The 115,343-nt window shown below is 40.8% G+C and carries 93 protein-coding genes, 7 tRNA genes, 4 pseudogenes and 1 riboswitch (2 of these 105 cut by a window edge); of the genes and pseudogenes, 63 read left to right on the top strand and 41 right to left on the bottom strand.

What is annotated here, in order from left to right; all coding sequences use genetic code 11:
• The 5 genes from scpA to CTY47_RS03845 form a co-directional block, all read left to right on the top strand.
• On the top strand, window positions 1–795 hold the final stretch of the coding sequence (gene scpA, locus CTY47_RS03865; protein ID WP_099463507.1) for a methylmalonyl-CoA mutase. Its footprint begins 1,353 nt before the window's first position; the window shows 795 of its 2,148 coding nt (coding positions 1,354–2,148); its start codon lies beyond the left edge, outside the window; the stop codon is at window positions 793–795.
• A gap of 137 nt (window positions 796–932) precedes the next feature.
• Window positions 933–1,775, top strand: a complete 843-nt coding sequence (gene coaW / locus CTY47_RS03860; RefSeq protein ID WP_099463506.1) for a type II pantothenate kinase — start codon at window positions 933–935, stop codon at window positions 1,773–1,775.
• Window positions 1,776–1,789: 14 nt separating this feature from the next.
• A riboswitch (cobalamin riboswitch) is annotated at window positions 1,790–1,989 on the top strand.
• A gap of 285 nt (window positions 1,990–2,274) precedes the next feature.
• Window positions 2,275–2,871, top strand: coding sequence for a porin family protein (locus tag CTY47_RS03855; protein WP_099463505.1), 597 nt, complete (start codon window positions 2,275–2,277; stop codon window positions 2,869–2,871).
• Window positions 2,872–3,072: 201 nt separating this feature from the next.
• Window positions 3,073–5,535, top strand: a complete 2,463-nt coding sequence (gene priA / locus CTY47_RS03850; RefSeq protein ID WP_099463504.1) for a replication restart helicase PriA — start codon at window positions 3,073–3,075, stop codon at window positions 5,533–5,535.
• A gap of 25 nt (window positions 5,536–5,560) precedes the next feature.
• Window positions 5,561–6,052 (top strand): low molecular weight protein-tyrosine-phosphatase, encoded by a 492-nt coding sequence (locus tag CTY47_RS03845; RefSeq protein WP_099463503.1) that lies wholly within the window; start codon window positions 5,561–5,563, stop codon window positions 6,050–6,052.
• On the opposite strand, the gene CTY47_RS03840 is transcribed toward CTY47_RS03845, so the two are convergent.
• Window positions 6,027–8,057, bottom strand: coding sequence for an HD family phosphohydrolase (locus CTY47_RS03840; RefSeq protein WP_099463502.1), 2,031 nt, complete (start codon window positions 8,055–8,057; stop codon window positions 6,027–6,029). The two genes, CTY47_RS03845 and CTY47_RS03840, sit on opposite strands and share 26 nt — an antisense overlap.
• A 95-nt stretch (window positions 8,058–8,152) precedes the next feature.
• On the opposite strand from CTY47_RS03840, the gene gltX reads away from it, so the two are divergent.
• The 4 genes from gltX to CTY47_RS17265 all read left to right on the top strand — a co-directional run bounded on the left by gltX (window position 8,153) and on the right by CTY47_RS17265 (window position 12,318).
• Window positions 8,153–9,670 (top strand): glutamate--tRNA ligase, encoded by a 1,518-nt coding sequence (gltX, locus tag CTY47_RS03835; RefSeq protein WP_099463501.1) that lies wholly within the window; start codon window positions 8,153–8,155, stop codon window positions 9,668–9,670.
• Window positions 9,671–9,695: 25 nt separating this feature from the next.
• Window positions 9,696–10,934: a 3-deoxy-D-manno-octulosonic acid transferase gene (locus CTY47_RS03830; RefSeq protein WP_099463500.1), complete on the top strand. Its 1,239-nt coding sequence runs from the start codon at window positions 9,696–9,698 to the stop codon at window positions 10,932–10,934.
• An 86-nt stretch (window positions 10,935–11,020) separates the two neighbouring features.
• Window positions 11,021–11,446, top strand: a complete 426-nt coding sequence (locus CTY47_RS17270; RefSeq protein WP_233202055.1) for a transposase — start codon at window positions 11,021–11,023, stop codon at window positions 11,444–11,446.
• On the top strand, window positions 11,377–12,318 hold the full coding sequence (locus CTY47_RS17265) for an IS3 family transposase (RefSeq protein ID WP_317044049.1): 942 nt from the start codon (window positions 11,377–11,379) through the stop codon (window positions 12,316–12,318). The genes CTY47_RS17270 and CTY47_RS17265 overlap by 70 nt, the downstream gene beginning before the upstream one ends.
• A gap of 48 nt (window positions 12,319–12,366) precedes the next feature.
• Here the strand turns inward: CTY47_RS17265 and CTY47_RS03820 are convergent, their stop codons facing one another.
• Window positions 12,367–13,770 carry a C1 family peptidase gene (locus tag CTY47_RS03820; protein WP_099463499.1) on the bottom strand — a complete coding sequence of 468 codons (1,404 nt, stop codon included), beginning with the start codon at window positions 13,768–13,770 and terminating at the stop codon, window positions 12,367–12,369.
• A gap of 218 nt (window positions 13,771–13,988) precedes the next feature.
• On the opposite strand from CTY47_RS03820, the gene CTY47_RS03815 reads away from it, so the two are divergent.
• Window positions 13,989–14,306, top strand: a complete 318-nt coding sequence (locus tag CTY47_RS03815) for a DUF3784 domain-containing protein (protein WP_158228502.1) — start codon at window positions 13,989–13,991, stop codon at window positions 14,304–14,306.
• Window positions 14,307–14,477: 171 nt separating this feature from the next.
• Here the strand turns inward: CTY47_RS03815 and CTY47_RS03810 are convergent, their stop codons facing one another.
• The 7 genes from CTY47_RS03810 to CTY47_RS03780 form a co-directional block, all read right to left on the bottom strand.
• Window positions 14,478–15,557: a carbohydrate-binding family 9-like protein gene (locus CTY47_RS03810; RefSeq protein WP_099463497.1), complete on the bottom strand. Its 1,080-nt coding sequence runs from the start codon at window positions 15,555–15,557 to the stop codon at window positions 14,478–14,480.
• A 32-nt stretch (window positions 15,558–15,589) separates the two neighbouring features.
• Window positions 15,590–16,696: a carbohydrate-binding family 9-like protein gene (locus CTY47_RS03805; protein ID WP_099463496.1), complete on the bottom strand. Its 1,107-nt coding sequence runs from the start codon at window positions 16,694–16,696 to the stop codon at window positions 15,590–15,592.
• Window positions 16,693–17,868, bottom strand: coding sequence for a serine hydrolase domain-containing protein (locus tag CTY47_RS03800; RefSeq protein ID WP_099463495.1), 1,176 nt, complete (start codon window positions 17,866–17,868; stop codon window positions 16,693–16,695). Before CTY47_RS03800 ends, CTY47_RS03805 begins: the two co-directional genes overlap by 4 nt.
• Window positions 17,869–18,396 (bottom strand): gamma carbonic anhydrase family protein, encoded by a 528-nt coding sequence (locus CTY47_RS03795; protein WP_099463494.1) that lies wholly within the window; start codon window positions 18,394–18,396, stop codon window positions 17,869–17,871.
• A complete protein-coding gene (locus CTY47_RS03790) occupies window positions 18,397–20,184 on the bottom strand; it encodes an aminopeptidase P family protein (protein ID WP_099463493.1) in 1,788 nt (595 codons plus the stop codon). It abuts the gene before it with no gap.
• A 70-nt stretch (window positions 20,185–20,254) separates the two neighbouring features.
• Window positions 20,255–20,995 (bottom strand): GDSL-type esterase/lipase family protein, encoded by a 741-nt coding sequence (locus tag CTY47_RS03785; RefSeq protein WP_099463492.1) that lies wholly within the window; start codon window positions 20,993–20,995, stop codon window positions 20,255–20,257.
• Window positions 20,996–21,121: 126 nt separating this feature from the next.
• Window positions 21,122–22,840: an FAD-dependent oxidoreductase gene (locus CTY47_RS03780; RefSeq protein ID WP_099463491.1), complete on the bottom strand. Its 1,719-nt coding sequence runs from the start codon at window positions 22,838–22,840 to the stop codon at window positions 21,122–21,124.
• 299 nt (window positions 22,841–23,139) lie between these two features.
• Between CTY47_RS03780 and CTY47_RS03775 the strand changes: the two genes are divergently transcribed.
• From CTY47_RS03775 to CTY47_RS03670, 22 genes are all read left to right on the top strand, one after another.
• Window positions 23,140–24,015 (top strand): hypothetical protein, encoded by an 876-nt coding sequence (locus tag CTY47_RS03775; protein ID WP_099463490.1) that lies wholly within the window; start codon window positions 23,140–23,142, stop codon window positions 24,013–24,015.
• Between the two features lie 11 nt (window positions 24,016–24,026).
• Window positions 24,027–25,049 carry an S-methyl-5-thioribose-1-phosphate isomerase gene (mtnA, locus tag CTY47_RS03770; protein ID WP_099463489.1) on the top strand — a complete coding sequence of 341 codons (1,023 nt, stop codon included), beginning with the start codon at window positions 24,027–24,029 and terminating at the stop codon, window positions 25,047–25,049.
• A 99-nt stretch (window positions 25,050–25,148) separates the two neighbouring features.
• Entirely contained in the window at window positions 25,149–25,340 is a 192-nt protein-coding gene (rpsU, locus tag CTY47_RS03765; RefSeq protein ID WP_099463488.1) for a 30S ribosomal protein S21, read from the top strand.
• A gap of 66 nt (window positions 25,341–25,406) precedes the next feature.
• Window positions 25,407–26,321 carry a tyrosine-type recombinase/integrase gene (locus CTY47_RS03760; RefSeq protein WP_099463487.1) on the top strand — a complete coding sequence of 305 codons (915 nt, stop codon included), beginning with the start codon at window positions 25,407–25,409 and terminating at the stop codon, window positions 26,319–26,321.
• Entirely contained in the window at window positions 26,311–26,610 is a 300-nt protein-coding gene (gene hpf, locus CTY47_RS03755) for a ribosome hibernation-promoting factor, HPF/YfiA family (protein WP_099464058.1), read from the top strand. Before CTY47_RS03760 ends, hpf begins: the two co-directional genes overlap by 11 nt.
• A 97-nt stretch (window positions 26,611–26,707) precedes the next feature.
• A tRNA-Thr gene (locus CTY47_RS03750) sits at window positions 26,708–26,781 on the top strand.
• 81 nt (window positions 26,782–26,862) lie between these two features.
• A tRNA-Tyr gene (locus CTY47_RS03745) sits at window positions 26,863–26,945 on the top strand.
• A gap of 56 nt (window positions 26,946–27,001) precedes the next feature.
• Window positions 27,002–27,074, top strand: a tRNA-Gly gene (locus tag CTY47_RS03740).
• Between the two features lie 6 nt (window positions 27,075–27,080).
• Window positions 27,081–27,152 (top strand) — tRNA-Thr (locus CTY47_RS03735).
• A 53-nt stretch (window positions 27,153–27,205) separates the two neighbouring features.
• Window positions 27,206–28,393: an elongation factor Tu gene (tuf, locus tag CTY47_RS03730; protein ID WP_099463486.1), complete on the top strand. Its 1,188-nt coding sequence runs from the start codon at window positions 27,206–27,208 to the stop codon at window positions 28,391–28,393.
• 50 nt (window positions 28,394–28,443) lie between these two features.
• A tRNA-Trp gene (locus CTY47_RS03725) sits at window positions 28,444–28,516 on the top strand.
• Between the two features lie 18 nt (window positions 28,517–28,534).
• Complete coding sequence (gene secE / locus CTY47_RS03720; protein WP_007654183.1) at window positions 28,535–28,729, top strand: preprotein translocase subunit SecE; 195 nt, start codon at window positions 28,535–28,537, stop codon at window positions 28,727–28,729.
• Between the two features lie 12 nt (window positions 28,730–28,741).
• The gene (nusG, locus tag CTY47_RS03715) at window positions 28,742–29,284 is read left to right on the top strand and encodes a transcription termination/antitermination protein NusG (protein WP_099463485.1); all 543 of its coding nucleotides are present in this window, start codon (window positions 28,742–28,744) and stop codon (window positions 29,282–29,284) included.
• A gap of 65 nt (window positions 29,285–29,349) precedes the next feature.
• Window positions 29,350–29,793, top strand: a complete 444-nt coding sequence (rplK, locus tag CTY47_RS03710; RefSeq protein WP_099463484.1) for a 50S ribosomal protein L11 — start codon at window positions 29,350–29,352, stop codon at window positions 29,791–29,793.
• Window positions 29,794–29,808: 15 nt separating this feature from the next.
• Window positions 29,809–30,507, top strand: coding sequence for a 50S ribosomal protein L1 (gene rplA / locus CTY47_RS03705; RefSeq protein ID WP_099463483.1), 699 nt, complete (start codon window positions 29,809–29,811; stop codon window positions 30,505–30,507).
• Window positions 30,508–30,523: 16 nt separating this feature from the next.
• Window positions 30,524–31,054 carry a 50S ribosomal protein L10 gene (gene rplJ / locus CTY47_RS03700; protein ID WP_099463482.1) on the top strand — a complete coding sequence of 177 codons (531 nt, stop codon included), beginning with the start codon at window positions 30,524–30,526 and terminating at the stop codon, window positions 31,052–31,054.
• Window positions 31,055–31,098: 44 nt separating this feature from the next.
• Window positions 31,099–31,476: a 50S ribosomal protein L7/L12 gene (rplL, locus tag CTY47_RS03695; protein WP_099463481.1), complete on the top strand. Its 378-nt coding sequence runs from the start codon at window positions 31,099–31,101 to the stop codon at window positions 31,474–31,476.
• Window positions 31,477–31,584: 108 nt separating this feature from the next.
• Complete coding sequence (gene rpoB / locus CTY47_RS03690) at window positions 31,585–35,397, top strand: DNA-directed RNA polymerase subunit beta (RefSeq protein ID WP_099463480.1); 3,813 nt, start codon at window positions 31,585–31,587, stop codon at window positions 35,395–35,397.
• A 74-nt stretch (window positions 35,398–35,471) separates the two neighbouring features.
• Complete coding sequence (rpoC, locus tag CTY47_RS03685) at window positions 35,472–39,764, top strand: DNA-directed RNA polymerase subunit beta' (protein WP_099463479.1); 4,293 nt, start codon at window positions 35,472–35,474, stop codon at window positions 39,762–39,764.
• A 146-nt stretch (window positions 39,765–39,910) separates the two neighbouring features.
• A complete protein-coding gene (locus tag CTY47_RS03680; protein ID WP_099464057.1) occupies window positions 39,911–40,774 on the top strand; it encodes an endonuclease/exonuclease/phosphatase family protein in 864 nt (287 codons plus the stop codon).
• 7 nt (window positions 40,775–40,781) lie between these two features.
• Complete coding sequence (locus CTY47_RS03675) at window positions 40,782–41,669, top strand: AraC family transcriptional regulator (protein WP_099463478.1); 888 nt, start codon at window positions 40,782–40,784, stop codon at window positions 41,667–41,669.
• Between the two features lie 404 nt (window positions 41,670–42,073).
• Window positions 42,074–42,385: a DUF3467 domain-containing protein gene (locus CTY47_RS03670; protein WP_099463477.1), complete on the top strand. Its 312-nt coding sequence runs from the start codon at window positions 42,074–42,076 to the stop codon at window positions 42,383–42,385.
• A gap of 259 nt (window positions 42,386–42,644) precedes the next feature.
• On the opposite strand, the gene CTY47_RS03665 is transcribed toward CTY47_RS03670, so the two are convergent.
• The 8 genes from CTY47_RS03665 to pruA all read right to left on the bottom strand — a co-directional run bounded on the left by CTY47_RS03665 (window position 42,645) and on the right by pruA (window position 54,629).
• Window positions 42,645–43,598 (bottom strand): N-acetylornithine carbamoyltransferase, encoded by a 954-nt coding sequence (locus CTY47_RS03665; protein ID WP_099463476.1) that lies wholly within the window; start codon window positions 43,596–43,598, stop codon window positions 42,645–42,647.
• A 67-nt stretch (window positions 43,599–43,665) separates the two neighbouring features.
• Window positions 43,666–45,501 carry a hypothetical protein gene (locus CTY47_RS03660; protein WP_099463475.1) on the bottom strand — a complete coding sequence of 612 codons (1,836 nt, stop codon included), beginning with the start codon at window positions 45,499–45,501 and terminating at the stop codon, window positions 43,666–43,668.
• A gap of 88 nt (window positions 45,502–45,589) precedes the next feature.
• Window positions 45,590–45,901 carry a DUF5686 family protein gene (locus CTY47_RS17260; protein ID WP_233202110.1) on the bottom strand — a complete coding sequence of 104 codons (312 nt, stop codon included), beginning with the start codon at window positions 45,899–45,901 and terminating at the stop codon, window positions 45,590–45,592.
• A 647-nt stretch (window positions 45,902–46,548) separates the two neighbouring features.
• Window positions 46,549–48,702 (bottom strand): DUF1566 domain-containing protein, encoded by a 2,154-nt coding sequence (locus tag CTY47_RS03650; RefSeq protein WP_099463474.1) that lies wholly within the window; start codon window positions 48,700–48,702, stop codon window positions 46,549–46,551.
• A gap of 695 nt (window positions 48,703–49,397) precedes the next feature.
• Window positions 49,398–50,645 carry a glutamate-5-semialdehyde dehydrogenase gene (locus CTY47_RS03640; RefSeq protein ID WP_099463472.1) on the bottom strand — a complete coding sequence of 416 codons (1,248 nt, stop codon included), beginning with the start codon at window positions 50,643–50,645 and terminating at the stop codon, window positions 49,398–49,400.
• A gap of 4 nt (window positions 50,646–50,649) precedes the next feature.
• Complete coding sequence (proB, locus tag CTY47_RS03635) at window positions 50,650–51,741, bottom strand: glutamate 5-kinase (RefSeq protein WP_099463471.1); 1,092 nt, start codon at window positions 51,739–51,741, stop codon at window positions 50,650–50,652.
• Window positions 51,742–51,773: 32 nt separating this feature from the next.
• A complete protein-coding gene (locus CTY47_RS03630; protein WP_099463470.1) occupies window positions 51,774–52,952 on the bottom strand; it encodes a proline dehydrogenase family protein in 1,179 nt (392 codons plus the stop codon).
• A 45-nt stretch (window positions 52,953–52,997) separates the two neighbouring features.
• Window positions 52,998–54,629 (bottom strand): L-glutamate gamma-semialdehyde dehydrogenase, encoded by a 1,632-nt coding sequence (gene pruA, locus CTY47_RS03625; protein ID WP_099463469.1) that lies wholly within the window; start codon window positions 54,627–54,629, stop codon window positions 52,998–53,000.
• A gap of 192 nt (window positions 54,630–54,821) precedes the next feature.
• On the opposite strand from pruA, the gene CTY47_RS03620 reads away from it, so the two are divergent.
• Window positions 54,822–55,010 (top strand): ferredoxin, encoded by a 189-nt coding sequence (locus tag CTY47_RS03620; RefSeq protein ID WP_099463468.1) that lies wholly within the window; start codon window positions 54,822–54,824, stop codon window positions 55,008–55,010.
• Window positions 55,011–55,106: 96 nt separating this feature from the next.
• Here the strand turns inward: CTY47_RS03620 and CTY47_RS03615 are convergent.
• Window positions 55,107–55,262 (bottom strand): annotated as a pseudogene (locus CTY47_RS03615) (helix-turn-helix transcriptional regulator); the annotation flags it as partial.
• Window positions 55,253–55,393: pseudogene (locus CTY47_RS03610) on the bottom strand (type II toxin-antitoxin system RelE/ParE family toxin); the annotation flags it as partial. The pseudogenes CTY47_RS03615 and CTY47_RS03610, both read right to left, overlap by 10 nt.
• A 169-nt stretch (window positions 55,394–55,562) precedes the next feature.
• On the opposite strand from CTY47_RS03610, the gene CTY47_RS03605 reads away from it, so the two are divergent.
• Both CTY47_RS03605 and CTY47_RS03600 read left to right on the top strand, forming a co-directional pair.
• Complete coding sequence (locus CTY47_RS03605; RefSeq protein ID WP_099463465.1) at window positions 55,563–56,117, top strand: helix-turn-helix domain-containing protein; 555 nt, start codon at window positions 55,563–55,565, stop codon at window positions 56,115–56,117.
• A 59-nt stretch (window positions 56,118–56,176) separates the two neighbouring features.
• A complete protein-coding gene (locus tag CTY47_RS03600) occupies window positions 56,177–57,829 on the top strand; it encodes an AMP-binding protein (protein ID WP_099463464.1) in 1,653 nt (550 codons plus the stop codon).
• 91 nt (window positions 57,830–57,920) lie between these two features.
• On the opposite strand, the gene CTY47_RS03595 is transcribed toward CTY47_RS03600, so the two are convergent.
• The 11 genes from CTY47_RS03595 to proC all read right to left on the bottom strand — a co-directional run bounded on the left by CTY47_RS03595 (window position 57,921) and on the right by proC (window position 79,177).
• On the bottom strand, window positions 57,921–59,345 hold the full coding sequence (locus CTY47_RS03595; RefSeq protein ID WP_099463463.1) for a sugar porter family MFS transporter: 1,425 nt from the start codon (window positions 59,343–59,345) through the stop codon (window positions 57,921–57,923).
• A 20-nt stretch (window positions 59,346–59,365) separates the two neighbouring features.
• Window positions 59,366–60,469 (bottom strand): DUF4434 domain-containing protein, encoded by a 1,104-nt coding sequence (locus CTY47_RS03590; protein ID WP_099463462.1) that lies wholly within the window; start codon window positions 60,467–60,469, stop codon window positions 59,366–59,368.
• Between the two features lie 13 nt (window positions 60,470–60,482).
• Window positions 60,483–62,378 (bottom strand): FAD-dependent oxidoreductase, encoded by a 1,896-nt coding sequence (locus CTY47_RS03585; protein ID WP_099463461.1) that lies wholly within the window; start codon window positions 62,376–62,378, stop codon window positions 60,483–60,485.
• Between the two features lie 9 nt (window positions 62,379–62,387).
• Entirely contained in the window at window positions 62,388–65,534 is a 3,147-nt protein-coding gene (locus CTY47_RS03580; RefSeq protein WP_099463460.1) for an FAD-dependent oxidoreductase, read from the bottom strand.
• 77 nt (window positions 65,535–65,611) lie between these two features.
• Complete coding sequence (locus CTY47_RS03575) at window positions 65,612–67,384, bottom strand: RagB/SusD family nutrient uptake outer membrane protein (protein WP_099463459.1); 1,773 nt, start codon at window positions 67,382–67,384, stop codon at window positions 65,612–65,614.
• 12 nt (window positions 67,385–67,396) lie between these two features.
• On the bottom strand, window positions 67,397–70,504 hold the full coding sequence (locus tag CTY47_RS03570) for a SusC/RagA family TonB-linked outer membrane protein (protein ID WP_099463458.1): 3,108 nt from the start codon (window positions 70,502–70,504) through the stop codon (window positions 67,397–67,399).
• 108 nt (window positions 70,505–70,612) lie between these two features.
• Window positions 70,613–71,785: an AGE family epimerase/isomerase gene (locus CTY47_RS03565; protein ID WP_099464056.1), complete on the bottom strand. Its 1,173-nt coding sequence runs from the start codon at window positions 71,783–71,785 to the stop codon at window positions 70,613–70,615.
• A gap of 128 nt (window positions 71,786–71,913) precedes the next feature.
• Window positions 71,914–73,119, bottom strand: coding sequence for an ROK family transcriptional regulator (locus CTY47_RS03560; protein WP_099463457.1), 1,206 nt, complete (start codon window positions 73,117–73,119; stop codon window positions 71,914–71,916).
• 162 nt (window positions 73,120–73,281) lie between these two features.
• Window positions 73,282–74,895 carry a SusD/RagB family nutrient-binding outer membrane lipoprotein gene (locus CTY47_RS03555; RefSeq protein WP_233202082.1) on the bottom strand — a complete coding sequence of 538 codons (1,614 nt, stop codon included), beginning with the start codon at window positions 74,893–74,895 and terminating at the stop codon, window positions 73,282–73,284.
• Between the two features lie 20 nt (window positions 74,896–74,915).
• A complete protein-coding gene (locus tag CTY47_RS03550) occupies window positions 74,916–78,041 on the bottom strand; it encodes a SusC/RagA family TonB-linked outer membrane protein (protein WP_099463455.1) in 3,126 nt (1,041 codons plus the stop codon).
• Window positions 78,042–78,373: 332 nt separating this feature from the next.
• Window positions 78,374–79,177 carry a pyrroline-5-carboxylate reductase gene (gene proC / locus CTY47_RS03545; protein ID WP_099463454.1) on the bottom strand — a complete coding sequence of 268 codons (804 nt, stop codon included), beginning with the start codon at window positions 79,175–79,177 and terminating at the stop codon, window positions 78,374–78,376.
• A 108-nt stretch (window positions 79,178–79,285) separates the two neighbouring features.
• Between proC and CTY47_RS03540 the strand changes: the two genes are divergently transcribed.
• A complete protein-coding gene (locus CTY47_RS03540) occupies window positions 79,286–80,473 on the top strand; it encodes a C1 family peptidase (RefSeq protein WP_099463453.1) in 1,188 nt (395 codons plus the stop codon).
• Window positions 80,474–80,563: 90 nt separating this feature from the next.
• Here the strand turns inward: CTY47_RS03540 and CTY47_RS03535 are convergent, their stop codons facing one another.
• The 7 genes and pseudogenes from CTY47_RS03535 to CTY47_RS03505 all read right to left on the bottom strand — a co-directional run bounded on the left by CTY47_RS03535 (window position 80,564) and on the right by CTY47_RS03505 (window position 85,969).
• Window positions 80,564–81,163, bottom strand: coding sequence for a copper resistance protein NlpE N-terminal domain-containing protein (locus tag CTY47_RS03535; RefSeq protein WP_099463452.1), 600 nt, complete (start codon window positions 81,161–81,163; stop codon window positions 80,564–80,566).
• 129 nt (window positions 81,164–81,292) lie between these two features.
• Window positions 81,293–81,496: pseudogene (locus CTY47_RS17255) on the bottom strand (mechanosensitive ion channel family protein); the annotation flags it as partial.
• Between the two features lie 67 nt (window positions 81,497–81,563).
• Window positions 81,564–82,691, bottom strand: a complete 1,128-nt coding sequence (locus CTY47_RS03525) for an aspartate aminotransferase family protein (RefSeq protein WP_099463451.1) — start codon at window positions 82,689–82,691, stop codon at window positions 81,564–81,566.
• Window positions 82,692–82,706: 15 nt separating this feature from the next.
• Window positions 82,707–83,675: an N-acetyl-gamma-glutamyl-phosphate reductase gene (argC, locus tag CTY47_RS03520; RefSeq protein ID WP_099463450.1), complete on the bottom strand. Its 969-nt coding sequence runs from the start codon at window positions 83,673–83,675 to the stop codon at window positions 82,707–82,709.
• A gap of 3 nt (window positions 83,676–83,678) precedes the next feature.
• Window positions 83,679–84,878, bottom strand: a complete 1,200-nt coding sequence (locus CTY47_RS03515) for an argininosuccinate synthase (protein ID WP_099463449.1) — start codon at window positions 84,876–84,878, stop codon at window positions 83,679–83,681.
• A gap of 14 nt (window positions 84,879–84,892) precedes the next feature.
• The gene (locus tag CTY47_RS03510; protein ID WP_099463448.1) at window positions 84,893–85,468 is read right to left on the bottom strand and encodes a GNAT family N-acetyltransferase; all 576 of its coding nucleotides are present in this window, start codon (window positions 85,466–85,468) and stop codon (window positions 84,893–84,895) included.
• Window positions 85,469–85,525: 57 nt separating this feature from the next.
• Window positions 85,526–85,969 carry an arginine repressor gene (locus tag CTY47_RS03505; protein ID WP_099463447.1) on the bottom strand — a complete coding sequence of 148 codons (444 nt, stop codon included), beginning with the start codon at window positions 85,967–85,969 and terminating at the stop codon, window positions 85,526–85,528.
• A 238-nt stretch (window positions 85,970–86,207) separates the two neighbouring features.
• On the opposite strand from CTY47_RS03505, the gene CTY47_RS03500 reads away from it, so the two are divergent.
• Window positions 86,208–87,002, top strand: coding sequence for a M48 family metallopeptidase (locus CTY47_RS03500; RefSeq protein WP_099463446.1), 795 nt, complete (start codon window positions 86,208–86,210; stop codon window positions 87,000–87,002).
• A 36-nt stretch (window positions 87,003–87,038) separates the two neighbouring features.
• Here the strand turns inward: CTY47_RS03500 and CTY47_RS03495 are convergent, their stop codons facing one another.
• Entirely contained in the window at window positions 87,039–88,832 is a 1,794-nt protein-coding gene (locus CTY47_RS03495; protein ID WP_099463445.1) for a MutS-related protein, read from the bottom strand.
• A gap of 55 nt (window positions 88,833–88,887) precedes the next feature.
• Here CTY47_RS03495 and CTY47_RS03490 point away from each other — a divergent pair, with 55 nt between their 5' ends.
• The 11 genes and pseudogenes from CTY47_RS03490 to CTY47_RS03440 all read left to right on the top strand — a co-directional run bounded on the left by CTY47_RS03490 (window position 88,888) and on the right by CTY47_RS03440 (window position 99,521).
• Window positions 88,888–89,067, top strand: a complete 180-nt coding sequence (locus tag CTY47_RS03490) for an ATP-binding protein (protein WP_099463444.1) — start codon at window positions 88,888–88,890, stop codon at window positions 89,065–89,067.
• Between the two features lie 129 nt (window positions 89,068–89,196).
• Window positions 89,197–90,030 (top strand): phospholipase A, encoded by an 834-nt coding sequence (locus tag CTY47_RS03485; RefSeq protein ID WP_099463443.1) that lies wholly within the window; start codon window positions 89,197–89,199, stop codon window positions 90,028–90,030.
• 115 nt (window positions 90,031–90,145) lie between these two features.
• Entirely contained in the window at window positions 90,146–91,690 is a 1,545-nt protein-coding gene (locus CTY47_RS03480) for an acyl-CoA carboxylase subunit beta (RefSeq protein ID WP_099463442.1), read from the top strand.
• A gap of 12 nt (window positions 91,691–91,702) precedes the next feature.
• Window positions 91,703–93,216: pseudogene (gene accC, locus CTY47_RS03475) on the top strand (acetyl-CoA carboxylase biotin carboxylase subunit).
• Between the two features lie 18 nt (window positions 93,217–93,234).
• Window positions 93,235–93,759 carry a biotin/lipoyl-containing protein gene (locus CTY47_RS03470; protein ID WP_099463441.1) on the top strand — a complete coding sequence of 175 codons (525 nt, stop codon included), beginning with the start codon at window positions 93,235–93,237 and terminating at the stop codon, window positions 93,757–93,759.
• A 554-nt stretch (window positions 93,760–94,313) separates the two neighbouring features.
• Entirely contained in the window at window positions 94,314–95,627 is a 1,314-nt protein-coding gene (locus CTY47_RS03465) for an AAA family ATPase (protein ID WP_099463440.1), read from the top strand.
• The gene (locus CTY47_RS03460) at window positions 95,612–96,205 is read left to right on the top strand and encodes an RloB family protein (protein WP_099463439.1); all 594 of its coding nucleotides are present in this window, start codon (window positions 95,612–95,614) and stop codon (window positions 96,203–96,205) included. The genes CTY47_RS03465 and CTY47_RS03460 overlap by 16 nt, the downstream gene beginning before the upstream one ends.
• A gap of 84 nt (window positions 96,206–96,289) precedes the next feature.
• Window positions 96,290–96,532 carry a DUF2188 domain-containing protein gene (locus tag CTY47_RS03455; protein ID WP_099463438.1) on the top strand — a complete coding sequence of 81 codons (243 nt, stop codon included), beginning with the start codon at window positions 96,290–96,292 and terminating at the stop codon, window positions 96,530–96,532.
• A 3-nt stretch (window positions 96,533–96,535) separates the two neighbouring features.
• On the top strand, window positions 96,536–97,012 hold the full coding sequence (locus tag CTY47_RS03450; protein WP_099463437.1) for a protein-tyrosine phosphatase family protein: 477 nt from the start codon (window positions 96,536–96,538) through the stop codon (window positions 97,010–97,012).
• A gap of 13 nt (window positions 97,013–97,025) precedes the next feature.
• Window positions 97,026–97,886 (top strand): HAD family hydrolase, encoded by an 861-nt coding sequence (locus tag CTY47_RS03445; RefSeq protein ID WP_099463436.1) that lies wholly within the window; start codon window positions 97,026–97,028, stop codon window positions 97,884–97,886.
• A gap of 177 nt (window positions 97,887–98,063) precedes the next feature.
• Window positions 98,064–99,521: an SIR2 family protein gene (locus tag CTY47_RS03440; RefSeq protein WP_158228501.1), complete on the top strand. Its 1,458-nt coding sequence runs from the start codon at window positions 98,064–98,066 to the stop codon at window positions 99,519–99,521.
• Window positions 99,522–99,925: 404 nt separating this feature from the next.
• On the opposite strand, the gene CTY47_RS03435 is transcribed toward CTY47_RS03440, so the two are convergent.
• A complete protein-coding gene (locus CTY47_RS03435) occupies window positions 99,926–100,723 on the bottom strand; it encodes a S24 family peptidase (RefSeq protein WP_099463434.1) in 798 nt (265 codons plus the stop codon).
• Between the two features lie 123 nt (window positions 100,724–100,846).
• Between CTY47_RS03435 and CTY47_RS03430 the strand changes: the two genes are divergently transcribed.
• The 13 genes from CTY47_RS03430 to CTY47_RS03375 all read left to right on the top strand — a co-directional run bounded on the left by CTY47_RS03430 (window position 100,847) and on the right by CTY47_RS03375 (window position 112,837).
• On the top strand, window positions 100,847–101,038 hold the full coding sequence (locus tag CTY47_RS03430; RefSeq protein WP_099463433.1) for a hypothetical protein: 192 nt from the start codon (window positions 100,847–100,849) through the stop codon (window positions 101,036–101,038).
• A gap of 2 nt (window positions 101,039–101,040) precedes the next feature.
• Entirely contained in the window at window positions 101,041–101,634 is a 594-nt protein-coding gene (locus CTY47_RS03425) for a P-loop NTPase family protein (RefSeq protein ID WP_099463432.1), read from the top strand.
• 25 nt (window positions 101,635–101,659) lie between these two features.
• Entirely contained in the window at window positions 101,660–101,860 is a 201-nt protein-coding gene (locus CTY47_RS03420; RefSeq protein ID WP_143813336.1) for a hypothetical protein, read from the top strand.
• Window positions 101,861–101,942: 82 nt separating this feature from the next.
• Window positions 101,943–104,153: a hypothetical protein gene (locus tag CTY47_RS03415; RefSeq protein ID WP_099463430.1), complete on the top strand. Its 2,211-nt coding sequence runs from the start codon at window positions 101,943–101,945 to the stop codon at window positions 104,151–104,153.
• 1 nt (window position 104,154) lies between these two features.
• On the top strand, window positions 104,155–105,132 hold the full coding sequence (locus tag CTY47_RS03410; protein WP_099463429.1) for an ATP-binding protein: 978 nt from the start codon (window positions 104,155–104,157) through the stop codon (window positions 105,130–105,132).
• A 26-nt stretch (window positions 105,133–105,158) separates the two neighbouring features.
• A complete protein-coding gene (locus CTY47_RS16750) occupies window positions 105,159–105,425 on the top strand; it encodes a hypothetical protein (RefSeq protein ID WP_143813335.1) in 267 nt (88 codons plus the stop codon).
• A gap of 70 nt (window positions 105,426–105,495) precedes the next feature.
• Window positions 105,496–105,951 carry a hypothetical protein gene (locus tag CTY47_RS03405; protein WP_143813334.1) on the top strand — a complete coding sequence of 152 codons (456 nt, stop codon included), beginning with the start codon at window positions 105,496–105,498 and terminating at the stop codon, window positions 105,949–105,951.
• Between the two features lie 7 nt (window positions 105,952–105,958).
• Window positions 105,959–106,153 (top strand): hypothetical protein, encoded by a 195-nt coding sequence (locus CTY47_RS03400; protein ID WP_099463427.1) that lies wholly within the window; start codon window positions 105,959–105,961, stop codon window positions 106,151–106,153.
• Window positions 106,154–106,174: 21 nt separating this feature from the next.
• Window positions 106,175–106,759, top strand: coding sequence for a DUF3164 family protein (locus tag CTY47_RS03395; protein WP_099463426.1), 585 nt, complete (start codon window positions 106,175–106,177; stop codon window positions 106,757–106,759).
• Window positions 106,760–106,874: 115 nt separating this feature from the next.
• Window positions 106,875–107,321, top strand: a complete 447-nt coding sequence (locus CTY47_RS03390; protein ID WP_099463425.1) for a hypothetical protein — start codon at window positions 106,875–106,877, stop codon at window positions 107,319–107,321.
• Between the two features lie 102 nt (window positions 107,322–107,423).
• Window positions 107,424–110,633, top strand: coding sequence for a hypothetical protein (locus CTY47_RS03385; protein WP_099463424.1), 3,210 nt, complete (start codon window positions 107,424–107,426; stop codon window positions 110,631–110,633).
• 10 nt (window positions 110,634–110,643) lie between these two features.
• Window positions 110,644–111,033 carry a hypothetical protein gene (locus tag CTY47_RS03380; protein WP_099463423.1) on the top strand — a complete coding sequence of 130 codons (390 nt, stop codon included), beginning with the start codon at window positions 110,644–110,646 and terminating at the stop codon, window positions 111,031–111,033.
• 154 nt (window positions 111,034–111,187) lie between these two features.
• Entirely contained in the window at window positions 111,188–112,837 is a 1,650-nt protein-coding gene (locus tag CTY47_RS03375) for an argonaute/piwi family protein (protein WP_143813333.1), read from the top strand.
• Between the two features lie 228 nt (window positions 112,838–113,065).
• Here the strand turns inward: CTY47_RS03375 and CTY47_RS03370 are convergent, their stop codons facing one another.
• Together CTY47_RS03370 and CTY47_RS03365 are read right to left on the bottom strand one after the other, a co-directional pair.
• Window positions 113,066–114,307: a site-specific integrase gene (locus CTY47_RS03370; protein WP_099463421.1), complete on the bottom strand. Its 1,242-nt coding sequence runs from the start codon at window positions 114,305–114,307 to the stop codon at window positions 113,066–113,068.
• A 250-nt stretch (window positions 114,308–114,557) separates the two neighbouring features.
• Window positions 114,558–114,630 (bottom strand) — tRNA-Phe (locus CTY47_RS03365).
• 180 nt (window positions 114,631–114,810) lie between these two features.
• Between CTY47_RS03365 and CTY47_RS03355 the strand changes: the two genes are divergently transcribed.
• Together CTY47_RS03355 and CTY47_RS03350 are read left to right on the top strand one after the other, a co-directional pair.
• Window positions 114,811–114,884, top strand: a tRNA-Pro gene (locus tag CTY47_RS03355).
• Between the two features lie 156 nt (window positions 114,885–115,040).
• Window positions 115,041–115,343: the 5' end (the start) of a tyrosine-type recombinase/integrase gene (locus CTY47_RS03350; protein WP_099463419.1), read on the top strand. 876 nt of this gene lie beyond the right edge of the window; the window shows 303 of its 1,179 coding nt (coding positions 1–303); it begins with the start codon at window positions 115,041–115,043; the stop codon falls past the right edge of the window.

Below are 115,343 nucleotides of genomic sequence, written 5' to 3'. Positions count from 1 at the left end.
ATAGACTCTGGTATCCAGACAATCGTAGGTGTTAATAAATATCGTTTACCGAAGGAAGATCCTATTGATATTCTTGAGATCGATAATACGGCCGTACGTAACGAACAGATAGCTGCTTTGAAGGTGCTGCGTGAAAACCGTGACGAAGCCGCTGTTCAGAAAGCATTGGCCGACATCACTGAATGTGTGAAAACTAAGAAAGGCAACTTGCTGGAACTGGCAGTTAAAGCTGCCGGTTTGCGTGCATCCCTGGGCGAAATCTCGGATGCCTGCGAAGTAGTAGTAGGTCGTTATAAAGCAATCATTAGAACTATATCAGGCGTGTATTCATCAGAATCAAAGAAAGATGCAGACTTCGAAAAGGCTTGTGAACTTACGGCTGAGTTTGCTAAGAAAGAAGGTCGCCAGCCCCGTATCATGATCGCTAAGATGGGTCAGGACGGACACGACCGTGGTGCAAAGGTTGTTGCTACAGGTTATGCAGACTGTGGATTCGACGTAGATATGGGACCCTTGTTCCAGACTCCGGCCGAAGCTGCGCGCCAGGCTGTAGAAAACGACGTCCATGTAATGGGTGTTTCTTCTTTGGCTGCAGGCCATAAGACTTTAGTTCCTCAGGTAATTGAAGAGTTGAAGAAGCTGGGTCGTGAAGACATCATCGTTATAGCCGGTGGTGTTATTCCAGCACAGGATTACGATTTCTTATATAAGGCAGGAGTTGCCGCTATTTTTGGTCCTGGTACTTCTGTAGCTAAGGCCGCTTGCCAGATACTGGAAATCTTGCTTGGCGAATAAGTAATCAGAGCATAAGGCTTTTCTATAAAAACTGCGCAATCTCCGAAAGGAAGTTGCGCAGTTCTTTTTTAGTGGCAACCGAGGGTATATAAATAATGTGTAAATTCGCGGCGGTAACATTAATAACTTAGACTACTATGGGTATTGTTATAGGTATCGATGTGGGGGGCAGCACGACGAAAATCGTTGGTGTTGCTGATGGGAAAATAAAGAATCCGATGTTTGTAAAAGCAACAGATCCGGTGACTTCGCTTTTCGGGGCTTTGGGTAAATATATTTATGATAATGATATTTCGTTGTCTACAATAGAGAAAGTCATTCTAACCGGTGTGGGTAGTGCATATATAGACCAGCCGCTTTATGGTTTGCCAACGGCGAAAGCTGACGAGTTTTTGGCTAATGGTTTAGGAGCTCAGTATATGACAGACCTGAAAGACCTGCTTGTTGTCAGTATGGGTACGGGAACTTCGATTGTCAAGGTGATGAATGATAAGGTTGAACATATCGGAGGTCTGGGGGTTGGCGGCGGAACTATCCTGGGACTGTCCAAATTGTTGTTGAAGACACAAGATTTTCACCATATTGTTTCACTGGCCGAACACGGTTCGCTTGACAATATCGATTTGCAGATAAAGGACATTACCCGCTATCCGTTGCCCGGCTTGCCGCTCGACGTTACGGCTTCGGTTTTCGGAAAAGCCGATGCTAATGCGCCGGCCGAAGATGTGGCATTGGGTATTGTACACATGGTTCTGCAAACCATTGGCCAATGTACGATCTTCGCTTCTTTGAACAGTACGATCAAAGATTTTGTACTGATAGGTAATTTGACGCGTTTGCCACAATGTGCCGACATCTTTCCGCGTCTGGAAGAAATGTGTAACGTGCGTTTCCTGATACCGGCACATGCCGAATATTGCACAGCCATAGGCGCAGCTCTTGCATATATAAATAAAAAGATATGCCGGGAGGTTGGTTGACATAAAACTTTATGTATCTTTGTCGCAAGCTTTGTTTCCGTATTGCAATCGCAAGAAGGAATTAAAAGGGAATCGGGTGTAAATCCCGGACAGTCCCGCTGCTGTAAACTTCGTAAACGGATTGGACAACACCATTGCCACTGTTCTTCGTAAGAATGGGAAGGCGTCCAGACCGGAAGTAAGTCAGAAGACCTGCAAAGCCGGTAAATTTCAGACGGCCTCGAGGAAAGACCGGAAGAGAGAACAAAAAGAACCGTTCGCGGTTTCCTCTTATTCTTTTATCCATTCGTTCGTCAAAGAGGCACGTTGTTATGACGTTGTCTTTAATTATTTTGCCATAATAATTAGGAAAAGAAGCACGGTCTACAGACGGGATGAGCTCCGTTTCGGCCTGTGCTTTCCTTTTTACGGATGTTTGAACACTTGTTGGGGAATATTTGTTTATTAGGTGAAAAGTCTGTTTATTTGCAGCCAGGAATACAATTAATAAGAGAAAAATATGAAGAAAATAGCAGGACTCCTTTTAATAGCTTTGTTCGCTTTGACCGTTGTTCCGGCGAAAGCTCAGGTTAAATTCGGTATTAAAGGTGGTGTGAATATCTCATCCGTACACTTTAATAAAGATATTCTTAACTCCAGTAATGTGACAGGGTTCCAGGTAGGGCCGATGATCGAAGCCATGATGCCGATGTTTGGTATGGGAATTGATGCGGCAGTCTTGTATTCCCAGAAAGGGGTGGATGCTTCCAACTCTATTAATTCGAAGAGCCTGAAGACCGATTATCTTGATATTCCCGTTAATCTGAAGTGGAAATTCGGATTGCCTATCGTTAAGGTTTATCTGGCAGCAGGCCCTTATATCGGCTTCCGCGTAGGAGGAGATAAAATCTGGGATATCCCGGGACAGATTGACGGAGAATTAAAAGCAAAAAACTTTAATGCCGGGTTGAATTTTGGTGCAGGCGTGGAACTGATCAAACATTTGCAGGTAGGCTTCAATTACGGACTGGGCTTGACTGATGATTTTAGCGCTTCCAAGGTAGACCTGAAAGCAAAGAACCGCGGTTGGTCTGTTACAGCGGCCATTTTGTTCTGAACTATATTTATAGATAAAGGAAGGCCGGGCTAACAAGTCCGGTCTTTTTTTGTTACTTTTGGCTTGGCTTTCGCAGGGCGAAATTTCTGCTTACAAGTATTGAACGTTTCTACCGGTAAGTATGACGCATCAATACAAACGCCCGGCAGAGCAGCCCGAGAATAGGATGGTTCAAACAAACGATAAAACGAAAAACAGAAGATGAAGTTTGCAGACGTGATACTCCCATTGCCTCTGGAGAATAGTTACACTTACCGTATTCCTGAGGATATGGAAAAAGCGGTGACGCCCGGTTGCCGTGTTATTGTACACTTCGGAAAGAAACGATATTATACGGCTATCGTAATGGCAGTACATGATAAGGAACCACTGTCTTCATTTGAAACGAAAGATATTTATGCCTTACTGGATGCTTCACCTGTACTTCGTCGTCCGCAGTTGCGTTTCTGGAAATGGATTTCGTCGTATTATCTCTGTAAGTTGGGAGATGTTTATAAGGCAGCTTTGCCCTCAGGATTGAAGCTGGAGAGCGAAACATCTGTGATTTACAATGAAGACTACGAAGCTGATACTCCTTTACGTCCTAATGAGCAGAGCGTTTTGGATGCTTTTGGCGGCGCGTTGAAGCTGACTGTGTCCGAACTTGAAAAGAAAACCGGATTGCGTAATGTTGTTCCTGTTGTGGCTTCTTTGATGTCACGTGGAGCCGTAGAGGTTAGTGAAGAGTTAAAACGAGGCTTTGTGCCGAAGACTCGGACATTTATCCGCCTGGTAGAGACTTTTTATGATGAGGAAAAGCTTCAGGAGGTCTTTCATGAACTGAAAAGGGCAAAGAAGCAGGAATTGTTGCTTGTTAGCTTTCTTGACCTCAGCCATACATTGAACCCGGTACTTCGCAAGGAGCTTTCTAAAAAAGAATTGCTGGAACGTAGCGGATGCACGTCCAATGTGTTGGATGGTCTGCTGAAACGAGGTGTTTTGGAATGTTATGAAAAGGAAGTAGGGCGTTTACAAATATCCGTTTGCCGTTTGCTTCCGTTGCAGCCACTTAGCGCTGCTCAAGAAAAGGCTTACGGTGAGATCCATGATGTATTTAAAACCAAAGAGGTTTGCTTGTTGCATGGCGTTACTTCCAGTGGCAAGACGGAGGTGTATATTCATTTGATTGATGAGGTTCTGAAATTAGGACGCCAGGTTTTGTACTTGTTGCCCGAGATAGCTATTACTACACAAATAACAGAGCGGCTGGCTAAATTGTTTGGCAATCGCTTATTGGTTTATCATTCTAAATTCTCGGATAATGAAAGGGTGGAGGTCTGGAATAAACTTTTGCATGGCAATGAACCGATGCTGGTTCTGGGAGTCCGTTCGTCTTTATTCTTGCCGTTTAAAGATTTAGGGCTGATTATTGTTGATGAAGAACACGAGAATACTTATAAACAGCAAGACCCGGCTCCCCGCTATCATGCCCGTAATGCTGCTATTGTGCTTGCCGGTATGCATGGGGCTAAAACGCTTTTGGGTTCGGCTACTCCATCTATAGATTCTTATTTCAATGCAACTACCGGAAAGTATGGCCTGGTGGAGCTTACCACCCGTTATGGAGACGTATTGATGCCGGAAATAATGCCTGTAGACATAAAGGAATTGAAGCGGAAGAAGATAATGAAAGATACACTTTTTTCGCCTTTGCTGGTGACAAAGATAAACGATGCATTAGCCGTTGGCGAACAAGTTATTTTGTTTCAGAACCGTCGTGGTTTTGCTCCTATGATAGAATGTAAGAGTTGTGGTTGGGTGCCCCATTGCGTAAACTGTGATGTAAGTCTGACGTATCATAAGATACATAATCGGCTAGTCTGTCACTATTGTGGTTATGCGATCCAGTTGCCGCCTGCTTGCCCGGAATGTAAAGAAGCTGATTTGCGGATGATGGGTTTCGGTACGGAGAAGGTGGAAGAAGAGATAGCAACACTTTTCCCTGTGGCTAAGGTGGAGAGATTGGATTTTGATACGGCTCGTACCCGCACCGCTTATGAGCGTATTATTTCGGATTTTGAACAAGGTAAAACGCAAATACTGATTGGTACGCAGATGCTTTCGAAAGGATTGGATTTTGGAAATGTCTCGGTTGTCGGGATTCTGAATGCTGATAGTTTGATGAACTTCCCGGATTTCCGCGCTCACGAACGGGCCTTTCAGTTGATGGTACAGGTCAGTGGCCGTGCAGGCAGACGGGATAAACGCGGAACCGTTATTCTTCAGACTTCACAGCCTGAACATCCGATTATCCGGATGGTACAACATTTTGCCTACAAAGAGATGGTAGGTTTGCAGTTGAGTGAGCGTAGTATGTTCCGGTATCCGCCTTATTATCGGTTGATAGTGCTGGTGCTTCGTAGCCGTAATGAATCCGTATTGTCGGAAATGTCTTCGATGTATGCCGGCAAGCTGCGTTTACATTTGGGAGAACGTGTCTTGGGACCGGTTACTCCACCTGTTACCCGTGTGCAAACATTGCATATAAAGAAAATTATATTGAAGATTGAAATAGCAGCAGCTATAGCTCCGGTACGGGAAATACTGGAGAGAGTTCATGCGGAGATGATGCAATATCCTGCGTTTAAGCAATTGCTGGTGCATTATGATGTGGATCCGGCTTGAAAAATAATTGAAAATATAGATAATTATGGAAAAGAAGAAAATAAAGTTACTATTTGTGTGTCTCGGTAATATTTGCCGCTCTCCGTCAGCAGAAGCAGTGATGAAAAAAATGGTGAAAGATGCTGGGATGGCAGACCGCTTTGAGATTGATTCGGCGGGTTTGATAGGCTACCATCAAGGCGAAAAAGCTGATCCCCGGATGCGTGCTCATGCTGCGCGTCGCGGATATGTGTTGGAATCCATTTCCCGTCCGGTCTGTACATCGGACTTCTTTGACTTTGATCTGATTATTGGTATGGACGATCAAAATATAGACCGTTTGAAACAGAAAGCACCCGACCTGGAATCCGTACAGAAGATACATCAGATGACCGAGTATTCACGTAACAAATTATATGATTATATCCCCGACCCGTATTATAGCGGAGAAGAAGGTTTCGAACTCGTCCTCGATTTGCTGGAAGATGCGTGTGCGGGTTTGTTGGAGCACATCACTTCTTCAAATCCGGGTAGCTGATTCGGGTATGGTACATGATTTTTAGTTTTTCAACAAAGACGTTTTTTATCGTCTCTACATCTTTATATGTAAGAGGTGTGTTTCTTAATAATCCGTCGGCAATCTGGCTATCTATAATTTTGTTTACCAACTGTTGTATGCCTTCTTCCGTATGCTCTTTGAGGCTTCGCGAGGCGGCTTCTACAGAGTCGGCCATCATTAAGACGGCGGTTTCTTTCGAGAACGGATTCGGACCAGGGTATGTAAATGCTTCTTCGTCTATCTCCTTGTCGGGATATTGATTCTTGAAAGAGTTATAGAAGTATTTTGCTTTGCCGCGTCCGTGGTGGGTACGGATAAAGTTGATTACGGCTTTTGGCAATCCTGCTTTCTCTGCAATTTTAACACCTTCGGTGATATGGCTAATGATGATTTGTGCGCTTTCGTCAAAGGCCAGCTTGTCATGGGGATTCACGCTGCTTTGATTTTCGGTAAAGAAAACCGGGTTGCTCATTTTTCCTATATCGTGGTACATAGCTCCGGTACGGACTAACTGCGAATCTGCCCCGATTTTGGCTGCTGCCTCAGAAGCAAGAATAGATACCTGCAGAGAGTGCTGGAATGTACCGGGGCAGGTTTCACTGAGCTTCTTTAATATCGGCGTGTTGATGTTGGATAATTCTACTAATGTGATACTCGATACGTAGCCAAAAGTCTTTTCCAACATATAAACCAATACGTAGGTAAACATTAGGAGGATGAAATTAATACCGAAATAGAGCATCATCATCCAGTTTATCTTTTTAAAGTTAGCTTCCTGGTAAATCGTGAGGCTGATATATACAATAGTGTATGACATAAAGATGAAGAATGCACAGCGGATTAATTGCGAGCGTTGCGACAATTCTTTCAAGCTGAATGTTACTACCATACCTGCGATAATTTGCAGGATCAGGAATTCGTGAGGGAAAGGTGCCATCAGCGAACAGATCAGAATTGTAACCAGATGTGTGAACAGAGCTGTTCTTGAGTCGAAAAACGTACGGATCACAATTGGCACAATGGCGTACGGAAGGATGTAAATGTTAAACAGTCCGTAAGTGACGCATAATTCTGTCAGGATACAACCGGTGAATATGCAGCTCAACAAGAAAAACGTATTCTTTTTATTGTGAAATATTCTTGGCCTGAAAGACCACAGGTATAACCAAAAACAAAACATGATACCAAAGACAAGTACAAACTGTCCGGCAAGAATGATGCTTTGCCGTTGCGTCCCTCCGGTTTTTGATTCGTGTACGGTTTTGAGGGAACGGAGTACGTTGTATGTATGGTTGTCTATGATTTCTCCGCGGTCTACAATGCGCTCTCCTGCTTGTACCATGCCGTTGGAGATGGAGACGCTTTGAAGTATGTCTGTCCGTACTTTTTCGGAGGTGGCCTGATCGTAAGTGATATTTTCTTCCAGATAGTTATTTATGTCGCACGATTGCAGAACGGCTTTGTCCAGATGTGACGGACAATTATTGATGATGTATTCGTAAGCTGTTTTTACGGTGAAAAAATCGCTTATATAGCAAGGTCTGGCAATGTTGTTCTCGAGTAGATTCACTTTAAAGATATCTTCCTTTTTTAAGTCTTCCAATGCTTGCGGAGAGATGATACCCTTGTTGTAAAGGTATATCAGGCTTTTTTCGATGTATTGCATATAAGCCGGGGTGGCTTTGCTGTGCAGCGTCGCGTTATAGTTGGTACGGAGCTTGGCTATTTCGTTGTTTTCTGTTTTTGTATCTAATCTGTAATAGGGTTCGAAGTTTTTCAGGACGCTGTCTTTTTCTGCTTTTACTTCTTCGTCTGTCTTATAAATAGGGAAGTCACTTGGAGCAGTTAGCAATCCGTAACGCCACGGTTTACCTTCGTAAAACTGATACCGGAACTTTCCTTCGCGCGGAAAAAAATAAGCGATCAGCAAAGCTGATACGATAAAGTAGATAACGGAAGGTATGCTGTAACTCTTTAATTTCATAATTGATGTTTCTTTGTCGGGGCGAAATGTACATAAAAAAGTTTACTATGAGAAATAAAAGATGTACTTTTGCCGCATTATTAAAGGTAAGCACTATGACTCAAAGAAAAGTAAGAGTACGTTTTGCACCCAGTCCTACGGGGGCGTTGCATATTGGTGGTGTTCGTACTGCTTTATACAACTATCTATTTGCAAAACAACAAGGTGGAGATTTGATTCTCCGTATAGAAGATACAGATTCACAACGTTTCGTTCCCGGAGCAGAAGATTACATAATCGAAGCTCTCACTTGGTTAGGCATTAAGTTTGACGAAGGAGTAGGGTTTGGCGGAAACTACGGCCCGTATCGCCAGAGCGAACGTAGAAATATTTATAAGAAATATGTAGACCAGCTTCTGGATGCCGGTCATGCCTACATCGCATTTGATACCCCTCAGGAACTGGAGGCTAAACGCGCTGAAGTATCCAACTTCCAGTATGATGCTTCCACCCGTTTGCAAATGCGCAACTCGCTTACACTTCCGGCAGATGAGGTAAAAGCATTAATCGAAGCAGGAAACCAATACGTGGTGCGTGCCAAGATAGAACCCAACGAAGATATTCATGTAAACGACCTTATCCGTGGCGAAGTCATTATCAACTCTTCTATTCTGGATGACAAGGTACTTTATAAGTCGGCAGACGAGCTTCCCACATATCATTTGGCAAATATTGTAGACGACCATCTGATGGAAGTAACCCATGTTATCCGTGGTGAAGAATGGTTGCCGAGTGCTCCGTTGCACGTATTGCTCTACCGTTTCTTTGGTTGGACCGAAACAATGCCTCAGTTTGCACATCTCTCTTTGCTCCTGAAGCCTGAAGGCAATGGCAAGTTGAGTAAACGTGACGGTGACCGTCTGGGCTTCCCTGTATTTCCGTTGGAATGGCATGATCCAAAAACCGGAGACATCTCGTCAGGATATCGCGAAAGCGGTTACTTGCCCGAAGCTGTTGTGAACTTTCTCGCTCTCTTAGGTTGGAATCCAGGCAATGACCAGGAAGTGATGAGTATGGATGAACTGATACAATCTTTTAATCTGTCTCATTGCAGCCGTAGCGGAGCCAAGTTTGATTATGAGAAAGGAAAATGGTTCAATCACCAGTATATTCAGCAAAAAAGCAATGAAGAAATTGCTAAAATGTTTTTGCCTTTTCTTGAAGAGCACGGCATAAAAGCAGAATTTGCATACGTAGAAAAAGTGGTAGCCATGATGAAAGACCGCGTAAACTTCGTGAAAGAATTATGGGATGTTTGTTCCTTCTTCTTCGTTGCTCCAACGCAGTACGACGAAAAGACTACGAAGAAACGTTGGAAAGACGAATCGGCTGCCCAACTAGCCGAACTGATAGAAGTATTACGCACACGTGAACCATTCGATATAGAAGGTACTGAAGAAGAAGTGAAAGCCTGGATCGAAAGTAAAGGTTATCATCTGGGAAATATAATGAATGCAACCCGCTTGGCTTTGGTAGGCGAAGGCAAAGGACCTCATATCTTTGATATTACCGAAGCATTGGGCAAAGAAGAATCTATTCGCCGTATTCAACGTGCAATAGAAATACTTAAATAACTGCAGATTGAGAACCGGACATGCTATGTACAGTTTATTGATACACTTCTATGCTTTCATTGTAGCGCTGATTTCTCCTTTTCATAAAAAGGCAAGGATGATGCGTTTGGGGCAATGGAAAACCAACTCTATATTAAGGAGCAAAATAGACCGGAATGCCAAGTATATCTGGTTTCACGCCTCATCACTGGGGGAGTTTGAGCAAGGCCGGCCTATGATGGAAAAGATTAAGGCAGAACATCCCGATTATAAAATACTGCTTACCTTTTTCTCACCCTCGGGTTATGAAGTACGCAAGAATTATAATGGAGCAGATGTTATATGCTACTTGCCGTTTGATACGCCATACAGGGTGAAGAAATTTATTAATCTGGCAAATCCGGCTGTTGCCGTATTCATAAAATATGAATTTTGGGGAAACTACCTTAACGAGCTAAAGCGTCGTAATATACCAGTCTATATTATTTCTGCTATCTTTCGTCAGGATCAATTGTTTTTCCAATGGTATGGTTCTCCGTACCGTAAGATGCTGAGTTGCTTTAACCATCTGTTCGTCCAAGACGAGCGTTCGCAAAAATTGCTTGAGGAGTACGGTATAACCAACGTTACAGTAGCAGGCGATACGCGCTTCGACCGTGTGCTGGATGTTCGTAACCAGGCACGCGAAATCCCTTTGGTTGAGAAATTCGTAGCAAATAAAACAGGCGGAAAACAGATAACTCTCATCGCTGGCAGCTCGTGGCCTCAGGACGAAGAAATACTGATACCTTACTTTAACGAACACCCTGAAATGAAATTAATCATCGCTCCGCATGAGATTCATCGTGAGCATTTGATGTATATCGAGTCGCTCTTGAAGCGCCCGTCTATCCGTTTGTCAGAAGCACATGATGACGACTTGACTGATAAATGTTGTCTTATCGTGGATAGCTTCGGGCTTCTTTCGTCTATTTATCGGTATGGTGATGTCGCTTATATAGGCGGCGGGTTTGGTGCTGGCATTCATAATACGCTTGAGGCTGCTGTATACGGGGTTCCCGTACTGTTTGGCCCACGGTATCATAAATTTAAAGAAGCCAGAGACCTGATTGCTGTGAACGGAGGTTTTGCTGTTCAGGATGGAAAGGCTTTTAGGGGTAAGATGGATGAACTTTTGACTTACCACGAAGTGCTGGATGCTTCCGGTCGGGCAGCAGGAGATTTTGTAAAGAATAATATCGGAGCTACGGATAAAATACTGAAAGAATTAAGTAAAGATAAATAAAAAAGAGAGGAACTTTTATAGGTTCCTCTCTTTTTTATTTATTCTGTCTAGTCCTAAAATAGCGTTACACCAAATTAAGTAACGAAATGAAAAAGTCAGAAACCAAGTACATTAGACGTACACAAAAGGATTACAGCATGTCCTTTAAATTATCAGTAGTTCAAGAGTATGAAACAAGCCGGCTAAGTATGGAGACTATTCAGCGTAAATATGGCATACAAGGAAGCCATACATTAAAACGTTGGATTGAAAAATATGGTAACTTTGACGTGTCAAACAAATCTCATTGTCCCGTGGAAAAGAGTAAGGAACAGCAACTGCTTGAATTGGAGCAGAAAATAAAGTTGTTGGAGCGCAAGAACGCCCGCCTGGAGAAGGAACTCGAATTAAAGGATATAAAAGCCGAATTCTTTGATATGATGATAGATATCGCAGAAAAGGAATATCACATCGATATCCGAAAAAACTCCTTTCCCGAACAGTCCTCCAATACAAAGAAGAAAAATCCGTAAGTATCAGCGGGATCTGCCGACTGCTCGGGATAAGCAGGCAAAAATATTACCGTCAGCATTGGAGTATAGACAGGAGTCGCCAAAAAGCTACCGAAGTTGTAGAGATAGTACAGGGTCTCCGTTTGGAGATGCCCCATATAGGTACCCGTAAACTCTATCATATGCTTCAGCCGGTATTGAAAGAGAAGAAAGTTGGCCGTGACAGGCTGTTTGACATACTACGTGCCAACCACATGCTCATAAAGCCTGTCCGTTCCTATCATGTGACGACCAACTCCCACCATCGGTTCCACAGGCACAAGAACCTTGTGGCAAATATGGAATCTATACGTCCGGAAGAAATCTGGGTTTCGGATATAACCTATATAAGAAATAGAAACAGTCACTTGTATCTCTCATTGGTTACAGACGCTTATTCAAAGAAGGTTATGGGATATGACCTTTCCTGTTCTTTGGACACTCAGGGTACCCTTAATGCCGTAACGATGGCCAACGGCAACCGATTGTACAGGGAGGAACCCTTAATACATCACTCAGATCGTGGTATACAATACTGCTCCGATGCATATCAGAGATTATTGAAACGGTATCATATCATACCGAGCATGACTGAATCCTATGATCCTTATGCAAATGCCATAGCAGAAAGGATAAACGGGATACTCAAACATGAGTTTCTGCTTGAAGACCTTAATCTTCCATTGGCACAGATGAAGCGTCTGGTAAAGGATGCTGTTTATAAATATAATAATCTCAGACCACATTACTCGTGCGGATACAAAACACCGGAGTATATGCACCATCAGAGGCAGATTAAAATTAAAAGTTATAAAAACAAACAGTTCAGCAAGGCTAGCCTTGCTGAACTGTGATAAATGTTTTAGTTTTGTCCAATAACTGTAACGGTTATTTAGGACTAGTCATTCTTCCTCGGCAAACATCGGATCCCATGCCGGGAGACGTACAGGTTGCTGTTTCATTACCTCTTTTACCTTGTCTGTAATGTATTTTTTATCTATCACTAAACGGAACATATATTCGTCGAACCATTTGTCTGTCATGATCAGGTGGCCGGCGTTGGCGCCAGGCCCCCAGCTATTTTCCACCATCCACTTTTTCGGTTGGCCGTTTGTGTCCAGATCCACAGCCATCAGCGTCATGGCGTGCGATGATCCGCTAGAGAAGGTCTGTATGCGTTGTTTCTTATCCATACCGAATGTTGTTCCCATCAACGAACCATAATCATAATAATTTACGTCGAGCAAACCACGTTCGCGGTCAAAGAACTTACCTACATCGCAAGAAAAGTACATCATTGTACTGTCTTTGATAGAAGCTATTGCCATCTGTTTGATATCTTCGATGGGCAAATTTACGTACGTCCAGTTCTTTCCATCGTAGGCATGTCGGTCATAATCTATCTCATATAGTTTATAATATTCGCGGCTTGGGTCGTTCATCAGCATAACGTAGTCGTTTTTCAGGTCGTGTCCGATATATTCATTATAGAACGAGAGAGGCGTGTACTCTTTTGTTTCAACCGGATTGCCGGCCGCATCCTTACGTGTCCATGTGAAAGTGGCAGGCGGTTCGCCCAGGCTGATAACAAGCATGCGGTAGACAGTTCCGAGCATTTTGGTTTTCTCTTTTTCCAAAACTTCCGTTGTCGTGCCTTTCACTGTGGCGAGTTCGCGCAATTGAAGGCCAAATTCTTTTAATTTCAATCCGATCAGGTTGCTTATTTTCGAGGTGTTTTCGCTACTGTAAGTTTCGGCCATCACTTCGGCAGGGACTACACCGTATTTAGTAAGAATATCCGAAACGCCGGTAAACTGTCCACCATCGCCAATCGGATTCTTGAACAACCATTCCACCATTTTGTCGTCTATCGGTTTCAACCGCGTGTCTATGATGCCTTGCAGAAAGAGGTTCGCTTTTTCCAGTTGATCCCAAAAGAAGGAATAATTTTGTGAAAACTGGAAATCTCCCATTTCATACTTGTCGATCGCTTCGGCACGTAGTACGTTTAGCCCGGTGAAAAGCCAGCAGCGGCCCGACGATTTCTGATTGGTGATGCCTTTGCTATTCACCTTATGGGAAAAGTATGTGTCGAAGTTGTTACGGTTCTCCCCGTTTACTGCCAGCTTGTTGATGTCATTGTTGCCAATCGCATTGCGTATAGCCTTATCGGCCGGTGTGTTTTGATAAGCCTGCTTGATCTGCTGTAGCATCTGCGGCGTAATACTGCTCGGAGCCTGTTGTCCGTTGGCTGTAAGCGTAAGGCCTACCGCCAGTGCAGCCATCCATAAACTTGTATTTTTCATGTCTGCTGTAGATTATATAATTAAGTAGATTACAAATGTACATGAAAAACTTTGGAAATCTTGATTTTGTCATTTTGTGATGTAAAATAACTGAGTATATTTGTAATATGTGAGTCGTTTAAAGTTTTGTGTAACCTGAGAAGCTATTGGCGAGACATACTTATTGTGTGGTGGTATTTGGCAGTGTATGCTGTGCCAATATCTGAAAAAATACTTTATTGAGACGATATATGGAAGATTTGCCTTTGTTTCTGGTGGGTTTCATTCTTATAGCTGCAGGTTTTCTGGCCGGGAGATTTCCCGGATTACTTATGCGTTATAATTCTTTTCCGAAAAGAAAAGAAGATGATGTAGACTGGGCTGGTGCTGGAAAACTGGCTCGCAAGTATATGGCGATAGGAGGATTATGTCAGCTAGCAGGAACAGTTACGTTTGTTAAATTGGGGTTGAAGGAAGCGGTGATTGTCCTGGATGTACTTATTGTAATGACGGTGGTGATTCTATTTATAGCCAAATCCCGGAAATATAATTTATAGAGAGTATCTTTTTGTCTAAAATAAAAGAATCCGTAGCTTGTCGGTGAAACCGGGGCTACGGATTCTTGTTTGTTATATTACCGTTATTGTACGGAAGGAATAAATTCTACTTTAAAGCATTACGGCTACAGTAGCCAAATATAGTTTTGTAGTTTTCATGATATATAATGTTTATTTCCAGATAAACCCATCCTGACGGATATGCCATACTGTACCATCAGGAGCAGGCATTGAGATTTCGTACATGGACGGGGTGGTGCTTAAGGTAATCTGCCTTGTTTGTTCTGTCGTACAGAATTCTTCCGGTTTCAGATCGGCAATAGTTGAAGCATAGTTTCCAAATGCAGTAGCATATTCATTCTGACGGTAATATAAATTACGCAGAAGCCATTTGGTTCCTTCTGCCGGGTCCTTTACAAATGGAGTTTCTCCCGTTCCGGCAACTTTATCGGACAGTTGTATATAGCCCCAGTATTCGGGTAGGTGGATACTGACAATTCCCATCGGAGCCCAAACCCAATAGCTTTCACCTTTTCCTGTCTTTATGTATTTATTGTCTTTTATTACAGCCGGCCATTGTACACGCATGAAGTTCATGCGTAACAAATCTCCCGCTTCCGGTTTCTCCTTACCCCGTGTCATTTGGTATATGGAACTCCATGGGAAGAATATTTCCAGGCTCCACGATTTATCAATATCTTTCGGATTGTTTAGCGTACCATCTACATGTATGGCCGATTTCATGCCTGCTGTTTCCCAGTTGTTCAGCGTTTGTGCTCCGTCGCGATAGGGTTTGGTGAGGTACAGATCCCATTCGGTACCGAGTGCGTTGACTTCATACTCCAAATAGTTGTGTGTGTTGTTTCCTGGTTCGATAAACAGTTCGAAGGCATTGTCCAGATAGATGATAGAGTCGTGTTTTGTAATAGTAGCCCATACGTGGGGGTCTTCCAGAAATGCCCCGATGTACATACCCTGTTCATCGTAAGCAACCTTTACCTCTGTTTTCAATTTCGGAGCTGGACGGGTGCTTCCTTCTATGTCCACAAATTCGGAAACAGCCGGAATAGCACCCCATTCTCCGGCAGTCAGTTTCCCGTCGATCTGAATGGGGGCAGGTGTTTTGTAACATACATATTCCGGCGGATTATACGCAGGCATAGCTTTGTATTCAATCTCTTTGTCTTTAGAAGCAGGTTGATTACATGAAACCAGCAATAAAAAGCCGGCCAGTAAGTTGTGTTTTATCATGATATCCTAATTTAATAGTTAACAATTATTTTTTATTTCCAAACCAAACCATCCTGACGGATATGCCATATTGTTCCGTCGGGAGCCGGCGCTGATATTTCGTACATAGATGGTGTTGTATGCAATGTCAGTTGCTTGGCCTGTTTGGGAGAACATAGTTCTTCGGGCTTCAGGTCAGAAATGGAAGATGCATAATTGCCGAAAGTGGCTGCATATTCATTCTGACGGTAATATAAATTACGCAGAAGCCATTTGGTTTCTTCCGCCGGCTTCTTTACAAACGGAGTTTCTCCTGTACCGGCAACTTTGTCGGACAGTTGTACATAGCCCCAGTATTCGGGAAGATGGATGTTGATTACACCGGTAGGAGCCCATACCCAGTTGTATTCGCGTATTTTGTCTTCACCTTTGATCGGTACTTTTACGTATTTGCCGTTTTGTACGTCCGTTGTCCATTCCACACGGGAAAAGTTAACGCGTATTTGCTCACCGGCTTCGGGTTTTTCCTTGCCGCGCATTACCTGGTAGATAGTGCTCCAGGGAATGAATATTTCTGCACTCCATGATTTGTCGGTATCATTCGGATTATTCAATGTTCCGTCAACATAGACTGCCGATTTCATTCCGGCAAGTTCCCAGTTGTTTAATACTTGCGGATTGTCACGGTAAGGTTTGGTGAGGTATAGATCCCATTCGGTACCGAGAGCATTTACTTCATATTCCAGGTAGTTATGCGTATCGTTGGATGGGTTGAGGAAAATCTCAAAGTCGTTATCGTTAAAAATTACGGCATCGTGCTCCGTTATGTTTGCCCAAACGTGAGGCTCTTCCATCAATACGGCAAAATACATACCGTTGCCGTCGTATGCCATTTTAGCGCGTGTTAGAAAGAGTGGTTTAGGTTGTTTGTCGCCTTCGATATCTACAAAATCTGTAGTCCAGGGTACGGCGTCCCATTCTTGGGCAGAAAGCTTTCCGTCTACTTTAATAGGTGCTGGCGTTTTATAACACACATAAGTTGGCGGATTGAAAGAGGGTTGAGGTGTATAAGTAATCTCTTTAGTCTTGGATGCCGGCTTCGTACACGAGAGCAGGATAAGAGCGGCCATAGGAGCCGCAATTAGAATTGTTCGTTTCATTTGTGCTTATTTTTATTTGTGTTTTTATTATCAAGCATATCCATAGCAGCACCTAACCAAGTGTCTATATCTGCCGGATAGTGTTGGGATGTATATTTTTTATCACGCTTATGGCCAAGACGTACAATGACGGCATTCTTTTCAGGGATCACAAATACGTATTGCCCCAGAATTCCTCTCATATATGGAATGCGCATTCCGTTGTAGTCAAGATTCCAGAACTGGAAGCCATAGTTCTTGTTTGTTTCTTCCGTTTCATTGAGTAATAAGGTAGAATCGGGAGTAATAGCTTCTTGCAGGTAAGCTGGTGATACAAGTTGTTGCCCGTCGTCCCAGCTTCCTTTGTTTAATACCAGTTGTCCGAAGCGGGCAAAGTCGCGTGCGTTACTGTTGAAGCAGCAATATGCTTTTTCCGTACCATCTTTTTTGTCAAGGCTCCATAGTGCATCTTCTTCGGCATGCATGGGTGTCCATAGCTTGCGGGAAACGTAGGAAGAAAGTTTTTCACCCGTTGCTTTTTCCAGAATGAATGCCAGAAGTTGGGTAACTCCGCTCTGATAATTGAAATACTTTCCGGGTTCTTCAATTTCTTTCATTCCGAAAGCGATCTTTTCCAGATCATTGCCGTAATACAACTGGGTGGTAGGTGAAAAAGGAGAGGTGTAAGCTTCCTGAAAATCGACTCCGGCACTCATCGTTAATAAATGGCGAAGTGTAAGTTGTTTACCGTTAAACCCTTTGAATTGGGGGATAAAGTCGCTTACCGGCTGGTCTACATTCCGAATGAAACCGTCGTCAATAGCACATCCTACCGCCAGTGATACAATGCTTTTTGCCATTGAAAACGAATTGCTGTGTGATTCGGGTGAATAATCCTCCCAGTATTGTTCAAACAATAAAGAGTCGTTTTGGATAATGACAAAAGCTACTGTGCCCAATTCATTGAAGACCGGGAGGTATTTTTCCGGTATGGATTGCGTGTTGTAATTTTCAGAAACCTTCCATGGTTCGGGTGCTCCGGCCTTAACAATGCGATTCTCGAAAATCGGATATTGGTCGATTTTTGGAAAAAGGTGAACGGCTGCGCGCCGCAGGTAGTAGTTGGAGGGCAACGCCAGATAGCCTCCGATACAACAGATAACCAATAGTATTGCCCATCCTGCCTTTTTCATTTACTTTTCCCCCTCTTCTTTATACCAGGATGAATACATGTGATAATTCTTTGCAATTTTCTGGTTGATCTCTTTGGCTTGTTCCGGATCTACCTTTTTCACGAATTTGGCAGGGACACCGGCATAGATACTGCCCGGCTCCACAATCGTTTTGCTAAGTACAACCGAGCCGGCAGCTATTATAGCACCTTCGCCTATTACGGCATGGTCTAGCACAACCGAGCCCATTCCGATAAGAGCGCCGTTGCATATCTTTGCTCCATGAATTGTTACGTTATGGCCTACCGATACATCATCACCAATCTCGATGGTCGATTTTTCGTATAATGTATGCAATACGGAACCGTCTTGTATGTTCACTCCATTGCCGATACGGATGGAATTTACATCGCCACGCAGTATAGCTCCAAACCATATACTGCAACCTTCGCCAATCTCTACATCGCCAACTATTGTGGCGTTGTCTGCAAGAAATGTGTCTTTACCGATTTTTGGGGTAAAGCCACGTACGGATTTAATTAATGCCATTTAGATTTCTGTTGTTTTATTCTTTAACCATTCTTTTTCTGTTTCGTTCAGGTAAGGGCTTAGTTTGTCATATACCATCTGATGATACTTATTCAACCAGGTGCGTTCTCGTACGGAAAGCATTGGGATAAGGATCGGCCGGGTATCGATAGGACAGAGGGTGAGTGTATCGAAGCCGAGGAATGTGCCGAATTCTGTTTCGCTGTCTTCGCGTACGGTAATCAGGTTTTCGATTCGGATGCCATATTCATCGGCACGATAAAGCCCCGGTTCATCACTTATAACCATGCCCGGTTTGAGTGGAACAGGATTTTCTTCCATACGGATGCTTTGCGGGCCTTCGTGTACATTGAGGCAATGCCCGATGCCATGTCCGGTACCATGCAGATAGTTCAGACCGGAGTCCCACAATGCTTTGCGTGCAAGTATGTCCAATTGAGAACCGCGTGTCCCGGCAGGAAATTTTGATTTAGCCAAGCTGATTGTACCTTTCAGCACACGGGTGTAATCTTTTTTCATGGCTTCCGAAGGTTCTCCAAGTGCAATCGTACGGGTAATGTCGGTTGTACCGTCCAGGTACTGAGCACCAGAGTCGATAAGTAAGAGGTTTTCGGGCTTTAGTTCTTTATCTGTATCCGGAGTTGCTTCATAGTGTACGATGGCACCGTGAGCGGCATATCCGCAGATGGTAGCAAAACTGTCCATGATATATTGCGATTGTTCCGACCGAAGGGATGTTAGTTTTTCTGCAGCGCTCATCTCTGTTACTTTGTGCCCCGCCTCCATTTCTTTCTCCAGCCAGATAAAGAAACGGGTTAAGGCTACGCCGTCTTTCTCCATTGCGTTGCGGAATCCTTTTAGCTCCGTTTCGTTTTTGATACTTTTCAGATGATTGGCAGGCGATATGCCTTCTATAATGGTACATTCGGAAGGAATTGCATTGAACAGGGCAACATTAGTCTTGTTCGTGTCCACGAATATACGGCTGTTTTTCGCCAGGTGAATAAGGTATGATTGTATTTTGTTATAGTCAGCTAATATGACACCTTCTTTTTTAAGATGTTCGACTGTTTCGGTTGTCAGTTTTCGTGGGTCAATAAACAGTACGTTTTCTTTGTCGGATACGAATGCATAACTCACAACAACCGGGTTGTATTCTACATCTGTTCCACGAATATTAAATGTCCAGGCTATTTCGTCAAGAGCAGCAAGGATGATACCGTCCGCTCCGTTTGCGTGCAGGCAGTCGCAAATTTCATCTAGTTTCTCGTGGACTGATTTGCCACTAAGTTCCTCGGGCATTTCAAATAATGGATTAGCAGGTATAGCCGGGCGGTCTTTCCATATTTCGTTTATCAGGTCGGACGAAACATCCAATCTGATTTGTTTCCGTTTGAGTTTACTTTCGAGTGTGCGTGCATCGGTGACACTATAGGTTTTACCGTCCAATCCGACAGTTTGCCCTTCGTGCAGTTTGTGTAATAAAAAGTCAGGGATAGAAGGGGTTTCAGGTAAAGCCATTTTATAAAGTTCAATACCGGAACCTTCCAGTTGTTTGGCCGCTTGCAGGAAATACCGCGAATCTGTCCATAAACCGGCTTTATCAGCGGTAATTACTACTGTACCGGCCGAACCATCAAAACCGGAAATCCATTCGCGTGATTTCCAGTGGCTTGCCGGATATTCACTGAGGTGCGGGTCTGAACTGGGGATGATGTAGGCATCCATCCTATGCTGCTTCATTGCTTCGCGCAGGGCGGCAATACGTTCGGGAATATTTGTTTTCATCGTATTGTGTATTTTGTCAACATTACTATTCGCAAAGTTAGTCAAAATAATAATCAAAAGAAAACAGTACTTATTCTCTGTTATACGGGTAATTGATTAAACGTTTCAGTACGGCAGGGTATGTATCGCCTTCGCTTGTCCCGGCACCTTCCATGTAAACGCCGTTTGTAATGGAATCGCCAAAGCAGACAATCTTTTTTATTTTGGATAGATCGAAGGTGGCTAGTAAATGACAATAGATGTAGTTTGCCAGTAGTTCGTTTCCTTTCTTTGTGAAATGAACGCCATCTACGGCGTTACTGTTTTTTAAGTTTATAATAATGTCGTCCGAGTTATGCCGGGGAATATTCAAATATTGAAGAAAACTCAGCAGATCGACAAAAGGAATGTCTTTTTCCTTGCAGACTTGTTTCATGGCATCTCTTCCTTGTTCCAGTTTTTTGATCGGAGAAATACCGAACTTTACCGAGTCGTGCCGTTGGTATAAATAAATAGGGTCTACCGTAGGCGGACTTACTAATACAACAGGGATATGATGTTCTATACATGAATCTGTTAATAGATTGATATTCTGTTTAAATGTTTCAACGGATACAAGTTTTTGCGTATTTAACAGGTCGTTCGTTCCGACGAGGATAATTACCATATCCGGTTGTTCGTTAATAACGTCTTTGTGTATGCGCTCTAACAATTGGCCGGAACTATTGCCGGGTATTCCCCGGTTAATAATTTCGGTAAAGCTCTGACTGTATAAATAATTGAATGGCATCACCAGAAACAGACTAAATAGTATGTTTATAATACAATGCATGGCTTCCGATTGTTTTGTGATTTATATAATTTATAAAGTATTCCATTATGTTCCATGCCGGTGAAACATTCCGGTTTCAACAGCATGGAATTATGAATGATTGTTTTATTTCTATTCGGGCAATACTTAAGCAGGCCAATGAGTTTCCAGCCCTTGCGTACGTATCCATTTCTGGAAATCTTCCAATAACTCTTTGCGTTCTCTGACTGCGCGAGGTGGAACTTTTTTTGCTTTTGCGTATGTAATAAGCATACCCACAGCTTCGCCGATACCCCATTCCGTAGGATGTTCACGATAACAACCGTTTGTGATATGTGTTGTTCCTATATTTTTGTTTGCCGGTAACAGATTGTTCATTCGTTGAGGCAACAATGCTCCTAATGGAATCTGGTAAGGAAGAGATGCAAAGTCTATGTAATTGTCTCCTTCGTTGCTCGGATGCAAGTCTATGTGATAATATCCTAAACCTACGCTATCGTAGAAATCGGCCGATTTCTTGCCTGCTGTTTTTCCGGCAACTAGTACCCGGTTTTCTGCACCTACATGTTCTTCAAGAATTGTAAATTCCGATTTGATACGTCTGGCCTCGCGGATGTACGGATATTTGGCCATACCATCCTCTGTTCCCATAACATCTCCTCTCAAACGCAGACCAGCCCATCCTGTTCCTCCGTCAGGACGGGGTGCTTCTGTTTGTAGCCAGTAGAAGAAACATCTGTTCATTTCCTTTGCGGCGTTGACATGTTTTTCAAATTCATCTTCCGATACATCAATCAGGTTGCCCTGCATGTAGTCTTGCTGAGGCCAGTTTACCATCGTTATATCTCCCTGGTAAGTACCAGGAGTGAAATTATGGCGGTTGATTATTTTACGATAGTTCCATAAATTCAAAACGTCGCCGGTTGGCTCACCTTCGGGTTGGAATCCCAGTGTTTTGGGTTTCAGGGTACGTGGATCCGAATAAGCAAGGCTGAGTAATTTCCCTGACCATGCCGGAGTCAAGTTGGGGACATAGTTGCTCCAATAATCGTAATTTTTTGGCCTATCAATTACCAGATTTGCTCCCGGAACATAATCCATTGCGAAACAAACTGTAAATGCTTGATTATTTCCTGGACGAGCTTTATCGGAAGCGTGAAGTTCATTTGTCTGCGCTTTCGATTCGGTTCCTGTTACATATTCGGTTCCTGTTAAGGGCAACAAATCTCCACATTCGGTAGCATCTACGAAATAAGGGGCAACCAGGGTAAGTGTACGACCTTCTTTTTTATTATAAACTTGTACAGCTTTTACATTGTCGCCGTTGACATCAGCTTTTTTTACTTTATAGTCTGTCAATATAATGAGTTTGCCGTTACTCATGTATGGAGCTAGCATTTCTGTTAAAACGGCAACTGTAACTTTAGGTTCATGGCAAATGCGGGAAACAGAACCATCTCCGGGATTTAAGAATTTCCGGTTGCGGGCTTCATCTGTCAATGGATAATTGCGCTTGTAATAATCCATGACCCTAGTTCTATATTCCCGGTAGGTGGCAGGTGCCCCGTGCGTTTCTATCCACGGGTGTTCATCCGGTGGAACACCTTGCTGTGAAGCTTGCCCCCCGATCCAGTCGGTTTCTTCGGTCATTATTACATTCAATCCGTTACGGCAAGCTGCAAGAGCGGTTGCACATCCTCCCATACCACCACCTAAAATGATGATATCGGCTTCTAATTGGTTGGATAGACTATCTTTTATTCCTGGAATCTGCCCTTTTCCTGTGTTGGCAAAAGCCGAATATGGAAAGAGAAATTTACTGCCTCCGGCGATAGCTGCTAGTGCCAAAAAATTACGTCTTTTCATGTTGTTTAATTTAAGAAATGATTTTTATGAATATGGGATATTTTATAGTATCAGAAATGACAAATATAATGTTTTTTATTTATGAACTAAAATTTGAGAAAATAATTTAATAACTAAACGGATAAATTAGCAGAGAGCTTTTTTTATATTTTGACCGTTTTTGAAATCATCGGGATCTTTTTACAAATTCATCCCGATGATTTTCTAAAAAGATCCCGATGATTATAATGAATGTCTTTTTCTGTTTGTCATTTATTTATAATTGCTTATTTTTGTGTACACTATAAAGTTTTAGTATTATGAAGAATAAGCTTTTCTTTTTTGTTGCAGTCGTATTGTTGTTGAGTTTAAGCGGTTGTTCTTCTTATTACTATTCGATATTGAGTTCAAATGATCGTGTTGGTATAAGAAGCGATCTGGGAGATTTTGTTCAAGAAACGGATACGGTAGTTGTTTCTTATTCTTTTAATGGAGAGAATGCGCCGGTGTCTATCATTATTTATAATAAACTGGATGAACCTTTGTTTGTTGACTGGACACGTTCGGCTTTGATTATAGATGATATAGCTACGGTTTATCAAGATAAAAAGGTGTTGGTAGAAGGAGAGACAGAGTCGGTCTCCCATGGCGAATCATATAGATGGAATAGTAGGATAACAGAAAATGTAGCTACTTCCCGAGGATCTTTTGCGGGATCTGTGTTTTTACCCAAAGGTGTAGACTTTATTCCTCCAAAATCGAAAATTGAAAATATACCTTTGAATCTGCCAGGTATTCCTTTTGATAAAATACTTAAGGAAGAGTATGTTAAAGAAAATATTACGACTAATGATTTAAGCATGGTTTCGGTTCGTACAAAAGAGTTTACGGAAAGTGATTCTCCGTTGTGCTTTAGAAGTTATCTTACGTTATATACTGATGATCATAATGGCAAACAACGTAAGTATATGTTTTTTGAACGTAATTTTTATATTTCAAAATTAATAAAAGCGGGCAATGTCCCTCCGTCGGATTTTAGCGAGCAACAGCAGTTATCCGGAGACTTTTCTTATGCCCGGAAAGTAAAAGGGGCGGGTGTTGGAATAGCTGTTGGGGCGGTGGCTCTGGGAGTTGCAAGTGTAGTGGTCGGAGTAGCATTAGGACCGGGTGATGAAAGTTTTAATATTGAATTTTAAGGAAGATATATATGATAAAAGAGCTTGCCGATTTAAAAACTGTATGTCTGAATGAAACAAAAGATGCCGTTGTAATTTTGGATCAAACCTTGTTGCCTGAAAAAGAAATATATGTCTCGTTGTTTACAGAACAAGATATTTGGGATGCAATATTTAAACTGAAAGTAAGAGGAGCTCCTGCGATAGGTATTGCTGCAGCGTACGGTATTTATATATGTAGTAGTAAAATAAAAACATCTTCTTTTGAGCAATTTTATAATGAATTTTGCAGGATAAAAGTTTTTTTGTCAGGTGCTCGTCCAACTGCCGTAAATTTAGTAGCGGCTTTGGATAGGATGGAACGGCGAATTTTACTGAATAAGGAGAAAAGTGTACCGCAAATTAAACAAGAGTTATTGAAAGAAGCTCTTGCCATTCGTGAAGAAGATGCAGTTGCTTGTCGTCAAATTGGAGAAAACTGTTTGGCTTTACTTCGTCCGGGTATGGGAGTATTGACGCATTGTAATGCCGGGCATTTGGCCGTTTCGGAGTATGGAACGGCTTTAGCCCCTGTTTATTTAGGCCAGGAGAGAGGATTTGGTTTTAAAGTATTTGCAGATGAAACACGTCCGCTGTTACAAGGAGCCCGGTTAACTACTTATGAACTGCAGCGTGCAGGCGTGGATGTTACTCTTATTTGCGATAATATGGTTTCAAGTGTAATGCAAAAAGGGTGGGTGCAGGCAGTGCTTGTGGGATGCGACCGTATAGCGGCCAACGGAGATGTTGCGAATAAGATCGGAACTTCTGGTGTTGCTGTATTAGCTCGTTATTATGGAATTCCTTTTTATGTATTAGGGCCTACATTAACAATTGATATGCAGTGTCCCGACGGAAAATCTATTGTAATAGAAGAACGGCATCCGGAAGAGGTTACCGATATGTGGTATAATAGACGAATGGCACCAGAAAAAGTGAAAGTTTATAATCCTGCATTTGATGTCACACCTCGTGAGTTGATAACGGCTATTATTACGGAAAAGGGGGTATGGTAGAAAATATTTTACGGAAAGTTTTGGTAATAACGAAACTATCTGTAATTTTGCTGCCCAATTTGTGGATATAGTAATAAACAATATAATACATTAAAAATTATGATCGTAGTTCCATTGAAAGAAGGCGAGAACATTGAAAAAGCGTTGAAAAAGTTCAAAAGAAAGTTTGAAAAGACTGGTATTGTAAAAGAATTGAGAAGTCGTCAGGCTTTTGAAAAACCTTCAGTTGCAAAAAGAAAACAAACTATGCGTGCAATATACGTTCAGCATTTGCAGCAAATAGAAGAATAAATATACAGCCAGGCTTGTTTTATTGAATTCTTATTCCTATTTTCGTTGCATAAAAGTTGATGCAACGTGGACGAACTGATAGATGATTTTTTAACTTATCTGCGGTATGAAAGGAATTATTCCGATTATACAGTTGATGCTTACTCGAAAGATTTAAGTCAATTTGAAGAGTATGTAAAGGATCGTCTGGAAGGTGTATTTAGTCCCGGTCTTATTGATTCGGATATAGTGAGAAGTTGGATAGTCTATTTATTGGATGAAAAGATTTCTCCCGTGTCGGTAAATCGCAAATTGAGTTCTTTGAAATCTTTTTTTAAGTTTCTCATGAAACAGAGAATTGTTTCTGTAAATCCGCTTCGGTTAGTAACCGGGCCTAAAACAAAGAAACCATTACCCTATTTTGTAAAGGAAGGAGAAATGGATATACTGTTGGATGGTGATGGGTTTGATGAGGATTTTGAAGGTGTAAGGAATCGTTTGATGCTGGAATTATTTTATGATACCGGAATACGGCGCTCGGAATTGATCGGAATTAAAAATTCGGATGTGGATTTCGATGCGATGCAATTAAAAGTTACCGGTAAGCGTAATAAACAGCGGTTGATCCCTTTTGCAAAAGGTTTGAAAAACTTAATGCTTGCATACACTGAAGTTCGAAATCGTGAAGTTGGCATACAATGTGAATGGTTCTTTGTCAGAAAGAATGGAGCGCAGCTTTCTACGGGTATTGTATACAATATAGTAAAGAAGATGCTGTCGGAAATCCCAACATTGGCAAAATGTAGCCCGCACGTATTGAGACATTCGTTTGCAACCAGTATGTTAAATAATGGAGCGGAGTTAAATGCTGTGAAAGAATTGCTCGGACATAGCAGTTTGGCTTCAACCAGTGTTTATACACATACAACCTTTGAGGAATTAAAAAAAGTGTATCATGCTCATCCCAGAGCAAAAAAAGAAGGAGGTAATTATGGAAATTAGAATTCATGCTATCCATTTTGACGCAACAGTACAACTTGAGGCGTTTATTCAGAAGAAAGTGTCTAAGTTGGAACAATATTTTGACGGCATTATATTAGCTGAAGTTACTCTGAAGGTTGTGAAACCTGAAAGTGCCAATAATAAACAGGTAGGCATTTTGCTGAAAATCAAAAATGGAGATTGCTTTGCGGAAAAAGTAACAGATACTTTTGAAGCATCTGTTGATGAATGTGTTGAAGCATTAGAAAAGCAATTGATTAAATTCAAAGAAAAAATCAGAGCCAAATAAAAAAAACGGTAGATAAATTTGGTATGTAAGAAATAATATCTAAATTTGCAGCCGTTTCGCCATCATGACGGAACGGCTTCTTTTAGAAGTTTCTATCGCCTCTTTAGCTCAGTTGGCCAGAGCACGTGATTTGTAATCTCGGGGTCGTTGGTTCGAATCCGACAAGAGGCTCAAAAGAGTTGACGGTGGAAAGTTGACAGTTGACAGTTTATGTCGCTTTCCTGTTTTTTATCTGTCAACTGTCAACTGCTTGGGCAGTTACCAGAGTGGCCAAATGGGGCTGACTGTAACTCAGCTGGCTTTCGCCTTCGGTGGTTCGAATCCATCACTGCCCACACTCGAGATATAGAACATGCCGCCAGGCCGGTTGGTTTAATGTTGAGAGTAAATTGCGGAAGTAGCTCAGTTGATAGAGCATTAGCCTTCCAAGCTGAGGGTCGCGGGTTTGAGTCCCGTCTTCCGCTCTTATTGCCTGTGTAGCTCAGCGGTAGAGCACTTCCTTGGTAAGGAAGAGGTCCCGAGTTCAAGTCTCGGCACCGGCTCATTGGTATTTTTTTAGAACATGATCATTAATCAAATAAAGAACAATTAAGTTATGGCAAAAGAGAAATTTGACAGATCGAAACCACATGTGAACATTGGTACGATTGGTCACGTTGACCACGGTAAAACAACTTTGACAGCTGCAATTACAACAGTATTGGCAAAGAGAGGTCTTTCAGAATTGCGTTCATTCGATTCTATCGATAACGCTCCTGAAGAAAAAGAAAGAGGTATCACTATCAACACTTCTCACGTAGAGTATCAGACTGCAAACCGTCACTATGCTCACGTAGACTGTCCGGGTCACGCCGACTACGTAAAGAACATGGTAACTGGTGCTGCTCAGATGGACGGTGCTATCATTGTAGTTGCTGCTACTGATGGTCCTATGCCTCAGACTCGTGAACACATCTTGTTGGCTCGTCAGGTAAACGTACCGAGATTGGTTGTGTTTATGAACAAATGCGACATGGTTGACGACGAAGAAATGTTGGAATTGGTTGAAATGGAAATGAGAGAATTGCTTTCTTTCTACCAGTTTGATGGTGATAACACTCCGTTTATCCGTGGTTCTGCTCTTGGTGCATTGAATGGTGAACCGAAATGGGAAGACAAGGTTATGGAATTGATGGATGCAGTAGATACTTGGATTCCTCTGCCTCCGCGTGATGTCGATAAACCTTTCTTGATGCCGGTTGAAGACGTGTTCTCTATTACTGGTCGTGGTACAGTTGCAACAGGTCGTATCGAAGCAGGTATTGTAAAAGTTGGTGAAGAAGTTCAGATCATTGGTCTGGGTGCTGACGGAAAGAAATCTGTTGTTACAGGTGTTGAAATGTTCCGTAAGTTGTTGGATCAGGGTGAAGCCGGTGACAATGTAGGTTTGTTGCTTCGTGGTATTGACAAAAACGAAATCAAACGTGGTATGGTAATCTGCCATCCGGGTAAGGTTAAAGAACATTCTAGATTCAAGGCTGAAGTTTATATCTTGAAGAAAGAAGAAGGTGGCCGTCATACTCCGTTCCACAACAAATACCGTCCTCAGTTCTATATCCGTACATTGGACGTAACAGGTGAAATCACTCTTCCTGAAGGAACAGAAATGGTAATGCCTGGTGATAACGTAACAATTGACGTTGAACTGATTTACCCGGTAGCTTGTAATGTAGGTCTTCGTTTCGCTATTCGTGAAGGTGGACGTACAGTAGGTGCAGGTCAGATCACAGAATTAGAAAACTAATTCAATATACATAAATATGTAGCCAACCTTGTTGAGAGGTTGGCTATTTTACGGAAGTAGCTCAGTTGGTAGAGCACTGGTCTCCAAAACCAGGTGTCGGGAGTTCGAGCCTCTCCTTCCGTGCTAAAATCTATAGATTCGATGAAAAAGATAATTACTTATATTAAGGAATCTTATAACGAACTTGTTTATAAAGTTTCTTGGCCTACTAGAACAGAGCTTTCCAATAGTGCTGTGGTTGTTATGTTTGCTTCCCTTATAATTGCAGCAGTAATCTTTGTTGTAGACTTAGGTTTTGAAAGCGTGATGCGTTTCTTCTACGAGAAAATTTTTTAATCGGTTTTTGATATGTCTGATATCCAAAAGAAATTTTATGTTCTTCGCGCCATAAGTGGTAAAGAGAATAAGGTTAGAGAATATCTAGAAGCTGAGTTGAAGAATACAGACTTAGGAGAGTATGTTTCACAAGTTTTGATTCCTACCGAAAAAACGTTTACTGTGCGTAATGGTAAAAAGGTTATGAAAGAAAGAGCCTATTTGCCGGGTTATGTACTTGTAGAGGCAGCTTTGGTGGGTGAAGTAGCTCATCGATTGCGAAACATTCCCAATGTGATTGGATTTTTAGGAGGTTCGGATAATCCCGTGCCTTTGCGTCCGGTAGAAGTAAATCGTATTTTAGGTACGGTTGATGAATTGCAGGAACAGCAGGAAGAACTGGATATTCAATTTTTTGTTGGAGAGAATGTGAAAATCACCTTTGGACCATTTAATGGTTTTACGGGTGTGATCGAAGAGGTAAATGCTGAGAAAAAGAAACTCAAAGTAATGGTTAAGGTCTTCGGACGTAAAACACCGCTTGAGTTGGGTTATATGCAAGTTGAGAAAGAGTAAGTGCTTTTGTTACGAAAAGTACGGGGCTTTCTGTTTTTGATGTTATATATCTAAATTTTAGAAAAATGGCTAAAGAAGTTGCTGGACAAATCAAATTGCAGATTAAAGGAGGAGCAGCAAACCCTTCTCCCCCAGTAGGACCTGCTTTGGGTTCTAAGGGTATTAATATTATGGAGTTTTGCAAGCAATTTAATGCCAAGACCCAAGACAAGGCTGGTAAGATATTACCTGTTATAATTACTTATTATGCCGATAAGTCTTTCGACTTTATTGTCAAAACCCCTCCTGTAGCTATTCAATTGCTTGAAGCTACTAAGGCAAAAAGTGGTTCTGCAGAACCTAATCGTAAGAAAATTGCAGAAATTACTTGGGATCAGGTTAAAGCTATCGCTGAAGACAAGTTGGTCGATTTAAACTGCTTTACTGTTGACTCAGCCATGAAAATGGTTGCAGGTACTGCCAGAAGTATGGGTATAACTGTTAAAGGGACATTCCCGGGTAATAATTAATAAACTTCAATTGAGATGAGTAAACTTACAAAAAATCAAAAGTTGGCTTTGGGCAAGATTGAAGCTGGGAAAGCATATACATTAAAAGAAGCTTCAGCTTTAGTAAAAGAAATTACTACGACTAAGTTTGATGCATCTGTAGATGTTGATGTTCGTTTAGGTGTTGACCCTCGTAAGGCAAATCAAATGGTAAGAGGTGTGGTTTCATTACCTCACGGAACTGGAAAGCAGGTTAGGGTTCTCGCATTATGTACACCGGACAAAGAAGCTGAGGCTACTGCTGCAGGAGCTGACTTTGTTGGATTAGATGAATATATTGAAAAGATTAAAGGCGGTTGGACTGATATTGACGTTATCATTACTATGCCTTCTATCATGGGTAAAATCGGTGCTTTGGGTAGAGTTTTAGGCCCTCGTGGTTTGATGCCAAATCCAAAAAGTGGTACTGTTACCAATGAAGTAGGTAATGCAGTGAAAGAAGTTAAACAAGGTAAGATCGACTTTAAGGTAGACAAAGCCGGAATCGTTCACACATCAATTGGTAAGGTATCTTTCAATGCTGACCAGATTCGTGATAACGCTAAGGAATTTATTTCAACTTTGCTTAAGTTGAAACCGTCTGCAGCTAAAGGTACGTATATAAAGAGCATTTATCTTTCAAGTACAATGAGCGCGGGTATTAAAATTGACCCGAAATCAGTTGAAGAAAACTAATTAAAATTATTGCACAATGAAAAAGGAAGATAAAGGCATAGTAATAAGCCAGCTTACAGAAACTGTAAAGGAATATCCTAACTTTTATTTGACTGATATCGAAGCACTGGATGCTGAGAAAACCAGCAAATTGAGAAGAGAATGTTTCAAGCAAGATGTAAAGTTGGTTGTTGTTAAGAACAACTTGCTTAAGAAAGCACTTGAAAATGTTGGCGGTGATTTTTCTCCGTTGCAGGTTGCTTTAAAAGGCAATACAGCTGTAATGTTTTCACAGACAGCTAATGCTCCTGCTCGTCTGATTAAAGAATTTACTAAAGGTGCTAAAAAAGGTGAAACAACAAAACCGGAATTGAAGGCTGCCTATGTTCAGGAAAGCTTCTATATTGGTGGCGAAAATCTTGAAGCATTAGTAAATATCAAGAGTAAAAATGAACTTATTGCAGATGTTATTGCATTGTTGGAATCACCTGCAAAGAATGTTATTTCCGCTCTACAGTCATCAGGGCAAACTATCCATGGTCTGTTGAAGACTTTGGAAGAAAGATAATAAATTAATTTTATACAGATAATAATCATTTAAATCATACAAAAATGGCAGATTTGAAAGCTTTTGCAGAACAATTAGTGAACTTGACCGTTAAAGAAGTAAGTGAACTGGCAACTATCCTTAAAGAAGAATACGGTATCGAACCTGCTGCTGCAGCTGTTGCTGTTGCAGGTCCTGCTGCTGGTGGTGCTGCTGCCGCTGCAGAAGAAAAAACTTCTTTCGATGTTGTATTGAAAGCCGCTGGTGCTAATAAGCTGGCTATCGTTAAGTTAGTAAAAGAATTAACTGGTCTGGGCTTGAAGGAAGCTAAAGATTTAGTTGATGGCGCTCCTAGCAACGTTAAAGAAGGTGTAGCTAAGGCTGATGCTGAAGCATTGAAAAAGAGCTTAGAAGAAGCTGGAGCTGAAGTTGAGCTTAAATAGTATTTATAACCTGGTAATCAGGTGATTTGGTTAAGAGTCTCCGACTAGGGAAGACTCTTAACCTTTTTGTGTCTATAATTTCAATAAGTTCAATAAATTCCTTACTAGATGTCTTCAACAGCTGAAAACCAAAGAGTTAATTTTGCTTCGATTAAGAATCAGTTCCCATATCCTGACTTCCTCGAAGTTCAATTGAAGTCATTCCAAGACTTTCTTCAACTTGACACACCTCCTGAAAAGAGAAAAAAGGAGGGGTTGTATAAGGTATTTGCAGAAAACTTTCCGATTGCAGATACTCGTAACAACTTCGTGTTGGAGTTCTTAGATTACTATATAGATCCGCCCCGTTATACTATTGACGAATGTATTGCCCGCGGACTAACCTATAGTGTACCTTTAAAAGCAAAGTTAAAACTATATTGTACTGACCCTGATCATGAGGATTTTGATACTGTGATCCAGGATGTATATTTAGGCCCGATTCCTTATATGACGGAAAGAGGTACTTTTGTGATAAATGGTGCAGAGCGTGTTGTTGTGTCTCAGTTACACCGTTCGCCTGGTGTATTTTTCGGACAGAGTATTCATGCGAATGGTACAAAATTGTACTCTGCGCGTATTATCCCGTTTAAGGGTTCATGGATCGAATTTGCAACAGACATAAATAATGTGATGTATGCATATATTGATCGTAAAAAGAAATTGCCTGTAACTACCCTTTTAAGAGCTATTGGTTTTGAAAGTGATAGAGATATTCTTGAAATTTTTAATCTGGCGGAAGAGGTAAAAGTTTCAAAAGCAAATCTGAAGAAATTAATCGGCCGTAAACTGGCGGCTCGTGTTCTGAAGACTTGGGTGGAAGATTTCGTAGATGAAGATACTGGAGAAGTTGTATCTATTGAACGTAATGATGTTATCATAGATCGTGAATCTATTCTTGATAACGAAAATATTGAGGCTATTCTGGAATCTGGTACGCAAAACATTTTGTTACACCGCGAAGACCAGAATTTGTCAGATTATGCTATAATCTATAATACTCTTCAAAAAGACCCGAGTAACTCAGAGAAGGAGGCTGTTCTGTATATTTATCGCCAGTTAAGAAATGCAGAACCTGCTGATGAAGCTAGTGCACGTGAAGTTATTACGAACTTGTTCTTCTCTGAAAAACGTTATGACCTGGGTGAAGTCGGCCGTTATAGAATTAATAAAAAATTAGGTCTTACAACAAGTGAGGATGTTAAAGTCCTGACTAAAGAAGATATAATCGAAATCATTAAATATTTGATAGAGTTGATTAACTCTAAAGCAATTGTTGATGATATCGACCACTTAAGTAACCGTCGTGTACGTACAGTTGGTGAACAGCTGTATAATCAATTTGGTATTGGTTTGGCCCGTATGTCGCGTACAGTACGTGAACGTATGAATGTGCGTGATAATGAAGTGTTTACTCCGATTGATTTGATTAATGCAAAGACAATTTCTTCTGTTGTTAATTCTTTCTTTGGAACGAATGCTTTGTCACAGTTTATGGACCAGACAAACCCATTGGCTGAAATTACGCATAAACGTCGTTTGTCTGCACTAGGCCCTGGTGGTTTGTCCAGAGAACGTGCAGGTTTCGAAGTTCGTGACGTACACTATACACATTATGGCCGTCTTTGTCCGATTGAAACCCCTGAAGGTCCGAACATCGGTTTGATTTCTTCTTTGTGTGTCTATGCAAAAATTAATGAATTAGGCTTTATTTCAACTCCATACCGCAAGGTAAACAGTGGTGTGGTTGATATGTCTAATGAAAATATGCAATATTACACAGCGGAAGAAGAAGAAGAATTGACTATCGCACAGGGTAATGCATTGCTTGATGAAAACGGTAAATTCGTACGTGACCGAATAAAAGCGCGTTTTGAAGCTGATTTCCCTGTTGTTCCGCCTGCTGAAATTGATTTGATGGACGTGGCTCCTCAACAGATTGCTTCTATAGCGGCATCTTTAATTCCTTTCTTGGAACATGATGATGCTAACCGTGCATTGATGGGATCTAACATGATGCGCCAGGCTGTGCCTTTGTTGCGTACGGATGCTCCTATTGTTGGTACTGGTATTGAAGCCCAGGTTGCAAGAGATTCCCGTACTCAGATTATGGCTGAGCGCGATGGGGAGATTGTATTCGTAGATGCAACTTGTATTAAGATTAAATATGACCGCACGGAAGACGAAGAATTTGTAAGTTTCGAAGATGCGGTTAAGACATATAATATTCCGAAATGGCGTAAAACCAATCAGAGTACAACTGTTGACTTACGACCGATCTGTCATCGTGGCCAACGTGTGAAATCCGGTGATATCCTGACAGAAGGCTATTCAACTCAGGAAGGCGAACTTGCTTTAGGACGTAATGTGAAAGTTGCGTACATGCCTTGGAAGGGATATAACTATGAGGATGCTATTGTGCTGAACGAACGTATGGTTCGTGAAGATTTCTTTACCTCTGTTCACGTAGACGAATATATTCTTGAAGTACGTGAAACCAAACGTGGTATGGAAGAACTTACTTCCGATATTCCAAATGTTAGCGAAGAAGCTACGAAAGATTTGGATGAAAGAGGTATTGTTCGTGTTGGTGCTCGTATTGAACCGGGAGATATTCTGATTGGTAAGATTACTCCAAAAGGAGAATCCGATCCTTCTCCGGAAGAAAAATTGTTGCGTGCTATTTTTGGTGATAAAGCCGGAGATGTGAAAGATGCTTCATTAAAAGCTACCCCGTCTTTGCGAGGTGTGGTTATCGAAACATCATTGTTCTCAAAGGCTGTCAAGAAACGTAAATCCAGACTGACAGATAAAGCTATTCTTCCGAAACTGGATGAAGAATACGAACAGAAAATGATAGACTTGAAGAACTTATTAGTTGAGAAACTATTAGTTCTTACAAATGGCAAAACTTCTCAGGGTGTGAAAGATTATATGAATACCGAAGTGATTGCCAAAGGTGCTAAATTCTCTCGTAAAGCTTTAGAAGAATTAGACTATAATGCTGTTCAGGTTAGTAAGTGGACGGCAGATGCTGATAAGAATGAGTTGATCAAACAAGTTATTCTGAATTATCTGAAGAAATATAAAGAACTGGATGCTGAACTGAGACGTCGGAAATTCGATCTCACAATCGGTGATGAATTGCCAACAGGTATTGTTCAGATGGCTAAAGTTTATATTGCTAAGAAACGTAAGATTCAGGTAGGTGATAAGATGGCTGGTCGCCATGGTAATAAAGGTATCGTGTCTAAGATCGTTCGTCAGGAAGACATGCCATTCTTGGAAGATGGAACTCCTGTTGATATTTGTTTGAACCCTCTGGGTGTGCCTTCTCGTATGAACCTTGGACAGATTTTTGAAGCTGTATTAGGTTGGGCTGGCCGTACATTGGATGTTAAGTTTGCAACTCCGATCTTTGACGGTGCTACACTGGATAATATGAATGAATGGACTGATAAAGCAGGCCTTCCGCGTTATGGTAAGACCTATCTGTATGACGGTGGAACAGGCGAACGTTTTGACCAACCGGCAACAGTCGGTGTGACTTATTTCTTGAAATTAGGCCACATGGTTGATGATAAGATGCATGCTCGTTCTATTGGCCCGTATTCATTGATTACTCAGCAGCCATTAGGTGGTAAAGCTCAGTTTGGTGGTCAGCGTTTTGGAGAAATGGAAGTTTGGGCTCTGGAAGCGTTCGGTGCGGCACATATTCTTCAGGAAATACTAACAATCAAGTCTGATGACGTTGTCGGACGTTCTAAGGCTTATGAAGCAATTGTTAAGGGTGATGCGATGCCGCAACCAGGTATCCCGGAATCTCTGAATGTATTGTTGCATGAGTTGAGAGGTCTTGGTTTAAGTTTCACTTTGGATTAATTCAAAAACAATAAGAGTAGGTGAGCTTTGGCTCATCTGCTTTATCTATTGATAACTCTTTATAAATAAAAAATATGGCCTTTAGAAAAGAAAACAAGATAAAGAGTAACTTTTCAAAAATAACCATCGGTCTGGCATCACCTGAAGAGATTCTTGAAAACTCCAGTGGTGAAGTATTAAAACCCGAAACGATTAATTATCGTACATACAAGCCTGAACGTGACGGTTTGTTCTGCGAGCGCATTTTTGGTCCTATTAAGGATTATGAATGTCATTGCGGAAAATACAAACGTATTCGTTATAAGGGTATTGTCTGTGACCGTTGTGGTGTGGAAGTTACAGAGAAAAAAGTTCGTCGTGAACGTATGGGACACATCCATCTGGTTGTTCCTGTAGCTCATATCTGGTACTTCCGTTCATTGCCTAACAAAATAGGTTATTTGTTGGGACTTCCGACAAAAAAACTGGATTCCATTATTTATTATGAACGATATGTTGTTATTCAGCCTGGTTGTGTAGATACAGTTGCTGAATTAGACTTATTGTCAGAAGAAGAATATTTGCAGATTTTGGATAGTCTGCCAAAAGAAAATCAATTACTTGAAGATACTGATCCTAACAAATTTATTGCGAAGATCGGTGCTGAAGCCGTATATGATTTATTGGCTCGTCTGGATCTGGATTCTTTGTCTTATGAATTGCGTCACCGTGCAAGCACGGATGGTTCGCAGCAGAGAAAGAATGAAGCATTGAAACGTTTGCAGGTTGTTGAATCTTTCCGTGCATCCAGAGGTCGTAATAAACCGGAATGGATGATCGTCAAGGTTGTTCCTGTTATTCCTCCGGAATTGCGTCCGTTGGTTCCACTGGATGGTGGCCGTTTCGCTACTTCAGATTTGAATGATTTATATCGTCGGGTTATTATCCGTAATAACCGTTTGAAACGATTAATCGATATTAAGGCTCCCGAGGTGATTTTGCGTAATGAAAAACGTATGCTTCAGGAAGCTGTGGACTCTTTATTTGACAATTCTCGTAAATCGAGTGCTGTAAAGACTGATGCTAACCGTCCGTTAAAGTCATTGTCTGATAGTTTGAAAGGTAAACAAGGCCGTTTCCGTCAGAACTTGTTGGGTAAACGTGTCGACTATTCAGCTCGTTCGGTTATTGTCGTTGGTCCTGAATTAAAAATGCATGAATGCGGTTTGCCAAAAGGTATGGCTGCCGAACTTTATAAACCTTTTGTTATTCGTAAATTGATCGAACGTGGTATCGTTAAGACCGTTAAATCTGCTAAGAAGATTGTGGATCGCAAAGAACCGGTTGTTTGGGATATTTTAGAATATGTAATGAAAGGTCATCCTGTGTTGCTGAACCGTGCTCCTACATTGCACCGTTTAGGTATACAGGCGTTTCAGCCAAAATTGATTGAAGGTAAGGCTATTCAGTTGCACCCGTTGGCTTGTACGGCTTTCAATGCCGACTTCGACGGTGACCAGATGGCTGTTCACTTGCCATTAGGTAATGAGGCTATTTTGGAAGCTCAGATGTTGATGCTTGCATCACATAACATTTTGAATCCGGCAAATGGTGCTCCTATTACCGTTCCTTCACAGGATATGGTGCTTGGTTTGTATTATATCACAAAATTGCGTAAAGGTACTTTAGGCGAAGGTTTGATGTTTTACGGTCCGGAAGAAGCAACAATCGCATACAATGAAAAGAAGGTTGATATCCATGCTCCGATCAAAGTCTATGTAGATAATGTAGAAGAAGATGGTAAGTTGGTGAAGAAAATTATCGAAACTTCTGTCGGTCGTTTGATGGTGAATGAATTTGTACCTACTGAAGTTGGTTATATCAATGAGGTGTTAGGAAAGAAGGCTCTTCGTGATATTATCGGTAAAGTTATCAAAGTTTGTGGTGTTGCACGTACAGCCCAGTTCCTTGATGATATTAAGAATCTGGGATATTATATGGCATTCAAGGGTGGTTTGTCATTTAACCTGGCCGACGTTCTTATTCCTGCTGAAAAGGATGAATTGGTGAAGGAAGGTTATGATGAGGTAGAACAAATCCTTGCAAACTATAACATGGGTTTCATCACAAACAATGAACGTTATAATCAGATTATTGATACGTGGACTCACGTTAACAGTAAGTTGTCAAATATTTTGATCAAGCAACTTACTGCAGATAACGACGGTTTCAATTCTATTTATATGATGATGGATTCCGGTGCCCGTGGTTCTAAAGAACAGATTCGTCAGTTGTCTGGTATGCGTGGTTTGATGGCAAAACCGCAGAAGAGCGGTGCTGAGGGTGGACAGATTATTGAAAACCCAATCCTTTCAAACTTTAAAGAAGGTTTGTCAGTGTTGGAGTACTTTATCTCTACTCACGGTGCTCGTAAAGGTTTGGCCGATACGGCTTTGAAGACTGCTGATGCTGGTTACCTGACTCGTCGTTTGGTTGACGTATCACATGATGTGATCATTAATGAAGAGGATTGTGGTACTTTACGTGGTTTGATCTGTACGGAGCTAAAGAATAACGAAGAAGTTATTGCTTCTTTGTATGAACGTATCCTAGGACGTGTTTCGGTTCATGATATTATTCATCCGATAACAGGTGAAGTGATTGTACATACAGGTGAAGAAATTCGCGAAGATGCAGCTCTGAAAATTCAGGAATCTCCGATTGAAAGCGTAGAAATCCGTTCTGTACTGACTTGTGAATCTAAAAAAGGTGTTTGTGCTAAATGTTATGGACGTAACTTAGCTACAGGGCGTATGGTTCAGAAGGGCGAGGTTGTCGGTGTAATTGCAGCGCAGTCTATCGGTGAACCGGGTACTCAGTTGACATTGCGTACGTTCCACGTGGGTGGTATCGCTTCCAATATTGCAACAGAAAATAGCATTACTTCTAAATATGATGGTATTATTGAAATTGACGAATTACGCTCTGTAGAAGCTGCGGATGAAAGCAATGGAAAGAAATACCAGGTTGTAGTAAGCCGTTTGGCTGAAATGCGTATTGTCGATCCGAATACAAAAATTGTCTTACTTACTCATAATATACCTTACGGTTCTAAGTTATTCTTCAATAATGGTGATACTATTAAGAAGGGTGATGTAATTATTGAATGGGACCCGTTCAATGCCGTTATTGTATCGGAAGTATCAGGTAAGATTGAATTTGAAAGTGTAGTTGAAAACGTTACCTACAAAGTAGAAAGTGATGAAACTACAGGTTTGAAGGAAAAGATTATTATTGAATCTAAGGATAAAACCAAGGCTCCGGCTGCTCATATCGTAGACGAAAATGGAAATTATTTGAAGAACTATTCATTGCCTTTGGGTGCACACGTTGTGAAAGATAACGGTGATCCGATTAAGGCTGGTGAAGTTCTTGTTAAAATCCCTCGTGCTGTTGGTAAAGCAGGTGACATCACCGGTGGTCTTCCACGTGTTACAGAGTTGTTTGAAGCCCGTAACCCGTCTAATCCTGCAGTTGTTTCTGAAATTGATGGTGAAATTGGCTTTGGTAAGATCAAACGTGGTAACCGTGAAATTACAGTAACTTCCAAGTTGGGTGAAGTTAAGAAGTATATGGTGCCTTTGTCAAAACAACTTTTGGTTCAGGAGAATGACTATATACGTGCAGGTATGCCTTTGTCTGACGGTGCAATTACACCTTCTGATATTCTGGCTATCCAGGGACCTACGGCTGTACAAGAATATATTGTTAATGAAGTTCAGGATGTTTACCGTTTACAGGGTGTGAAGATCAATGACAAACACTTTGAAGTAATCGTTCGTCAGATGATGCGTAAGGTGGAAGTGGTTGATCCGGGAGATACTCGCTTCCTGGAACAACAGGTGGTGGATAAACTGGAAGTAATGGATGAAAACGACCGTATCTGGGGCAAGAAAGTTGTTATAGAGCCGGGAGATTCTCAGACATTGCAAGCCGGTCAGATCGTAACTGCCCGTAAGTTAAGAGACGAGAACAGTATGTTGAAACGTCGTGACCTTAAATTGGTTGAAGTACGTGATGCCGTTCCTGCTACAGCAAACCAGATTCTTCAGGGTATTACCCGTGCAGCTTTGCAGACGAATAGCTTTATGTCTGCTGCATCTTTCCAGGAAACGACAAAGGTGTTGAACGAGGCTGCTATCAACGGAAAAGTAGACCGCCTGGAAGGTCTGAAAGAAAATGTTATCTGCGGACACTTAATTCCTGCAGGTACAGGCCAGAGAGATTTCGATAAACTTGTGGTTGGTGCTAAAGATGAATTCGAACGCATCTTTGCAAATCGTAAGAATGTTGTTGATTTTAATGGTATGGACAGAGATGATGAATAAAATCAGATAAGTCTTAAAAAGAAAGGTCTCCGATAACTCGGAGGCCTTTTTTTATATCTTCTAATTTGGTTAATAAATGGAGAACTTTTATTTTTGTAAGTATATGCATATTTATGCATAATAATACACTAAAAACAGAGACTATCATGAAAAGAATTGTGCTATGCCTAGCCGCATTTTTACTGTCTGTAAGTTGCTTATTCGCCAAAGACTCAGATGCCAAATTGAATGTAATGTCTTATAATATCCGGTATGACAATCCGGAAGATGGAAATAACCAATGGAAATTTCGCCGGGACTTTGCGGGAAATCTCGTTAAATTCCACGATGTGGATATTTTTGGCGCACAGGAAGTTTTGCATAATCAGCTAATGGATTTGACAGAACGTTTACCGGGGTTTGCGTATGTTGGTGTCGGACGTGAAGATGGAAAGACAAAAGGGGAATACGCCCCGATATTTTATCGTAAAGATCGTTTTTCTGTTATCAAAAGCGGTAATTTCTGGTTGGCAGAAGATATAAATGCCATTGGAAAGAAAGGTTGGGATGCTGCGTGTGAGCGTGTTGCTACCTGGGCTATCTTGGCAGATAAAGAGACCGGAAAGAAATTCTTTTTTCTGAATACGCATCTGGATCATATGGGAAAAGTTGCACGGCATGAAGGGGCTTCTTTGGTATTGGAGCAAGCCGCAAAATTGTCGGAAAATTTGCCGATTATAGTAACCGGCGATTTTAATGCTGTTCCCTCAGATGAGCCTGTACGGGTATTGACGAATGTGGGTGATCCCCGGCACCTGACACATACACGTGCAGTTGCAGAATTTAAGTATGGTCCGGAATGGACTTTCCATAACTTTGGTAAGATTCCTTATGATAAACGGGAATGGATCGATTATATTTTTGTAAAAGGTAATATCAAGGTATTGCGCCATGGGGTACTTACCGAGACATTAAACCAACTATTTCCTTCGGATCATTGCCCTATAATTAGCGTGTTGGAAATTCAATAAGTCTGTTATGAATAAAGAGAGCGATGTGTTACGAGAAATAACCCCACTTTCAACCGAAGATTGTTTTTTAATAATGCAACGGTTGAAACAAGGATTCAAGTATCCGCTTCATGTACATCCGGAGTTTGAACTTAACTATCTGGAGAATGCTTCAGGAGCTATCCGGATAGTGGGTGACTCTATTGAAGAAATGGACGACCTTGACTTGGTTTTGATTGCAGGTAATACAAAGCATGCTTATTCAAATCATAATTGTTTTTGTAAGGATATTTTCGAGATAACTATCCAGTTCCATCACTCTTTATTTGATAGCCTGATTAATAAGAGGCATTTTAAAACAATAAAAGATATGTTTGAAAAAGCTTCTCAAGGTCTGATTTTTAGTAAGAAAATGATACAGCTTATTCAGCCGGAGTTGAAAATGTTGTCGAATGACGAACGCCCTGATTCTTTTCATAATCTACTAAAATTAATAGATATTTTAAAGACGCTTTCTCTGGATTCTGAGGCTCGCCGATTGAATGCTGTGAATAAAGTTAAAAATTATAATAAGAACGACAATGACAGGCTGGAAGGGTTGATGCTTTATTTGCACGAAAATTACTACCGGCAAATTCTATTATCAGATGCTGCTTCGTTAATAAATATGAGTGAGGCTTCTCTTAACCGATTCTTGAAAAAGTGGACAGGAAAGACTTTTATAGATAACTTAAATGATATTCGCATAGCCGAGGCTGCCTGTCGTTTAATAGATACAAGTGATTCTATTTCTGAGATATGCTATAAGTCTGGCTTTAATAATCTGTCTAACTTTAATAGAATATTTAAAAGCCGTAAGGGGAATACTCCCACAGAATACAGAGAGAAATATGCACGCACACGTTTCAGGATTTGAAACAGGATTTTATAGAAATTAGCATTGATATATGTCAAGAGTTGACAAAATAGTATCATTTATTGTTTGAATAGTATTTGGTAGGTTCCTATAAACCCACTACTTTTGTAAAGTTCAAGTGAGAGAGATTAGCACTTAAACTCAAACCTTGACCTAAACGCCAAAACCTATTATAATGAACACAAAAGGTATTTTTACATTGGTCTAAAGAATTGAGAATTAAAAACACAACTAGAAAAGGGCTACCTGTGAAGGGCGCCCTTTTCGCTTTTTGTACGGTTCAATGTTTATAAACTTAAGATTGATATCTTATTCTTTTTGCCAGATTTGTGTTTGAATATACGACAATAAAAGATATTTGTTTACATTTGCTATGAATATTAATCAATAAAAGAGTAATAATTATGGAAAATAGTAAACAAACCAACGAAATACAGGTTGAGCTTTCTGAAGAAATGGCTCAGGGAACATACGCCAATCTTGCTATTATATCCCATTCGTCATCAGAGTTTATATTGGACTTTATCCGTGTTGTACCGGGTGCTCCGAAGGCGCAGGTAAAAAGTCGCGTGATTCTGACTCCCGATAATGCGAAGCGATTGCTTTTTGCATTACAGGATAATCTGGCTAAGTTCGAAGATCAGCAAAAAGGAGATAAGACTGCTCAATTTGATGATTTTGTTCCTCCGATGGGGGGAATGAAAGGCGAAGCTTAATAGCTTAACGTTTTCTTGTGTTGCAGGGTGAACATATTTGAAACTTGTATTTGCCGGAATTTGGGTAGGCAACCAAACTTGAAAGGGTAGGCAACTAAATCTCCCCGGATGCTATTGAAAAATCATATCGATGTTTTTAGAAAATGATCCCGATGTTTTTAAAAAAACATCGGGATCATTTTGAAACGTATAGTAATGGCCCTGTTGCGGAAGAAAATATTAAATTGTGCTGTTGTCAAAAAATATAAGCACCTTCTTTTTATAATCCGGCTAATATTTTCTTTAAAACAGTTTCAGCCGATATTTCGCGGTTGGCTGCTTCAGGTATCACAATGCTTTGAGGACTTTCAATAACGTCGTCAGTTACAATCATATTTCGGCGAACAGGCAGGCAATGCATAAAATAGGCATTGTTTGTAAGTGCCATTTTCTCTGCGTCTACTGTCCAGCTACGATCCATATTGATAACTTTTCCGTAGTTCGGATCATTGTAAGCAGACCAATTCTTTGCATAAATGAAATCCGCACCTTCAAATGCTTTTCTTTGGTCATATTCTACGCGGGCATTGCCTACAAACTTGGAATTTAATTCGTAGCCTTCCGGGTGAGTTATTACAAACTCGTAGTCGGTTGCATTCATCCATTCTGCAAAACTGTTGGGTACGGCTTGCGGTAATGGTTTTGGATGAGGTGCCCATGTCATTACTACTTTCGGACGGGCTGTCTTTTTATATTCTTCTATTGTAATCAGATCAGCGAAACTTTGTAGCGGATGGCGTGTCGCAGCTTCCATACTGAATACAGGACGGCCGGAGTATTGGACGAACTGATTCAATATCTTTTCATTGTAGTCGTCTTCTTTACTTTCGAAACGGGCAAAAGAACGAACTCCTATGATGTCGCAATAGCATCCCATTACAGGTATAGCTTCTAATAGATGTTCCGGCTTGTCTCCGTCCATTATGACTCCGCGCTCGGTCTCTAATTTCCAGGCTCCCTGGTTTACATCCAGCACCATAGTGTTCATTCCCAAATTCATGGCAGCCTTTTGAGTACTCAATCGGGTACGTAAACTGGAGTTAAAGAATATCATTAACAGAGTTTTATTCTTTCCTAATTCTGTAAATTGGAAACGGTCTTTCTTTATTTCGAAAGCTTCGTTAAGCGCCTGCTCCAGATCGCCTAAATCCTGTACGCAAGTAAAGTTTCTCATTCTTTCTTATTTTATTGTAAGCCACAAATGTAACGATTTTTACCTAAACCAAAATAGATGGGAACCATCAGAATAAAATATCCACTTCCATATTGCTGATCCACTCTACCGGCCGGCCTGCAACTTTATTGCAGCTAACTGCAAATTTCAGAGGCAAAATAATTCCTAATGGAATACGTAACCAGGCCGGCATATTGAAATTATGCATTCCTATCAGTGACCCTAACTGAATGCCTAAAGACGGAGCAACAAGAAAACGTGTTTCCGCATTCCTGCGGTCCACACCCATTTCCATATAACCGTAAAGGCCAAGGAAACGTTTGGGAGAAACAAAAATATCCATATCATAATTCAGACCGGCTTTTACGTTCCAGTTTTTGATAGTGTAAGAATCAGACGGCGCATGCATATAATAGCCGGATATTGTAGGTGATAGCCATTGAGCAATATCGCCGGCTTTCATTTGCATACTTTTACCATCTCCGAACTTATGCCAGTTAATCATACTGACATTTAAGCGTCCTCCGTAAGTCATTACGCCGCTGCTATTACTGTGAATAGGTTTGCCTATTAAAAACATAAAGGAGTTTGCCACTCGCGAACGGATGAAATTGCGCGTGAAAGGTTCCTGCACAATAAGCTGTAGTTCTTCTTTATGCGTAGCGGCTTCTGCTTCAAGCGGTACATCGTCCAGGTTTGTACCGAATGGAATGGGAAATTCTTTAACTACAGGGAAACGGGCATATATAAATTGAGGCAGATCATCATGGTGTTCGGGTAATTCGTTGATAATGTCGTTTTCATTTCCATTCAGCGCATTATAATATCCTTTCCATACTTCTGTGATAGATTCGCATGTGGCAGTTACTGCTTGATAAAATACACGGGTTTCGCGTTCATAGCTATCACCTTTATCCAGTGTATACGGTCGTTTTTGAGTAACGCGGATATTCCGGTAGTCATTAGCGTCTTTATATTCTTCCATGTTTTGGTTAAGGCGTTTGTCTCCGTAGGCAGACCAGCTTTCACCTTTCAGGTTGGCTGTTTGTACGGGAATTGTATTATAAAAGTCGTGCAAACTTTTATTGTTGCAAACAGCGGATGCCGAGAATCCACGCCGTACCATTTGATGTCCCGAAGCAAAAGAATCTTGCAGAAAATGTTCGGCGAATGCTTCATAAAGAGTTGCATAAAACATCAGGTTGCTAGCCATTTCTTTATCTCCTTTGCGCATTTCTTTGCCGGCCTCTTGTGCCATATGGATAGCAAAAATGTGAATGCAGAAATATTTACTCATGGAAGGCAGACTGTTTAGTTTGCCGAATACCTCATTAACCTCTGAAGGATGCAGCAGACGGCGGATCAGGTTTACGTCGATCATTTTCAGGTGATCGTTCAATCCTTTTCCGTAAGCGTAGAAATGGGAAAGGTCCTTGATTGCCAAAATGCCATAAGCCAGGTTGATGTCTAGCAATTCTTTGCTTGATGCTCCGGTCAGGAATTCATTCATAGCTTTACTCTCCAGAGCCAATGTTCGGTTTGTCTTTGAGAAATGAGTTTGTAGCCCTGTTTCCAGTAATAAAGGATTTTCTACATGGTCTCCGGCCAAACCGCATAATGTTCCGTAAGTAACGATATTGGGTAATTGAGTAAGTTCATTCATTGCATAAGCGTTAGACTGGGGCATGTGCGACATATTTAATAATGTTAGCATAGCACTGTCTGCCGTTGCTTCGTCGGGAAATATTCCGTTTTCTACAAGATACCGGGGCATAAGTGACATTGCACGGTCTCCGATTTTGCGGTGTTCTGCATAGTCCCAGGCAAAAGCCGAAAGTGCCAATGCGATATTTCCCAGTATGAGAAATCCGCGACGGAGATGCGATTTCATTTTTTGTTTCATGTCAGTTCATATTTTATGAGTTGTTAATTGTCTGAATAATTCAAGCACAAGTTTTACACTGAGAGCTTGATATTTGAATTTATCGAAACTAAGAAAAAGCGCAAATAAAACGAAATAATATAAATGGACTTTCGTACATCAAATGTCCCTGAATATATTTGTCCGAAGCATTATACCAGTTTCCGTTCAGATTATGAAAAACACCTCCGAAACGGTCTCCCCAAGGCTCCGGAGAATAATTTTTAGCAAAATAACGAAAATCGGCGAAATAAGTGTTGTGTTGGTTAAAAAATAGTTCGCCGCTTAAATTATAACTTAACCGCTCTGATAGTCCTAGCTTTATGCTTTGGTGCAAACCCGCTTCGAATCTCCAGTAATTACCCGAACCTGCTGATGGTATGTTACTCCATTGCTTCCGAATGCCAATTGAAAAGGATTGATACCCTATATATAGAGATAGAACAAATGTATGATTATTTCGTTTGATTTACAATTAGAGTATGACGAAATGGAAGGTATTGGTTTTGGGTCATTCCCGTGACTTGCTTGAATTTCCTTGCTATGTAATGGCTTTAGCCTGGTTTTAGTTACCGTCCGCTTCAGCGGACGGCCTAAAGTATGTTCTCTTTGTTGGCTTTAGCCTAAGTTCAGTTGCCGTCTACTTTAGTGGACGGATTAAGGGATGTACATTCTCTGTTGGCTTTAGCCAAATTTCTTTCTGGGGTTGGGCTAAAGCCCTTGAAAGAGGGGAATCTACTGCCTCCGTCGGTTGAAACCGACGGCAATTGAAACCAGGCTAAAGCCATTTTCTATCTACCAATCAGATATCCCGGACACAGCCTAAAGGATGTTCTCTTTGTTGGCTTTAGCCTAAGTTCAGTTGCCGTCTACTTTAGTGGACGGATTAAGGGATGTACACTCTCTGTTGGCTTTAGCCAAATTTCTTTCCGGTTGGGCTAAAGCCCTTGAAAGGGGAGAATCTACAGCCTCCGTCGGTTGAAACCGACGGCAATTGAAACCAGGCTAAAGCCATATTCCATCTACCAATCAGATATCCCGGACACAGCGAACATAGAAACCGCCGGCCGTGCCGTTGTTACCGAAATAGCCCTTGCTGACGGTCAGACTGCAGCGCATGCCGATATCACCACCGTAGACCGAACTACTCCAGTAGGCGCCGATGTTGAACCCAGCGAAGCCTGATATAGCATCTAACTTAGCTTTATTCTGATATATGGCAAACAATTCTATAATTGTAGGAATACGCCAACCACTACCCTTACCTTTACAATAATCAATAGCAAGCTGATATTTAGAATAACTGCCACGCTCCGTTTTCTCAACCTCTATTGAATAAGGAGTACTTATAGTAGCACTAGAAGATACACCCTTATAATCAGAACCCGTTGTACCGGAAGAAGCACCACCATCGTAATTGAAGGGAGGGTAATCGGTAAAGTTTTTCCCCAGGGCTTCCACTTTAGCCTTGTAAGCATCGGCTACGGACTGGTTGATAGTGACCACAGGCAAGTTATCCCGCACACAGCGGACATAGTTGTTGCCGCCCGTCGTGGTGTAGTTACTGAAATTGCCACTGCCGAAGCCCAGTCTGCAGCGATTGCCGGCAAGACCACTGTGAACTGAACTACTCCAGTACCAAAAGTTGATGAACGCAGCGAAGCCGGATACGGATTCTAATGCCGCCCTATTCTGATACATAGCGAACAACTCGATCTGAGTAGGAACACGCCAACCACTACCCTTACCTTTACAATAATCAATAGCAGGCTGATAAATAGAATTACTACCACGCTCCGTTTTCTCAACCTCGAAAGAATAAGGCGTATTTAAAGTAGCGGTAGAAGAAACGCCCATATAATCGGAACCCGTTGTGCCGGAAGAAGCGCCACCATCGTAATTAAAAGGTGGATAATTCGTAAGGGTATACTCCTGGGCTTCCATTTTAGCCTTGTAAGCCGTGGCCAACGCTTGATTAACCGGTACCCACACAGAAGCCACGCTGTGCCATATCCGGGGATCGTCATTCTTATAATATAGGTTGCCACTACTATTCGTTACGTAGCTTCTAATAAATTCAAGTGAATTGTTGATGTTTACCGTCAGCGTGTAGTTGGTGTGTCGGCGTAGTGAGAAGTCTCCCACACTGCCGCTTTTGCCTATAAAGACGTCGAAGTGGCATGTGTAGGCATCGTCTGTTGCCAGGGTTTTGCTTCCCGTCAGCGTTACCCTTGCAGCATCGGGTGCTTTCAGCCTGTTTCTTTCGGTAGCGTTAGTGGCCGAGTAGCCGGATTGTACGTTTTCTCCTACATACCAGGTTACGGTGTTAGCATTTACGGAGGTGGAGTTCTCCACTCCTGCGGGGTTTGTGTTGCTTCCTGTTCCGTCGTAGTTGTTTTTTGTCCCGAAGCACTTTTTGCCTGCGTTTACGAGTTGGATTCCAGTGCGCGGTATGGTTCCTCCGCCTTGTGAGCTATAGGGTATGGAGAAGGTTTGATTCACCACCGTTACTTTCGCCAGCGTGCGGTATAATGAGACAGAAACAACGCCACCAAAAGCACCCGATGACAAGTTAACCGTTGCCGTTCCGGCGTAGGGTACGTCTGCATCCGAACTGATCGTGTTCGTCATCACCAGTGTTTGAAAGGTTGTATAGTTTCCTGTGAAGTTCGCAAAGTTTCCTGTGCCTCCCGTGCTGGCGTAGCTGTTTGTTGCCGCATTGTCGTTTGCTACAATCACCAGCCGGCAACTTGTTGCTGCCGGATCAGCTACGTTTGTAAAGGTTACTATTTTGTTTGTGTTTGCCGTCATGGTTCCGATGTTGGCTCTGCCGTTGAACGTTCCGTCGCTCTTAAAGAGGAGGGCGTAGACGTTTTTCAGCGTTGTTGGCGCTTTGGTCATCGGACTGGAAACAGCAACGCTGTCCGCATCACTCGATACCAGTTCGTAGCTGAAGCCTGCTTGCGCTGCTTCGCTTCCCGGGGCTGCTTCGCGGATCAGCGCTCTCGTCTCCGGTATGGCTTCTACGTCGGTTTTGAGCGTAAGCGTCAGGGTGTGCCCTGTGGTTTTGTCTTTTTCTAGTCCGTCGTCGTCGTTGCAGGCGGTCAATGCAGGCAGCATTGCCAGCATTATCAGGAAACCGGCCGCGAGGTAGCGGGTTTTGATCGCTTTTGTTTGTTCCATAACTTTGAATTTAGAGAGTTAATATTAGGTTGAAAATTGAGAAATCCGTTCTGTAGAGCCTCTGTAGGCCTACGGAGGTATCACCGGAGCTCCGGCAAGGGTTTTGTAGGGGTACAAAATGGCTGCCGGTGCGTCTGTAATGGTTTTGTAGGCCTACAAAATGGCCGCAGCTGCTCCGGTAATGGTTTTGTAGGTGTACGGAGCCTCCGCCGGTGCGTCGGTAATACTTTTGTAGGTGTACGGAGGTTTTCCGTGCGGTACGGACACACGTTTTCGGCAGGCTGCAAGGGCAGCCTGCTATGTTTTGATTGAGTTTTACCGGGAAAAAGGAGGAGGAAAGGTTACGTTTTTTTTGCAAAATTTCCTTCTTCATGAAGAAGGTCTGCGGAACATACATGTTCCGCAGATATATGTCTTATACAAGGAATGTATTTCATCTTGTTTATGAAATGTTGCGGGGGCAAAGATAGGGATTTCTTGTGCGGTAAGGAAAAATATCTGCGTAAATCTGCGCTTGTTTGCGGAATACAGTCTCGGGCTTTTGCCTGTGATCTCTTTGAACTGCCGGAAGAAGGAGGTGCGTGAATAAAGACGGCTCATCGCGTTCTGTTCATCTGTAGAAACACTCTTTTTTCTATCCTGGGCCTGGCAGGAGATACGAACGATTTGGTATCTATAATGAACGAATTGGAACGTTATTCTCTTACTTGTCCTTCTCCTTCGATTATGTATTTGTATGTAGTGAGTTCGGGCAATGCCATTGGGCCCCGGGCATGCAGTTTTTGTGTGCTGATACCTATTTCGGCACCGAAGCCGAATTGTGCACCGTCGGTAAAGGCTGTAGATACGTTTGCATACACACAGGCGGCGTCTACCATTTGCTGGAATTTGCGGATGGCTTCGCCTGATTCGCTGACAATACTTTCGCTGTGTTTCGAACTGTAGCGTGAGATATGTTGCAGGGCTTCATCAAACGTGTTTACGGTGCGGATGCTCATCTTGTAGTCCAGAAATTCCGTTCCGAAACTGTCGGGGGCGGCAGGCCGGAGTAATTCGGACGGGTATTGGTTGCAGAGTGCGGCATAGGCAGGTTTGTCGGCATAAATTATCACCCGGCTGTTTTGCAGCTTGCTGCAAATGTAGGGGAGGTCGGACAGGCGGTCGTGGTGGATAATGAGGCAGTCTAATGCGTTGCACACACTTACGCGACGTGTCTTTGCATTGTTCACAATGGCCTGGCCTTTCTCTTTATCTCCGTCTTTATCGAAATAAGTATGACAGATTCCTGCACCGGTTTCAATTACCGGAACACGGGCATTATCACGTACAAAGTTGATAAGCGAACTGCTTCCGCGCGGAATGATCAAATCTACCAGCCCGACTGCATTTAACAGTTCGGCTGTCGATTCCCTGCCGGGGGGAAGTAGCGTACAGACTGCCGGATTTATAGTATGGCGCTCAAGTACGCGATGTATAATCCCGACTAAAGCTCTGTTTGAACAGTCTGCATCCGATCCTCCTTTCAGCACACAGGCATTACCGCTTTTGAAGCAGAGCGAAAACACGTCGAAAGTAACATTCGGCCGGGCTTCATAAATTACGCCTATTACGCCGAAAGGCACGGTTATTTTCCGTATCACCATTCCGTTGGGACGGGTTGCTTCATCCAGCGTTTTGCCCAGCGGGGTGGACAGGGTGGCTACGTTACGCATATCTCCGGCAATTCCTTTCAGTCGATCGGGGGTGAGTCTCAGCCGGTCGTATTTCGGATTGGCCGGATCCATTCGCGACAGGTCTTTGGCATTCTCTGCCAATACGTATGACTGGCAGTTTAATAATTCTTGTGCCGTGTCTTGCAGAATCCGGTTGATCTTGTTATCACTTAACGTCAGTAATGAACGCGATCCGTTTACTGCTTGCTCCAATGTCTTTATTATACTCATACTTTTATGCCTGGTCTAAATATAAATAATCGTAATGTATCAGCGGTTTCAAATCGCGGTGCCCGATAAGCCGGGTAGCCTCCCTGCTATCATAGCCGGCACAGCCTACGCCTAATTGTATACCTTCTTCGTTGATTATTTTTACGATGTCGTCTTTTTCAAATTCTCCTTTTATATGTGTTACGCCAACCAACAGGATACTGGTTGCCTTCGGGTCGAGAAGTGCTTCCTCGGCACCTTTGTTGATATGGATTTCTCCTTTGGCAAAGCCTTCGGAATGGGCGATCCATTTCTTTACGCTGCTTACGGGTTTGGGCGAAGGAAGAAAGCGTGTGCAAACCGTATCGCTTCCTTTAGCCAATAATTCCAGCAGGATATTGTCCTTCTTGCCGTTGGCAATGATAACGGTGATGCCTTCGTCGGCTACCTTGCGGGCGATATTGCATTTGGTTAACATACCGCCGCGTCCGAATGAAGATTTGCTTGTTTGTACATATTCGGACAAGTCCTGTTTGCCGTTGTCTATTGTCCGGATTACCTCGGATGCCGGGTCTTGCGGGTTGCCGTTGTATATACCGTCTATATTACTTAATATGATGAGTGCATCCATGCCCATCATGGTGGCGATGAGGCCGGACAGTTCGTCGTTGTCGGTAAACATCAGTTCCGTAACGGAGATGGTATCGTTTTCGTTTACAATGGGAATTACTTTGTTTTCCAACATTACTTCCATGCAGTGCTTCTGGTTGAGATAGTGCGTACGGCTACCAAAGTTCTCCTTGGTGGTCAATACTTGTCCGCAAGCTATTTTGTGTTCGCGGAACAGTTCGAAGTACCGGTTTATTAATTTTGCCTGGCCTACGGCAGAGTAAAGTTGGCGGGCAGATACGTGATCCAGCTTTTTGTTTGGCTTCACTTCGCTTCGTCCCGAAGCTACGGCTCCGGATGATATTAAGATTACTTCTATACCATGCTGATGAAGCTCTGCAACCTGATCTGCTAGTGCAGACATACGGGTGACATCCAGCGAGCCGTCTTTGCGCGTGAGTACGTTGCTTCCGATTTTGATTGCAATTCTTGTAAACTGATATGCCATATTTACGATACTTTAGTTTGCAAATATAGATACTATTTTTTTCTTGTTTGTGTACGACGCTGCATTTCGTGCTTTAGCATACGAAGCTCGCGGCTTGTTTGCCCCGCTACGGATGTGTTTTCTTCTGCCCGTCGTATCAGATAGGGAAGTACATCCCGAACGGGAGCGTACGGAACATATTTGGTAACATTAAATCCCTCGTGTGCAAGGTTGAATGAAATGTTATCACTCATTCCCAGCAATTGGGCAAAGAAGATTCTGGAGTCGTTGTGCGGGATTCCTTTTTCATCCATCAGCTTAGCCAGCTTATAATTGCTTTCTTCGTTGTGGGTTCCCATAAACATTTCGAAACGATCCAGATGATCCATTACGAAAGCTACTCCGGCATCATAGTTTTCATCAGTAGCCTGTTTGTCTTTGCAGATGGGGTCGGGATAACCCAATGCTGCGGCGCGGGCACGTTCTTCTTCCATGTAAGCGCCTCTTACAAATTTGACTCCTGCGATATAGCCTTTTTCTATTGTGTCATCGTATATGCGGCGCAGGTACGGCATGCGGTCATGACGGTACATTTGCAATGTGGCAAAGACGATGGCGCGTTTCTTGTTGAACCGGCGCATGGCATCGTCTGTCAATTCGTCGATGGCGTCCTGAAAGCAATAGTCTTCGGCATCCACAAGAATACGGACATCGTTATCGTAAGCGCGTTGGCAAAGAGCCATGAAACGTTCGCGGAATTCCCTGAATTGTTTTACTTCTTCGATAGTCAGCTCACTGCGTTTCTCGGAAGCTTTGCAAAGTAGTTCGTCGGTTGTTATGGTTGAAGGCTTAAACACGGCGTAAGCCAGATTAGGATTTCCTTTTGCGTAGTCTATAGATTTTAAAGTCTCTTCAAACGTGGCGCGGATGCCTTCAGGGGTTTGTTCGCCTTCGGCGGAGAAGTCGAGCGTCGATTTAACGTTGAACTTCGTTAAATGGTTGATTACCCCGGCACAATCCTGCAAAGTTTCGCCTCCTACGAATTGCTTGTAAAGTGTAGGCTTTACAGCCCATGCCAAAGGAAAATGAATCTTGATGGCAACCGAGCTTCCTATCTTTGCGCACTTTACCAGCCACGGGTGTTTTATGGTGTTAAAAAGAAGGTAAGCATTCTTTAGTTCGCCCTGTGATTTAGCCGAGAAAGCAATCTCGGTGTTATTAAAATCCAACATAGTATTCGATTTGTGAAGTTGATTTATCAGGTTGTCCGGAATTAATTATTTTTCTCCCAAGAATGGATATTTATAGTCTGTTGGTGGAACAAGCGCTTCCTTGATAGTCCGCGGATTTGTCCATCGGATCAGGTTCAACGGACCACCTGCCTTGTCGTTCGTTCCCGAAGCTCTTGAACCTCCGAATGGCTGTTGGGCAATAACAGCACCGGTAGGCTTGTCGTTGATATAGAAGTTTCCGGCGGCATAGCGGAGTTTGTTGAATGCTACGTCTATCGCATAACGGTCGCGGGCAAAGATAGAGCCTGTTAAAGCATATGGAGAAGTGCGGTCGCACAATTCGAGTGTTTCTTCATATTTGGCATCATCGTAAACGTATACCGTAATAACCGGGCCGAATATTTCTTCCACCATTGATTTGAACATAGGGTTGGTGGTTTGGATAACAGTAGGTTCCACAAAGTAACCTTTTGACTTGTCTCCATGTCCGCCGAAGATTACTTCCGCGTCGGGCGATTGCTTGGCGTAGTTGATGTAACTCATAATATTGTCGAATGATGCTTCATCTATCACTGCGTTTATAAAGTTGGAAAAGTCTTGTACGTCTCCCATCTTGATTTCTTTCAGCATTTCGCCTACCTGTTCTTTTATTTCTTTCCAGAGTGAAGCCGGTATATAAGCGCGTGAGCCGGCGGAACATTTTTGTCCCTGATATTCGAATGCGCCGCGTACAATGGCTGTTGCAACATCAGCTGTAGGAGCGGACGGGTGCACGAATATGAAATTCTTCCCACCTGTTTCTCCTACGATTTTCGGATAAGATTTATAGGTGCCAAGGTTTTCTCCCATCTGTCTCCAAAGGGTGTTGAATGTGGAAGTCGAACCTGTAAAATGGAAACCTGCCAGATCACGGCTGGTAGTAACGACCTTGCCGATTACGCTTCCCTGGCCGGGGATAAAGTTGACAACGCCGTCGGGTAAGCCTGCTTCCCGGAATATTTTCATCAACAGGTAATTGGAATGGATAGCGGTGGTAGATGGTTTCCATACGCAAACATTTCCCATCATGGCAGGAGCCAGGTTTAGGTTGGATGCGATAGAGGTGAAGTTGAAAGGCGTAAGCGAGAATACAAAACCTTCGAGGGCGCGATACTCCATCCGGTTCAATATACCGGTCTCGGAATAAGGCTGATCGGCATAAAGCTGGCTTGCATAGAATGTACTGAAACGCAGGAAATCAATTAGTTCGCAAGGGGCATCAATTTCTGCCTGCATCGGATTTTTACTCTGGCCTAACATTACGGATGCATTTACCAGATAACGGTATTTAGTAGAAATCAATTCAGCAACACGAAGCATAACGGATGCGCGTTCCACCCAAGACAATTCCGACCAGTCTTTATGTGCTTTCATGGCGGCGTCAATTGCCATTTGCACTTCTTTTTCGCCGGCTTTGTGGTAAGTTGCCAGTACATGGTGATGATCGTGCGGCATGACCACTTTTCCGGTATTTCCTGTACGGATTTCTTTTCCTCCTATTACTAGGGGAATATCCCATTCTTCGGAACTAAGTTGTGCGAGGGTTTGTTTTAATGCCTTCTTTTCGGCAGAACCGGGAGCATAGGCTTTTACTGGCTCGTTAATTGGCTTCGGAAAGCTGAAAATTGCGTTATCCATTGTAATTCAGATTTTATATAAGGTTAAATACATAATGTTATATGTTTGTAAACTTACGGAATATTATGAGAAAATAGACAGCATTATAGTTAAAATATTTTTAAAGGATGGGTAAGTGTTGACAAAGTGTCGCAACATTCCGGTATACGGGACTGTTATTATTACAAGTTAATCATCTTAAAGGAAAGAATTATGGCAATAAGTAGAGTTTGGATAGAAGACGGCTGTATAGCCTGTGGCAACTGCGAGTCGGTTTGCCCTGAAGTATTTACTGTATCAGATCACTCAGAAGTAAGAGAAGGTGTTGTTTTTGCCGACTTTGAAGCAGGCATCAAGCAAGCTGCCGATGAGTGTCCGGTTGAAGTAATTAAATTCGAATAACAAACCGGAATTTGTTTTTCATCGCTTCCGAATATATTCCTAACGCGGGGCAAACGCAACTTAGTTGTAGTTTGCCCCGGTTCATTTTAGCACTTCTTACATGACCGGGTTCAACTCAACAGTTAATCCCAAAGCTGAGGCGATACGGTAGAAGGTAGATACCTTCGGTTCCGTTCTGCCGGTCTCAACACGGGAAATGTAAGATTTATTAGTCCCGATCCTCTCTGCAAGTTCCGCCTGTGTCATGTTCGCTCATAATATTCTTCCTTTAGTTTTAATGCTTTATCTATTTCTTTATCAGGTGTTTTCTGGGTTTTCTTCTGAAAGCCATTGAACAATATCACTATTTGTCCCTCGTCAAAGCAAAAGAAAATCCGGTAGATTCTTACCTTGATTTAGTTTTGTTCTGCGGACTTTTTAATCGTTTGATACTATGCTTTTATTCTTTTGACCAGGGGCAAAATTGATTATTTATTCCTGTACTTTTTATTAGAAAGTGCTGTATTTCTTCTTACCTTTGGTGCATCTTAATCATAATAAAAACTACATCAGATGAATGAGCAGATACGACAAATTGCAGAACGTCTGGCCGGGTTGCGTGATGCATTGGAGATTACGCCTGAAGAACTTGCCAGAGTATGCAACATCACCACGGATGAATATCTTTTGCTTGAAAGCGGTACGGTGGATATTTCGGTAAGTGTACTCCATCAGATATCTCAGGCTTATGGTGTTGAGCTGACTACACTAATGTTTGGAGACGAACCGAAGATGAGTGCTTACTTTGTTACCCGTAAAGGAAAAGGTATAGCTGTAGAGCGTACCAAAGCCTATAAATACCAATCACTGGCGGCTGGTTTTGCCGGACGAAAGGCCGATCCTTTTTTGGTGACTGTTCATCCTAAGCCGGATGAAGAGCCTGTTTATCTGAACTCGCATCCGGGACAGGAATATAATCTTGTATTGAGCGGACGTATGCTTTTGCAGATAAATAATAAGGAATTGATACTGGAAGAAGGAGACAGTATCTACTTTAACTCTGAGTTGCCTCATGGAATGAAGGCTCTGGATGGAGAAAAAGTAAGTTTTTTGGCGATCATTTTATAAATTAAGACTTGGAAGCTAAGGAATCGGAATCCTTGTCTTCAATTATCAATTAAGAGAATATGTTAGAAAGATTCATAGACCAAACGACTTTCACGTCGCAAGAGGACTTTAAGAAAAACTTCAGGATAAAAGTGCCTGAGAACTTTAATTTCGGCTATGATGTAGTAGATGCATGGGCTGCCGAAGAACCGGATAAGAAAGCGCTTTGCTGGACGAATGATCACGGAGAGCATATTGATTTTACTTTTGCCGATCTGAAAAAATATACCGATCAGACAGCATCATATTTCCAGTCTTTAGGTATAGGGCACGGAGATATGGTGATGCTTATATTGAAACGCAGATATGAATTTTGGTTCAGTATCATAGCATTGCATAAGTTGGGGGCAGTCGTTATTCCTGCTACTCACTTATTGACGAAGAAAGATATCGTATATCGTGCCAATGCGGCTGATATAAAGATGATAGTTTGTGCCGGAGAAGAGCCTATACTTTCCCATATAAAAGATTCTCTTGCCGATTCACCGTCTATTAAGACTGTTGTTTCTGTAGGCCCTGAACTGGGAAGTTTTGATGACTTTCATGAAGGTATAAGAAATGCTGCTCCATTTGTACGTCCGGCACGTGCGAATAGTAATGACGATATTTCGCTGATGTATTTTACTTCAGGTACAACAGGCAACCCGAAAATGGTGGCTCACGACTTTACTTATCCTTTGGGACATATCGTTACGGGTAGCTTTTGGCACAACCTGCATAAAGACAGTTTGCATCTTACGATCGCCGATACCGGTTGGGGAAAAGCCGTTTGGGGCAAACTATATGGCCAATGGATTGCCGGTGCTACGGTATTTGTGTACGACCATGAAAAGTTTACACCGGCCGATATGTTGCAGATGATTCAGGATTACCGTATTACTTCATTGTGTGCCCCGCCTACTATTTTCCGTTTCCTTATACGTGAAGATATTAGCAAGTATGATCTTTCTTCGCTGCAGTATTGTACGATAGCCGGCGAAGCGTTGAATCCTGCCGTGTACGATACATTTTATAAGCTTACGGGTATTAAGCTGATGGAAGGTTTTGGCCAGACGGAAACGACTCTGACGGTTGCTACATTCCCATGGATGGAACCAAAGCCAGGATCGATGGGCGTTCCAAATCCTCAATATGATGTAGACCTTTTGCGCCCGGACGGGACAAAAGCAGAAGACGGAGAACAGGGACAAATCGTAATCCATACAGTTAATGGTAAGCCTATTGGTTTGTTTAAAGAATATTATCGGGATGCAGAACGTACGCATGAAGCCTGGCATGATGGGTTATATTACACAGGTGATGTTGCCTGGCGTGATGAAGACGGATATCTGTGGTTTGTTGGCCGTGCCGATGATGTGATTAAAAGTTCCGGCTATCGTATCGGCCCGTTTGAAGTGGAAAGTGCGTTGATGACACATCCGGCAGTTGTAGAGTGCGCCATTACCGGTGTGCCCGATGAAATACGCGGACAAGTGGTAAAAGCCACAATTGTATTGGCTAAGGATTATAAGTCGAAAGCCGGCGAAGCTCTGGTAAAGGAACTTCAAGAACACGTTAAAAAGGTTACCGCTCCTTATAAATATCCTCGTGTTGTTGAATTTGTAGACGAACTGCCTAAAACAATCAGCGGTAAGATACGCAGGGTAGAAATCAGAGATAAGGATAATAAGTAGATTGCTATAAAGAATATATAAAGAAAGCCGGAGTTTTTATAAAAAACTCCGGCTTATTAGTTTAAAGCAAAGATCCTATGGAAAAGCGTCTTTACTCTGAAATCATTTTTTCAATTTCTTCCAATGAGCGTCCGGTTGTTTCGGGAACCAGTTTCCACATGATAAACATGTAAGGAATACACATGGCGGCAAACAATAGGAATGTTCCTTCCGGAGTCAAGTTCTTCAGCATCCACGGGGTTAACTGTCCGATCAAGTATGTACCGATCCATAAAGAGAATCCAGCAATAGACATGGCAAGACCACGCACGCGAATCGGGAACATTTCTGATAGAAGAACAAATACTACCGCACAGATTGAGATTGCACAACAGAAAATGTAGAACATGAATGATACCAACAGGAATATACTTGATATGCCCATTGCTTCACCGTTATGGAAGTAGAATGCAATTAGCAATAATGCTAAAATCATACCTGAAACTCCCCAGTATACCAGTTTCTTACGTCCTACTTTGTCGATGATAAACAATGCAATGATAGTAGTAATCATGTTAACCAAACCAACAAGTACTTGGTAGAATAATGAATCGCCGCCTGAAAGCCCGCTTTGTTCAAAGATTGTAGGACCGTAGTATAGCACGGCATTTACACCCATAAACTGACCCAGAATGGCAATGGCAGAACCAACAAGTACCATCTTAAAGATAGCCGGCTTGAAAAGATAAGCCCATTGGCCTGACTTTGAGGAATCCTCGCTTATTACCATCTGGCGGGTACTTTCCAACTGGCTTACCGCTTCCTGGATACTTCCATAGATACGTTGCAGAATATGCTGTGCACTGTCGTCGCGACGTTTTAGAATTAACCAACGCGGGCTTTCCGGTATGAAGAATATCACTATAAAGAATATAACGGAAGGAACGGCACACATTCCTAACATGCCGCGCCACGATTCGGTATAGAATACTTTTTCGAATAGAGAGACGGATGCCGGATCGGTTATTGTTGCCATACCGCTTTCGGCCAGGTTCAGCAAAAGATGGTTTACCAGATAGGCTCCTACCATACCGACTGTTACACCGAACTGGTAAAGTGATACAAGGCTGCCGCGATATTTTGCAACAGCTACTTCTGATATATATAACGGAGATATGATGGAAACAATACCGATACCTACACCTACAAAGATGCGGGAAACAATAAGCATTGTGAAATCCGTACTTACTGCACAGCCTATGGCAGAAAGCGAGAAAAGGATGGCGGAGAATAACATTGTGCGTTTACGCCCGAACATATCACCTAAAATACCGGCAACAGATACACCGCCGATCGAACCGACCAGTGCGCAACCTACGTACCAGCCCAGTTGCATCTCATCAAGCCCGAATAATTTAGCTACTTGCTGATTGGTTCCGGATACAACTGCTGTGTCATATCCGAAAAGAAATCCGCCTAAAGCAGCAACGAGAGATAGGAATATTACATATCCCATGTTAACATTGTTGTTTTTCATAAATTACAGTCTTTTCTTTATTATATGTTGAAGTATTCCTTATAGCGGTCGTACAAGTGGCCTGCCTGAAGGTATGCAGACTGCGGGCTCATAAAATGTGAGAACTCGAAAGTGATGGCCTTATCATAGTTCTGACGGGCTGCAGCTTCTAACTTCATGCGTAGCTTGTCGAATTTAATAGGCAGGAACTTGATAGGCATGTCGCGGTCAAATGATTCAGCATTTGTCCAGCATTCGATACCATATTTGTCTGCCATTTTCTTGTTGACACTAAAGAATGCATCCAGTTCGTCATAGTCTATATGTCCGTCCTGGAAAGCGCAGGCATCAACATTGCCTTTGATGGCTTCAAAGATCTCAGACCACTCTCTTTCGTGTTCCTCGACAGAAACTGCCTGAGCTTTACTCAATGAACCAGAGGCTGCGTCAACAGCTTTTTTACCGTCTATCCAAGGTGAAATAAGAGTAGGTAATCCGCCGGATACTTCCTTACATTGTTTGCCCAGGCTACTGAAAGCATCTTTTGCACCTTTGGTAGCGCGGCTGATTTCCTGACAGAGGTACCAACCCTGGAAGCTCTTATAATGACCGTATTTTTTCCATACTTCTTCAATAACGTATTTGTTGGATTCTATTTCCCAGGTAAGATCGCCTGTATCCCAATACTTACCCGAATCGTACAAACCGAAGTAGAACTTCATGTTGTATTTGTCGGCCAGTCTCAGGTACATGTCAATCAAATCGACTGAAGGTTTGTAACAACCGAATTTATTCATTAAATATTCGGAAGGGTAGGTGATGAATTTGCGATATCCTGAACGGATAACAATTACGGTATCAATACCAATGGCTTTCATGTAGGCAAAGTCTTGATCCCATTCCTTTTCTCCCCAGTTTTGATGAGGAATGTCATGTGATATTTCGTCCAAAAATGTTCCGCTTATCTTTAAACCCTGTGCTTTGGGGACAATTAATGTACTTTCGATGTTTTCGCCGGAAGATTGTTTGTTGCCGTCTTTAGAACAATTACTCTTATCAGCGCATGAGGCAAGGCTGCCGGTTGCAAGAACAGCACTTGTAACCGATACCTGTTTGAGAAATTCTCTTCTACTATTTGTCATGATAAAAAATATTAAGTTATTTGTTTATTATATTTCCTTTGATGTCTATAGGAATGGTTTCGAATGGATTTACATAATAATTTAACAACACTGCAAACTCTTTGCGGGTAATAGCTCTATCTAATGAAAAATTACTAAGTTTTGCCGAATCCCAGCGTGGAGCAATACTATTGATAAAATCATCCAGATTCTTTTCGTATGCAGGGCTATTGTTGTATTCCATTAAATCATAAGTCAATTGGATTGCTTCTTTAACTGTTATTTCCTTATTCTGTATTTTGGGGTTGAAGTTGGGATAGTAGTCTTTCAATCCCGGAAGCAATGCTTCGGCAGTTAATGCAGAATCTGCATCAAACCAGGTTTCGTTAGACCACCCCCGGTTTGTACCGCGTCCTTTCAGGATACCTGTTGCTCCAATACGTTGCAAGGCGGCAAAGTTCCTGTCAGTTTTGGGTAAATCCAGGAAAGGTAGCAGATAGCATCCTCCCCGGAGTAATACAGATTGAACTTCACGTATTGATACTTCTGAAACATCTTTCTTTTCTCTTACAGCCAGTCCGGCCAAAGCACCTGCCGCTTGTCCTATCTGTACCAATATGGGTTGCAGGCGGGTTGTTCCGTTTACCAGATTGGATACAGAAATAGACTTTTCTGTAACCAGCAAATGATCAACATCTTTTGGAATGATAACCCCTAATGGCAGTCCGTAAGAAGGAACTGGGTAGAAATGTAGTTCCGGGAGCTTGTCTGCTTCGGGATATCGGGCATGGTGATGGTCAACAGCGTAGTCTCCTACTGCGATAGCCGTACGATATAACTTTTCCGGTTGCGTATATGGAGATGCCATGTAATTGACATTGAAGCGAACGAGTCCGTGTATTCTTCTCGATTCGCGATGGTATGGAATAAATGGCAACTTGTCTGCTGTCGGAAATTCATCATCGGCAAGACCTAATGTATTAAAGCCTAATTCATTTTGTAAATAATAAATGAAACACATAGTGAAGTTTTTTGCTTTCTGCAATGCTTCTTTGCGTTCTTTAGGCTTCATTTCAATGATGTTCAGATAATAATCGTTACCCTCGATAGGCCAGTTGATCATGTATTTATTATTCGGCAATTTACCATAAGTAATCATTCTGTCTTTATCCCACAAGACACTGCCCTTTTTGGGGTTTTTACATTTGGGGTATTTGCAGGTACAATAGAATATCGAAGGATCGTAGCCTTTGGGCTTGGCTATGGTAACGTCTTTGCCATAATCTTTCAATATTGCAACGTATGTGAGATCCTGAATAATATTGTTCGATACTTCCGGGCCAATATCCTCGCCGGATAGACTCTTGGCTTCCATTCCTATGTCGTATTTAACGCCACAGGCTTTGGCAACATCTCCTAATTCGGTACCATCTATCAATACTTTTGCTTCCAATAGTTGATATTCTCCTCCTTTATCGATCACAACACGCCAGCCTCTGGGCATTTTTTCGATTTTTTGAACAGTGGAGTTATACCATAAATCAAGCCGGTTCTCCTTTTCTGCCATTTGCTTGAATATTTTATTCATAACACTGGGTTCGGCAGCTACGGCCGATACCCATGAAGTACGCAGGCTGTCTGTTCCTCCATAATAATTTGAAAGTTCATTACGGAATTCTCCGAATATACCGGAAGGTAACCGATAATTTCCATCAATACAACTTACTCCTGCTGATGTCAGAGCACCGCCTAACCATTCATATTCTTCGACAATAAGCGTATTGGCTCCTAATCGTGCAGCTTGTATACCGGCTGCGGTTCCACTGGCACCGCCTCCGATAATAAGTACGTCTACTTCCTTTGGTTGTTGGCATGCAGTTAGAAAGATAGTCCAAATACATGCAAAAAAACATGAAAATACAGTTCGTTTCATAAAAGTTCATCAGTATTTATTAGTCAATATCTCCCGAGCGAAGCGTGCATAGTGTCCTTCCAATCCGCACGCGTATCTGCTTAGTGTGTTTTCACCTAATTTGTTGTTATCTCCACAAAGATAAAGGCTTTTGGCCAAATGAAGCTCTTTTAGTATACGATTTCTGTATGAAATATCATGAACATAAGGAACTATTCTGGTTTGTGCTATCCTGTATGAAGGTATGTCATTGTACCGCATGCCTTCAATAGTAAGGAGTCGGGCTAATACAGGTGTAGCCTCGGGACTTTTAATTTTTTCACATGCCATACATATAGCACGATAGTGTGAAAAATGATCTTCCAGTTTCAATTGGTTTGCTTTCTCCAAAATGACGGGAAGAACAGATGCATCTCCTGTGCTTCCGAGTGCAATGATGAGACTGTCCAGTGGACTCATGCATTCGCCGAATTGAGCCGATGCAGTATAGTGCCATCCTTCATCCCAAACATCATAGGCCTTGATCGCATCTGCAACAACAGGCGCAAACTCTTTATTTCCTAAAATACAGAGGATACTAGCATAGATAAGACGGGCATCACCTGATGCTCCGGATATATTTTTGCGGACTATGCGGATGCATCTGGCTGGATCGGTAAGTAATATTTCAAGGCCTTTATAACGCTCTTCCACAACCTGGCGGGCTGCAACTTCGAATTCCTTGTCAGAATAAGTTTTAGTTTCCTTGTCTGTGAGTACGCGGGCCGGAAGTATTCCTTTTTCAACAAGATGCTTTTGAATCTTCCGGATGTTGATTTTCCTTAATGATTGTTTATCAATTGCTGCCAATGCAGCCAGATAGCCAACAGAATAACCTTGGTTTTGAAGACATGGCTGCATGCGGATTACAGGCATGGCATCTCTGTGTGCGCTTGCTCCCAAGCCTGTGACAATGATTCCTTCCAATCCGCGGGGTAACAGAGATCTTAAAGGTACGTCGGCATCATATATTACGTGCCGTTTGCCTGGAGGATTCAATGTGAAGAAAGGATCGATCGTCATGCCATGCGTGTCAAATGAACTTTTATGATATGATATGGTATCAGGATATCTTTTATGATTGATTACGTCGTATACAGTGACTGTGTAATCTCCTATAATACGGCGTCTTTCACGTGTTTGAGGGAGTTTCCCTAAATCATAAAATCCTTTGTATTTTGCTTTGCCCTGTACATAAAGACGGCTGACATCTAATATATCCGTATCATCAATAAGAGTCCAGTCTGTATTATTATAATAGTCATTTGGTTCGAAACGAGATAGTCCGGCTCCTTGTACGGCAAGGGTCTTCTTTCCCGTATATTCGTAATCTGCTCCGGCTGCAATGGCTATATCTGCACTTCCGGTGCTATCGATAACAATATTCGATAATATAACGCCACGGCCGAAAGGTGTTGTGACAATAAGACCTTCCACTTTTCCTTTATGTACTAATGCTCCGCATCCGATGACACCGTACCATAGTTCGGCTTTATGTTTGCGGAGTTGCTGACGGTACCATTCTATTTTCCAGTCGGCACGGAACTTGGCGTCAGACTTAATCTGACGTGGATGATCGGCAGGAGCCATATTACGTACGGCTTTGTCAATTTCGGCTGTGTAACCTTCGCGGAAACCATCCCAATAACAGCCGATAAAGCCTAGAGTTGCTATTCCTCCGAGACCATGGAGGTAGTCTAAAACCAAAGTTTTGGCATTATGCATGGCAGCAGAAATTCCGGCCGGTGCTCCGGCGGTACCGCCTCCCATAACGACTACGTCATATTGGCCTAATACAGGCAAAATAGATTGATTGGTTTTTACGTAGCCTTTATCCAGATTCGGACGTAGAGGATATAAAAGTTCTTTTACTTCTCCACAATAAGAAGCTGTTCCTTTAGGACTTGAAATTTGATAATCAGTCGCTAATTGGGTGTTTTGTAGATTGTTGGCAACAAATTCCCCCATCATTTCTCCTAGTGCCATTGCATTGACCGGGCGGGATAACCAGCCGGCTACATCCCGTGGAACTGCCGCACATGGCCCTACAACCCAAAGGTTTTTGACTCCTTGACATGCAAATGCTTGTTTGGGTAATTCGTAAGCGGAACGGATTGTTTCGAACCCATCCGGTGAGTATTTTATAACATTATGAACAAAAGGCTTTTTGGGGATGGATTCCATTGATAAGAGAGAATTCAGCTTTTCCCCAGCTGATATGATATGCCATGAAGGAGTATACCATAGAAGATCGGAACTGTCAACTTGGTCTGCATCCCAAGTAATATCCCGGATATATTGTTCGGCTTCCATTAAGGATGCATAAGATTTGTCTTTTATTTCGTAATCGAAGGTATAACGGATTACCGGATATTCTTTGCCATCTGATTTAACAGTAAATGGCATAGTGTTTACCTTCGAAATCTTTGGCGATTCAATCGCTTTGTTTCCTACTACAGTGTAAGTAAATGTTTGTTTTCCCGGTTTGAATTCTGTAAAAGGAACATTACACATTTCTGCAGTGACGGCTGTCGTTGTTGTGTCAATAATACCTTTACAACGAATGGCTTGTCTACCCGAACGGTTTGCAATGACAACACCGGCAATATTACCGTTTTTATCAATTAAAACGTTAGTAGGTAAGCTACTGTATAGGAAATGTATATCGTTGTTGATTAATTCGTTTTCTAAGGTGGTTTTTACATGTAAGGGAGTAGGGGCTTGTTGTTGGGTATATAAAATATCTTTTTCCGGGAGATTATTATATGAGATTCTTGGATCTTCTTCTATTAAAAATATTTTTCGGGCAATTGCTGTTTGTGCCTGTTCTTCTTTTTTGTCTATTTGGTACATGAATGAACCACAAATATCATCTCCCAGATAAGGCATGCCTGCTATTAAAAAAACTTTGCTTCCTGTTTTTGCTGCAGAAACAGCCGCAGAAACGGCTCCGGAACTACCTCCAATAATGACGATATCGGTTTCTTCTATAATAGGAATATTGCGTTCAGACTCTTCGCAAAAGGATGGAACTTGAGTAAATTGCTGAATTTTATTCTTTGCCTCGGTCACGTTGCCGAATGATACCAGCGCGCTACTGGCTGCCGTTACCTTTAAAAAATCTCTACGTGTTATCATGGTATATCCTCTTCATTTCTTTTTTATTGAAAATAATCATGCCGGAATTGCTCCGGCATGATTTAGTATTCTTGTTATTAATAACCCTCGTTTTGTACTAGGTTTGGATTACGGTTTCTTTCCTGTTGAGGAATAGGCCATAATTCGAATTTTTTATCCCAATAACGATTTACATCTCTAACTTTTAATTTACTCTTGTATATATCATAACTTGGAATGTCATTTAAATCGTGACGTGTACTCTTTTTGAAATTAGGAATATCAGTGACAGACATACCTTCATAACGGATTGTTGGCAATGGTAATCCGTAAGACGGTTGATCATTTTCTATATCTCCGATGCCCCATCTTCTCATATCAAAAATATGAAGACCTTCCAAGGCAAATTCCACTTTACGTTCACGTCTTACTAGTTGACGCATTTTGTCTTGGTTTCCTATGCGGTCTGCTGATACGTTAGGCATACCTGCACGGTTACGTACTTGATTGATGGCATCGTATACAGACTGATCTAGTTCATTTAATTCAATTTTAGCTTCTGCATAACTTAACAATATTTCAGCATAGCGCATTATTGGAACGTTACAACTAGCGCTACTGATATTTTCATCTGTTTCTTTGCTATATTTTGCCCAGATGTAACCCACACCAGCATTGCAGAAACTTGCCCAAGCTGCAGCACTATTCATATCGTCATTATTCCTTTCTTCCCATGTATTTGTCGTATAATTATACTGCTTGGTTGTTAATTCATATGCTTCCAATATAATGGTGTTTATAGAACCATTATTTGTTGTACATGTATCTCCGTGCATCCAAAGTGTTGCTCCGAATCTGGGATCTCTGTTTTTCTGGGGATGGCGTGGATCATATAATGGCGATTCATCGATACGTTTACCATCGATACATTCATATGTGTCGGCTAACATTGAACTAGGATGGCGTCCCGTTTGTCCTTGAATTCGGGAAACTTGTCCAAATGCAATTACATTAATCATTTGAACGCTGGCAGTATTGCTATAAGGTAATTCAAATATGAATTCATTGCGAACGTCGCTTTTGGCTTGTCCAGCAATAGTCCACAAATCTTCAAAATTCTGAGCTAATCCTCTTTGACCGATGACTTTAGATGCCGCCTCTGCAGCAGCTTTAAAATATTCTGAACTTTTTCCTCCGTAATTCAGACCTCCTCCAAGTAATCCGGCACGTGCTATAACACCGTATGCAAAGGCTCTATCGACACGTCCTCTATCTTCGGCAATCCATGGAAGTTGTTCTGCTACACTGTTTATGTCTTTTATAATAAAATCTAATATTTCTACTTTAGATGTTCTTGATACACTGTATTGTTCTGTTGTTACAGGTGTATCAAAGAAAGGAACATCACCCCATAATCCAATCAAGTAATAGTAACAAAACGCTCTTAGTACATGAGCTTCTGCTAAATATTGAAAAGATTTTGCATTCAGTGTCTCTTCATATGCTTTTGCTCCAGAAATAAGTTCGTTAGCACGTGCTATATTTGTATATAGAAATGTCCAAAAACTTTGTACAGAGGCATTTTCAGGATTGAGACCACCACCGGCACCGATAGTCGTATTCTCATTTCTTTCTAAGGCGAGAGGGGTAAAATGGTCTAATGTTATAACATGAGGAACATTATAGCCCAGATTCATGTACATGTTTGCATAGATACCGGTTACACCCTCTTTAATTGAAATTTCGCTATTAAAGAAACCATTACTGGTATAACCGTCATTAGTATCTGCTCTGTCTAAGAAGTCACTACACGATGTAGTGCTAACTCCAATTGTTATCAGTCCAAATATATATAATACTAATTTTTTCATAACTGTATTTTATTAAAATCTTAAATCTATTCCAAATGTATATACCTGCATTACAGGATAAAAACTGCCTATATCACTTTCAGGATCATAACCGTCATAAACATTACATATAGTAAATAAATTCTGACCGCTTATATAGAAACGCAGGTTGTCTATTTTTGTTTTGCTGAGAATTTTTTTCGGTAGAGTATAACCGATTGTAACGTTCTTTACACGCATGTAAGCTCCGCTTTTAACCCAGAATGAGGATGGTATATTATTCATATTACTACCACTTCCATCAATTAGCAATAAAGGGAATTTAGCGTCTCTGTTAGTCTCGGACCAACTATCTAACTGATTACGGAATATAGTTCTTCCGATGTAGAATGGTCTTGTTCCGTATGCTTGAGAATAAATATCTTTTTTACCAACACCTTGTAAAAATACAGAAAAGTCAAAGTTATTCCATTCCGCACCTAAATTTAAACTGAATGTGTAGCGAGCTTGCGGGTCACCAATTATAGTACGATCATAGTCATCTATTTTTCCGTCAGGAGTTCCTTCTGGTCCACTTATATCCTTATATTTGATATAGCCCGGTTTTACGTTTGCTTTGTTTCCTCCATATACGGGTTGATCTGGATTATCTATTTCTGCTTGTGATTGGAAGAATCCATCAGCAACATAGCCATACCAAGAATAGATAGGATGTCTTTCTTGTGTTGTATTATTATCATTAATGTATTTGTTGCCATATAGATCGGTTATTTCATTTTTTACATCAGATAATAATGCAGTTATGCTGTAATTTACTTTTCCAATTTTATCTCTCCAATTGATAGATAAATCCCATCCATTGTTTTTCATGGATCCTGCATTTTCCCAACTAGAACTTAAACCAACGTATATAGGTGCAGGAAATATCTGCAACATATCTGTTATATTTCTGATATAATAATCAAATGTTACATTTAATTTGGAATTAATAGCTGTGAGGTCTAGTCCGAAGTTTGCTTGTGTTGACTTTTCCCATGTGATATTAGCATTGGACATGCTTGATGCATATATACCAGTTGTATATTTTTCATTAAACCAGTACCCTGCACCGGAACTTAGTGTAGATGCATATGGATAATAACCGGTAATATCTTGGTTCCCTAATGTACCATAAGAAGCACGAATTTTTAAATTACTAATTTTATCTTTTAAAGGTTCAAAGAATGACTCTTCTGATATTCTCCATCCCGCAGATGCTGCAGGGAAGAATCCCCATCTATTATTTGAAGTAAAACGGGATGAGCCATCATAGCGTCCTGTTAGTTCAATTAAATATTTGTCTGCAAAAGTGTAGTTGAAACGTGCAATATATGACATCATCGCAAATTCAGATCTACCTCCTGAAGCGGTGGATGTGGAAGCGTCACCATGATTTAATTGTTCATATCCATCATAGTAGAAATTTTTGCGTCCAGCCCCCATGCTTTTATTTTTTATTTCTTCGGTTTGGAAACCTAGGAATCCTTTAAAATAGTGCTTTTCTTTGAATGTATTTTCATAAGAAACTTGTGCATTAAATTGGTTTCTTATAAGTCTACTCCATGATTCACTTCTAGCCCTTCCTGTAGTTGGATATGTCATGATATAGTTACCAGCTTCATATGTATCGTATGTATTCGTGAAGTTATCGGATTTATTTTCATATTTCCTTGTGTCATAACTTCCTAATATTTCAAGACCTTTAAGTGGAGTTAAAACTAATGTTCCTTTTACATTGATATCATTGTTATCTGAAGTATTCACTCCTCCAACTTTTGCTTGTGCAATTGGGTTAACTCCATTTTGTCCGTTTCCCCATGTCCCATCAGCGTTAATACCTCCAAAAACAGGAGTATAAGTTAATGCTTGATTAATAATAGATGCAGCTCCTGCATTAGGCTGTTTTGATACAGTTCTACGGATATTTAAATTAAGACCGGCAGATAACCAATCTGTGATTTTGGCATCAGTGTTAGTTCTTAAAGCTTTTCGATTGTAATCATTATTAGGTACTAAACCATCTTCGTAGTTGTAAGATGCATTAGCAAATGTCTTGATACGATCAGAACCTCCACTGACACTTACAGAGTGGTTATGAGTCAGCATCGTATTTTTAAATAGTAGCTCTTTCCAATTTGTATCAAAATTGTGAATGTTATCAGCTCCTTGAGTCTTATAAGTGTTGATAAGTTCTTCCGAATACTGTGGTAACATATCCTGATTGTCACGAGCAATGTTTACGGCTTCCATATATTCAATTGCGTTAACCGGATCCGGCATTTCTGCAGGTGTACGGAAACCTACATATCCATTATAAGAGACTTTTACGCCTGTGTTTTGTGCTCGCTTGGTTGTAACCAATATAACACCGTTAGATGCTTTTGAACCATAAATGGCAGCAGAAGCTGCATCCTTTAATACAGAAATTGATTCAATTGCATTCATATCAATTGAGTTCATATCACCTTCAACCCCGTCAATTAAAATTAAAGGAGATGCGGATGAATTGATAGAACCGGTACCACGAATTTGAATTGAGGCTTCAGCTCCGGGAGCTCCAGAACTTTGACCTACCACAACACCAGGGATTAAGCCTTGTAAAGCTTGTGAAGAGTTGGCCACATTTCGTTTGACAAGTTGTTCACTTGAAACGCTTTGTACGGCTCCCGTCAAATTAACTTTCTTTTGAGTGCCATAACCAACGACAATAACTTCATCCAAATTTTCAGCGTTTGACATCAGTCTGATGTCTAGAGATTTCTGTCCTTTAACAGAAATCTCTACAGATTTATATCCTATATAAGATATTTCTAGGATACTTTGATCGGATGGGACTTGTAGTGTAAACTCTCCGTTAATATCCGTAATTATACCAATAGTGGTACCTTTTACCACGATGTTTGCGCCGATGATTGGTTCGCCATTTTCATCGACTACTTTACCAGAAATAGTTTTTTGCTGGTTAACGATTGTTGCGATTGGGGATTCGTCTGCGAATACCGGTTGGTAGGTGCCGACAGCCATACCTGCAATTGCCAAACATAGAACCAATGGTTTTACCCTATTGGTCTTTGCTTTTGAAAATTTTAAGTGGACCTTCATAATTAAACTTTTTAATTAGACATAAATATTATTAGGTTGATAGTTTTTATTAGAATAAGGATTTATAATCGTGGTTAATATGTCTTTGTGTGATGTAAAGGCTTGATTTTATTTCAAGCCTTTACATTTTTCCATTATTTGCCAGCACTGATACATTCCTCTCGGAACGTGGAAGCATCCTTTCCATTTTCCACCTTTCAATGGTAAAAGCACTTCACCTTGACGATTCAGATAACCGTACCATTCCGGGTATTCGGGATCTTTAAAATGAGCCCATGAGTAATCTTGAACTTTGCTGAACCAGTCTAGACATTCTTTGTTGCCGGTTAATGCATATCCTTTAGACATACAAATCATTGTTTCGATGTGTACCCACCAAAGTTTTTGATCCCATTCCAATTGTTGTGGAGGATAGTTTAAACGGTCCATGAAATAGAAAATACCTCCGTATTTTTCATCCCATCCTTTTTTGACCATTTTCAAAGAAATGTCAACTGCTTTTTGAATTAACTCCGGACGGTTTAGGCGAACACCTAAGTCCATAATAAACCACATTGCTTCAATTGAATGCCCAGGATTAAGAACACGGCCTTCAAAAGAATCAGAAAGTTTTTCGTCGGCAGTTACATTTTCGACAACAAGTCCTAATTCTGGACGGTAGAACACATCTAAAACTTCATGCAGACATACATCTATTGTCTTAGACATTGTTTCTTCGTCCAATAAGTGTTCTATTTCAAGAGAGAGATTGCACATGATCATTGGCAAAGCAAAATTTTTCAGATCCCTGCTACCTGGCATTAATTTATTCCATTTGCCTTTAGGGTTATCCATCTTAGACAGGATTTTCTGATATGTGGTTTTTGCTATATCTTCATACTCTTTGTTACCTGTTGCTAAGCTAAGTTGGCCAAATGCCATGGCTGCAAATGTATATGAGAAAATATTATACGGAGCTACTAATGGTTTTCCATCTCTTGTTAATGAAAAATACCAGTTGTAATTTCCATCATGTCCATATTTTTTTAAAAATTCTCCTCCCTGGATTGCGCAATCCAGCCATTCTTGTTTTTTTTCTACTTTATTATATAAGTAGGAGAAGAGCCAAACCTCTCTGCCCTGCAGCCAGATAAATTTATCAGTGTCAAAAACATCTCCTTCACGTGTCAAGCATGTGAAATAACCTCCGTATTTGTGGTCTTGTGATTTTTCCAGCCAGAAAGGAACTACATTATCTAATAATTCGCTTTTGTATTTTTCCGCTAATTGTTTAAAATCCATATTAAATCCTCCTATTTCTTTTTCCATATTAAATCTTATTGCGCATTATTTTTATGTGTGCAACAAATATAAATGAAATATTTTAATAAATATGTATAAAGAAACAGGAAAGATTAATAAATTAATTTTTATAACATATCAAGTACTTTACTTCTTGAAAGATAACAGGCACCTAATAATCCTGCACGTTCGCCAAGTTTTGAAATTATTAAATTAGTATCTTGATTTACGAGATTAAGAGAGTATTTGCGAATAGCACTTTTGATAGGGAGACGAATGTAGTCTTGTGTTTGTGAAATAGGACCACCTAAAATTACGAGTTCCGGATTGAAAATATTAATAAGTCCGGCAATCCAACGTCCTAAATTATTGCCTACATATTCCAATACTTCAATAGATAAAACGTCTTCTTTTAATACGGCATCTACAAAATCGGATAATGTAATATCTCCATCACCTTCTATTTTATCGGAAAGAATTGTTGTGCTTCCTTGGGCATAGCGTTCCTGTAATATTCGTTGAATGGCATATCCTGAAGCTTCTGTTTCCAGACATCCTTTTTTGCCACATTTGCAAATGATTTCATTATCGAAAGCACTTATATGACCGAATTCCCCTGAAAATCCGGATTTGCCATAATATAATTTTCCGTCTGTTATAATTCCAGCTCCGAGCCCCCAGTTTATATTGATAAACAGAATGTCTTTTTCTCCTTTTACTGAACCTGCCATGTACTCTCCATACATCATGGCCCGTGAATCATTTTCCAGATTAACAGGGATGTGTATGTATTCTTCTATAATTTGTGAGAGCGGTCGTTCGTTAAAGTAGAAATAGCTATAAGAATATCCGGACAGTGAATTAATCCGCCCTGTCATATTAACTCCGACTTGCAAAATTTTATTTTTCTCGATAGGAAGGTTATTTATATACGTTTCTATGATAGAGCATAATTGTTCTAACGCCTCCGGGGTGTTTTCTAATATATAAGGTATAATATCGTTTTGATCGATTATTTTACCATTAAAATCAATAGTTGCAAGTAAAACCCGTTTCCTTTGTACGTCTACGCCGACAAAATATCCGGATTCAGGATTTAATCCGTAGATGTTGGGTTTACGTCCGCCATTTGTGTTTTGTTTCCCGGAATCAAGAAGGTAACCATCTTCCAGCAATTCCATGATAAGTTTGGTAACAGTAGGGACACTTAATTCCATCTCTTTAGATATGTCGGCAATGGAAGAGTTACCTGATAGAATAAGGTACTGAATGATTCGCTTTTTTAGCGCTGCATTTTTTGAATTGCTATCCGTAAAAGAAAAATTTGTAGCCATATTTTGTCGTTTTTATAAGCGAATGCTAGTTTCGCTATCCATATCGGCCAAAGTTAAAATATATTTCCTTTCTTTTTAATATTTTCGGATATCTTTTTAAAAAAAACGCATGGATTAATGCTAATCCATGCGTTTCTCAATTAAATATTTATATAGAATAAATTATTTATATCTGCCGGTATCCCACCAAACTCTTACGTTTTGTCCATCACCTTTACCTTGGTTCAGACTAGGATCTTTTGAGTTGGGATTTAAAGATTGTTCGTCATCGATATAACGAAGCTTTTTGATGAATGTTCCTTTTGGAAGTAAATCTAAATCACTTTCTACAACAGGTGTGAAATCTGGGTAACCTGTACGGCGGAATTCAGACCAGGCTTCTACGCCATTCGGATAGATACCGATCCATTTTTGAGTAATAATTCTTTTTAATTTACCTTCAAAGTCCGCACCTTCATCCCATTTAACATTACCACCATTGATATATGCATCGTCGTTGTCGGTTGTATAAACAGTTGGATCTGCATTTTCACGAGCCTCTGCAAATGAAGCACGAATACCTGCTTCGTAATTTGCTTTAGCATCACCAGCTCCTGCCCATCCGCGGATTGCAGCTTCAGCTTTCAAGAAACAAACTTCTGCATAATTGAAAACAATGAACGGTTTTGTAACCTGTGCATAGTATGAGCTTGGAGCAGTCACTTTTGAACCTTTTGGATTTGAATTCCAGTTGCCGCAAGAGTTATATCCCCAAATACAAGAGGTGTTTTCTGGCAAATAATCAGGATATTTGTCTTTGTTGTTCATCATACTTGCAGGAAGTCCGTTAGGGAGTCCTCTCCATCTTACATCAGAAGTTCCGTTTACATATCCTTCTGTTTGGCTGAAATGTAGTGGCAGACGTGGGTCCTCAATGCTACTTTCATTCAACATTACGTCTATGATTGTTTTACTTACACGGAATTCGTTCCAGAAGCTGATACACCATAATGAGTGTCCGTTGCTTCTTGTATCCTGTTTTATTCCTGCTGTATCATCATTGCCTTCCATTAATACATCTTTAAGAGCTTTCTCTCCTTCTGCTTTTGCCTTTTCAGGATCTATATATGAAAGACGCATGGCTAGACGCAGACGAACTGAGTTACCTAATTTTATCCATTTATCCAGGTCTCCACCGTAAATAATATCAGATGTTCCGTATTTACTTTGAAGTTCATCGTTTTTATTTGCTTTTAGACTTGCAATAGCTTCATCCAGTTCTTTGAATAAGTCGTAGTAAATATCCTTTTGACTATCGTACTTAGGTGATAAAGTACCTTGACCTGCTTCGAAGTATGGTATGTCTCCAAATACGTCTGTTGTTCTTGAAGCTACCATCGTACCTAGAATACGCATAACCTGATACATGTTGCTATATTCCGGGTGTTGTTCCAAAGAATTTTTTGTAGAATACAAGTTATTTGCAAAATACAAATAATAAGCCTTCCAGTAAGCGTCCTTTACCCAGCTGTCTTTCCAGTCATAACGATCTGTAGGAAATCCGGTGGAAGAACAAGCTATATATTGTGCATACTGATTGGTATGTAAATTTTCACCAACCTGATATTCCCATGAACGACAATTGAAACCATACTCCTGCATCTTTGGCAAAAGAAGCGACGGACTTACTGCCGTTGGCTTTTGGGGATCTACATTCATATCATCAAAGTTCCCAGTACAACTGGTTAAAATGCCCGCGGCCAAACCGATGATTAATGTTATTTTTTGTTTGAACATTTTCATAATAAATTGTGAAATTAGAATTTAACATTAAGGGTAAAACCAAGTGAACGAGTTGAAGGCAATGCTGCATATTCAAATGCTTGTGCATAGTCTGAACGGCCGAATGAAGATTCTGGATTTATTGGAGCATTTTTGAAAATGTAGAATAAATCACGACCAACTGCTGAAAGTTTTACACTTTGTATAGGTAGATTTCTTAACCATGCTTTTGGCAATGTATAGCCAATTGATAATTCACGAAGTTTTACGTAAGAAGCATCGTATAGATATTCTTCGGCAACACCGTAAGCTCCACCTACTGCAGACCAGTATGTTTGAGCACTAACTGTTTGGGTATTTTCTTTTCCTGTACTTTTTACGATACCGTTTACTACTATTTCATTTTCACGATCAAGAGTTCTAGCAGAAGTACCAGCTGCTGTTGCGTATGCGTCAGTAGTTGAAATAAAGTCGCCTCCGCAACGAATATCAATTAAAGCATTCAAAGAAAGATTTTTCCATCTTAAAGAAGTGCTGAATGAACCGGTCCAGTCCGGAGTCATATTTCCGACAATTTTGTTCGATTCTTTGATAGGTAGACCATTATCACTAATAAGCAAGCGACCATTTGCATCGCGTTCATATCCGTTACCCATGATGTCTCCATAACGACCGCCTTCTTTAACGATAACTTTACCGATACGGGTTTCTTCTCCAATAGTGAATTGTTTTAAGCTCGGATCGAGTTCAATACATTTTGTACGGTTTAATCCCCAGTTTAAAGTTACATCCCAAGTCCAGTCTTTTGTTTGGATCGGTGTACCTGTTAATGAAACTTCCCAACCATAACTCTTCATCTTACCGGCATTGATCAGCTTTTCAGAGTAACCGGAAGATATAGGAACTGCAACTTTCAGAATCTGGTTTAATGTATTCGCGTTATAATATGTCAAGTCGAAACCTAAACGGCCATTAAACATACGGAACTCAGTACCAACTTCGAAAGAACGGGTATCTTCCGGTTTCAGGTTTGTCAATGGGAATACTGTTGCAGCTGTTGCATTTAATATTTCACCATTTGTTTTATTCAGTGAATAGACACTTAATAATTGATATGGATTAGTGTCGTTACCTACTTGAGCATAAGATGCACGAAGTTTCCAGAATGAAATTTGCTCCGGTAATGTTAATATTTCAGACATGATTCCAGACAAACTTACAGAAGGGTAAAAATAAGAACGGTTATTTGCTGGTAATGTAGAAGACCAGTCGTTACGGGCTGTAACATCTAAATAAAGTTTACTTTTCCATCCAACAGTTGCATTTCCCAATACGGAATTTACATGTTTGTTACTGTAACCTTCAGATGTGGTTTGGTTATTACCATTACTTAAAGCAACCAAGTGAGGAATACTGAAATAACCGGATGAACCATTTACATTGTTCCATTTAAAGCTGGTCATTGCTGCACCCAAATTGGCAGTAACTGAAAAATCACCAAACTGTTTATTGAAGTTAGCCATCAAATCGGCATTGAATTCTTGGTTCGTTGCCATAGTGTGGGTATAAGACGTTGATGTATATGTTTGGGTGTAAGAACCGTAATTTCTGATTTGGTCATGATACCAGTCAATACCAACACGTCCTGTTATCTTTAAATAATCAGTGATTTTACCAACCAATTGCAATTTTCCAATAATACGATTACGGTCGTCTCTGTTTCCATTTTCAGACATTATATCTGTATATGGATTTCTGTGTTCATTACTTTGGCCTGACCAGTTCACTGTATATCCGTCTAATCCGACAGGATCTTTCAAATCAGACAAACGAATACCACGCGGCATAGTGATAAGAGATCTCATGATACCGTATTCTCCTAATGCCGGACGATTTTCACCTTTTTGGCGCATGTAATTAACTTTTGCGCTTATGTCAATGTATTTGCCTTTTAATTCAGCTCCAAGGTCATAATATTGTTTGTTCAAAGAATGTCCGGGAGTGATACCTTCGTTTCTTGAATCTGAGAAAGAGAAACGGGCTGTTGCTGTTTCAGAACCTCCGGATGCAGTCAAAGTATTAGTGTAATTGACGCCTGTACGATAGAAATCATCGATATAGCTGTTTTGAGGTAGTAGTGCGTTTTGTGCATCATAACGGCTATCTTTATAAATACCGTTAGGGCCACGCCAATTGTCTACCATTTGGCCAGTCATTTTAGGACCCCAGCTTTCGGTTGCACCTACTGTGTAAGTACCACCAGAACCTTGTCCGTAAACATTTTGGTATTCGTAAGAATCGTAGGCTTTGCTAAAATGGATGTTTCCGTTATATTCTAACTGTAATTTTCCGGATTGCCCTTTTTTTGTAGTTACAATAATAACTCCGTTTTGTGCACGAGAACCATACATAGCAGCGGCATTGGCACCTTTTAGCACGGAAATACTTTCAATGTCTTCTGGGTTAATTTCGGAAGCAGCACCAGAGTAGTCGATACCACCCCATTGGTTTGCATCGCCGGTTTGTTTGTCACTGATAGGCATACCGTCTACAACCCATAGCGGTTGGTTGTTACCGCTCAAAGATGTTGTACCACGTAATATAACACGGGTAGAACCTCCGACGCCTGTCGCTGATTGAGAAATTTGTACACCTGCAACTTTACCTTGTAGCATGTTTGCTACACTTTCAGAACGGACTTCTGCCATGCTTTCGGCTTTAATTTCCTGCATAGCATAACCCAACGCTTTCTTTTCGCGTTTGATACCAAGAGCAGTTACAACAACTTCGTCGAGTTCTTCAACTGTTGAAGACAAAACAACATCAATGTTGTTTTGATTATTAACTGCTACATCAGTAGTTTTGTAACCGATAAAAGACACCTCAAGAATAGCATTTGCCGGAGCTTGCATAGAAAAGTTCCCGTCGAAGTCTGTTGTAGTACCGATGTTTGTTCCTTTTACTACGACGTTTGCTCCTGGAATGGTTTCTCCATTTCTGTCTTTTACTGTACCCTTTACAACAATTTCTTTTTGTTGTGAGACTGTTACTCCTTCAGAAGGAATAACTGCGTTCGCATTAATTGTTCCAATGCCGGATAAGAGCCCGCAGATCAATGCTGTTTGAACGAGCTTTTTCCTTTGTTTGACATTTTTACTCATACAAGGTTATTTTTATAAGTGGATAATTTGCATACTCGCTTGTATGCTGTGATTTTCTTTTTATTGATGGTAGTTTTTGTTCAAAACAATTTATTTGTCAAATATTTTAATAAATGACGCTGCGAATATAATATGTTTTGAAAACAAAATTTGTATTTTAAATGTTAAAATTTAACACGATGTGCGCTTTTAACATTCTCGAAAGGTGAGATTTTTTTTATTTGCCTGTTACTCAATGTGGTTTCGGAAGAAAGAAAAATAAAATTGTTTGTTATTTCAACAGGTTATATCGAATGCTAATCAATCTTATTTTTCTTTCTGTTTTTTTTGTTTTATTTACTAGCTTTTAAGCCTCTTATTACTGCTGATGTAAATCCGGATAATTCCATTTCATTCAAGCCTTTAATCGTAATTCCCCCTGGAGTGGTTACTTTATCTATTTCGGCTTCAGGATTACTTTTGTTTTCGATTAATAGATCTACGGCTCCTTTAACAGTATGTACAACAATTTCTTGTGCCTGTTTTGGATAAAAACCTAATTCCACACCGCCTTCTATTGCAGCTCGAATGTAACGGAGTGCAAATGCTATACCGCTGGAAGCTAAAGCTGTGCCCGCAGCCATTAATCGTTCATCTATTAATAAAGTATTTCCTAATTCATTAAATATATTAAGAATTGAATTTGTTTGTTCCTGGGATGCATTATAGGCTGCTATGAAAGTCATACTGCTGAGAACTTCGATTGCCGTATTGGGCATAATTCGAAAAATTGCAGGAGCGACAGCATTATCGCAATCAATATCCTTGATGAGAAAATTGTTTAATTCTTCAAAGGTGATGCCTGCTGCTACAGATACGATAATTTGTTTTTCATAATTAAGTACGGGTTTGATTTCGTTGATAACTGTAGCTACACGCCACGGTTTAACAGCAATTATGATGATATCGGCATTACTTACAGCTTCAATATTGTTATGGGTAAGAATAAAATCAGGATTAATGTCCCTCATTTTATTTAATGTGTCTTCCGATTGGGCTGTACAAATAATGTCAGATGCTTTGAATATAGAACTTTGAGCCAGGCCCCGCCCGATAGCTCCTCCTATATTTCCCGAACCTATAATTGCTATTTTCATTTGTTGCTTATTTAATTAATAATCATCTTCGATACAAAAGTATATAAAATAAATCTATTACATTTGCAAACAAGATTAATTGCTAATAAAAAAATCAATAACAGAAAGATGAAGAAACTTATCGCCGCTGGTTTATTGCTGGCATGTTCGCTTACAACATTGAGTGCACAGGATGCAAAGGGAGAATATGTTTTTACTCCCGTTAAAGAATTGAAAATTACTCCGGTTAAAAATCAAAATCGTACAGGAACATGCTGGTGTTTTTCAACATTAGGATTTCTTGAATCAGAATTACTCCGTATGGGAAAAGGAGAATATGATCTTTCGGAAATGTATATTGTGAATCATTCTTATAAAGATAAAGCGGATAAATTTGTGCGTTTACATGGTAAGCTGAATTTTGCCCAGGGCGGTTCTTTTGAGGATGTTTTATATGCCTGGAAGAATTATGGTATTGTTCCGGAAGAAGTTATGACTGGTTTGCAGTATGGCGAAGATATGCATGCTCACAGTGAAATGGAACAAGTGGCAACTGCATATCTGAATGCTTTGATTAAAAATCCGAATGGAAAACTGTCTACTGCATGGCAGAAAGGATTCGACGGTATTATTGATGCTTATCTGGGAGAATTTCCTAAAACATTTACTTATAAAGGCAAAGAATATACACCTATAAGTTTTGCTAAAGAATTAGGGCTTAATATGGATGATTATGTATCGTTGACATCTTTTACTCATCATCCTTTTTATACGACTTTCCCGATAGAGGTAGAAGATAACTGGCGTTGGGCCGATTCATATAATTTACCGATCGACGAATTGATGGAAGTTTTTGATAACGCTATTAATACGGGCTATACTATTGCTTGGGGGTCTGATGTTAGCGAGAAAGGTTATACTCGTAATGGTATTGGTGTTATTCCTGATATTGAATCATTGGAACGCAGTGGTTCTGACCAAGATCGTTGGTTAGGCCTGACTAAAAAAGAGAAAGATGAAGAAATCAAAAAAATGTTGGAGAAGCCTTGTGATGAACTAACTATTACTCAGGAAATGCGCCAGACTGCTTATGATAATTATCAAACAACCGATGATCATGGTATGCAGATATACGGTATTGCAAAAGATCAAAATGGTAAGAAGTTTTATATGGTGAAGAACTCTTGGGGCACGGATAATAAGTACAAAGGAACTTGGTATGTTTCCGAACCTTTTGTGAAATACAAAACAATGAATATTGTTGTTCACAAAGATGCTTTGCCAAAAGCTATCAGAACTAAGTTGGGAATTAAATAATATACATTAGATTATAAAAATGAAAAGAGGCTTTCTCTGTAATTACAGGGAATAGCCTCTTTTCTATATATACAAAGATGTGCTGCTTTATTATTGTACTTCTGTTAATACATAACTTATATCACCGGATACCGGCTGTAGTTGTTCATCTAACATAATAAGTGTATTTCCACTTACCAGGAAATAAATAATCTGACTACCATCGCTTGGAATAAGAGCATATACTGTTGCATTTGCATCAGCAGGAGTTCCTTTCTTTACCTGTCTTTTTCCGGTAGAACTATACGTTTTACTTTGTCCGTTGTCTTCGGTGAGATAAACTGCATCCATTTCATAAACGCCATTGTCGGTGTCATCTTGTTGATAATACATAGTCAGATCGTAATCAACTTCGGGAGCATTTTGAGCATTCGAAGCAGCAGCTTTTTTATTTGTTACTTTGCCTTTATACTTCTTTTGGATTACGGCACCTTTTTTCGGCTCAGCTTTTAATGAATCGCGCATATTGACAGGCTTGGCTGTCTTTTCTTTCATCGAAGGAATGATAGGTACAGCAACTTCCACCGGGACAGCTTCGGCTACTGTTACGCTTTCTTCTTCTACTTCAACGGGAACATTTTGTTGGGATTTATTCCCGCTACATGCAGCCAAAAGTCCCAGGGCTGCTACAGCGATAAAATACTTTTTCATTTACATTGTGTTTTAAAGTGACGTTTGGGGATATAACAAAAGTTCCCCTGTATTTTGTTTTACAGAGGAACAATTTTAACTATTTCTAAATTCGTTCGTTTATTATTTTGCTGTAGGCTTTACTGCATCAACAGAGATACCTTGAAATACTCTAGAGTCTGAACCTGGCAGATAAGGATAGATCATGGCAATCATAAATGCGTAAAGAAGAAACCGGATTATATTTAATGAGGGTTGGGCCCAGTCCGGATAAAAACCTGTGATTTTTAATTTTTCCGATTCAATTTCGTTTGCGATATATTGAAGTCTTTTTATTTTGTATTTGATGCAATAAATTGTATCATAAAAGCCGTTGTCCGGAAATATCCAGACAGCGGCTTTATATTAAACAAAGAACTAATTAAGCGTTGAGAACTTTCTTGAAACGTTTCATAAACTCTTGTGCTTCTGCCATGCTGAGGCAAAGAGGAGGAAGTAAACGGATTGTATTTGTCCCGGCTACACCTGTGAATACTTTCTCTTCAAACAGCAGCTTGCTGCGCACTTCTTTGATCGACTTTTCAAATTCGATACCGATCATCAAACCACGTCCGCGTACTTCTTTGATTCCTGGTAGTTTATGTAATTCATCTAATAGATATGCACCTACCTTGGAAGCGTTGCCTATCAGATTTTCAGTCTCCATAATGTCGAGTACTGCAATGGCAGCAGCACAAGCCAGGTGGTTTCCGCCGAATGTTGTTCCCAACATGCCGTAAACAGGCTTAAACATCGGACTGATAAGCAATCCACTCATCGGAAAACCATTACCTATACCTTTTGCTACGGTGATTAGATCCGGTTTGATACCTGCATATTGGTGTGCGAAGAACTTTCCGCTACGTCCATAGCCGGATTGTATTTCGTCTAGAATAAGACAGGCTTCGTATTGGGAACACAGGGCACGTAAATCCTGCATGAACTTATCTGTAGGTAGCTGTATTCCGCCTACGCCCTGAATGCCCTCGATGATGACGGATGAAACTCCGCCTTTTTTTAACTCCGCTTCTACAGCGGCAATGTCGTTGATGGGCAGATAGGTTACAGCAAGGTCTTCATTTACCGGGGCGATGATTTTCGGGTTGTCGGTAACACGTACTGCGGCCGATGTACGACCGTGGAAAGCATGCTTAAAAGCCAGGACACGTTTCTTTCCATTATGAAAAGAAGCCAGTTTTAGGGCATTTTCGTTTGCTTCTGCTCCAGAGTTGATCAGGAAAAGCGAATAATCATCATATCCGCAAGCTTTTCCTAATTTGTCCGCCAGTTTTTGTTGTAGGCTATTGATTACTGAATTGGAATAAAAGCCTAACTTATTTACTTGCTCTGTGATTGCTTTTACATAAGCGGGATGGCTGTGTCCAACGGAAATAACAGCATGCCCGCCATAAAGATCGAGGTATTCGGTACCTTGGGCATCCCATACGTGGCAACCTTTTCCCTTTACGATCTCTATATTGAATAATGGATATACGTCGAATAAATTCATAATGGATGATGTTTGTTAAAATGCTGATGGCTTCAAATGCAGCCCTACGGTTTCTTCCAGGCCGAACAGTAAGTTCATGTTGTGCACTGCTTGTCCGCTGGCACCTTTCAGCAGATTGTCTATCATTGAAATGATGAGGAGTTTATCGCCATGCTTTTCCAGATGAATAAGACATTTATTAGTATTAACCACTTGTTTCAGATCCGGGTTCTTTTCTGTCAGGAAAGTGAACGAATGATCATCGTAGTACTCTTCGTATATACGCTTGATTTCGTTTAGTTCAATCTTGCAATCCAGATAAGTCGTGGCAAAGATTCCACGGGAGAAATTACCTCTTACCGGAATGAAGTTGATAGCACTGCTGAAACTGTTCTGTAATTGTTGCAGGCTTTGTCCTATTTCTGCCAGATGCTGATGTGTAAATGGTTTATATATTGATATATTATCATTGCGCCAGCTGAAATGTGATGTTGACGAAGGTTTTACGCCTGCTCCGGTAGAACCGGTTATTGCATTTACGTGAAGTTCGGAATTCAACATCAGATGTTTGGCCAGAGGCAAAACACCCAACTGAATGCAGGTAGCAAAACATCCTGGGTTTGCAATATGTTTTGAACCGCAGATACGGCGGCGGTTCAGTTCCGGCAATCCATAAACAAAATCGTGTTCATCGCTTTTGATACGGTAATCCATACTAAGGTCGATAATCTTCACATTTTCCGGAACCGTATTATTTTCCATGAACTTTTTTGTATCGCCGTGGGCAGTACAGAAGAAAAGCAAATCGATACTGTCCAATGGAAGCTGGTCGGTAAAGCGCATATCAGTTTCACCATAAAGACCGCCGTGTACATCGGTAATAAGGTTGCCAGCGTTACTGGTACTGTTTACAAATACAATTTCGGCATCCGGATGATTAAGCAGCAGGCGGACCAATTCTCCTGCCGTATAACCTGCACCTCCTATAATTCCAATTTTAATCATGTCTTAAATCTCTTCGTCTTTATGGTTTGTATAATAAACGCGGAGCGGAGTGGAAGTAACCTTGATGAAGCCCTTTGCGTCTTCGGCCGTCCAGCCTTTTTGCATTTCGCCATATTCGCCGAATTTGGTTTTTACCAGGTCGTCTTGGGATTCCACGCCTACAGTAGAGAATGACAACGGACGAAGTTCAAGAATAACCGTTCCGTTTACATTACGTTGTGATTCCAGCAACATGGCTTCGATGTCGCGCATAACCGGTTCTAAGTACTGGCTTTCATGCAAAAACATGCCGTACCAGTTGGCAACTTGGTCTTTCCAGTATTGCTGCCATTTACTCAAGGTGTATTTTTCAAGGAAGCGGTGTGCACCGATAATCAGCATCGGGGCGGCGGCTTCAAAACCTACGCGGCCTTTGATTCCGATAATTGTGTCACCCACGTGCATATCACGGCCTATACCATAAGCGGAGCCGATCTCTTCTATTTTTTGAATAGCTTTGATTTTATCTTCAAACACTTCTCCGTTTATGGCATGAACTTCACCGTTTTTGAATTCGATACGGAGTTGTTCGCTGCCGGTTTTAGTAACCTGTTTTAAATAAGCACTTTCGGGCAAACCCTGGGCTGAGTCAAGTATTTCGCCTCCGCAGATAGATGTACCCCATAAACCTACGTTATATGAATATTTCAACTTGGTGAAATCTGCCACAAAGCCGTGTTCTTTCAGGTAGTTGATTTCGTAGTCGCGCGTCAGTGCCATATCACGCGTCAGCGTGATGATTTCTACATTCGGAGCCAGAACAAGGAAAGTCATGTCAAAACGGATCTGGTCGTTTCCTGCACCTGTTGAACCGTGAGCAATGGCATCAGCACCAATTTCATTAGCATAGCGGGCAATGGCTAATGCCTGGAAAATACGTTCTGAACTTACTGAAATAGGATAAGTACCGTTACGGAGAACGTTTCCGAATACCATATATTTAAGGCTCTTTTCGTAATATTCTTTTGTTACGTCAATTGTAACATATTTGGTTGCGCCCAGTTTGTAGGCATTTTCTTCATTTTGCTTTAATTGTTCTGCACTGAAACCGCCAGTGTTGGCACATGCTGCATATACTTCATATCCTTTTTCCTTTGCCAGATACATCACTGTGAAAGAGGTATCAAGACCGCCGCTAAATGCAACTACTACTTTTTTCTTCATTTTATTATATTGTTTTATTTATTACTCTTGTGTTCTGAATTGTCTTTATGTTTTTCTGGGTCGTAAAGCATGGCTGTGCAAATACAGAATTTACGTTGTTTTTCCATCAATATATGGTGGTTAATGCAACCCTCGCATCCATGCCAGAAAGCATCGTCGTCTGTCAGTTCGTCGAATGTTACAGGAACATATCCCAAAGCTGTATTCATTTTCATAACAGCGGCGCCCGAAGTCAGACTGAATATCTTAGCCTTCGGCCATCGTAAGCGGGCCAGGGCAAATGACGCGTCTTTAATACGCTTTGCCAATCCCAGGCCACGGAATTTTTCAACAACGATAAGTCCGGATGTTGCCACATACTGCTTATTTCCCCATGATTCGATGTAGGTGAAACCTGCAAATTCATCACCTGCAAGAGCAATGATTGCTTTTCCTTCCTTCATTTTTTGAGCAACATATTCGTGTGTACGTTTGGCAATACCGGTTCCGCGTACTTTAGCAGCAGCTTCTATTGTCTCTAAAACGATATCAACATATACTTCGTGTGAAGCATCGGCTACCATAACATCAATTTCTACTCCTTGTTCCATTGTATTTGTTTGTTCTTAATCTACTTGTTTGTGTGCGGATATTATTCCGTTGTTACCTTATATAAAATTCGATAGAGCTTTTATGATCCTGTTCCGGCTAATGCCTTCGCGAGGAATGATCAAGATTGTATCGTCACCGGCAATTGTTGCCAATATTTCTTGCGGGGCATGTGTATCGATGTCCGAAGCAATTCCCATTGCATAACCCGGGCGTGTTTTTACAACGGCCAGATTACCCGAAAACTCGATGTTAGGATGGCTATGACCCAAATCTTGATCTGATTGCATAAGTGCTGCATGCTCCGGTAAACGATATACATAATTTCCATTCCCGTCGTGTACTTTAGCTACTTTCAGTTGCTTGATGTCGCGTGAAAGGGTTGCTTGAGTAGTGGAAAATCCGCTTGATGTCAATGATCTGAGCAATTCTTCCTGATTACTTATAGCTTCCGTTTGTATGATGCGGCAAATAGCGTCCAATCGTTCTTTTTTAGTACTCATATTGTATATTTATGCAAACAGGCTGCAAATATAAATCGAATAATTGAATAAATATACATTTTGGTACTTATTTTTGATATAATTTATTCATCCCGATGATTTCACAAAATCATCGGGATGAAATTGGAAAAAGATCGGGGAGATTTAAAATACATCCAAACCCCCGGATTCTTTGTTATACTATTATCAAAGATACATTATCTTTGTATTTGGAAGAAACAACAAAAAGATAAAAGTTATGAAAAAGGTTGCAAGTTTATTGTGTGCCCTGTTGATTCTTGCGGGCTGTTCCAGTGTGCCCCTGACAGGTCGTAAACAGGTTTTATTGGTTTCGGATCAGGAAGTGTTGTCATCTAGTCTGACCCAATACAATGATTATATTAAAACGGCAAAGAAATCTGCAAACAAGTCGCAGAATGATATGGTGACGCGTGTTGGTAAGAAGATCGCGGCTGCAACGGAAACCTATTTAAAAGCTAATGGCATGGAAAATGAGATTAAGAATTTTAAATGGGAGTTTAACTTGGTAAAAGACCCTCAGGTCAATGCCTTTTGTATGCCGGGTGGAAAAATTGTGGTATATGAGGGATTATTGCCATTAGTTTCATCAGATGATGAATTGGCTGTTGTTCTGGGACACGAAGTGGCTCATGCAGTTGCCAAACATAGTAATGAGCGGATGAGCCAGCAATTGATGACTCAATACGGTGCTGCTATTCTGGGCGCCGCTGTTAGTAATAAAAGTACGGCTGTACAGCAAATGGCTAATACTGTGTATGGAGTAGGATCTCAATATGGAGTGATGCTTCCCTTTTCGCGTAAACATGAATCGGAGGCCGATTATATGGGATTAGTGTTTATGACTATGGCCGGATATAATCCGGATGTGGCTGTTAATTTCTGGCAGAAAATGTCGGCAGGCAAAGGAGGAGCAACGCCCGAATTTATGAGTACTCACCCGAGTGATTCGCATCGAATAGTCGATATTCAGAAAGAATTGCCGGGAATAAAGGCAAAATATGGGAAAAAATAACTGAAGCCTGTTTGGATTTCATTCGGATGGATTATTTTAAATGGTAATTCCCATTCTCTTCATCAGGAAACAGGCATTCATATTTTCGGCAATTCCTTCGTGCAGCTTGTAAGAAAAAGATAATTCGTCATCTTTTATATCAGCTTCGAAGCGATAATTTTTTATTTGTTCCGGAAATTCCTTTTCGAGGTTTCCAAGTACTAAATCGTGGGTTGCAATAATTCCGCAAGTCTTGTATGATACTAATTGTTTCATCAAAGCGATGGAACCTTTTTGTTTGTCAATGGAGTTTGTCCCTTTTAATATTTCATCCAGAATAATGAATAGCTTTTCACCTTGTTGCAAGCGGTCTATTATCATTTTCAGCCTTTTCAATTCGGCAAAGAAGTAAGATTCGTTGCTTACTAAAGAATCGGAAGTACGCAAGCTGGTAACCATCTTTGCCGGGTAAACTGTGAGCGACTCTGCATATACGGGAGTTCCTATGCAGGCCAATAAATAGTTGACACCGACTGTTCTCAGGTAGGTGCTTTTACCGGCCATATTTGCTCCGGTAATAATCAGGAACCACGGGCTTTTTTCGATGTTGATATCGTTTTTGATACAAACATCCCGGTTTAACAAAGGATGCCCGAGAGCTTTGCCTTCCATCTCGAAGTAATTGTTTGCAATATCAGGGTAGATATAATCAGGATGATTAAAAGCAAAACCTCCTAATGAACTGAGTGCGTCAAAATGGGCAAGGGCATCGATCCAGTGTTTGATATGGTCTGCATGTTCCATCTTCCATTTTTCCAGAGAAATAGCAAAGCGCGTATCACGTAGATACAGAATGTTAAGTATGATTCCGGCAGCACTAAACCGTTGATCCAATCCTCCGATATATTGGGACAGTTTCTTTATCGTATGTGATGCCGTCCCATCAGTGTGGGATAGTTCTTTACTGATTGATATTAACTCGCTTGATTGAAACTGATCTCCTTCAATGCTTTCCATCAACTTTGAATAAATGGAGAATATCTTATTCATTTTATCAACGGAATTATACAGGTTGTTGATTTGCTTGCTACGGAGATAAGCTATAAATAGACTTATTAACAAGTATATACTTAGTACGGAGTAACTGATGATATTCAACAGGCAGGCGGTAGTGATAAGCAACCATAAGCCGGGAACAATCCATACAAGGGCTTTCCATAACGGACTGTTGGCAAACATAAGTTTGCCATTAACCAGCGTAGAGAGCATTTGCAGGTCATTTTTGCTTCCTGTTTGTTTGATACCGGTCACGTAAAAATGCTGTCGCAAACCGGATAGGGTGGAGAGTTCTTTTACGGCTTCCTGACGCTTTAATATTGCTTCTTTTTGTGTCAACGGACTCATAAACCAGCTTGCCAAAAGTTCGCGTCCGAATATTGTTACAGTACGGTTGACGGATTGAAATATGGAACGGTTGCCGAATAAATCCAGATCAAGGCTGAAATCGTGTTCGGACGAACTTTTCTCAGGTGCCCCGTCGAAAGCACTGAAATCATAATCCAGTCCATTCAGTTCGTTTGTATTTAATTTGATTAGCGCTTCGGAATACTCTTTCTTGGCATATAATTTATTGTGATACCACATCAATAAAGCGAAAGGAATAATAAATGCAATTGTAACAATAGTTAGCAACAACGGGCTTTCGTTCCTGAGTAACCATATACAACAAATAAGCGCTGCAACCAGTGCTAAACGGATGCTTCCCATTAGATGGATTTTCTTTTTTAAGCTGTTCGAGCGCCGTGTATAGGCTTCTATATTTTCTTTGTAAAAACTATATACATTTTTCATGGAGCAAACTTACACAAATAAAAGAATATAACAGCACTGAAACTTTTTGATTTAATTGTTTATAGAGATATATAAACAAAATGATGAAGACCTGGGGACGGGCTTAGGGCTTTCTATTTGCTCGCTTATTGCCGAAAAACTGGGCGGATATTTGGATTTGCATTCACCAGTTGGCGTGGGAAGCCGTTTTTCTATTCAATTACCTTATGATGAAAAGCCGAATAAGATGAACTAAGTTATTTAATTTTGGTTTATATAAATACATCGTAGGTGAAATGACTATAACTCATGTTATTTAAGCCAAAAATTCTGGTGGCATTTCTCCTATATTTGCGGATAAATTAGAAATGCTTGAAGTTTGTTTATGAAAAAGACCGTTTTAACATGCTTGCTTTTTTTCTTCTGTGGTGGTGCTTTTTCCCAGGTTCTGATACATGACCCGGAAGAAAGTTATAATGCCGATAGTGTACGTGCTGTATTGGATAAGATGTCTTATTTTACTTTGTTTAAAGATAACTATTTTATTGGCGGAACTACGATCGGGCATAAACCTACGGCAACCAATTCGGATGTGAAGTTCCAGTTGAGTATTGCCCAGCGTCTTACTAAAAGTAAATTACCTTTTGACACTTATCTTTTCCTGCAATATACACAAAAAGCCTTTTGGAATGTTTTCCAGAGTTCTCTTCCTATGCGCGACCTTAATTTTAACCCCGGAATAGGATTGGGACATCTTATTATACATCATAATAAATATATAGGAAAAGGCTATCTGATGCTGGAACATGAATCTAATGGGAAAGACAGCACGGCTTCGCGAAGTTGGAACAGGATAACATTTGCTGCAGCTGTAGTCCTTAATAATAATTGGGAAACTCAGTTTAGTACATGGATTCCTATTGTCGATGGCAAGTATAATAAAGACTTGTTGAAATATAAAGGTATATTCCAAATGGCAGTAAATTACCGTACCAATAATAAACGGTTCAACTGTGGTCTGATTTTGACGAAACGCAAGACTTGGCTCAGTTTTAATACCCAGTTGGAGCTGAGTTACAAATTTAATAACAACGAAAACCAATATCTGTTCCTTCAGTACTATAATGGCTATGGCGAAGGCTTACTCGATTATAATAAGTTCAAAAGCATGTTGCGTATTGGCATTGTAATTAAGCCACAGGATTTTAGTATCTATTAGCAGAAAAACGCTTTAATAGATTCTTTCTATTGGATAATAGATGAACTATATTCAACTCTTGGATGTTTTGATAATAAAGCCTTGTAAATTTATAGGATAAAAATATCGGAGCACCATGAAAGAAAAAATTGAACAATTAAAGTCTCTAAACCACCAGGCAGAGTTAGGAGGCGGAGAAGATCGCATAGCCAAACAGCATGCGGCAGGTAAATTAACGGCTCGTGAGCGAATTGAATTGCTTTTGGAAAAAGGCAGCTTCGTGGAAGTCGATAAGTTTGTGGTTCATCGTTGCCATGAGTTCGGATTAGAAAAACAACGTCCGTTGGGCGATGGTGTTGTTACCGGCTATGGCATGATAGGGAAACGTACTGTTTTTGTGTTTGCACAAGACTTTACTGTATTTGGTGGTGCATTGTCCGAAACGTATGCCCGTAAGATCTGTAAGATTATGGACATGGCAATGCAATTAGGCGCTCCGGTGATTGGTTTGAACGATTCCGGCGGTGCGCGTATTCAGGAAGGTGTCCGCTCATTGGCCGGATATGCTGAAATATTCCTCCGGAACTCACTGGCGTCCGGTGTGATCCCTCAAATAAGTGCGATTATGGGACCGTGTGCCGGTGGTGCCGTTTATTCTCCTGCACTGACCGATTTTATTTTTATGGTGAAAGATACCAGTTATATGTTTATTACCGGTCCGGAAGTTGTGAAGAGTGTTACTCAGGAAGAAGTATCAATGGAGGATTTGGGAGGTTCGGGGGTGCATAGTTCCCGTTCCGGCGTAGCTCATTTTACTGCAGACAATGATATGGATTGTATCTTTAAGATACGTGAGTTGATGTCTTTCTTGCCAAACAACAATATGGAAGAACCTCCTTTTGTGCCGACTTCAGACAGTCCGAACCGCACCGATCTGCAATTGGATTTATTAGTACCCACCAATCCGAACCAACCATATGATATAAAGGAATTGATTCTCTCTGTGGCAGACGACAATAATTTCTTTGAAGTGCAGGAAGAATATGCAAAAAATATTGTCATCGGTTACATTCGTCTGAATGGAAAAACGATTGGCGTTGTTGCTAACCAGCCCGCAGCATTAGCCGGAACCTTGGACATAAATGCGTCGGTAAAAGCTGCCCGTTTTGTGCGCTTTTGTGATGCATTTAATATTCCGTTGCTTACTTTAGTGGATGTTCCGGGGTTCCTGCCGGGAGTTAATCAGGAATATGAAGGCATTATTCGTCATGGGGCAAAACTGTTGTATGCTTATTGTGAAGCTACAGTTCCGAAAGTTACTGTAATTACCCGTAAGGCGTACGGAGGCGCTTACGATGTGATGAGTTCTAAACATATCCGCGGTGATATAAACTTGGCTTATCCAACGGCCGAAATTGCTGTAATGGGACCGGATGGTGCTGTTAATATTTTATTCCGCAAAGAGCTGAATAAAGCTGAAGATCCGGAAAAGAAACGGAAAGAGCTTCAGGACAATTATCGTAATAAATTTGCCAATCCGTACAGAGCAGCCGAACTAGGCTATATTGACGAAATAATAGAGCCGTCGGTTACCCGTTGCCGTCTGATACAGAGCTTTGAATTGCTGGCAAACAAGAGGCAATCCAATCCTCCTAAAAAACATTCAAATATTCCTCTTTAAATGCGAACTGTTATGATAAAGAAAGTACTAGTTGCCAATCGCGGCGAGATTGCTATGCGGATATTCCGTACTTGCCGCGTAATGAATATACCTACAGTTGCAATATATACGCATGTAGATCGTGGGGCTTTGCATGTACGCTACGCCGAGGAAGCCTATTGTATTTCGGAAGATGAGTCTGATACTTCTTACCTAAAGCCCGATTTGATTCTTGAAATTGCCAAGAAAACCGGCTCGGCTATACATCCGGGATATGGCTTCTTATCTGAGAATGCCGATTTTGCCCGTCGTTGTGAAGAAGAAGGTGTCGTTTTTATCGGGCCAAGTTCCGATGTTATTGCCAAGATGGGAATTAAAACGGAAGCCCGTAAAATAATGAAAGATGCCGGCGTTCCGGTTGTTCCCGGAACAGAGTCTCCTGTATCTAGTTTGGAAGAAGCCAAACAGGTCGCACAGGAAGTTGGTTATCCTATTATGCTGAAAGCTTTGGCCGGTGGCGGTGGAAAAGGAATGCGGTTAGTGAAAAGTGAAGAAGAAATGGAAGCTGCATTCCGTATGTCACGTTCCGAAGCGGCTAATTCGTTTGGTAATGATGCCATATATATAGAGAGAAATATATCGAAAATCCTCATCATATCGAGGTGCAGGTATTGGGCGACAAATATGGAAATGTAATCCATTTATATGAGCGTGAATGCTCTATCCAGCGCCGTAACCAGAAAGTGATAGAAGAATCTCCTTCTCCATTTGTAAAAGATGAGGCCAGAAAGAAGATGTTTTCCGTGGCTGTGGAAGCCTGTAAGAAAATAGGTTATTATAGTGCCGGGACACTAGAATTTATGATGGATAAAGACCAGAATTTCTATTTTCTGGAAATGAATACGCGTTTACAGGTCGAACATCTGGTTACGGAAGAATGCACTGGCGTAGATTTGGTTCGTGATATGATACTGGTAGCCTCGGGTAACCGTCTTCCGTATAAACAGGAAGACATCGAATTTCGCGGGGCAGCTCTCGAATGCCGTATATATGCTGAAGATCCGGAAAATAATTTTATGCCTTCTCCAGGTGTTATCAAAGTCCGTGAAGCTCCCGAAGGACGTAATGTCCGTTTGGATAGCGCAGCTTATGCCGGTTTTGAAGTGTCGTTGCACTATGACCCGATGATAGCTAAGGTTTGTACATGGGGACGTAACCGTGAATCCGCTATTTCCAATATGATACGTGCCTTACGCGAGTATAAGATATTGGGAATTAAGACGACGATACCTTTCCATATTCGTGTGTTGCATAATGAGACATTCTTGAAAGGAAATTATGATACCACTTTTATCGATACCAAGTTTGATAAGGAAGATTTGAAACGCCGCCAGAATAGTGATCCTACCGTTGCTGTAATTGCAGCCGCTTTGAAGCATTATGAGCAGGAAAAAGAGGCTGCCGCCAGGGCAACAACAGTCCCGTTGGTTGGTGAATCATTATGGAAATATTATGGTAAGTTACAAATGACGGCCAATAACTATTAATACAGGGAGGAAAAAGATATGACAAAAGCGTTAGCAACCTATTTTGCAACCGTAAACGATCTGCCGGATACCGAATTTAAAGTCGAGATTCTGGAGGATGGTCCTGTAAAGAAAGTGTCTGTAAACGGAACGGTTTACGATGTCGATTATAATGTGGGTGGCGACTCTATCCATTCTATCATTATGAATCATAAATCCCACGGAGTCCAGATATCCAATATCCGCGATTCGGTGTATGAAGTGAAGAATAAAGGAGATAACTTTCAGGTAGAAGTAATTGACGAGTTAAAGAAACTCCGTTTGTCGCGTACCCGTTCGTCTGTGGTTGGCCGTCAGGTTATAACAGCCCAGATGCCGGGAGTTATTCAGAAAGTTTATGTAAAAACCGGAGATGAGGTAAAAGCCGGGACTCCTTTGTGTGTACTTGTTGCCATGAAGATGGAGAACGAGATCCGAAGCCCGATAGATGGAGTAGTAAGAGATGTATATGTTACTGAATCGAACAAGGTTTTGGTAAATGATAAAATGCTTGTAGTAGAATAATCGGTAAATCCCCGGATGTTAAATTTCCGGGGATTTACTAAATTTGAAGTCTTTTAAAAGTGGTGCCACCAGGACTATAACCTTGGTTTTTATCACCTATATATCAATATGATATGATTTCAAAACTTATAAAGCTACCGAATTTGCAACCTCGCAATTTTTGCGTTTTTACTCACTCTGCTTTGTTGGTTCCAATACTGCAAATATAGTGATTCTTTTGGAATTGCTGACGCAATGAGGGTGTTTTATTTGTTTGATATATTGAGTAAAATTACGAGTTATATTGAGTAAATATTCAACATTCAATTTAACTCGTTCATTTTTAGATAATAAACAACAGACTTGTGACGCAGAATCCGACATTTACAACCGAAACCTTTAATCGTAAATATACAAATATCTATCAATATTTCAGTTCCAACTGCTAAAAGACGGATGTAAAACCGATTTCTATTCCTGTTTTTGGTAACTATTTTACGAAAAGCTAAAATATAATTTGCTTTTGTCTGATTTTTGTTCTATATTTGCAGCCATACAGATAAATACCTATTGTGATGATTGCAGAATTTAGATTTAGAAATTTCTTTTCTATAAAAGAAGAACAGATATTGAGCTTTGAGCCCACTGCGGATACTTTTGAACGTGACGAGTATTGCATTGACGTAAAAGAAGGTGTTAGCCTGCTTAAGATAGCCACAATCTATGGTGCAAATGCTTCGGGAAAAACTAATATCCTGATGGCTCTATCTTTCTTTAAGGACTTGATGACCGACGTTCCAAAAGACAAAACAGAGGAAGTTGGTTTTTTTCCATTCTTGCTGAATGAAAGTTCGAGAAATGATAAAACAGAAATGGCATTGTCTTTCTATTTGCAAAGAGAAAGATATAGCCTTACGGTCGTGTTGGATAATAAACGCATATATTCAGAAAAGTTGGAGTTTTATCCGGGGACACAGCCGGCTATATTATACAACAGGAATTACCACGAGGATAGTGATAGCGCAGAGGTCAAGTTCGGAAGTAAATTAGGCATTGGGAAAAAGGGGCAAGTCGCTATCATTGGAAACACGATAAACAACTGCTCCGTTTTAGCTGCATTTGGCAAATCAAATGTAGAGTCGTCACGCTTGAATATTGTCTATGACTTTTTCTCGAAGGGGATAAAGGATATTCTTCATCCACAAATTTCATTAACTGCATATGCCAAAAAATATTTGGATAACGACTCTGATGGAACTCTGAAAAAATTCCTTGTGGATTTTTTAAAGGCATCGGATTTTAATATCTCTGATATAGAACTTAGAGAAGAAGAGGTTATTATAACAGAGGAAATGGAGAAGATGATTCAAGCAGCCCCAATCCCTGAAGATACTAAAAAACAGATGTTCCAAAAGGGGAAACTCACAAATGCAGAGTTGATGTTTAGTCATACTACTGATAAAGGTGATTTTGTTCTATCCGAAGAGATGGAATCAAGAGGTACTATTCGCTTTCTTGGGATGGCAGTTTTACTCAAACAGTTATTAAAGGAACATAGAATCATTTGCATTGATGAGGTTGAAACGAGTTTGCATTATGAGTTGCTTTCGTACTTTATAAAGGTATTTCTTGCCAACAGTAGCTGTCAGTCTCAGTTGCTTTTGACTACACACGATATAAATCTTTTGAATGAAGATTTTATTCGCAGGGATACTATTTGGTTTACAGACAAAAATAGTTCAGGTGAAACTATATTAACTCGGTTGTCTTCATTGGGATTACACAGGAACCTGTCGCCGTATAACGCCTACAAGCAAGGTAAGTTGGTAAAACTACCTTTCTTGGGAAGTATTTACCTTAAAGATGATAAGCTATGCGAGGAACAGTAAATAAGAGTATAGCAATTATCGGCGAGGGCGAAACAGAATGGTTCTATTTTGATTCTTTGAGAATTGCAAAGCGTTATCCGTTTCGACTTGTTCCGGGGCTGCCTTCGCACTCGGATATAGGTCATATGCTGTCTTTGGTGGATAGGTATATACGAGAAAGGTTTGACTATGTGATCTGTCTGATTGATATGGACAGAATGAAGCAAGTGCCGGCAGATATGGCAAAATATCAAGCCGCTAAACGAAGTAAGGCTTATCGGAGTGTGTGGTTCGTTGAAACGCATCCCTGTACGGAGTTTTGGTTCTTGTTACACTTTTTGCCAGACTTATCAAAACGCAAGTACAACTCGTGCGATGAGTTGGTGCCAGAACTTCAAAAGTATATGCCCGGCTACGAGAAGACGAAGAAGTATTTCCGTAAAACAGATTTGTATCGCTACCTGCAAGAACATGGCGATATTGACCGTGCAGTCCGCAACGGCAAACTTCTGAGCGAACTAAGTAAATCAAATCCCGAAGATGAGATTTGCTATTCGGAAGTGTATAAGGTGATTGAATTGATAACGTCAATGTCTTAAGATACATAGCAACATTTATCTTGGCATTAGTGAATGATGCAATACTACTTATTGGTAAATTAAATAATAAATAATTTGTGCATTATGGCAAAAAGAAAAGAAGTTCATGTGGTGCCAAACAGCGTGAGAGGTGGTTGGGACTCAATAAGAGAAAACGCAGAACGTGCATCTAAACATTTCGAGAATAAAGCAGATGCGATGGCTTATGCTAAAGAGCAAGCAAAAAATATTGGAGCAGAGTTGATTCCTCACAAAAAAGATGGGACAATTCAAAATCCCAACAGTTATGGTGGTGATCCTTGTCCTCCTAAAGATAAAAAGCACTAATATATGAAAGAGATATACCCCAACCTATACATTGGATCTCAGGAGGACTATGAGCATATCGTTAAATTTCAAGACGATTGGTTTGTTATACACGCCTGCAAAGAGCCATTCCATCGTCAGGCTTTAGGATACTCAGCACAAGCTGCCCCTAAAAATCATCCTGAATATTTGATTGCATATCGCGGTAATCGCCTTGCCTTAAATCTCGTTGATGCTCCAAATCCTGCATATATACCCAAAGAGATTATTGATGAGGCGATAAAAGCCATACATATCAATATTCAAGAAAAGAAAGTATTTGTACACTGCAACCAAGGGATGTCTCGTTCTGCGACAATCGGATTGCTTTACCTAAAAGCTGTTCATGCTATTAATGAAGACTTTGCTAAAGCGGAGAAAGAGTATCTACAGCTATATCCTTGGTACAACCCAGGTAATGGGATGAAGGTGTTTGCCGCACAAAACTGGAATCAATATTAAATAATATAGTGTAATGGCAAGACATAAGAAAGCAACAGTTGCACTCATCTATGACTTTGATGGGACATTATCACCTGGGAATATGCAAGAGTATGGTTTCATTCAAGCTGCAGGTTTAGATGCGAAGACTTTTTGGGAAAAGAATAACAAAATGAAAGAGTCTCAAGATGCGAGTGAAATCCTATGCTATATGAAGTTAATGATAGTAGAAGCTAGTCACAAAGGACTACAGTTAACTAAAAATTCATTAAAAGAATATGGCAAAGCAGTAGAATTGTTTCGAGGTGTAAAAGAGTGGTTTGAACTCATAAATGCATACGGGAAAAGTAAAGAGGTAATTATTGAACATTACATCAACTCGTCAGGTTTAAAAGAGATAATTGAAGGAACACAAATTGCGAAAGAATTTAAGCATATTTATGCATGCTCATTCTTTTATTCTCCTGAGGGCAAAGCTGAATGGCCTGCAGTTGCAGTTGACTTTACTGCTAAGACTCAGTTCCTTTTTATGATTAACAAAGGTATTAGGTACGTGAAAGACAATAAGAAAGTCAACGAATTTAAACCAGATATTGAGCGCCCTATTCCTTTTAGACACATGATCTATTTTGGCGATGGCGAGACAGATGTGCCTTGTATGAAGCTAATTAAACAACAAGGAGGCCGTTCAATAGCAGTGTACAACCCTAGTAAACGTGCAAAAAAGGCTGCTGCCGAAAAATTAATAGCAGAAAATAGGGTAAACTTTGTCTGTCCCGCTGATTATTCTAAGGATAGCGAAATTTACAAGGTTGTAACAACCATTATTGATAAAATAAAAAGCGATTATGAGTTTAAGAAATTACTCATAGCTCATGAAAAGAAAGGTAAATAAAACTTGTAGGAGTTGTCCAAAATTTTGTGCAAACGTTAATTTTGGTTAGGGTTTAGCGAGAGACTAGATCTCGAAGATTAAGATTTGCTATTCGGAGGTGTATAAGATGATAAAGCTTATTAATCACTTGCCACAGTTATAATGCAAGACGGACTCCTATCTAAAAACAATACAAGTATGAGCAATAACATATACCTAGATTTCGATGCTTTTTTGAGATCTTTCAATCAGAATAAGGATTCCTCTTTCGCTTTCTTGTTGGGGGCAGGAAGTTCTATCAGCTCAGGAATACAGTCCGCAAATGATTGCATTTGGGAGTGGAAGAAGAATATTTTCCTGTCTAACAACTCTGATCAAGCAAAATATTTTCAGGATTACAGATCTGACATTGTAAAAAAACGCATTCAAAATTGGTTGGACAATCAAGGAGAGTATCCTGAATTGCATTCTGCGGATGAGTATTCTTTTTATGCAGAAAAGGCTTATCCTATTGAGGGAGATAGAATTAAATACTTCTCACATATAGTTGCTGATAAAAATCCATATATTGGTTATAAATTACTTTGCTTGCTCAACAAGGCAAACATAGTACGTTCTGTATGGACAACTAATTTCGATGGACTGATTGAAAGAGCGGCTCATCAAATGAACATGACCCCTATTGCTGTGAGTTTAGATAATCCAGAACGTATTTACAGAAATGATAGCAATAGTGAATTGTTATATGTTGCACTACATGGAGATTATAAATACACTAAACTAAAAAACACGATTAAAGAGTTAGATTCTCAAAACACAATCTTCGTAAATGCATTGAAACGTTACTTTGTAGATAAAAATCTGGTAATCTGCGGGTATAGTGGAAGAGATGTGTCGTTGATGCAGTCATTGAAAGAGGCTTTCTCAGAAACAGGAACAGGTAGGTTGTATTGGTGTGGTTATGGCAATGACATTCCCATTCCAGTAATTGACCTTATTAACAGTATAAAAGCATCAGGAAGAGAAGCTTTCTTTGTCCCGACTGATGGATTTGATAAAACAATGATTGGCATAACTTCAATTTGTTTTGATGGAGATGTCGATAGGCAAAAAGAAATTGAAGAAATCTTAAAGAGCATTCGAAGTGAGAACACACTTGCACCCTTTGAAATCAAGAATAACTCTATTGATAAATATGTTAAGAGTAATGTATATCCAATAGTGTTGCCCAAAGAAGTTTTTAAATTCGAAATAGAATATAGTGCAGATGAAAAAGCGTGGGAGACAATTCGAAATTTAACAAAGGATAAAGATATAGTCGCGATTCCATTCCGTCAAAAGGTATTTGCTTTATCAACTTTAACCGTAATCAATGAAGTCTTTGGTAGCCGTATTAAAAGTGAAATCACAAGAGAGCCTATATCCATATCTGATATTAAAAAGATTGGTGATTTTAAAGAGCTATTTACAAAAGCTACATTGTACGGAGTTAGCAAAAGTAGAAATCTTAATACTGATCTAAAGAGTAAAATATGGAGCACATCTCCAATTGAAACCAATAATGATGTCGCTGTGTATGATGCCATCGAATGCTCCTTGTCATTTATTGATGGTAAAGACTATGTTTTGTTGTCCATTAAACCAACAATATTATAGGGGGCAATACCAATAGTACAGAATATAAAAAAACAGATAAGTCATTATAAAACAATAGTTAGGACGAAAACAACCACTTCGAACAGCCTTCGTTAAAGTTGAATTAGATTGAATCAGCTTTTAAACGGAGGCTTTCTTTTTCCTGAATAAAATTTACCTAAGTTTAATTTGATGCGCGCCACGGGGCTAAAAATAGGCAAATTAAAGGTGTTGTTTTGAATGATTTCTAAAAAGGCGTTTAAGCGGTATGTAAACGGTAAATAAAGTGTGGCATTAGTTGTACTATTGGTTTACCACAAAAAATGCCACACTTTTTGCCACACTTTTTTTGTGTGGCAAAAAGTTGTACCGTTGGTTTTGGTTTAAAGTTTTAAAAAGTTTCTTTTGGATAAGATTTTCAAACCTTATTTATTGTGCATGTTAATCGTTCTTGTGAATTGCTGGAATTGAGCCACTAGTTCATCTAACCTATCTTCAAATTCAGCTTGTTTACGATAAAATGTATCTTGTATATTGGGTATTTTTGCTGTAAAATACCATTCGGCATACCAAACCGTATTCAGGTCTTCATTGTATATATTGAAGTTGGGATAATGTTGTTTTTCAACATTGTCAGACATACAAACAATAAAACCATGTTGTCGAAGTCGGTTCTTTAAACGCTTCACATAGGCATTACCTTCATTGTCACTTATTACATATACATAATTGTCTCGTATGCTATCCCATTCCGATCTGTCAAGCAAACGAATAATCAAATAGCCTCCATCCATTATAGAAGGTACCATACTTTGGCCTTTTACACGCACACAAAGATATTGCTTTCCATCTTTCACCATAGTAGATGGCATAGATATACATTCGACTTCTTCAATGTAACTTGGGTTCACATAGCCAGAACCGGCAGCAACAGATATATCAACGACAGGGATACGAATAAAATTACTTTTATCTGATGTAATAGATTCTATTTTGGGTGTTATTAACGGCATTTGTTCATCTATTAACATGTTTCCTCGGCCAGTCATAAGCCAATCGACACTAAGATTTGGATAAGCATAGATTATTTTCTCGCATTTATCGGAACCAATATTTTCTCCTTTGTCTAATGAACCATTAGACAAGCCTGTCTCTTGATAAAAACGATATTTACTAATACCTTTTGTATCAATAAATTGCTGTAACCTTTGAACTACACCCATAATTTAATAGTAAATTTACTCGTATTATTCTTGCATATTAGAATATTTACTACTAATATTGCAACATCATAACAGCTGTTAGTGACGTTGTAAAGATAGAAAATATTCTAAAACTAATTGTATATGGCAAAAATTTTAGTAGACACAGAGATCAGGAAAAAGCTGGAAACAATATTCCAGTGTAGGCGTGAAACCGTTAGCCTTGCATTAAACTGCAAAACTAACAGCGACCTCTCAAAACGCATCCGCAAAGTTGCAATAGACTTAGGCGGTTCTGTAAAAAAAGAAGAAAATGTAACCGTAATCAGTAAGTAATCATGAAAACATGGAGTCCTAAAGACATTGCAGAACGTACAATTGAAACGTACCCGTTTACAGGAGACTGGAAACGTATCTTTGGAGAACCCGATATACGTTTCTCGACCCTTATACAAGGGCCGGCAAAAAGTGGTAAAAGTACATTTTGCGCCAAGTTTGCCCAATATGTCAGCCAGTTCGGACGCATATTGTATATATCTGCAGAAGAACGTATCAATAGTAAGACTTTACAACAACGCATAAAATTATGCGGCGTTACCTCTCAGAACGTGCGGTTTGTGCATTTGCGTGATTTGAATGAAATTGAAAGGCTTCTACAAAAGGGTGGGTACCGCTTTGTCTTTATTGATTCCGTTCAACATGTAAAGATGAATGTAGACCAGTGGGTAAGCCTTCGTAAGAAATTCAGCCGTCGTAAATTATCCTGGCACCTGGTCATGCAAATGGGTGAAAACATTACCAAATATAAACATGAAGTGGATGTTTTGGTATTCGTGAAAGATGGCATTGCCTCTGTACACGGAAGGTATAACCGTTCCACGGCGGTTCAGGTATTTGCCAGCAACCAGCCCGATTTATTTGGAGGGCTTTAATATGAGGGCATTAATTCTACTCCTTATGTCTGTACTTATGGTTGTGTTTGCTGTCGGAGGATTGCAAACTATACAATGGTGTATAGATGAAGGTATTCCTATTCCCTGGCAAGCATACGCCATGTTAGCCAGTGTGGCTGTTTGGTGTATCATTATGGCCAACCTTCCAAAAAGAGACTTTAAACGAATGAATAAGCTGCTGGATAAGCTAGGCGGTGAAAAATAGATAAAGTTCCACTAGGAAAGCCAATGACTTGCAATTACCGGAGCGAGACCGGGGTGGAAACAATTTAAACAGTATTTAAACAATGAATGTCCGGCAAAATGACATAGTAGTACGACGCTTCCAGGAAGCCACAACCTTGTGGGTTTCGGAAAGGTATATCTGCGAGGTGCTGGGAGAAGGAATGAGTGACTATCTTTGGAAAAGAGGTAGAACAAGCTATAAAAAATCCGTTCCTCCCTGCCACCAGTCAAAGGATATTCTACCCGATACAGGGAAAGCCTGGCGTTATGCCCGTATAAACGGCCAGTTTTACTATGATTTTGACAGAATACCGGACAGGAAAGATACACAGTACCGTTCACGTCTGGGCGATAAAGATTCGTTGTTGCTGGCTGCTGATAGTTCCGTGGAAATAGGACGCAGGGCTGTCGAAAGAAGCACAACGGATATGATCCAGCAGTATGTAAACCAACGGATCAGCAATAATGACGTGACTATTTTCCGTTTTAAGAAGATAAATGGTACCTGCAAATACAACCTTGACAAAGCCCGTGAGTTGGCCGAAGCTATTGCATGGGCACGCTGCATAAAAGCCCTGGTTGTTAATGGAGGATTCAAAGAGTTCGGTATCAAAACGAAAGAGGCTTTCTATGAAACCTGTGCAACCATCCTCCACAAAAAGCAACTGGAAGGTTTTATGATTACAACCGGAGGGAGCCTCCGCAAAAAATTACATTATTTTCCGGCAGATGAATCGGAACAATATACCTTTTTTGTAACGAACCGGTTCGGTAACGATAACGCCCGTAAACTGGGTAAATACAAACTGGTAGACGAAGATACAGGCGAAATAAAACGCTTTGACATCCACGAAGCACTTATCCTAAAGCTATGGATGAACTTTGACAGTTCGGCTAAAGAAACAAAGGTTGCCCTTTGGAGCCAGTACGAACGCGATATACAATGGTTGGGCGAAAAGGTTCTGAGTTATTCCACCTTCTGCCATTATACCAACATGTATGATACACGCCTTAAAACCTACAAGGAACGTCACGGATGGAAAGCTTATGCCTCTACTTTCCTGTCATACATACCGTCTGAATCCCTCCGTTATGGAAATTCCCTTTGGTGTGCCGATGGTTCCGGAACATTAGCCTATTCTTATCTCGATAAAACCGGTAAACTCCGTTCCATGCGTCTGTATATCATTATGGTTACAGACGTTGCAACGGGTAAAATCGTAGGCTGGGCACCTGCCATAAAAGGGCAGCACAAAGAGACGCCGGAAATGGTGAAGCAAGCCGTTTTGATGGGCTTGGAAGGATGCGGACGCCGGGAGATCATGGAGTTTGTAAGCGACAACCACGGTGCATTCACTGGCGGTGAAAGCGTAGAGTTTTTGACACAAGTTTGCCGAAAGGTTAGAACCATCGAAGCGCATAACTCCCAAGCTAACTATGCTGAAACCCAGTTCCGCCTGTTTAAGAAAACAATCCGTAATGAGTTTAACTGGCTTGGGTCAAGCTGGGGTTCTACTGATATAGAGAATACCGCCAATGAGGACTACCTGAATAAAGAAACATTTCCGTCCTATGAAGAAGTAATTGGACAGATAGCCCGAAAGATAGATGATTGGAACAACCAGGTAACCCGTACAGGCGAAAGCCGTACAGAGTTATACGTTGAAAGTATCCACCCGGAAGCAAATGAAATTGATTCCCGTGTATGGCGGCATGTGGCAGGCAACTATACCAAACAGGAAATTACCCGCCAGCGTGGCAATATCGTAATCGAAAAAGCAGGACAAAAATATATGTTTGAAATACCGGATGTCGCTTCAATCAGTGAAGTGATCCGTAATTACCTGGGTTATGCTGCCACAGTGGAAGCCCATATGTATTGGGATGAAGAAGAATGCGACCTCTATACGATAGACGGACGTTTTATGTTTACCTGCTTTGCTGCCCGTAAGGCAGTTAAGAGCCACGCCGAAGAAACGGAAGAAACCGCCCATAACCTGGGACACCATGTATGGCGCCAGGTAGCCCAGAAAGAGGCTGTTTTACAATATGAAAACGAAGCCCGCGAAGTCGCAGACTGGCTGGATGAACAACTGCCGTACGGCGTAGCTGCCAAACTTAATGGCGGTAAGAATGCAAAAGAGGTTACCAACGAACGAAAAGAACGTGCCCTTGAAATAAAGGCAAACCGGAAAAAAGAGGTTGTCCCTTCTTCCAGCCAAGACGAAGACGAATATATGCAAATGAGAAAGAAACTATATAAAAACAATTGATATGATAACATTAGAACAAAAACGGGAAATTGCACAAGCCTGCATTGATTATGCAACCGCTAACGGTTGGGTAAGTGATAAGACAACCGGGGTCAACCAGATGGCCACTTTTACGAAAGTGAATGTCATGTATGTATCACATATTTTACGTTTTGATTTTACGTATAAGGATTCAAAAACAGGAGAAAACAAGGAAATAGCCGAACGTTGGTTCCGGCAATTGGCCGAATGTATCGGCATGAAGCTGCAAAAAGAATACTGGCCACATGTTGACACCCCACAGTATAATGCAATCGACCTTGAACTACGCGAATCATTGGCAACGAGTGCTACCCGTGTCTTGATTTGTGAAAGCGGATCAGGGAAGACATATACGGTTGACAGGTTTAAAAAGGAATTTCCGAACCGTGTATTTGTTATTACGTGCCACCGCTATGACACGGTAAATGACCTGATAGATAAGATGGCAGAAGCAATGGGACGTACGGCGGAAGGCAAAAGCATCGGCAGGCGCCTTACCATTTTAAACGTATGGTTATACACACAGGGGCGTTTTGACGGGAGCAAGCCGGTTATCATCTTTGACGAAGCCGAAAACCTGACACTTAGCACATTCCAGGCATTGAAAGCCATGTACGATACAATCAATTGGAGTTGTGCTATTGTCCTGATCGGAACCGACCAGCTCATAAATACAATGGAACGGTTGAAGAATAAAAACAAACAGGGCATGCCCCAATTCTATCGCCGCTTTAAAGCCGGAATCCGGTATATCACGCCGATGGATCGTGACTTTAATGTATTCCTGGCGGATAAGCCTTTCCCTGTTGCATTCAAAAATACGATCCGTAGCCTGTGTGAAAACTACGGGGAATTGCATGACTTCCTTGTACCGGCTATGCGTGAAGCTGACGAAATGGGGGTACCGTTCACAGAACGCTTCTTCCGTATGAAATACCAATTACCGGTTAAAGACTGATTAATCATTATTAAAACATCATTTATATGGGACTTAATTTAGATAAAAAGGCCATTTGCGCCCAATGCAGGAAAGATAAAGTACATGCGGATGTATGCCGGATGAAAGACAAATCCCTTCGGGATCAGGTAGAAATAGAATTTTCGGTGTGTGGAGTGTGTGGGAAAGGCTATTGCAGTCTCCGGGCTGATCCCGACAAACGGCAATGCGAGTTCTGCGAAGATTCCATTTATAATAATGTGAATGAAGACGGGACTTTGGAATGTGAGCTGGTCTGGAAGAAAAAAGACTAATCCCGAACGGTTAACGGGGCGGTTCGATTCCGCCTCCGGGAACAATAATAATCACTTAAAATACAATCAAATGAAGGCAAACGAAGAAAACCTAAAGCAAAAGCGGAAAGTATTCCATGTGTTGTTGGCCAAAAGTATGATGCTACAGGCAAAGCCGTACATGCTCGAGAGCTATGGGGTCGAATCAACCCTTGATTTATCTGAAAGCGCACTGGACGAGTTAATAGCCCGTGTACGCCGGATCATGTATGGTAAAGAAGAAGATACAGACAAGACTGTCCGTGAATTACGTCACAAATGCTTACGTATTATATCAGAAATCGGTATTGATACAAAGGATTGGGAAAACGTAAACTGGTTCATGATGAATCCACATGTATGTGGCCGTATGCTGTATGAATTGGACGAAGAAGGTTTGCGTGCTCTACGGATGAAGCTGTATGCTATCCGTGACGAGGTTGAACGCCGCCGGATCACCAGCCAGGAGGCACAATTAAAAGAACAGCGGCTTGCCGCATTAAACTAATGCCGCCATGGTAAAAATCAAACAAGACAGGAAAGTTACCACTCCTGCCGACCGGGAGGAAATGAAGCGCCTGGAAGAAGAAAGCGACCGGATTCTGGATTTGCTTTTCGAGAATCCAACAGACCAAAAGCTACTGGATAAGCTTAACCAGATAGATGTTGCCTATGTCCGGTTGTCGGGTGAGAAATCAATGGAGTATTAATAACATAAAACAATTACAATCATGACAGATTTAAGTAAACTATCAAGTGAAGAAATTGCAGTCCTGCTCAAACAAAAACGGGAAGAAGAACGCCAGGCTGCACTGAAAAAGCGGGAGGCTTACGAAGGTATCCGTGCCGAATTGGTACAGAGGGTGTCTACAAAAGTACGTTCCGTATGTGAAGAAGTAAAGGGCTTGCATACTTTCTGCGTGTCCGAAATGGGCGCTTTCCGTCAGGTCTTGGCTGAATACGGACAGCTTCGCAATGCGGAACAAATGAACTATACGGTACAGGAAGGTGACTTTAAAATAGAAGTAAAAGCCTGTAAAGTAAAGAAGTTTGATGAGCGTGCCGATGCTGCAGCAACCCGCCTGATCGAATTCCTGCAAGCATGGATTCAGGGAAAGGAAGACGGGCAGGATAACCCGATGTACCAGTTGGCAATGACCTTGCTGGAGCGTAATAAGTATGGCGATCTGGACTACAAGTCCATAAGTAAATTATATGACCTGGAAGGACGTTTCAATGACCCGGAATATTCCGCTATCATGTCCCTGTTTAAGGAAAGCCATTTGGTAGAAGGCACTTCGGTAAACNGTAAATAAAACAGCATGTGGGATTACAGGCCCGATAGAATATCTGCAAGATCAAAAATGTTATTCTACAATTAACAATAACGACTCGGACGGGATTCAGCAGTTCATAACTTTACCAAATGAATTGTTACTGAATACTCAGGTTTTTACAGTTCAAGTCGTTGGAAAGGACTATACTAATAATCGGAATGGCGCTTATATAGGTATTCATAATAATCAAAATGCTGATACCCAATTTGGTATTTGGCCTATTGTGGGTTACATTGAATATTATACGTATAATAATGGCAATGTGCATGCTACCAGATTCCCTGTACAGCTTAATACAATTATGTCATTATCCGGTTCAAGAAACGGAGGGGCTACATGTAGAAGTTTTGCAAACGGTTTATTTAGTAATGTGAACGCATCTTCATCTGGTGGTAGAGCCGGTAACTATCTTTTTCGTGATTCAGCAGGTTGGAATTTAAGAGCCGCAATTTATTGTGCTCGTATTTACAATCGACAATTGTCAGACAAAGAAGTTCTATATAATTATGAAATTGATAAAAAATTATTTGGGGCTATTTAGCTCACATCTGGAATACAGGTGCTATAGTAACAGGCGACAGAAGTTCATCGACCCAGGCCAGAAGTTTTGCTGCATTGAATTAAACTTAAAACGATTTAAACGATGATTATATACGATAAAAACAACGTTAAGATACTGGATATTCCGGTAGATGATTCCAGTTACCGGTATAGAGCGATCCGGCAGGGTGATAAGGTGTATCTTTATTTCTCCCTGACTGAGCATGTCGAAATCCCAGTATATAGTTATATTGAGTATCAAGGGCAACGTTATACACTTTGGTCGCCAACAAACCTGACAAAACACGGCGAGCGGAACCTGGAGTATAACGTTGAGTTTGGAGGCTGGTGGGAGATGTTGAACCGGACGAAATACAAATTCTTATCTGGTATGCCCCACAAGTTAAAGTTTCCACTAACGGCCACACCCCGTATGTTTATGCAGTTACTGATCGACAACTTGAACCTGCACGATTCAGGATGGACATTAGGAACTTGCATCGAGGCTACGGAAAAGGTGTTAGCCTTTAGCCACGAAAGTTGCATGGAAGTTCTAAACCGTCTAGCAGATGAATTTAATACAGAGTTTGAATTTCTTGGTAAAACAATCAACTTTGGTAAGGTCGAGCGCTTCAAGGATGATCCATTGCCTTTGTCCTATGGTAAAGGCAATGGATTTAAGACTGGAATAGGCCGCCAGAATCAAGGAGAGAAAGCCCCTGTAACTATACTGTATGTACAGGGCGGAGATCGTAACATCGACAGTTCCAAATATGGAAGTACTTCTTTGTTACTGCCTAAAGGGCAGGAACTGGAATATCAAGACAGGCGCTATAAAACAGATGCTGACGGTATGTATATTACGCGTGCTGATCACGAACTAACCGTATATAATGAGGACGGTTACGATGCAACCAATATCTACCCGTCGCGTGTGGGTACGATTAGCGAAGTGATTACGGTCGATAAGGATAAAAACTTCTATGACATCAGAGACAACACGATCCCTGATGCACTGGACTATTCCAAATGCCGGATAGCTGGCGAAAAGGCAACTATCATCTTTCAATCCGGGGTCATGGCAGGGAAAGAGTTTGACTTGGAGCAAACAGATAGTTCTCTAACAGGTTATATCCATTCCGAACGGCGTTTTAAAATAGTCCCGCAAGAAATAGATGGTATCATAATGCCGGACGAAACCTTTAAGCCATCCGTTGGAGACAAGTATGCCATTTTCAATATTGCTCTGCCGGATGCTTATGTATGTGATAATGCAACAAAGACGGGGGCAAGCTGGGATATGTTTCGCGAAGCCGCTCAATATATGTACGAGAATGAAGATGAAGCCTTTACCTTCACTGGTGAACTAGATGGTATCTATGCCAAAAAGAACTGGCTTGCCATTGGAGGAAAGCTGGTTCCTGGTGGGTATGTATTATTCAGTGATACACAGTTCCAAAAAGATGGTATATCCATCCGAATAACCGGTATAAAAGATTATATAAACAAGCCACACAGTCCCGAATTGGAGTTGTCCAACACACCGGTAGCAGGTTTTGTATCCTCTGAATTGGGCAAGATAGATGGCAATGAGGTAAAAGACGAAGGGAGGCATAATGACGCGCTTTCATTCACTAAACGCCGCTGGCGGGATGCGGTCGAAGGCCTTTCGATGCTGGAAGATGCTATTTCTGGATTCAGTGCTTCAATTAATCCTATCACGATTCAAACAATGGCAATGCTGGTAGGAGACGAAAGCCTGCAATTCCGTTTTGTAAACAGCAAAACAAACCCGGCAGAGATCATACCGAATATTAAATATAACCAACAGACAAAAGTATTTACAGCCCCGGCAACCATTTTGCAGCACATGACATTGGGCATTAATAAACTGTCATCTTCACATACAGCTTCGGAGTATAAATACTGGGACATGTCGGCTTATACTTCGCCTCCATTGGATGAGGCAAGTGCTATGTACCTGTATGCTAAATGCAGCAAAACAAGTACAGCGGGATCGTTTATACTGAGTAAAACACCGTATAAGATGGATGCCGGAGATGGTTACTACTATTTTCTTACCGGGGCACTATCGAGCGAATACGAACAGGAGCGTAGTTTTGTAACAGTGTATGGCTTTACTGAGATACTACCTGGACGGATTACGGTTGGTATGATTGTTAGCCCGGATGGTCAGACGTATTTTAATGTAGCACAAGGAGAGTTCGGGGGAAAGTTTGTATTTAAGTCCGCATCTGGTTATAACAACATAACCGACCGCCCCAATCTCCAACCGCTTTATGATGGAGTTAACGATGCCCTGACAGACGCTGAAAACGCATCTAATGCAGCTAATAACGCGGCTGGTATAGCAAATAGTAAATCGACAGTTTATTACTATAAACCGTCTAGTGGTATGAAAATAAATGATCTCTGGGTGGATGGAACCAATATCTGGCGATGGAGTGGCTCTTCGTGGGTTAAGGCTTCGGCTTACGATAATACTCTGACATCGATAAATGGAGGACTTGTAACTACAGGCGCTGTAGCTTTTGGCAGTACAGGAGGCATGGCGTCATCCGGTACTGTCCGAATTTGGTCTGGAGGAACTGCAGGAGCAAATGGACAACCGCCGGCGTCTCCTACATTTAGGGTTTATGACACAGGTAACGTTGAAAGTCGAGGTTCTATGTGGATAGCGAATGCCAATGGGGAAAGATTGGCCGGTTTCTCGGGGGATGGAACGGCGTCAAATTCTATCCGTATATGGGCAGGAAATGCTAATCCTGCAAACGCATATTTTCAAGTGAGACAGGACGGGACAGGCAAATTTGGAGGATTTAACTTTGAACAAGATCAAATAACATCATCAATTAATTTACGAGGTGGAAAAATGATATTAAATCCGTCCGGCGGTCTTTATTTTAATGAATCAAATTCAAAATTTGCAAGAATGGGTCCTGCCACAGTTTCTATGACTAGTGGATTAACAGGACTTTTGTCCATATGTGATGCAGAGACAGATAATGGATTAACGTCTAAGACATTAATGAATTTATTTATTGGAAGATCTGTTTATTCAAATGTTCCACAGGTTTGGATAGAATGCAAACATTTTAATAATACAGGTTGGGGTAGTGCATTTAAGGTAGAGTCTCGTTATTTGGATAACGCTGATGCACAAGAAAGGACTTGTATAAACGCAGGGGCTTTAATGGATTTTAATCAGATAAAAAAGATAAGCGGTCAAGAACCAGAGCTTTATCCTATGTACTGGGATAATAAAAGTCAATATCTATGCTATAAATATTAAATATAAATATATGGAACTAACATTAAAAGACAGAGTATTAATACTCAACAACGTGCTGCCGATGTACGACAACAGAAAAAATATCGGTTTGAAAATCTCTATTTCAGAGAAAGTGCAATTATCAGACACTGAGCAAAAGGACATTGTTACTACTCCTGTAGGAAATGGAGAGTTTGAGGTTTCCTTTAAAACCGTGGACGCAATGACAGGTATTAGATCATTTGATTTCACAGACGACGAACTGATGTATCTTAAACAACGTGTAGACTTTATAGATCGAAACGGTATGTTCTCAGCGGAGACTATCGAGTCATACACAAAAATATTGGATGAGCCTTTTGTTTCCGTCGACAAACAAGCAGAGTGGAATAAAGCACAAGGCATAGATACGGGACAGTAATATTATTGTTAACAAGTATAAGTTTGACGTTTAAGTACCATTTAATGACTACTTAAACGTCAAACTATTTTTTTACTTTTCGTTCTGAAAAACTGTACTGGTGGTTTTGCCAATTATAATATATATAGTTTCTGAACAAGAGATCACAAAAGACATGAAGTTGGCTTTGGGGAAGAAGCACTTAGAGAAGTTGCGAAATAAATTTTACGATGAGAAAATTATTGCTTGGGAGAATGTATTATTTAAAAATCATCCTCTAATATTTGATATTCCCATAAACTCTAAAAGTGATTTTAAAATTAAAATAGGCAACAATAGACCCTTTTCTTCTATTCATGTTTTAGATAATAAGTTTAGGAAATATCCTTTGAAAGACATTGATTTCAAGCGAGTAATATGGCATGGAATTCAATTTATGGAGCCTCAATTGGAATTTATTAATGCAAACACATCCAATATATTTCGAGATTATCATCCAATGAGAGGGTTGACAAATCACAAACCATATGATTTTGAATCTAATGGCATTTTATTTTCTGAAGACGTAAAATTAGGTATTGTTTGTCCACAAAGTTATTCAGAGAGATTTTATGCGTTTTTGCAAGGTTTGAATACCACTATTTCAGTCAGTTACAATGCTGATTACATGATGGATTATATCGGATTTCAAAAGATATATAATATACCAATTGACATTCCAAATGTTGGGTCAGATAAATGGGTAGATATTTCTCTAAGACACAATAATGCTGTTGAGCTAGCAAGAGCGATTTGTCAGAAGATTGATAATATGCATAATAGTTATTGTAAAGCGGTGGCTGTAATTTTCATCCCAACTATATGGGAGGGATATAAGAAATTTGAAGATCAAGGTGAAATCTTTGACCTTCATGACTATATTAAGGCCTATGCAGCTCAGAAGAATATCACAACCCAAATCATCCAAGAGTCAACATTAAGTGACCCTTTGAAAGTTTCTGTGTATTGGTGGCTTTCGCTTGCTTTCTATGTCAAGTCGATGCGTACACCTTGGGCATTATCAAATCTCAATCAAGAAACAGCTTATGCTGGAATTGGATATAGTATTAAGCGAAATAAATATGGAAAATCCGATATTGTTTTAGGGTGTAGTCACATCTATAATGCAAAGGGAGAGGGGCTAAAATATAAATTATCAAAAATAAATAATGTTCAATTTGACAAGAAGAAAAATCCATATTTAACTTATGACGAGGCGTTCAAATTAGGTGTTTCAATTAGAGAGCTATTTATGCTATCTATGAATACATTACCTAAACGTGTCGTTATTCATAAAAGAACTCCATTTAAAGTCGATGAGATTAATGGAATAAAAGATGCTTTAGATAAAGCTGGCATTGAGGATGTTGACTTGATTGAAGTTAATATGGAGTTAAATATTCGCTATTTAGCTCAAAAAAACAACTATGGTTCATTAGAAACTGATGGATTTCCCGTATCTAGGGGAACCTGTATTTTGACATCTAAAAATAGTGCTTTATTATGGACACATGGCATTGTTCCATCTGTCAGAAACGAGTCTTATAAATATTATTTAGGAGGTCGTAGTATACCGGCACCATTAAAAATAATCAAACATTATGGCAATGGTGATTTAAATACAATAGCGACAGAAATATTAGGTTTTACTAAAATGAATTGGAATTCATTCGACTTATATACAAAGCTACCCGCAACCATTGACACCTCTAATACTCTTGCGAGAATTGGTAATCTATTGTCTCGATACGATGGAAAAACATACGATTATAGATATTTTATTTAATACTTAATGATGGGATGCATACTGTTTTACAAAGTATAATAATGCAGAAAATAGTAACTGAATAACAATTGGTTTAGAGTTTTGACAACATGATTGATAATTGGTGCATCCGTCACTGCAACGGCTGTCCTGCATTAGAATATAACATTTCACAGTAGAACAGAACCGCCGCAGTGGGTTTCGATCGTGGCGGTTTTTATATGTCTTTCGGTATCGTGATGACTCTTATTAAAAATTCGTCACAAACTTCTCTATCTGATTCAATTTTTTGGAGAGTGTTGCCATATCTCGGTCGATGGTCGTGTCGCTGATTTTGGCATAAATCTGAGTCGTTTTGACACTCGTGTGTCCAAGTAAACGGCTAATCGTTTCGATAGGGACACCGTTGAGCAGGCACACTTCCGTTGCGAAACTGTGCCGGGCTGTGTGCGTGGTCAGGTTCTTTTTAATACCGCACAGGTCGGCAATCTCTTTCAGGTAGCTGTTCATCTTCAGATTGCAGGGAACGGGCAACAAAGTTCCTTTATCCATGCAGTAAGGGTTATCCTTATACTTTTCAAGTATCTGTTTGGGAATGCTCAAAAGCGGGATGTTACAGAGGTTGTTTGTCTTTTCACGGGGTTTCACTATCCACAGGTTGCCGTTGCTGTCCTCTGAAATGTGTTCGGGGCGCAAGTTATACACGTCTATGAATGCCAGCCCGGTATATACGCAGAAGATAAAGACATCCCGTACCAGTTCCAGCCGTTCAATCCTGAACTCTTTCTGCCATATCCGGTTTATCTCGGCTTGGCTTAGGAACTGTTTGTTTACCTCCACCTCGTGAAACTTGATTCCTGCAAACGGGTTCTTTGTCAGCCACTCGTTGGCAATGGCAAGGTTTATCACTTTCTTAAAACATTTCATGTACCGGATAACGGTATTCTGTGCGCAATGCTTCTCCGTCTTTAGGTATAAATCGAATTTGCGTACCAGTTCCCCGTTTACCTCACGCAACAGCATATCATCTACCTTGTAATCCCGTTTAACCAGTTCCATGAGGTATTTAAGGCAATTGTCGTAACGTCTTACGGTGATGTCGGCATAGTCCGTCCCGATTAGCTTCCGGCAGTTGTCGTTATGTTCCTTGAATACATTATACAATGTCTTGAAAGTCTCGTCCTTTCCCTGATAGCGGTTCACTATGGCACGTGCGGAGATAATCTTTCCCTCCAGTTCCAAGTCTTGGTAAATCTGATAGAATTTCACACGCAGGGCGTCAATGTAATGGTTAAGTTCTACGGAGTTTCGGTCTTTGCCTGTCGATTTCTCTTTTTCCTGCGACCAGAGTGGGACTTTTACGCTCCGCTTTAGTTGAAGTTCCACGTATAGGCGGTCATAAGTGACACGCACACGCACGGGTGCTTCCCCGTTTTTTAACAGTTTGCTACGCTTGATGAAGAACAACACGCTGAATCTTTTTCTTTCCATACGGCTCGATTTTTAATGATACAAAGTTAGGAAATCGAACCGAGAACCCTGTTATGTAAAATAGTGCAACGTGCTGTAAAAGAATGAAGTAAATACCTCGCAGTGGAACATTCCGGGCTTTTAAAAACAGTCCCTTGAATAAGGACGTATGGTTTGCTTCAATCCCACTAATTTTGCTTACTCTTGGAAAAGAAAAATCCCCGACTTCTTTGAAATTCAGGGATTTACATCGTTTTGCCTTCTTAAAAAGTGGTGCCACCAGGAATCGAACCGGGGACACAAGGATTTTCAGTCCTTTGCTCTACCAACTGAGCTATGGCACCTTGTTTTGATTACGGGTGCAAAGGTAAACATTGTTTTCAATTTTACAAGAATTCGTTGGGAAAAAAATAGAATTGTGCTAAAAGGGAGAGAAGTTATGGATTGTTTTTTGAAAAAAATGGCAGATTTTATTTGCAGGTTTGATTTTATTACTACCTTTGCAGCCGTAATAATAAAAGCAACGGGATGTAGCACAGTTGGCTAGCGCGCCACGTTCGGGACGTGGAGGTCGGAAGTTCGAGTCTTCTCATCCCGACTGTAAAAAGGTCAATCATTTGATATTCAAGTGTTTGACCTTTGGTCGTTTTAAGCTGCCGGGACAGATACGGGACAGCTTTTCAATAGAGAATTAATATTAAGTATAACCTTTTGCGTTTCAGTAGATTAATTAATCCTAAAACGTAAAAAAAAAATGCAGTTACCTCAAAAAAACGGCGCTTCTGCAATAAAGAGTATCATGGCTTATACATACCCCCGTCTTTATACCGGGAAAGAATGGTATGTTGGTTTTTACGCTTTTGATCCGGTGCGGAACACGATGCGACGGAAAAAAATTAAGATTAATTTTATTGACAAGGCCGCTGATCGGCGCCGATATGCGAACAATCTCATGCGTAGGATCACAGATCAGTTGGATAAAGGGTGGAACCCCTGGATAGAGGCCGACAATGCCAAAGCCTATCATACGTTTCGCGATGTATGCGATCAATATAAG

This window comes from Parabacteroides provencensis (genome assembly GCF_900232875.1).
Lineage (GTDB): Bacteria > Bacteroidota > Bacteroidia > Bacteroidales > Tannerellaceae > Parabacteroides > Parabacteroides chinchillae.
This window is presented reverse-complemented; position numbering and strand designations above follow the sequence as displayed.

What these genes read in the sequence shown, in the direction of transcription:
- coaW (WP_099463506.1), top strand. Translation starts at nt 933, where the DNA reads ATGGGTATTGTTATAGGTATCGATGTGGGGGGCAGCACGACGAAAATC.
- CTY47_RS03855 (WP_099463505.1), top strand. Translation starts at nt 2,275, where the DNA reads ATGAAGAAAATAGCAGGACTCCTTTTAATAGCTTTGTTCGCTTTGACC.
- priA (WP_099463504.1), top strand. Translation starts at nt 3,073, where the DNA reads ATGAAGTTTGCAGACGTGATACTCCCATTGCCTCTGGAGAATAGTTAC.
- CTY47_RS03845 (WP_099463503.1), top strand. Translation starts at nt 5,561, where the DNA reads ATGGAAAAGAAGAAAATAAAGTTACTATTTGTGTGTCTCGGTAATATT.
- CTY47_RS03840 (WP_099463502.1), bottom strand. Translation starts at nt 8,057, where the DNA reads ATGAAATTAAAGAGTTACAGCATACCTTCCGTTATCTACTTTATCGTA.
- gltX (WP_099463501.1), top strand. Translation starts at nt 8,153, where the DNA reads ATGACTCAAAGAAAAGTAAGAGTACGTTTTGCACCCAGTCCTACGGGG.
- CTY47_RS03830 (WP_099463500.1), top strand. Translation starts at nt 9,696, where the DNA reads ATGTACAGTTTATTGATACACTTCTATGCTTTCATTGTAGCGCTGATT.
- CTY47_RS17270 (WP_233202055.1), top strand. Translation starts at nt 11,021, where the DNA reads ATGAAAAAGTCAGAAACCAAGTACATTAGACGTACACAAAAGGATTAC.
- CTY47_RS03820 (WP_099463499.1), bottom strand. Translation starts at nt 13,770, where the DNA reads ATGAAAAATACAAGTTTATGGATGGCTGCACTGGCGGTAGGCCTTACG.
- CTY47_RS03810 (WP_099463497.1), bottom strand. Translation starts at nt 15,557, where the DNA reads ATGATAAAACACAACTTACTGGCCGGCTTTTTATTGCTGGTTTCATGT.
- CTY47_RS03805 (WP_099463496.1), bottom strand. Translation starts at nt 16,696, where the DNA reads ATGAAACGAACAATTCTAATTGCGGCTCCTATGGCCGCTCTTATCCTG.
- CTY47_RS03800 (WP_099463495.1), bottom strand. Translation starts at nt 17,868, where the DNA reads ATGAAAAAGGCAGGATGGGCAATACTATTGGTTATCTGTTGTATCGGA.
- CTY47_RS03795 (WP_099463494.1), bottom strand. Translation starts at nt 18,396, where the DNA reads ATGGCATTAATTAAATCCGTACGTGGCTTTACCCCAAAAATCGGTAAA.
- CTY47_RS03790 (WP_099463493.1), bottom strand. Translation starts at nt 20,184, where the DNA reads ATGAAAACAAATATTCCCGAACGTATTGCCGCCCTGCGCGAAGCAATG.
- CTY47_RS03785 (WP_099463492.1), bottom strand. Translation starts at nt 20,995, where the DNA reads ATGCATTGTATTATAAACATACTATTTAGTCTGTTTCTGGTGATGCCA.
- CTY47_RS03780 (WP_099463491.1), bottom strand. Translation starts at nt 22,840, where the DNA reads ATGAAAAGACGTAATTTTTTGGCACTAGCAGCTATCGCCGGAGGCAGT.
- CTY47_RS03775 (WP_099463490.1), top strand. Translation starts at nt 23,140, where the DNA reads ATGAAGAATAAGCTTTTCTTTTTTGTTGCAGTCGTATTGTTGTTGAGT.
- mtnA (WP_099463489.1), top strand. Translation starts at nt 24,027, where the DNA reads ATGATAAAAGAGCTTGCCGATTTAAAAACTGTATGTCTGAATGAAACA.
- rpsU (WP_099463488.1), top strand. Translation starts at nt 25,149, where the DNA reads ATGATCGTAGTTCCATTGAAAGAAGGCGAGAACATTGAAAAAGCGTTG.
- hpf (WP_099464058.1), top strand. Translation starts at nt 26,311, where the DNA reads ATGGAAATTAGAATTCATGCTATCCATTTTGACGCAACAGTACAACTT.
- tuf (WP_099463486.1), top strand. Translation starts at nt 27,206, where the DNA reads ATGGCAAAAGAGAAATTTGACAGATCGAAACCACATGTGAACATTGGT.
- secE (WP_007654183.1), top strand. Translation starts at nt 28,535, where the DNA reads ATGAAAAAGATAATTACTTATATTAAGGAATCTTATAACGAACTTGTT.
- nusG (WP_099463485.1), top strand. Translation starts at nt 28,742, where the DNA reads ATGTCTGATATCCAAAAGAAATTTTATGTTCTTCGCGCCATAAGTGGT.
- rplK (WP_099463484.1), top strand. Translation starts at nt 29,350, where the DNA reads ATGGCTAAAGAAGTTGCTGGACAAATCAAATTGCAGATTAAAGGAGGA.
- rplA (WP_099463483.1), top strand. Translation starts at nt 29,809, where the DNA reads ATGAGTAAACTTACAAAAAATCAAAAGTTGGCTTTGGGCAAGATTGAA.
- rplJ (WP_099463482.1), top strand. Translation starts at nt 30,524, where the DNA reads ATGAAAAAGGAAGATAAAGGCATAGTAATAAGCCAGCTTACAGAAACT.
- rplL (WP_099463481.1), top strand. Translation starts at nt 31,099, where the DNA reads ATGGCAGATTTGAAAGCTTTTGCAGAACAATTAGTGAACTTGACCGTT.
- rpoB (WP_099463480.1), top strand. Translation starts at nt 31,585, where the DNA reads ATGTCTTCAACAGCTGAAAACCAAAGAGTTAATTTTGCTTCGATTAAG.
- rpoC (WP_099463479.1), top strand. Translation starts at nt 35,472, where the DNA reads ATGGCCTTTAGAAAAGAAAACAAGATAAAGAGTAACTTTTCAAAAATA.
- CTY47_RS03680 (WP_099464057.1), top strand. Translation starts at nt 39,911, where the DNA reads ATGAAAAGAATTGTGCTATGCCTAGCCGCATTTTTACTGTCTGTAAGT.
- CTY47_RS03675 (WP_099463478.1), top strand. Translation starts at nt 40,782, where the DNA reads ATGAATAAAGAGAGCGATGTGTTACGAGAAATAACCCCACTTTCAACC.
- CTY47_RS03670 (WP_099463477.1), top strand. Translation starts at nt 42,074, where the DNA reads ATGGAAAATAGTAAACAAACCAACGAAATACAGGTTGAGCTTTCTGAA.
- CTY47_RS03665 (WP_099463476.1), bottom strand. Translation starts at nt 43,598, where the DNA reads ATGAGAAACTTTACTTGCGTACAGGATTTAGGCGATCTGGAGCAGGCG.
- CTY47_RS03660 (WP_099463475.1), bottom strand. Translation starts at nt 45,501, where the DNA reads ATGAAACAAAAAATGAAATCGCATCTCCGTCGCGGATTTCTCATACTG.
- CTY47_RS03650 (WP_099463474.1), bottom strand. Translation starts at nt 48,702, where the DNA reads ATGGAACAAACAAAAGCGATCAAAACCCGCTACCTCGCGGCCGGTTTC.
- CTY47_RS03640 (WP_099463472.1), bottom strand. Translation starts at nt 50,645, where the DNA reads ATGAGTATAATAAAGACATTGGAGCAAGCAGTAAACGGATCGCGTTCA.
- proB (WP_099463471.1), bottom strand. Translation starts at nt 51,741, where the DNA reads ATGGCATATCAGTTTACAAGAATTGCAATCAAAATCGGAAGCAACGTA.
- CTY47_RS03630 (WP_099463470.1), bottom strand. Translation starts at nt 52,952, where the DNA reads ATGTTGGATTTTAATAACACCGAGATTGCTTTCTCGGCTAAATCACAG.
- pruA (WP_099463469.1), bottom strand. Translation starts at nt 54,629, where the DNA reads ATGGATAACGCAATTTTCAGCTTTCCGAAGCCAATTAACGAGCCAGTA.
- CTY47_RS03620 (WP_099463468.1), top strand. Translation starts at nt 54,822, where the DNA reads ATGGCAATAAGTAGAGTTTGGATAGAAGACGGCTGTATAGCCTGTGGC.
- CTY47_RS03605 (WP_099463465.1), top strand. Translation starts at nt 55,563, where the DNA reads ATGAATGAGCAGATACGACAAATTGCAGAACGTCTGGCCGGGTTGCGT.
- CTY47_RS03600 (WP_099463464.1), top strand. Translation starts at nt 56,177, where the DNA reads ATGTTAGAAAGATTCATAGACCAAACGACTTTCACGTCGCAAGAGGAC.
- CTY47_RS03595 (WP_099463463.1), bottom strand. Translation starts at nt 59,345, where the DNA reads ATGAAAAACAACAATGTTAACATGGGATATGTAATATTCCTATCTCTC.
- CTY47_RS03585 (WP_099463461.1), bottom strand. Translation starts at nt 62,378, where the DNA reads ATGAAACGAACTGTATTTTCATGTTTTTTTGCATGTATTTGGACTATC.
- CTY47_RS03580 (WP_099463460.1), bottom strand. Translation starts at nt 65,534, where the DNA reads ATGATAACACGTAGAGATTTTTTAAAGGTAACGGCAGCCAGTAGCGCG.
- CTY47_RS03575 (WP_099463459.1), bottom strand. Translation starts at nt 67,384, where the DNA reads ATGAAAAAATTAGTATTATATATATTTGGACTGATAACAATTGGAGTT.
- CTY47_RS03570 (WP_099463458.1), bottom strand. Translation starts at nt 70,504, where the DNA reads ATGAAGGTCCACTTAAAATTTTCAAAAGCAAAGACCAATAGGGTAAAA.
- CTY47_RS03565 (WP_099464056.1), bottom strand. Translation starts at nt 71,785, where the DNA reads ATGGATTTTAAACAATTAGCGGAAAAATACAAAAGCGAATTATTAGAT.
- CTY47_RS03560 (WP_099463457.1), bottom strand. Translation starts at nt 73,119, where the DNA reads ATGGCTACAAATTTTTCTTTTACGGATAGCAATTCAAAAAATGCAGCG.
- CTY47_RS03555 (WP_233202082.1), bottom strand. Translation starts at nt 74,895, where the DNA reads ATGTTCAAACAAAAAATAACATTAATCATCGGTTTGGCCGCGGGCATT.
- CTY47_RS03550 (WP_099463455.1), bottom strand. Translation starts at nt 78,041, where the DNA reads ATGAGTAAAAATGTCAAACAAAGGAAAAAGCTCGTTCAAACAGCATTG.
- proC (WP_099463454.1), bottom strand. Translation starts at nt 79,177, where the DNA reads ATGAAAATAGCAATTATAGGTTCGGGAAATATAGGAGGAGCTATCGGG.
- CTY47_RS03540 (WP_099463453.1), top strand. Translation starts at nt 79,286, where the DNA reads ATGAAGAAACTTATCGCCGCTGGTTTATTGCTGGCATGTTCGCTTACA.
- CTY47_RS03535 (WP_099463452.1), bottom strand. Translation starts at nt 81,163, where the DNA reads ATGAAAAAGTATTTTATCGCTGTAGCAGCCCTGGGACTTTTGGCTGCA.
- CTY47_RS03525 (WP_099463451.1), bottom strand. Translation starts at nt 82,691, where the DNA reads ATGAATTTATTCGACGTATATCCATTATTCAATATAGAGATCGTAAAG.
- argC (WP_099463450.1), bottom strand. Translation starts at nt 83,675, where the DNA reads ATGATTAAAATTGGAATTATAGGAGGTGCAGGTTATACGGCAGGAGAA.
- CTY47_RS03515 (WP_099463449.1), bottom strand. Translation starts at nt 84,878, where the DNA reads ATGAAGAAAAAAGTAGTAGTTGCATTTAGCGGCGGTCTTGATACCTCT.
- CTY47_RS03510 (WP_099463448.1), bottom strand. Translation starts at nt 85,468, where the DNA reads ATGGAACAAGGAGTAGAAATTGATGTTATGGTAGCCGATGCTTCACAC.
- CTY47_RS03505 (WP_099463447.1), bottom strand. Translation starts at nt 85,969, where the DNA reads ATGAGTACTAAAAAAGAACGATTGGACGCTATTTGCCGCATCATACAA.
- CTY47_RS03500 (WP_099463446.1), top strand. Translation starts at nt 86,208, where the DNA reads ATGAAAAAGGTTGCAAGTTTATTGTGTGCCCTGTTGATTCTTGCGGGC.
- CTY47_RS03495 (WP_099463445.1), bottom strand. Translation starts at nt 88,832, where the DNA reads ATGAAAAATGTATATAGTTTTTACAAAGAAAATATAGAAGCCTATACA.
- CTY47_RS03485 (WP_099463443.1), top strand. Translation starts at nt 89,197, where the DNA reads ATGAAAAAGACCGTTTTAACATGCTTGCTTTTTTTCTTCTGTGGTGGT.
- CTY47_RS03480 (WP_099463442.1), top strand. Translation starts at nt 90,146, where the DNA reads ATGAAAGAAAAAATTGAACAATTAAAGTCTCTAAACCACCAGGCAGAG.
- CTY47_RS03470 (WP_099463441.1), top strand. Translation starts at nt 93,235, where the DNA reads ATGACAAAAGCGTTAGCAACCTATTTTGCAACCGTAAACGATCTGCCG.
- CTY47_RS03465 (WP_099463440.1), top strand. Translation starts at nt 94,314, where the DNA reads ATGATTGCAGAATTTAGATTTAGAAATTTCTTTTCTATAAAAGAAGAA.
- CTY47_RS03460 (WP_099463439.1), top strand. Translation starts at nt 95,612, where the DNA reads ATGCGAGGAACAGTAAATAAGAGTATAGCAATTATCGGCGAGGGCGAA.
- CTY47_RS03455 (WP_099463438.1), top strand. Translation starts at nt 96,290, where the DNA reads ATGGCAAAAAGAAAAGAAGTTCATGTGGTGCCAAACAGCGTGAGAGGT.
- CTY47_RS03450 (WP_099463437.1), top strand. Translation starts at nt 96,536, where the DNA reads ATGAAAGAGATATACCCCAACCTATACATTGGATCTCAGGAGGACTAT.
- CTY47_RS03445 (WP_099463436.1), top strand. Translation starts at nt 97,026, where the DNA reads ATGGCAAGACATAAGAAAGCAACAGTTGCACTCATCTATGACTTTGAT.
- CTY47_RS03440 (WP_158228501.1), top strand. Translation starts at nt 98,064, where the DNA reads ATGAGCAATAACATATACCTAGATTTCGATGCTTTTTTGAGATCTTTC.
- CTY47_RS03435 (WP_099463434.1), bottom strand. Translation starts at nt 100,723, where the DNA reads ATGGGTGTAGTTCAAAGGTTACAGCAATTTATTGATACAAAAGGTATT.
- CTY47_RS03430 (WP_099463433.1), top strand. Translation starts at nt 100,847, where the DNA reads ATGGCAAAAATTTTAGTAGACACAGAGATCAGGAAAAAGCTGGAAACA.
- CTY47_RS03425 (WP_099463432.1), top strand. Translation starts at nt 101,041, where the DNA reads ATGAAAACATGGAGTCCTAAAGACATTGCAGAACGTACAATTGAAACG.
- CTY47_RS03420 (WP_143813336.1), top strand. Translation starts at nt 101,660, where the DNA reads ATGTCTGTACTTATGGTTGTGTTTGCTGTCGGAGGATTGCAAACTATA.
- CTY47_RS03415 (WP_099463430.1), top strand. Translation starts at nt 101,943, where the DNA reads ATGAATGTCCGGCAAAATGACATAGTAGTACGACGCTTCCAGGAAGCC.
- CTY47_RS03410 (WP_099463429.1), top strand. Translation starts at nt 104,155, where the DNA reads ATGATAACATTAGAACAAAAACGGGAAATTGCACAAGCCTGCATTGAT.
- CTY47_RS16750 (WP_143813335.1), top strand. Translation starts at nt 105,159, where the DNA reads ATGGGACTTAATTTAGATAAAAAGGCCATTTGCGCCCAATGCAGGAAA.
- CTY47_RS03405 (WP_143813334.1), top strand. Translation starts at nt 105,496, where the DNA reads ATGAAGGCAAACGAAGAAAACCTAAAGCAAAAGCGGAAAGTATTCCAT.
- CTY47_RS03400 (WP_099463427.1), top strand. Translation starts at nt 105,959, where the DNA reads ATGGTAAAAATCAAACAAGACAGGAAAGTTACCACTCCTGCCGACCGG.
- CTY47_RS03385 (WP_099463424.1), top strand. Translation starts at nt 107,424, where the DNA reads ATGATTATATACGATAAAAACAACGTTAAGATACTGGATATTCCGGTA.
- CTY47_RS03380 (WP_099463423.1), top strand. Translation starts at nt 110,644, where the DNA reads ATGGAACTAACATTAAAAGACAGAGTATTAATACTCAACAACGTGCTG.
- CTY47_RS03375 (WP_143813333.1), top strand. Translation starts at nt 111,188, where the DNA reads ATGAAGTTGGCTTTGGGGAAGAAGCACTTAGAGAAGTTGCGAAATAAA.
- CTY47_RS03370 (WP_099463421.1), bottom strand. Translation starts at nt 114,307, where the DNA reads ATGGAAAGAAAAAGATTCAGCGTGTTGTTCTTCATCAAGCGTAGCAAA.